This is a genomic window from [Bacteroides] pectinophilus (assembly GCA_025146925.1).
In the GTDB taxonomy this organism is placed as follows: Bacteria; Bacillota; Clostridia; order Lachnospirales; family Lachnospiraceae; genus Bacteroides_F; species Bacteroides_F pectinophilus.
On record CP102260.1, the window covers coordinates 2,882,844 to 2,998,186 of the forward strand.

General features: G+C 44.1%; 91 protein-coding genes, 1 other RNA gene and 1 pseudogene (1 of these 93 only partly in view). 15 read left to right on the forward strand and 78 right to left on the reverse strand.

Going from position 1 to position 115,343, the window contains the following annotated elements; genetic code table 11:
- Nucleotides 1–107: 107 nt before the first annotated feature.
- The 9 genes from recR to NQ488_13735 all read right to left on the reverse strand — a co-directional run bounded on the left by recR (nucleotide 108) and on the right by NQ488_13735 (nucleotide 7,336).
- On the reverse strand, nucleotides 108–704 hold the full coding sequence (recR, locus tag NQ488_13695) for a recombination mediator RecR (protein UWN95575.1): 597 nt from the start codon (nucleotides 702–704) through the stop codon (nucleotides 108–110).
- 43 nt (nucleotides 705–747) lie between these two features.
- A complete protein-coding gene (locus NQ488_13700; protein UWN95576.1) occupies nucleotides 748–1,104 on the reverse strand; it encodes a YbaB/EbfC family nucleoid-associated protein in 357 nt (118 codons plus the stop codon).
- The gene (gene dnaX / locus NQ488_13705; GenBank protein ID UWN95577.1) at nucleotides 1,104–2,726 is read right to left on the reverse strand and encodes a DNA polymerase III subunit gamma/tau; all 1,623 of its coding nucleotides are present in this window, start codon (nucleotides 2,724–2,726) and stop codon (nucleotides 1,104–1,106) included. Before dnaX ends, NQ488_13700 begins: the two co-directional genes overlap by 1 nt.
- Nucleotides 2,727–2,785: 59 nt before the next feature.
- Nucleotides 2,786–3,865 carry a 6-phosphofructokinase gene (locus NQ488_13710; protein ID UWN95578.1) on the reverse strand — a complete coding sequence of 360 codons (1,080 nt, stop codon included), beginning with the start codon at nucleotides 3,863–3,865 and terminating at the stop codon, nucleotides 2,786–2,788.
- Between the two features lie 196 nt (nucleotides 3,866–4,061).
- An RNA gene (gene ffs / locus NQ488_13715) (signal recognition particle sRNA large type) lies at nucleotides 4,062–4,324 on the reverse strand.
- A 36-nt stretch (nucleotides 4,325–4,360) separates the two neighbouring features.
- Nucleotides 4,361–5,386: an HD domain-containing protein gene (locus NQ488_13720; protein UWN95579.1), complete on the reverse strand. Its 1,026-nt coding sequence runs from the start codon at nucleotides 5,384–5,386 to the stop codon at nucleotides 4,361–4,363.
- 15 nt (nucleotides 5,387–5,401) lie between these two features.
- Nucleotides 5,402–6,454 carry an N-acetylmuramoyl-L-alanine amidase gene (locus NQ488_13725; GenBank protein ID UWN95580.1) on the reverse strand — a complete coding sequence of 351 codons (1,053 nt, stop codon included), beginning with the start codon at nucleotides 6,452–6,454 and terminating at the stop codon, nucleotides 5,402–5,404.
- Nucleotides 6,455–6,461: 7 nt separating this feature from the next.
- Nucleotides 6,462–6,944 carry a S24/S26 family peptidase gene (locus NQ488_13730; protein UWN95581.1) on the reverse strand — a complete coding sequence of 161 codons (483 nt, stop codon included), beginning with the start codon at nucleotides 6,942–6,944 and terminating at the stop codon, nucleotides 6,462–6,464.
- Nucleotides 6,945–7,102: 158 nt separating this feature from the next.
- Nucleotides 7,103–7,336 (reverse strand): hypothetical protein, encoded by a 234-nt coding sequence (locus tag NQ488_13735; protein UWN95582.1) that lies wholly within the window; start codon nucleotides 7,334–7,336, stop codon nucleotides 7,103–7,105.
- Between the two features lie 122 nt (nucleotides 7,337–7,458).
- Between NQ488_13735 and NQ488_13740 the strand changes: the two genes are divergently transcribed.
- Together NQ488_13740 and NQ488_13745 are read left to right on the forward strand one after the other, a co-directional pair.
- Complete coding sequence (locus NQ488_13740; GenBank protein UWN95583.1) at nucleotides 7,459–8,688, forward strand: hypothetical protein; 1,230 nt, start codon at nucleotides 7,459–7,461, stop codon at nucleotides 8,686–8,688.
- Entirely contained in the window at nucleotides 8,681–10,417 is a 1,737-nt protein-coding gene (locus tag NQ488_13745; GenBank protein ID UWN95584.1) for an ABC transporter ATP-binding protein/permease, read from the forward strand. The genes NQ488_13740 and NQ488_13745 overlap by 8 nt, the downstream gene beginning before the upstream one ends.
- Before the next feature lie 150 nt (nucleotides 10,418–10,567).
- Here the strand turns inward: NQ488_13745 and NQ488_13750 are convergent, their stop codons facing one another.
- The 4 genes from NQ488_13750 to NQ488_13765 all read right to left on the reverse strand — a co-directional run bounded on the left by NQ488_13750 (nucleotide 10,568) and on the right by NQ488_13765 (nucleotide 14,924).
- The gene (locus NQ488_13750; GenBank protein UWN95585.1) at nucleotides 10,568–10,894 is read right to left on the reverse strand and encodes a hypothetical protein; all 327 of its coding nucleotides are present in this window, start codon (nucleotides 10,892–10,894) and stop codon (nucleotides 10,568–10,570) included.
- A gap of 137 nt (nucleotides 10,895–11,031) precedes the next feature.
- Complete coding sequence (locus NQ488_13755) at nucleotides 11,032–12,306, reverse strand: nucleotidyltransferase family protein (GenBank protein UWN95586.1); 1,275 nt, start codon at nucleotides 12,304–12,306, stop codon at nucleotides 11,032–11,034.
- Nucleotides 12,299–13,834 (reverse strand): lipopolysaccharide biosynthesis protein, encoded by a 1,536-nt coding sequence (locus NQ488_13760; protein ID UWN95587.1) that lies wholly within the window; start codon nucleotides 13,832–13,834, stop codon nucleotides 12,299–12,301. Before NQ488_13760 ends, NQ488_13755 begins: the two co-directional genes overlap by 8 nt.
- 13 nt (nucleotides 13,835–13,847) lie before the next feature.
- Nucleotides 13,848–14,924 (reverse strand): Stealth CR1 domain-containing protein, encoded by a 1,077-nt coding sequence (locus NQ488_13765; protein UWN95588.1) that lies wholly within the window; start codon nucleotides 14,922–14,924, stop codon nucleotides 13,848–13,850.
- 139 nt (nucleotides 14,925–15,063) lie between these two features.
- Here NQ488_13765 and NQ488_13770 point away from each other — a divergent pair, with 139 nt between their 5' ends.
- Nucleotides 15,064–16,533, forward strand: a complete 1,470-nt coding sequence (locus NQ488_13770) for a DUF4832 domain-containing protein (protein ID UWN95589.1) — start codon at nucleotides 15,064–15,066, stop codon at nucleotides 16,531–16,533.
- 49 nt (nucleotides 16,534–16,582) lie between these two features.
- Here NQ488_13770 and NQ488_13775 read toward each other — a convergent pair whose 3' ends face one another.
- From NQ488_13775 to NQ488_13835, 13 genes are all read right to left on the reverse strand, one after another.
- Complete coding sequence (locus NQ488_13775) at nucleotides 16,583–17,575, reverse strand: Fic family protein (GenBank protein ID UWN95590.1); 993 nt, start codon at nucleotides 17,573–17,575, stop codon at nucleotides 16,583–16,585.
- 73 nt (nucleotides 17,576–17,648) lie between these two features.
- Entirely contained in the window at nucleotides 17,649–18,110 is a 462-nt protein-coding gene (locus NQ488_13780) for a hypothetical protein (GenBank protein ID UWN95591.1), read from the reverse strand.
- 4 nt (nucleotides 18,111–18,114) lie between these two features.
- Nucleotides 18,115–19,503, reverse strand: coding sequence for a DUF4832 domain-containing protein (locus tag NQ488_13785; GenBank protein UWN95592.1), 1,389 nt, complete (start codon nucleotides 19,501–19,503; stop codon nucleotides 18,115–18,117).
- On the reverse strand, nucleotides 19,481–20,275 hold the full coding sequence (locus NQ488_13790) for a glycosyltransferase family 2 protein (GenBank protein ID UWN95593.1): 795 nt from the start codon (nucleotides 20,273–20,275) through the stop codon (nucleotides 19,481–19,483). The genes NQ488_13785 and NQ488_13790 overlap by 23 nt, the downstream gene beginning before the upstream one ends.
- Nucleotides 20,262–21,488: a glycosyltransferase gene (locus tag NQ488_13795; GenBank protein ID UWN95594.1), complete on the reverse strand. Its 1,227-nt coding sequence runs from the start codon at nucleotides 21,486–21,488 to the stop codon at nucleotides 20,262–20,264. Before NQ488_13795 ends, NQ488_13790 begins: the two co-directional genes overlap by 14 nt.
- Nucleotides 21,485–21,865 (reverse strand): DUF2304 family protein, encoded by a 381-nt coding sequence (locus NQ488_13800; GenBank protein UWN95595.1) that lies wholly within the window; start codon nucleotides 21,863–21,865, stop codon nucleotides 21,485–21,487. Before NQ488_13800 ends, NQ488_13795 begins: the two co-directional genes overlap by 4 nt.
- Nucleotides 21,862–23,313: an exopolysaccharide Pel transporter PelG gene (pelG, locus tag NQ488_13805; GenBank protein UWN95596.1), complete on the reverse strand. Its 1,452-nt coding sequence runs from the start codon at nucleotides 23,311–23,313 to the stop codon at nucleotides 21,862–21,864. The genes NQ488_13800 and pelG overlap by 4 nt, the downstream gene beginning before the upstream one ends.
- Nucleotides 23,314–23,332: 19 nt before the next feature.
- Nucleotides 23,333–24,733 (reverse strand): GT4 family glycosyltransferase PelF, encoded by a 1,401-nt coding sequence (gene pelF / locus NQ488_13810; GenBank protein ID UWN95597.1) that lies wholly within the window; start codon nucleotides 24,731–24,733, stop codon nucleotides 23,333–23,335.
- Between the two features lie 37 nt (nucleotides 24,734–24,770).
- Complete coding sequence (locus NQ488_13815; protein ID UWN95598.1) at nucleotides 24,771–26,636, reverse strand: DUF2194 domain-containing protein; 1,866 nt, start codon at nucleotides 26,634–26,636, stop codon at nucleotides 24,771–24,773.
- Nucleotides 26,637–26,646: 10 nt separating this feature from the next.
- Nucleotides 26,647–29,082: a hypothetical protein gene (locus NQ488_13820; GenBank protein UWN95599.1), complete on the reverse strand. Its 2,436-nt coding sequence runs from the start codon at nucleotides 29,080–29,082 to the stop codon at nucleotides 26,647–26,649.
- A gap of 46 nt (nucleotides 29,083–29,128) precedes the next feature.
- Complete coding sequence (locus tag NQ488_13825) at nucleotides 29,129–30,058, reverse strand: hypothetical protein (protein UWN95600.1); 930 nt, start codon at nucleotides 30,056–30,058, stop codon at nucleotides 29,129–29,131.
- Nucleotides 30,055–32,217, reverse strand: coding sequence for an NAD(P)-dependent oxidoreductase (locus NQ488_13830; GenBank protein ID UWN95601.1), 2,163 nt, complete (start codon nucleotides 32,215–32,217; stop codon nucleotides 30,055–30,057). Before NQ488_13830 ends, NQ488_13825 begins: the two co-directional genes overlap by 4 nt.
- On the reverse strand, nucleotides 32,217–32,582 hold the full coding sequence (locus tag NQ488_13835; protein ID UWN95602.1) for a PqqD family protein: 366 nt from the start codon (nucleotides 32,580–32,582) through the stop codon (nucleotides 32,217–32,219). The genes NQ488_13830 and NQ488_13835 overlap by 1 nt, the downstream gene beginning before the upstream one ends.
- A 124-nt stretch (nucleotides 32,583–32,706) precedes the next feature.
- Here NQ488_13835 and tadA point away from each other — a divergent pair, with 124 nt between their 5' ends.
- Nucleotides 32,707–33,189: a tRNA adenosine(34) deaminase TadA gene (tadA, locus tag NQ488_13840; protein ID UWN95603.1), complete on the forward strand. Its 483-nt coding sequence runs from the start codon at nucleotides 32,707–32,709 to the stop codon at nucleotides 33,187–33,189.
- Between the two features lie 187 nt (nucleotides 33,190–33,376).
- Here tadA and NQ488_13845 read toward each other — a convergent pair whose 3' ends face one another.
- From NQ488_13845 to leuD, 5 genes are all read right to left on the reverse strand, one after another.
- Entirely contained in the window at nucleotides 33,377–33,826 is a 450-nt protein-coding gene (locus tag NQ488_13845; protein ID UWN95604.1) for a flavodoxin family protein, read from the reverse strand.
- A 17-nt stretch (nucleotides 33,827–33,843) separates the two neighbouring features.
- Nucleotides 33,844–35,079, reverse strand: a complete 1,236-nt coding sequence (locus tag NQ488_13850; GenBank protein ID UWN95605.1) for a 3-isopropylmalate dehydratase large subunit — start codon at nucleotides 35,077–35,079, stop codon at nucleotides 33,844–33,846.
- Nucleotides 35,080–35,142: 63 nt separating this feature from the next.
- Nucleotides 35,143–35,634, reverse strand: a complete 492-nt coding sequence (locus tag NQ488_13855; GenBank protein UWN95606.1) for a 3-isopropylmalate dehydratase — start codon at nucleotides 35,632–35,634, stop codon at nucleotides 35,143–35,145.
- 15 nt (nucleotides 35,635–35,649) lie between these two features.
- Nucleotides 35,650–36,900 carry a 3-isopropylmalate dehydratase large subunit gene (locus NQ488_13860; protein UWN95607.1) on the reverse strand — a complete coding sequence of 417 codons (1,251 nt, stop codon included), beginning with the start codon at nucleotides 36,898–36,900 and terminating at the stop codon, nucleotides 35,650–35,652.
- Between the two features lie 12 nt (nucleotides 36,901–36,912).
- Complete coding sequence (gene leuD / locus NQ488_13865; protein UWN95608.1) at nucleotides 36,913–37,389, reverse strand: 3-isopropylmalate dehydratase small subunit; 477 nt, start codon at nucleotides 37,387–37,389, stop codon at nucleotides 36,913–36,915.
- A 217-nt stretch (nucleotides 37,390–37,606) separates the two neighbouring features.
- On the opposite strand from leuD, the gene NQ488_13870 reads away from it, so the two are divergent.
- Nucleotides 37,607–38,167, forward strand: a complete 561-nt coding sequence (locus NQ488_13870) for a GNAT family N-acetyltransferase (GenBank protein ID UWN95609.1) — start codon at nucleotides 37,607–37,609, stop codon at nucleotides 38,165–38,167.
- Here the strand turns inward: NQ488_13870 and NQ488_13875 are convergent.
- The 7 genes from NQ488_13875 to NQ488_13905 all read right to left on the reverse strand — a co-directional run bounded on the left by NQ488_13875 (nucleotide 38,146) and on the right by NQ488_13905 (nucleotide 45,345).
- Nucleotides 38,146–39,132: a DUF6128 domain-containing protein gene (locus NQ488_13875; GenBank protein UWN95610.1), complete on the reverse strand. Its 987-nt coding sequence runs from the start codon at nucleotides 39,130–39,132 to the stop codon at nucleotides 38,146–38,148. The two genes, NQ488_13870 and NQ488_13875, sit on opposite strands and share 22 nt — an antisense overlap.
- A gap of 166 nt (nucleotides 39,133–39,298) precedes the next feature.
- The gene (rsmA, locus tag NQ488_13880) at nucleotides 39,299–40,189 is read right to left on the reverse strand and encodes a 16S rRNA (adenine(1518)-N(6)/adenine(1519)-N(6))-dimethyltransferase RsmA (protein UWN95611.1); all 891 of its coding nucleotides are present in this window, start codon (nucleotides 40,187–40,189) and stop codon (nucleotides 39,299–39,301) included.
- A 4-nt stretch (nucleotides 40,190–40,193) separates the two neighbouring features.
- Complete coding sequence (locus NQ488_13885) at nucleotides 40,194–40,985, reverse strand: TatD family hydrolase (GenBank protein UWN95612.1); 792 nt, start codon at nucleotides 40,983–40,985, stop codon at nucleotides 40,194–40,196.
- Between the two features lie 9 nt (nucleotides 40,986–40,994).
- On the reverse strand, nucleotides 40,995–42,947 hold the full coding sequence (gene metG, locus NQ488_13890; GenBank protein UWN95613.1) for a methionine--tRNA ligase: 1,953 nt from the start codon (nucleotides 42,945–42,947) through the stop codon (nucleotides 40,995–40,997).
- Between the two features lie 182 nt (nucleotides 42,948–43,129).
- Nucleotides 43,130–43,285, reverse strand: a complete 156-nt coding sequence (locus tag NQ488_13895; protein ID UWN95614.1) for a hypothetical protein — start codon at nucleotides 43,283–43,285, stop codon at nucleotides 43,130–43,132.
- Between the two features lie 106 nt (nucleotides 43,286–43,391).
- Nucleotides 43,392–44,006, reverse strand: a complete 615-nt coding sequence (locus NQ488_13900; protein ID UWN95615.1) for a hypothetical protein — start codon at nucleotides 44,004–44,006, stop codon at nucleotides 43,392–43,394.
- 25 nt (nucleotides 44,007–44,031) lie between these two features.
- Complete coding sequence (locus tag NQ488_13905) at nucleotides 44,032–45,345, reverse strand: amidohydrolase family protein (protein UWN95616.1); 1,314 nt, start codon at nucleotides 45,343–45,345, stop codon at nucleotides 44,032–44,034.
- Between the two features lie 143 nt (nucleotides 45,346–45,488).
- Between NQ488_13905 and NQ488_13910 the strand changes: the two genes are divergently transcribed.
- Entirely contained in the window at nucleotides 45,489–47,336 is a 1,848-nt protein-coding gene (locus tag NQ488_13910) for a DUF885 domain-containing protein (GenBank protein UWN95617.1), read from the forward strand.
- Between the two features lie 57 nt (nucleotides 47,337–47,393).
- Here the strand turns inward: NQ488_13910 and NQ488_13915 are convergent, their stop codons facing one another.
- The 5 genes from NQ488_13915 to NQ488_13935 all read right to left on the reverse strand — a co-directional run bounded on the left by NQ488_13915 (nucleotide 47,394) and on the right by NQ488_13935 (nucleotide 56,108).
- A complete protein-coding gene (locus NQ488_13915) occupies nucleotides 47,394–48,206 on the reverse strand; it encodes a M23 family metallopeptidase (protein ID UWN95618.1) in 813 nt (270 codons plus the stop codon).
- A gap of 72 nt (nucleotides 48,207–48,278) precedes the next feature.
- A complete protein-coding gene (locus NQ488_13920; GenBank protein UWN95619.1) occupies nucleotides 48,279–49,271 on the reverse strand; it encodes a SpoIID/LytB domain-containing protein in 993 nt (330 codons plus the stop codon).
- A 55-nt stretch (nucleotides 49,272–49,326) separates the two neighbouring features.
- Entirely contained in the window at nucleotides 49,327–51,783 is a 2,457-nt protein-coding gene (locus tag NQ488_13925) for a glycogen/starch/alpha-glucan phosphorylase (protein ID UWN95620.1), read from the reverse strand.
- A gap of 27 nt (nucleotides 51,784–51,810) precedes the next feature.
- Entirely contained in the window at nucleotides 51,811–54,972 is a 3,162-nt protein-coding gene (gene ileS, locus NQ488_13930) for an isoleucine--tRNA ligase (GenBank protein UWN95621.1), read from the reverse strand.
- Between the two features lie 347 nt (nucleotides 54,973–55,319).
- Nucleotides 55,320–56,108, reverse strand: coding sequence for a serine/threonine protein kinase (locus NQ488_13935; protein UWN95622.1), 789 nt, complete (start codon nucleotides 56,106–56,108; stop codon nucleotides 55,320–55,322).
- A 156-nt stretch (nucleotides 56,109–56,264) separates the two neighbouring features.
- On the opposite strand from NQ488_13935, the gene NQ488_13940 reads away from it, so the two are divergent.
- Entirely contained in the window at nucleotides 56,265–56,612 is a 348-nt protein-coding gene (locus tag NQ488_13940; GenBank protein ID UWN95623.1) for a helix-turn-helix domain-containing protein, read from the forward strand.
- Nucleotides 56,613–56,707: 95 nt separating this feature from the next.
- Here NQ488_13940 and NQ488_13945 read toward each other — a convergent pair whose 3' ends face one another.
- Nucleotides 56,708–57,721, reverse strand: coding sequence for a sugar kinase (locus NQ488_13945; protein UWN95624.1), 1,014 nt, complete (start codon nucleotides 57,719–57,721; stop codon nucleotides 56,708–56,710).
- Nucleotides 57,722–57,912: 191 nt separating this feature from the next.
- Between NQ488_13945 and nudC the strand changes: the two genes are divergently transcribed.
- A complete protein-coding gene (nudC, locus tag NQ488_13950) occupies nucleotides 57,913–58,761 on the forward strand; it encodes an NAD(+) diphosphatase (GenBank protein UWN95625.1) in 849 nt (282 codons plus the stop codon).
- On the opposite strand, the gene NQ488_13955 is transcribed toward nudC, so the two are convergent.
- From NQ488_13955 to NQ488_13985, 7 genes are all read right to left on the reverse strand, one after another.
- Nucleotides 58,748–60,823, reverse strand: a complete 2,076-nt coding sequence (locus tag NQ488_13955) for a glycosyltransferase family 39 protein (protein UWN95626.1) — start codon at nucleotides 60,821–60,823, stop codon at nucleotides 58,748–58,750. The genes nudC and NQ488_13955 overlap by 14 nt on opposite strands.
- Before the next feature lie 13 nt (nucleotides 60,824–60,836).
- Nucleotides 60,837–62,702: a polysaccharide biosynthesis protein gene (locus tag NQ488_13960; protein UWN95627.1), complete on the reverse strand. Its 1,866-nt coding sequence runs from the start codon at nucleotides 62,700–62,702 to the stop codon at nucleotides 60,837–60,839.
- 101 nt (nucleotides 62,703–62,803) lie between these two features.
- Entirely contained in the window at nucleotides 62,804–63,853 is a 1,050-nt protein-coding gene (locus tag NQ488_13965) for a glycosyltransferase family 2 protein (protein UWN95628.1), read from the reverse strand.
- A gap of 107 nt (nucleotides 63,854–63,960) precedes the next feature.
- Nucleotides 63,961–64,647 carry a sugar transferase gene (locus NQ488_13970; protein UWN95629.1) on the reverse strand — a complete coding sequence of 229 codons (687 nt, stop codon included), beginning with the start codon at nucleotides 64,645–64,647 and terminating at the stop codon, nucleotides 63,961–63,963.
- A 22-nt stretch (nucleotides 64,648–64,669) separates the two neighbouring features.
- Nucleotides 64,670–65,944, reverse strand: coding sequence for a DegT/DnrJ/EryC1/StrS aminotransferase family protein (locus NQ488_13975; protein UWN95630.1), 1,275 nt, complete (start codon nucleotides 65,942–65,944; stop codon nucleotides 64,670–64,672).
- A 29-nt stretch (nucleotides 65,945–65,973) separates the two neighbouring features.
- Entirely contained in the window at nucleotides 65,974–67,434 is a 1,461-nt protein-coding gene (locus NQ488_13980) for a PEGA domain-containing protein (protein ID UWN95631.1), read from the reverse strand.
- Nucleotides 67,435–67,481: 47 nt separating this feature from the next.
- Entirely contained in the window at nucleotides 67,482–68,468 is a 987-nt protein-coding gene (locus NQ488_13985) for a hypothetical protein (protein UWN95632.1), read from the reverse strand.
- 579 nt (nucleotides 68,469–69,047) lie between these two features.
- On the opposite strand from NQ488_13985, the gene trpE reads away from it, so the two are divergent.
- From trpE to trpA, 6 genes and pseudogenes are all read left to right on the forward strand, one after another.
- Entirely contained in the window at nucleotides 69,048–70,538 is a 1,491-nt protein-coding gene (trpE, locus tag NQ488_13990; GenBank protein UWN95633.1) for an anthranilate synthase component I, read from the forward strand.
- Between the two features lies 1 nt (nucleotide 70,539).
- The gene (locus NQ488_13995; GenBank protein ID UWN95634.1) at nucleotides 70,540–72,195 is read left to right on the forward strand and encodes a bifunctional anthranilate synthase component II/anthranilate phosphoribosyltransferase; all 1,656 of its coding nucleotides are present in this window, start codon (nucleotides 70,540–70,542) and stop codon (nucleotides 72,193–72,195) included.
- 10 nt (nucleotides 72,196–72,205) lie between these two features.
- The gene (gene trpC, locus NQ488_14000) at nucleotides 72,206–73,003 is read left to right on the forward strand and encodes an indole-3-glycerol phosphate synthase TrpC (protein UWN95635.1); all 798 of its coding nucleotides are present in this window, start codon (nucleotides 72,206–72,208) and stop codon (nucleotides 73,001–73,003) included.
- A gap of 67 nt (nucleotides 73,004–73,070) precedes the next feature.
- Nucleotides 73,071–73,601: pseudogene (locus NQ488_14005) on the forward strand (tryptophan synthase subunit beta).
- A gap of 117 nt (nucleotides 73,602–73,718) precedes the next feature.
- The gene (gene trpB / locus NQ488_14010) at nucleotides 73,719–74,909 is read left to right on the forward strand and encodes a tryptophan synthase subunit beta (GenBank protein UWN97175.1); all 1,191 of its coding nucleotides are present in this window, start codon (nucleotides 73,719–73,721) and stop codon (nucleotides 74,907–74,909) included.
- Nucleotides 74,910–74,987: 78 nt separating this feature from the next.
- The gene (gene trpA, locus NQ488_14015; protein UWN95636.1) at nucleotides 74,988–75,803 is read left to right on the forward strand and encodes a tryptophan synthase subunit alpha; all 816 of its coding nucleotides are present in this window, start codon (nucleotides 74,988–74,990) and stop codon (nucleotides 75,801–75,803) included.
- 112 nt (nucleotides 75,804–75,915) lie between these two features.
- On the opposite strand, the gene NQ488_14020 is transcribed toward trpA, so the two are convergent.
- The 19 genes from NQ488_14020 to NQ488_14110 all read right to left on the reverse strand — a co-directional run bounded on the left by NQ488_14020 (nucleotide 75,916) and on the right by NQ488_14110 (nucleotide 98,592).
- On the reverse strand, nucleotides 75,916–77,061 hold the full coding sequence (locus NQ488_14020) for a Gfo/Idh/MocA family oxidoreductase (GenBank protein ID UWN95637.1): 1,146 nt from the start codon (nucleotides 77,059–77,061) through the stop codon (nucleotides 75,916–75,918).
- Nucleotides 77,062–77,073: 12 nt separating this feature from the next.
- Entirely contained in the window at nucleotides 77,074–78,159 is a 1,086-nt protein-coding gene (locus tag NQ488_14025; GenBank protein UWN95638.1) for a Gfo/Idh/MocA family oxidoreductase, read from the reverse strand.
- Between the two features lie 82 nt (nucleotides 78,160–78,241).
- On the reverse strand, nucleotides 78,242–79,198 hold the full coding sequence (locus NQ488_14030; protein UWN95639.1) for a DMT family transporter: 957 nt from the start codon (nucleotides 79,196–79,198) through the stop codon (nucleotides 78,242–78,244).
- A 238-nt stretch (nucleotides 79,199–79,436) separates the two neighbouring features.
- A complete protein-coding gene (locus tag NQ488_14035; protein UWN95640.1) occupies nucleotides 79,437–79,904 on the reverse strand; it encodes a hypothetical protein in 468 nt (155 codons plus the stop codon).
- Between the two features lie 184 nt (nucleotides 79,905–80,088).
- Nucleotides 80,089–81,363, reverse strand: a complete 1,275-nt coding sequence (locus NQ488_14040; GenBank protein ID UWN95641.1) for a CCA tRNA nucleotidyltransferase — start codon at nucleotides 81,361–81,363, stop codon at nucleotides 80,089–80,091.
- A complete protein-coding gene (gene proS, locus NQ488_14045; protein ID UWN95642.1) occupies nucleotides 81,363–82,796 on the reverse strand; it encodes a proline--tRNA ligase in 1,434 nt (477 codons plus the stop codon). Before proS ends, NQ488_14040 begins: the two co-directional genes overlap by 1 nt.
- A gap of 11 nt (nucleotides 82,797–82,807) precedes the next feature.
- Nucleotides 82,808–83,908: an AI-2E family transporter gene (locus NQ488_14050; protein UWN95643.1), complete on the reverse strand. Its 1,101-nt coding sequence runs from the start codon at nucleotides 83,906–83,908 to the stop codon at nucleotides 82,808–82,810.
- 77 nt (nucleotides 83,909–83,985) lie between these two features.
- Nucleotides 83,986–84,639 carry an RNA pseudouridine synthase gene (locus tag NQ488_14055; protein ID UWN95644.1) on the reverse strand — a complete coding sequence of 218 codons (654 nt, stop codon included), beginning with the start codon at nucleotides 84,637–84,639 and terminating at the stop codon, nucleotides 83,986–83,988.
- A 2-nt stretch (nucleotides 84,640–84,641) separates the two neighbouring features.
- Nucleotides 84,642–85,334, reverse strand: a complete 693-nt coding sequence (locus NQ488_14060) for a response regulator transcription factor (protein UWN95645.1) — start codon at nucleotides 85,332–85,334, stop codon at nucleotides 84,642–84,644.
- Nucleotides 85,327–86,844 (reverse strand): HAMP domain-containing histidine kinase, encoded by a 1,518-nt coding sequence (locus tag NQ488_14065; GenBank protein UWN95646.1) that lies wholly within the window; start codon nucleotides 86,842–86,844, stop codon nucleotides 85,327–85,329. Before NQ488_14065 ends, NQ488_14060 begins: the two co-directional genes overlap by 8 nt.
- A gap of 151 nt (nucleotides 86,845–86,995) precedes the next feature.
- Nucleotides 86,996–88,288 carry a UDP-N-acetylglucosamine 1-carboxyvinyltransferase gene (locus NQ488_14070; protein UWN95647.1) on the reverse strand — a complete coding sequence of 431 codons (1,293 nt, stop codon included), beginning with the start codon at nucleotides 88,286–88,288 and terminating at the stop codon, nucleotides 86,996–86,998.
- A gap of 146 nt (nucleotides 88,289–88,434) precedes the next feature.
- Complete coding sequence (locus NQ488_14075; protein UWN95648.1) at nucleotides 88,435–89,967, reverse strand: peptidoglycan DD-metalloendopeptidase family protein; 1,533 nt, start codon at nucleotides 89,965–89,967, stop codon at nucleotides 88,435–88,437.
- Between the two features lie 137 nt (nucleotides 89,968–90,104).
- Entirely contained in the window at nucleotides 90,105–92,063 is a 1,959-nt protein-coding gene (locus tag NQ488_14080; protein UWN95649.1) for a diguanylate cyclase, read from the reverse strand.
- A 57-nt stretch (nucleotides 92,064–92,120) separates the two neighbouring features.
- A complete protein-coding gene (locus NQ488_14085) occupies nucleotides 92,121–92,708 on the reverse strand; it encodes a flavin reductase family protein (GenBank protein ID UWN95650.1) in 588 nt (195 codons plus the stop codon).
- Entirely contained in the window at nucleotides 92,689–93,384 is a 696-nt protein-coding gene (locus tag NQ488_14090) for an NUDIX hydrolase (GenBank protein ID UWN95651.1), read from the reverse strand. The genes NQ488_14085 and NQ488_14090 overlap by 20 nt, the downstream gene beginning before the upstream one ends.
- Before the next feature lie 199 nt (nucleotides 93,385–93,583).
- A complete protein-coding gene (locus tag NQ488_14095) occupies nucleotides 93,584–94,495 on the reverse strand; it encodes a hypothetical protein (GenBank protein ID UWN95652.1) in 912 nt (303 codons plus the stop codon).
- An 80-nt stretch (nucleotides 94,496–94,575) separates the two neighbouring features.
- Complete coding sequence (locus NQ488_14100; protein UWN95653.1) at nucleotides 94,576–95,532, reverse strand: exonuclease domain-containing protein; 957 nt, start codon at nucleotides 95,530–95,532, stop codon at nucleotides 94,576–94,578.
- A 2-nt stretch (nucleotides 95,533–95,534) separates the two neighbouring features.
- The gene (locus tag NQ488_14105) at nucleotides 95,535–97,403 is read right to left on the reverse strand and encodes an AAA family ATPase (GenBank protein ID UWN95654.1); all 1,869 of its coding nucleotides are present in this window, start codon (nucleotides 97,401–97,403) and stop codon (nucleotides 95,535–95,537) included.
- Nucleotides 97,404–97,425: 22 nt separating this feature from the next.
- On the reverse strand, nucleotides 97,426–98,592 hold the full coding sequence (locus NQ488_14110; protein ID UWN95655.1) for an SAM-dependent methyltransferase: 1,167 nt from the start codon (nucleotides 98,590–98,592) through the stop codon (nucleotides 97,426–97,428).
- Nucleotides 98,593–98,734: 142 nt separating this feature from the next.
- Here NQ488_14110 and NQ488_14115 point away from each other — a divergent pair, with 142 nt between their 5' ends.
- Entirely contained in the window at nucleotides 98,735–100,090 is a 1,356-nt protein-coding gene (locus NQ488_14115; protein UWN95656.1) for a sodium-dependent transporter, read from the forward strand.
- Nucleotides 100,091–100,181: 91 nt separating this feature from the next.
- Here NQ488_14115 and NQ488_14120 read toward each other — a convergent pair whose 3' ends face one another.
- The 8 genes from NQ488_14120 to NQ488_14155 all read right to left on the reverse strand — a co-directional run.
- On the reverse strand, nucleotides 100,182–101,342 hold the full coding sequence (locus NQ488_14120) for a hypothetical protein (GenBank protein ID UWN95657.1): 1,161 nt from the start codon (nucleotides 101,340–101,342) through the stop codon (nucleotides 100,182–100,184).
- A gap of 305 nt (nucleotides 101,343–101,647) precedes the next feature.
- Nucleotides 101,648–103,000 carry an MATE family efflux transporter gene (locus NQ488_14125; GenBank protein UWN95658.1) on the reverse strand — a complete coding sequence of 451 codons (1,353 nt, stop codon included), beginning with the start codon at nucleotides 102,998–103,000 and terminating at the stop codon, nucleotides 101,648–101,650.
- Nucleotides 103,001–103,052: 52 nt separating this feature from the next.
- The gene (locus NQ488_14130) at nucleotides 103,053–103,955 is read right to left on the reverse strand and encodes a hypothetical protein (GenBank protein UWN95659.1); all 903 of its coding nucleotides are present in this window, start codon (nucleotides 103,953–103,955) and stop codon (nucleotides 103,053–103,055) included.
- A gap of 28 nt (nucleotides 103,956–103,983) precedes the next feature.
- Nucleotides 103,984–104,940: a 2-dehydropantoate 2-reductase gene (locus tag NQ488_14135; protein ID UWN95660.1), complete on the reverse strand. Its 957-nt coding sequence runs from the start codon at nucleotides 104,938–104,940 to the stop codon at nucleotides 103,984–103,986.
- A 599-nt stretch (nucleotides 104,941–105,539) separates the two neighbouring features.
- Nucleotides 105,540–105,806 carry a hypothetical protein gene (locus NQ488_14140; GenBank protein UWN95661.1) on the reverse strand — a complete coding sequence of 89 codons (267 nt, stop codon included), beginning with the start codon at nucleotides 105,804–105,806 and terminating at the stop codon, nucleotides 105,540–105,542.
- The gene (locus NQ488_14145; protein UWN95662.1) at nucleotides 105,799–106,974 is read right to left on the reverse strand and encodes an ATP-binding protein; all 1,176 of its coding nucleotides are present in this window, start codon (nucleotides 106,972–106,974) and stop codon (nucleotides 105,799–105,801) included. The genes NQ488_14140 and NQ488_14145 overlap by 8 nt, the downstream gene beginning before the upstream one ends.
- A 190-nt stretch (nucleotides 106,975–107,164) precedes the next feature.
- Entirely contained in the window at nucleotides 107,165–114,910 is a 7,746-nt protein-coding gene (locus tag NQ488_14150) for a hypothetical protein (protein ID UWN95663.1), read from the reverse strand.
- Nucleotides 114,911–114,972: 62 nt separating this feature from the next.
- A protein-coding gene (locus tag NQ488_14155) for a LuxR C-terminal-related transcriptional regulator (GenBank protein ID UWN95664.1) crosses the window boundary here: on the reverse strand, nucleotides 114,973–115,343 show its final stretch. 1,993 nt of this gene lie beyond the right edge of the window; the window shows 371 of its 2,364 coding nt (coding positions 1,994–2,364); its start codon lies beyond the right edge, outside the window — the gene reads right to left on this strand; its stop codon occupies nucleotides 114,973–114,975.

A 115,343-nucleotide genomic window follows, 5' to 3' on the forward strand; every position in this document is an offset into this window, starting at 1 on the left:
AAATATCAGATTTGGCTCTGCGACAGATGCTGTTTGTGGCGCCTGCGGCACAAACAGCTGTGTGAAAAACAGATATTAATCTGTTTTTCACACTATCCTCCATTCTTTTAAAGGTCTACTCTTCCCTCAAGTGCTCTTAAGAGTGTCACTTCGTCAATATACTCAAGGTCACCGCCAACCGGAACGCCGCTTGCTATCCTGCTTACTTTAATCCCCGTAGGCTTGACAAGCTTACTTATGTACATCGCCGTTGTCTCGCCTTCAAGACTTGAATTGGTAGCTATTATCACCTCATCAACATCACCTGCAAGCCTTGTTATGAGTTCCTTGAGCTTAATATCGTTAGGTCCTATGCCGAGCGCCGGTGAGATTGCGCCGTGCAGGACATGGTACACGCCATCATACTTTCCGGTCTTCTCATAAGCTGCCATATCCCTTGTCGATTCAACTACCATAATGACCTTATGGTTACGCTTTGTACTGCTGCACACCGGGCAGAGCTCCGAATCCGTAAGCGCATAGCACTCCGAGCAGTAACGGACATTGCTGCGCGCATTCACCATAGTCTGTGCAAGCTGCTCCACGCGCTCCTTAGGCATATTGATAATGTGAAACGCCAGGCGTTGTGCTGATTTAGCACCAACACCCGGCAGAGCGGAAAGTTCTTCTATTAACTTTGTTATCTGACTTCCGTATAAATCCATCGTTACACCGAATCCTTACCACTTTACTTTCATATGTCAGCGACTAGAATGGGAAGCCGCCGCCCATACCGCCAAGACCACCTGTTATCTTAGACATCTGTGACTGTGACTCCTCCTCCATCTTGCGGAGCGCCTCGTTAGTTGCTGCAACTATAAGATCCTGAAGCATCTCTATATCATCAGGGTCAACTACTTCTTCTGAAAGCTTAACACTTAAGACTTCCTTCTTACCGCTTACTGTAACTTCTACAGCTCCGCCGCCGGCTGATGCAGTGAACTCTTTGCTCTCAAGCTCCTTTGTAGTCTCCTCCATCTGTCTTTGCATTCTCTGTGCCTGCTTCATGAGGTTATTCATATTGCCCGGCATCATTCCGCCCGGATATCCGCCTCTCTTTGCCATTATATTAAATCCTCCTTGTCATCATCAATCTCAATATCCATTTTAACTAAATCTCTTATATCTGTAAACATATTCCTGAAATCCTGATCCTCTTTAAGCCTGGATGCCCTGATCTCAACCTCTTTGCCTGTTCGTGCGGCTATCGCAGCACGAATCTGTGCAAGCTGGTCAGGTCTGCTTATATATGAATATGTTGACGGACTGGATGTCATAATCTCTATCCCTGTGTTATTATCGTCAACCTTTACATTAGATGCACGCAGCATCTGTGCAAGGCAGCCATCATCTATATCCGTTACAATATTATTCCACTGTGCGGCTACCTGCCTGAGATCTTCGGGAAGTGCCTTTGGAAGAGGCTTATCATTGTCAGGTGTACTGCCGCCTCCCGTACTCTGTCCCGCTGCGGCAGCGGTATTCGCCGCTGCATTAGGAGCATTCCCCGGGTTAACCGTAAAATTACCATTGTCGAGTCTTTGCTCAAGCTGTGTAATCCTGCTTATTATATCGCTGATATCACGGCTCTGCTCCATCGCCGGGTGTGTGAGCTTAATCAGCGCTATCTCTATCATAATCCTCTTCTGAGTCGAATACTTCACATCATTGGACAGCTCTGAGAATATCCTTATATAACGCATAAGCGTATCATCATCAATAAGTCCGCTCTCTTCCTTAAGAAGTGCCAGATTGTCACTCGACATATCTATTACATCCTGTGCATCCTCTGATGTCTTAACAAGCAGAAGATTACGCAGGTACCACACAAAATCTACAACAAACTGTCCCAGATCTCTTCCCTGCATGATAAGATCCTCAAGCAATCTTATACAGCCCGTGGTATCAGCCGCAAGAACCATTCTTAAGAGCCTTGAAAAGACTTCCGTATCAACTGCGCCAAGCACCTCAAGTACATTATCATACTTAAGATCCTGTCCCAGATAGAATGCCAGACACTGATCCAGCAGGCTGAGTGCATCTCTGAGTGAGCCATCAGCCGCCTTGGCTATATATCTGAGTGCCTTATCTTCGACATTGATATTCTCAGCCTTCATAAGCTCTTCAAGCCTTGCCGTTATCGTCTCTATTGATATTCTCTTAAAATCATATCTCTGGCACCTTGAAAGGATTGTAATAGGAATCTTATGTGTCTCAGTAGTCGCCAGAATAAATATTACATATGAAGGTGGTTCCTCAAGCGTCTTAAGAAGCGCATTAAATGCACCTATAGACAGCATATGCACCTCATCGATGATATACACCTTATATCTGCCTTCAGTAGGTGAATACTGAACCTCTTCACGTATCTTACGTATATCCTCGACACCGTTATTGGAAGCGGCATCTATCTCTATCACATTCATGGAGCTTCCTGCGGCTATAGACTTACACATTGCACACTCTCCGCATGGTCTTCCGTCAACAGGATGTTCGCAGTTGACTGCCTTTGCAAATATCTTCGCAACTGTAGTCTTACCGGTTCCCCTCGTTCCGCAGAACAGATATGCATGTCCGATTCTGTCAGCCTTTATCTGGTTGCGAAGCGTAGTAACTATTGCGTCCTGACCTTTGACATCATCAAAATCCGCCGGTCTCCATTTTCTATATAAAGCTGTATATGACATTACAAACTAATCCCCATTCCTGCCCGTCTATCCGGGCATCCCATATCTGTGTACAGGCATCAGTCAAATGTACCGAAGCTTATTCCAAGCAGCTTTGCCTCCCTTACCATCGATGACTGAGGGTCAACAAACTTTAATTTACCTGCTACGTCCTTAAGAGGTACATTGACAATATCACCATTATTAATTCCTACCATATATCCGTACCTGCGGTTAATGATAAGGTCTGCTGCAGCCGCACCGAACCTTGATGAAAGCACTCTGTCATAAGGACATGGGCTTCCGCCTCTCTGCATGTGGCCCGGAATCGTCACACGTACTTCCTGTCCTGTACGCTCCTGTATCTTATGTCCAATCTCATATGATACTGACGGAAATGCCGGTGCCTTACGCTTCTCCTTAAGTTCCTTCTTGGATAAGGCTGCATCCTCCTTAGAGATTGCACCCTCCGCAACTGCTATGATTGAAAAACGCTTTCCTGAGTTATTACGCTTCTCAACCGCCTCAACGACCGCATCTATATCATACGGAATCTCAGGTATAAGTATGATATCGGCACCGCTTGCGACTCCGGCATAGAGTGTAAGCCAGCCTACCTTATGTCCCATTATCTCCACGATAAATACTCTTCCGTGTGAATATGCAGTCGTATGGATATTATCTATAACTCCTGCTGCCACTTCCACTGCACTCTGGAACCCAAAAGTCTCCTCCGTACCCCACAGGTCATTATCTATAGTCTTAGGAAGCGAAACAATATTAAGTCCTTCCTCGCTCAGAAGATTGGCTGTCTTCTGTGAGCCGTTGCCGCCAAGAATAACAAGACATTCAAGTCCAAGCTTCTTATATGTCTTCTTCATAAGTTCAACCTTATTGTTGCCGTCACTGTCAGGTTCATTCATAAGCTTGAACGGCTGCCTTGATGTACCAAGAATAGTTCCGCCCTCTGTCAGAATTCCTGAGAAGTCTTCAGGTCTCATAACTCTGTAGTCGCCGTACATAAGCCCCTTATAGCCATCCTCGAATCCAATAATCTGAAAATCTTTACCCGAACCATACAAAGACTTAGCCACACCTCTCATTGTTGCATTAAGGCACTGGCAGTCACCGCCGCTTGTAAGCATACCAATCTTTCTCATGTCATTCTCCATTTCTGCCCGTTTGCAGGAGCACCAATAGCAATGGTAAATATTTTACATACATATCTGATTTTACACCATTACTTCAATTCTGTCATTGAAAAATTTAAGCCGAAGCCACTGAACTTGTCAATGTCTCCGGCACGATTTACGAAAGTTTCTGATTAAATATTATATACATTTTACAAATTAAAATCCACGCACTTTGCTTTGTACAACAAAAAACAGACGTTACCGGACCAGTTAGCTCGGCTCAGGTTTGCTTCCGGCACACAGAAGGTTTCACTTAATGCTGCTACGTTCCCGTCCTGACATGGTTCATGAATTCCTGTTGCGAAAGGCCCAAGCGTCAACACCACTTCTTCCGGGCAGCTCCATCCGTTGCTGTCCGAGGCAAAGTATAACTCCTGCTATAGCGGATTGCAGGTACAGGGAACCGCTGACTCCCCAGCCGCGTGGATAATAAATTATAACAATAAAATTTCAATATGTCAATTATGCAATTCCTACCACATGAATGGCGGCTGCCGCACCAACCTGTGTTGACAGGTCAATCGTTCTTCCTGCCAGTTCTATTACCGGCCTGCTTATACTCTGCTTGTTAATTCCTTTCAGCTTGGCAGTATAGCCGTTAGACAGAGTGACTTTGCTTCCTACATATGTGCCAAGAATATTCATCAGGAACTCTTCAAGCATTGCCATATCGAACTTTCCTTCAAGCTCCTTCACCATAATCGAAGCAATCTTAAACGGGCATATCTTGTCCCTGTATGCTCTCTCTGCCGTCATAGCTTCATAAGAATCTGCTATTGCAATCATTCTTCCGTATTCACTGATTCTGTTAAAATCATATCCCATAGGATATCCCGAGCCATCGCATCTCTCATGGTGGTCGAGAATAGCTCTCTTTACTGATTCGGGAATCTCAGTATTCTTAATCATCATATAACCGTTTATTGAATGCTTCTTAACCTGCGCAAATTCCGCCTCTGTAAGAGGTCTTGCCGCATCGAGTATCCCAAGCGGAAGCTGCAGCTTGCCGATATCATGTATAAATCCTGCGAGCGTTACTTCCTTAACTGCTTCCGGAGGCATCTTTCTCCACATTGCAAATTCAAAACATATAAGTGCCACATTGGATGAATGTGCAAATACAGTATCCGAATAGTCATGAAGCTGCTTTATAAGCTCTGCATAATCAAATACCTGCGGTGCTTCACGGATAATCTTTATTACTGCATCAACAACCGGCTTTATTCCTTCTTCTGTCCGGAATACAACCATATTACGTGCCGCAATCATGTCTTCCGCTATATAAGAAAGTGCATCATCGACATCATCTTTCTCAGACTCATCCGCCTTTACCTTAATCACACGTATTCTGTTAGCCTTAAGCAGATCTATAAGTTTTTTATCAACCACCTGCTTTTCGGATGCAATCACAGCACCAAACGGTGTGCTTACATCCTCAGCAATAATCATTCCCTCTGCAAGTTCATCCAGTTCTATCTTCTTTATCATACGCTTCTCCATTCATTACCAGCCGAAGTAATTATTAATTCCCTGCACAAGTCCGTCCCCAAGTACTGCCAGAGCAGCGTCATCATGCCTGGAAGATGCATTACCAAGTTCTATATCCACTGAAGGTATTGTGCTGTACGAGGTCTGTGTAAGATCTATCTGCATACTGCCGCCTCCGTTAATCTTTGCACCCTTTGCCCTGAGCGCGCTGATAAGGCTGCTTCCGAGCACATCATGTTCTTCCCATATCCGGGCAACCGGGTCCATTGTCTTAATCGCATCCGGCACCGCAATATAAAAGCAGCCCTTATCATAATCAAGTCCGTCACCGTCCCAGTGAAGTGATATATGACAATCTGCAACATTGTTACATATAACTGTTCTTGCGACATTGTCAAGCTGCACATCTTCACCATCCCGCAGCATAAGCACATCATATCCCTCTGCAAGAAGCTTCTGCTTAAGTATATGCGCCATATTGAGTGTAACCGTGCTCTCGGCAGTCCCGTCTGCAAATGTCATTCCGCCTGATACAGCCACAGCCTCAATAGCCCCTGCTGCCGTTGTGCCTCCCGTAGTCTTGGGAGAACCATCCGGATGGCACCATGTCTTAACCGATGAGCCGCCATTCGTTCCGTGTCCGGCATTAACACCTACTATTATATCCTTACGGTTGGCAGCCGCCTTATACATGACTGCATATCCTGAATTAATGGCAGAATTGCCCGAATACTGCCATGTTCTGTCCAGATATATCTTCTGCCCGTCCTCATATACCCTTCGTCCGTTAATCACAGCGGGCTCTGTCTTATTCTGAGCCGTCTGCGCCATAGATTCCTGTACTGAAGCTTCCAGAAGCACATCAGTTGTACCTGTCCCGGCAGTATTATGTTCATCAGAAGAATCCTCTGCACCGCCAATATACACCCGACTCTCCTGTGTCTGCAAATCCACATTACTGCCGGCATCAGATGATGCGCCGCACGCACTTACGCCAAAGAGCATCATTCCGGCACATACAGCCGCTGCACATCTGGCTTTTATGCGCTTATCCGTAAAAAGTCCCATTATATCATTATCCTTTCTTACCGTTCCACCTTCTCACTAATCTTATATTAAATCCGAGTACTTTCTTTAAAAAAGCCGCCGTAACACTCACCGGTCTTCTTATCGGTCTCATCCACAGCCATATCATACATACAGCACGATATATAATTGAATCGGTACTTATGCTTCTTCCGTTACGTTCAAGTACCGTCATAACGCCTATAATCTGTTCTGCCTTAATCGGTCCCTCGACAGCGGTCTGATTATCTCCGACAAAATAGAAACCATCCGCATCATGCCTGAATATACGGTGTATTACAAGTATACCGCTGCTGCGTCTGTAAAGAGCCACATCTCCTCTCTTAAGCCCATCTGCTTCTGTGCTCTCAATTATTACCGAATCCCTTCCCGGCACAATGAGCGGATACATGCTGTATCCCTGTGGCTTTATGCGGACTGCCTTACCCATACCAAGCAATCCTTCTATACTCTGAATATTACTGTCACCCAAATTCTGTCTCCTGTCTTATTCGCACACATATCACACATACATAACGTAAAAGCGGACACGATATAACATATTATACCCTGTCCGCTTTATAATGTGAAGTTAATTATTAAAATACCGGTTCTTATAACACCGTCTTCATCCCAATCAGTTTATCTCAGTTAATTCTTCTCCGGCATTCCGTCAGGACATCCCTTATAGTCTCCTCTGAAATATGAACCGCTGCTCTGTCTTCCGTCTGTTGCTGAACATGCCTGACATGTATCTACTCCCGGGTTAGCCTGCTTTCTTCCGTATCTGCAGACTGTCTCATTATTATCATCTCCACTGGCTGCATATACGCCTTCAGCCTTCTCATCAAGTTTCTCTACTACAGGTCTGCTATATTCTTTCATAATTATTCCTCCGCTCTGCACACTCTGTTGCGAAAATTTATTTAATAATTATAGATATATTATTATCAATTTGTCAATAGTATGTTATCTTATTATAAATACATTAAAAGGAGTCTGGATTCATGCTTAATTTATCCGGTTACAAGCCTTCTGACAGGTACATGCTGCGAAGTCTGCACGGCACATATTACCTTATTCCGACCGGTCAGGATATAGCCATGCACCGCAATGCAATAAAGCTTAACGATACCGGCCTTATTATATGGGATGCCATTACTAACGGCATTCCGATGGATAAAATTCCCTCCGTAATAAGGCAGAGGCTTACTGCGGACGGCATTGATATGTCATCAGTTTCTGATGAAGAGCTGTCAGATGATGCATACACATTTATCCGCTCGCTTATATGCCAGAGTGCACTCGTAACAGCAGAATGTACTGACAGCCGGCTGCATTCCGGCAGCACGGACAGTCTGTCTTTTGACGCCTGTTATAAGATTGGCGGTCTTACAACAGGCTTTATCGGCTGCACAGACTGCCTTGACATATCTCTTGAGGATTTCAGGACTGATATACCAAATGGTGCTGTTGATCAGCTGTGGCGGCTTTGCCCACTTATTGATATGCCGGAATTTGACGGACGTATGATTATCCATACCGTACAGCTTGAGCTGTTTGAGTCCGGCGGATGGTATGTCATGACATTTCCGTCTAACAGGCATCTTCTTATGTGCCGCATTACTACCGACGGAACTGCAGCAGAGTTTTTTTATGACCACCGCGACATGCCTGAAGCCCGCACAGAACTTTTCTACGGACTGCGCAATGCATTCCTTGTAGCCGCACAGCAGCATGGTATGTTCGCGCTTCATTCCGCTTCCATAAAGTACAACGGCTATGCACTGCTCTTCTGTGGACAGTCAGGCACAGGCAAGTCAACACACACCGCGTTCTGGCATGAGCTTTTTGGGACACCTTATCTTAACGGTGACATTAATCTTACCGGAATTGAAGACGGCGTGGCTTATGTATATGGCATCCCGTGGTGCGGAACATCGGGCATATATACGACAGACCGTGTTCCTGTCGGTACAATAACACTTCTCAGACAGGCTTCTGACAACCATGTAAGCATACCTTCGCCTGACAGTGCACAGCTTCTTGTGGCGCAGCGCATGATATCCCCAACATGGTGCATACCGCTTGCAGACATGAATCTTGATTATGCCGGCAGACTTCAGGACTGCTGCCATATACTTAAGCTCTCATGTACGGCCTCACCTGATGCCGCACGCGTAATGAAAGCATACATTGATAATGTAAGGATAGGAGGCATCACAGCAGATGCTTAAGCACTTTAAAGAACGCATACATTTTTACAGTGGGCGCATACGTGACGGACGCCTGCATGAATTCATCGCACAGACGCTGTGGCTGTACTCTTATGTAACCAGATACAAATGGCAGATTGCAGCCTATACGCTTATCGGTCTTACCGGAACTGCCACTTCACTTATAAGCAGTATTATTTCCAAGGACATGGTTGACATAATCACCGGGCATCAGACCGGCGCTCTTGTTAAGACGTTCTGCCTTTTTATAGGATTTTCAATAGGCAATATTATTGTTGCGCAGCTTTCAAGCTACATCTCCAATATGATTTCCCTGAGGGTAGATACTGATATCAAAGCAGATATCTTTGATAAGATGCTTGTCACAGATTGGGAGGAACTTTCCAATTACCATACCGGCGACCTTATGACGAGATGGAGTTCTGATGCATCAACGATATCGAACGGTGTCCTTAACTGGGTTCCCAATCTGGTTATATACACTGTTAAGTTTGTGAGTTCCTTTGCAGTTGTAATATATTATGATCCTGCATTTGCACTCGTTGCCATGCTCGGAATCCCTGTAAGCATAGTAATGTCACGTTCAATGCTTAAGCGCATACAGGACAATAACCGCAATGCAGCACAGATTAATGCGCGCATGGCAGGATTTAACCAGGAAACATTTTCCAACATGCAGACAATAAAGGCTTTTGATCTCCTCAAGGTATATTCAATGCGTCTGAGACAGTACCAGCGCGAATACCGCGATATGAAGACAGCATACCTAAGGCTTGGAATGCTTACGGGAATCATAATGTCACTTGTAGGGATTGTTGTATCCTACAGCTGTTATGCCCTCGGAATATACCGCGTATGGAGCGGAGCCATATCATACGGTACAATGACCCTGTTCCTGTCACTTGCCAATTCTCTTACAGGCACCCTTAATAACCTTATATCGCTTGTCCCGACAGCAATATCAATTACAACATCCGCCGGACGCCTTATGGATATACTCAGCATGCCTAAGGAAGACTATTCCGGAAGAGAAGAAGCCGCACATTTCTATGAAAGCCACAGAAGAGATGGACTTTCTGTTGTACTTAAGGATATAAGTTACACATATCACAACGGACGCTGCGTATTTGATAATGCCTGCTTTGAGGCACACCCTCACCGGATAGCTGCAATCGTCGGTCCTTCAGGTGAAGGCAAGACATCGCTGCTGCGTATAATTCTCGCACTTCTCAAGCCGCAGTCAGGCAGCATGTGTTTACAGGCCGGCAGTGACAGTCTTGCGATAACGCCTTCCGTGCGTCAGCTTTTTTCATATGTGCCTCAGGGCAACACTATGTTCTCCGGGACAATAGCCGAGAATATGCGTGCAGTTAAGCCTGACGCAACAGATGACGAGATTGAAGAAGCACTCAGGATGGCGTGCGCATGGGATTTTGTAAATGCCTGCGAAGATGGAATCTACAGCCGAATCGGCGAACGCGGGTTAGGTTTTTCAGAAGGCCAGTCACAGCGTCTTTCCATTGCCCGCGCACTTATCAGACATTCTCCTATACTGCTTCTTGACGAAGCTACATCCGCGCTTGATGAAGATACAGAAAATAACATTCTCACCAACATAATGCAGGATTCATATCCGCGCACATGCATAGTCACGACCCACCGTCCTAACGTACTCCGTATATGCAGTTGTGTATACAGGATTTCCGACAGGAAGTGCATACGGCAGTAAATACTTAAAATTCAATCTGCTCCACCCGGCAAAAAACAGGCATATGTCTCATCCGTACACTGTATGTACGATGCGTGACATATGCCTGTTCTATCATCTGCTCTATTATATACTTAATGCATAACTAATACCTGTTCCGGTTGCCTGCAATTACCATGCACGGTCTGTAGGGCTCTTGCCTTCCTGCTCCCAGCCCGGCTTACGGAATCCGTTATCGTTGTCGTATGATCCCCACTGAAGCTCTTCAAGCCCGCAATATCCCTGTCTGTAACAGTTACATCCGAGACATCCGAATGTGTCCTTAACTGAGCCGTCTGATGATGTGTAATTCATATTCTGGTACTGGCCGTTCATATACTTGCTCTCACAGCTTACCGGTCCGTTCTGATTCCCGCCCTGTGTGCTTCCGCTTGCAGCATATACGCCTTCTCCGGTCTCTTCGGTTACAGCCACTGCCGGTCTGATATACTCCTTCATAAAACCATCTCCCTTATTGCAATACTACTCTCAATCTCTGATTTTCACACTATTCTAATGAAAAAGATTGTCATTTGTTTTCCTTATAATATATTACAAATGAGCTGAAGTCAAGATTTATGCAATATTTTCACATTTCATCTTTTGCCGTCTTCTGTACTGAATATGTGCATATTTTTAACAATACGGCTTCTTGCATGTGCTTTTTTCATTACCTTCAATGTCGATACACGCCTCAGATTCCTGTTATTATGCACAAATACCACCAATGTCTTAGCCCACAGGTACGGCCACATAATAATCTTGTTCGCATGCTTTGGATTATTAAGCTGCATCTGATGGTGAAACTCACGCATATAATCAGCCGGTGAATTGCCTCTCATAACAACCATTCTGTCATTCGCTGATTTGCCGAATTCCTCTGCTGTGAGTATCTCATCCATGAACAGACGGACATCCTGCCTGTCATAATCCTGATATGCAATAAATGCTGCATTTTCCTTTCTCAGCCCCAGATATTCAACACAGACTGCCGTTACCATAGATGCGAATCCAAGTATTCCGCTCTCTGATGCCATTTTGACAAAATCTTTCCTGATATCCTCATCATCACATGTATTCCAGAATACCACCCAGTCGCAGAGAAGCTTAATTCCAAATCCCGCCCTTAAAAAATGCTGCAGCATATGAACGAGCAGATAATATGCCTCCTGCGTCCTTGTACATACAGGAATCCGGTATCCCATAATCTCTGTCATCTCACAGCCGGCAAGCATATCACTCGCAAGCTTTTTCATATATACATTCATGTCCTGATTATCAAATGGTTCCGCAAGCAGCCTGTGAAGCTCAATTGTGATTCCCTCATCCGATACGAACTCCGCATGGTGCTGTGAATGCTGATGCTTTTTTTCGATATAGCCGTAGCCCTTAATCAGTCTTCTTGCACATTCAAAATTCTCACCGTCACCTGCAAGTATGTCTATATCTCCCGACTTGCGGAGGAATGGCGAAGGATAATACCTTGCTGCAGACACACCCTTTAACACAACAGATTTAACATTATTATCCGCAAGGAGTTTAGTTATACACGCAGTAACATACAAAAGCCTGTTATTCTGTATAAATGCAGTTGAAGCGCTCTTCTTTGCTGCCTTAACCGCACCCGCAGCCTTAACATCACTGTATTCCTCAAGGCTGTCATATATGAGTGAAAGCACTGCATGATCTGCCGCAAGTGATATTGCCTCCTTAAGTATATCCGCATCATATCTGTTTATGTCAAAGCCTGCCATAAACCTGCAGCCACAGCCCTCATCACTATCCTGCCCTGCTATTGAATTCTTCACGATATCCAGAAGACATTCCTCTTCCGGTGATAATGCCATAAGGACATTTTTATAATCAGCCATGAATCCTCTTCTCCACAAGTTGCTTTATCTTGCCTGCCACGAACCTGAACTCAGGTGTTCTGTAATGTATCACACATATAATAATATTCGGTACAATAACACATATTATCCCGCGTACTATAATCTCATATATGCATCCGCCGTTTATATGTGAGCATATCATATGCGTGACAAACCACACTGCCGCCGCTTCAATTACATATGCCGCATATCTGATAAAATACTCACTGACAGGCGCTTTAAAATGATGCTTATAAAGCACATACGGTTCCACCCATACGGTTGTCATCAGCATGCTTATCGTTGTTCCCATAAATACGCCTATCGTTCCGAGCCGCTTTGCCAGTATTATTGATATAACAAGGTTCAGCACCGCCGTTATTACCGCGTTATGCCTGTCAAACCAGAACAGCCCAATTGAATCACGGAATACAAGCGCCGCCTTGCGCATACCGGTAAGAAAAAAATTGATACAGAGCACAAGAACTATCTCTTCAGCAAATACATACTGCTTTCCGAAGCTCAGCTCAACAAACGGATTAAGCAGCTCAAACAGGCAGATTGCCGCAAATGTATACAGCCAGTGTGTCACAAAGAATACCGATTTAAACACCTCTCTGACTTTCTTTGCATCAGACGTAACACTCAGATTGCCAACACTTGCCGTAATCCCCTGAAAACATCCTGTAAGCACCTGCTGCACGGACGCAATGACCAGATAGTAATTAGAATAACAGCCGACGCTCATAATTCCGACAACAGAAGAAAGAATCAGGTTATCCGTATTATTGACCGCAACATTGCCAAGCCTGTGCATGAGCATTGCCCGTATATTACGGAAATTGGCACCCATCTCCTCCTTCGGCAGCGGCTTTGCGTCATGCTCCCGAAGAAACGGATACAGCGAATCTGCCTTTTTCGATATAAGGATGTTGGATATAAGCGTTGTCGCAATATTCACAAAAAGATAGATATAAAAATTATGTGTTGTCACTAAGAATATTATCTGCACAACGTCCTGAACAGCCCATGACGTAGTCTTGTACACCGTTCCTATATACATAAGCTGGTGCGCGTCCATCATAGTCTTTTTGTAGACAAGCATATATGACAGTGATGTATTTACAAGATACAATATGTAAATAAATGTAATATGCCCAACTTCCTGCTGATTCTTCACAAGGACATCCATAAACGGAATCACGAGAAGTCCAAGTCCGAACACAACAACCGCAACCGTGTTGTAGAACCTCCTGAACAGCCGCATAACAGACTTCTGTTTCTCAATGTCATTATCCGCTATCGGACGGTACAGTGCGTATGATATCGCTGTCTCAAGCCCCATCTCCGAGAGCGACAGTATATTAAGAATATCCATGAACAGTCCGTTAATGCCGACGTAGCTTGCGCTGAGAGTATGTGTAAATACTATTCTCAGCACATAGCCCATCACTATTGCAAATGCCCTTGAAAACATTGCAACTGTCGTATTATGTGCGGAATATTCTGTCCTGCTTTTTGTTTCCATGGTTTACCCTGTCTTACCTTTCAAACGAGGATTTATCCGGCAGTATGCTCTCAAATGCCGAATTAATCTTATTCTTTATTCCCTCAAAATCTGTTACGCGGTCGGAATCATTTATGCAGATTACACGCGCCTTCTGCTTTCTTATTATGTCCGCCGCCCTGTCTGCTCCGCCCGGAAGTTCACAATAGCTCAGGCCCTCCGCAATATTCGCCGGTGTAAAATTACCGCTCAGCTTCTGCCAGTCACGGATAAGATACTGATTCACATCATCCCCGCGGAAGTGGTGGCTGCATGTCTGCGTGAGAATATCATTTTCAAGCTCCCACACCTTTCCGAATGTACTTTTGCAAAATGCCGCAGGTCCATGTGTATCATAAAATCCCGTGAATAGCGGAAATGCCAGCTCCAGCAGATTATATCCGAAATAAAGCAGCGGATACCCCGGTTTGAAGTAGCTTCCCGGCTGCTTCTTAACATTCTCTCTTTTGTCAAAATACTTACTTAGCACAAGTGCATTATTGAGCAGTATATGTGACATGACCGGATTGGCAGGATTAGCCACAACAGGCTGGAATGCCAGCATATCGCGCGGTCTGCCGTTTCTAAAGAAGTCTTCTTTGGCTGCCGGCTTTAACAGAAAAACATCATCATTAAAATATACAAATTTTTCCGAAAGCCCCTCTATCCTGTGAAAATTAAGCTCGATTGTATTCGAGTTAAATGTAGGCAGGAACTGCTCTGGTATGTAATCCTTATGATTTACGATATGCAGCTTCGGAGCATCCGTATTCATCCACGGCGGAATATGTCCCCACGTCACAAAATGTATCTTATTAACCCACGGTGCAAACTTCTCGACCCCGCGGAACCAGTATTGCAGATTGTCCCAGCTGTAATACCTCGCACCGCTGTTGTCTTCTATGGAATCACCGTTTTTAAGGCTATCACTCCCGCATCTGCCCTCTGATGACACACTTTTACCAATGTCTGATGACACTGCATTTCTTTCTTTGAGCCATTCAGGGTCGGAACCATCCACCCAGGGTATCACAAAATCTATTCTCTCATTGTCTGATGAATTATCTGCCATAATCTATTCCCTCGTATTATATATTCTCCCAGTGCTGTTTCTCTGCTTTTTAAATGAAATTATAGCATCTTCGCAGCGTAAATGCTATAATACTTTGACCTTCATATTTATAATATATATCAGAAAGAGTTTTAATTTCATGAAAAATCATTCCAGAATTCATATAATCCGGATGCGTTCACTTGTCATTGCGGCTGTAACTGCTGCACTTGCCATTGCCGCTGCATTATGCATTTATACCGGTCTGAATATTATACGCGTTGGATATGACAGCGCCAAGTTCTCTGAATCTGCAAAAGAGCTTAATAATCCATACAGGGGATGGTACTGTCTGTACGGCTACCGCCTGACTTCAGGCGCTTCCGGTGCTGTTCCCGATCTCACATCAAAGCTTGAGCTTGAAACAGACCGCGACCCACAGTCTAACCGCCTTGTCCTTATCGAGATTAATCTTGCCGCATTCAGGGATTCCCGGATAGACAGGCAGGGACTTGCGCAGATAGACACTATCCTGTCTGCATGGGAGCGTACCGGCAAAAGTATAATTCTTCGTTTTCTCTATGACTGGGACGGACTTGCAGTACAGAGTGAACCTGACAGCATAGACATCATTATGCAGCACATGCGTGATACCGCAGATATAGTCAACAGACATGCCGGTTCCATATATACGATGCAGGGGCTTTTTACCGGAAACTGCGGTGAGATGACAGGCTCCCGTTACATGAGCAGTGATGATATACAGGCGCTTGCCCGCTGCCTTGCCTCTTCAACTCTGTCCTCAATAAAGCTTGCGGTACGCACTCCTGCACAATGGCGCACAATTCCTCAGGACTGCTCTTACCGCTTCGGTCTGTTCAATGACGGGATGACCGGTTCGGTCTATGACCTCGGAACCTACAGTGACCGCACCGTTACTTCAGATTATACCTCAAGATGGGCGCGTGCCGATGAACTTGCCTTCCAGAATAATCTGTGCCGCTATGCTCCTAACGGAGGTGAGGCAGTTATCGACAACATTTACAATGATTATCCCGGTGTGATTACTGACCTTAGCACAATGGGGATATCGTACCTTAACTCAATGCACGATGCTGCCGTACTCAACAAATGGAAGTCCGTCACCTACAACACCGGTGACATTAGCGAAGCCGGCATTGATAAAAATACCGTCTACAACGGCATGTCTGTGTATGATTATATCTCCATGCATCTTGGCTACCGCTACCTTGTTACCGGCAGCAGGCTTGAAGCTGTAAGCTTCCCCGGAACTTTACGCAAAATGCGTACTCTGACCGTAAGTATATGCAACATGGGCTTTGCCGGCTGCTACAACGATTTTGACCTGAATATCACTCTATATGACAATAATAATACTGCTGCTGCCGTGTTAACCCCTGACGATTTTGATATGAAGAGCCTCACCGGAGGAAGCTTCTCCGATGTTACTTTTACATTTGATTCGTCACAGCTTGCAGAAGGAACTTATACTGCGGTGCTTACATGTACTGACCGCATGACTGGGGAAAGAATAGATTTTTCCAACGAAAATGACAGAGATGACGGCGGGGTCACGGTCGGTTATATAAAAAGGAGTCCCACGTGGTAATGTCTTTTAGTTAAGACATTGCCGGGCGTGGGCTCCTTTTAAACTTAGCTTACGTTCTTACATACCTCTGATTTCTGCTATTTGGCTTATCAGGTATCGTCATACGAATCAAATTCATCTCAATTGCCGGATGAAGATAATTTCTTCTGAATCCTTCCTTTGCCTTTAGTCCGAGCTTCTCCATAAGAGCATTGCCGGTGTAAGGAATCTCATATTCCATAACCTCAAGCAATTTTTGTACCGTTTCAGGAAGATATTCATTTTCCCCGTTAATCTGAATAGAAATATCATCAAGAATCTTATCAATCTGAGATAACATAAATTCAACAAAAATTGTTGATTCTCCTGCAACATGGCACTGAGCAATAGCATCATAATATTCGTCCTGAAATTTTTCAATCCGGCTCTCAATCGGAATATATTCAAATACCTGTTTCCATTTTGATAAAATGGCAGTGTGCCATAATCTTGCCATTCTGCCGTTACCGTCAGCAAACGGGTGAATAAATACAAACTCATAATGAAATACACTGCTTAAAATCAACGGATGAATATCCTTTCGTGCTTCCTTCATCCATGCAAATAAATCATTCATAAGCTGCGGTACAAATCGTGCCGGAGGTGCCATAAAGATGCATTGTTCACCATTAAAAACCCCTTCTTCTCCAGAACGAAATTCACCGGATTCTTCCACAAGATACTTTGTCATTATTCCATGAAACTTTTTTAAATGCCGAATATCATAGGGATTAATCTCCACAAGATGCTCATATGCTGTATATGCATTTTTCACCTCCTGAATTTCTTTTTGTTCACCTAATACAGCCTTGCCGTTAATTACATCACGAACCTGTCCCAAAGTCAGCGAGTTCGCTTCAATCTTCAAAGAAGAATGAATCGACTTAATTCTGTTATTCTTCCTCAAATGTGGTTTCGATTCCAGATTACCTATTACAGATATCCGTCCTATTTTTTCAGAAATTGATGATACATATGACAGCATTTTGTTTGTTATTGTAAAAGGCGGCCTATATTCACCCATAAAACACCTCCCTTATCTTGCGTATTATCTTACGCATTATCTTCCTCTATTATACGTGTTTTGCCGCCAAAATTCAATTTTTCTTATTTCTTTCCAGCTTTCTTTCCAGCTCCTCATACAGCCCTTCATAATTACTGATTCTGTAACATCTCCATGTATCACCGTATATGACCTGACACTTATCATTCCGGAAATACCATGATGCCTGTGTTCCGTCCTGATAGTATACCCTCACTGTCTGTTCCGGCTCATTATTTCCGATTTTGTCAGACACGTCAAACGGCTTAACCTGTCTGCCCTTTACATCCTTAAGCTTCGTATTGATAATAAAGCTTTCATTAAACGGCAGGTGAGCATCGGTATCAGACGGATAGATTATATAATCCGGCATTTTGCCGCTTACGCCCATATCATGTGCCACATTGACCACAAACGCCGCATTGGAAAGCCACCATACCAAAGTTATTACAACAATCAATACCGCCATCCCCAGTGACAGTACTGCCATCACAACTGACCCTGTGTTTTCTTTCATTTAATTATCCCCCTATGTTCTCATTTTTCCTTACCACAGCTCCCACCAGCAGCGCAGCGCCCGCACCTTCATTGGCAAATCCCAGCACCTTTGCATCCTTTACTCTCTCCAGCCTGAGCCATAATGTAGCCACTGCTTCACTGTTGAAGCTGTCATTGTCCATCTGATGCATTTCCCGCTCATGCACTTCAGGCATATAAGAGCATTCCTGCGGCAGCCTGATTACGGCAGTACACTCATCCCCCGGCTTAATCCGCGACATGTCGCTCATAACCTCTGCGCGGCTTATGCAGCCTCCGTCCTTACCTCGGAACTCTGCCAGTAATCTTACCCTGTCATATACGCAGGCAAAACCCCGGTTGGCTATTCTGACATTTATATATATACTGCCAACGCCTGTCTGTGTCTTACCGCCTGTCTCCTCTTCTGCATCCCGGCCTACCGCTGTATCAGTCACAACGAATCTGTACCCCAGATGCGTGCCTATATAGTCATATCCATTATTACTTCTCCATTTATCAAGGACTGCCATGTCATACTGTCTGTTAAGATATGTAATATGCATATTGGCAAGCTCTTTTACCGCGTTATCATAATCATTAAGCGGATTGTCATGTATTACCTCTCCTCCACAGACCGCATAAGTGCAGACTTCATCCTGATAATCAGCCCATACCGTGCGCCCTCCGGCATAAGTACACATATCATCCTCCGATGAAAGTATCGCATCATTGTATAGTGCCGGACGCAGAATGTCTGTGTCCGTATCCGCGTTACCTGTACCCATATACCGGGTAAGATATTTCATAATAAATCTGTGCTGCATCGGTGTTCTCACTGCTATCCTCACCTTGTTCCCGCATGCAGACACAAGGGTCTCATACAGCTCACAGACTGCATTTTCCGAAAGAAACTTTGAGTCATGCATCTCGCCCCAGCTTCCGACAAATATTCCCTGATGCACAATTATGTTATCTGCGTGTGCGGCGATTACAGAGCCTAACTGACGCATGTGCCCGGCTACATTTTTAATAAGGGACGGCTCATGCTCCATCCCTTTTCCTTCAGTGTCATATGTAATTCTTAATATCACTTCACGGCTGTGCTTCTCAAACCACGTAAGAATACGGTCTGCACGGTCAAGCTCCGCATCCGTGAACGGTGAGCCTGTCCCAACTCCCGGCTGTCTTCTGCCTATATCAATGCGCACAAGTGCAATAACATCCCCGTCGGCAAGTGACCATACAAGATTATCAAAATCCGGTTCTTCGCTTATCACAAACGGATAAAGACCGTACCAGCCCTTAGACGGATTGCCGTCATAATCCGTGCTCTCTTTGCCGAACAGCTTTTCAAATGTAATTAATGAATTACTTCTTCCAGATAAGCACATCCTCTTCTCCCGCCCGCTTTTCTTCTCCAAGCACTTTGTCACGCAAAAGCACCGCAAGTATGCTGTACGTCATTCTGAACATATACATGACCGGCTTAAGTCCCGAATGCATGCTCTTGCCGAACTGTCTCTGATGCATGACTGCCGGAATCTCAACTATTCTGTATCCGCACAACAGCATGTGAAGTATAATGTTGGCATCAGGATATTTGTCATCAAACCGGTTATACCTCGAATAACTCAAAAACGTCCTGTAATTCAGTCCCTGAAGCCCCGTTGTCGGATCCTTAATCTTTCTTCCTGTTCCGCACCATATCATAAAGCTGAACAGGCTGTATGCAAACTTCTTAACCGCAGAGACCTTGAACGGTGAGCTTCCCGGAAGGTATCTTGAGCCAAGAACTATATCCGGATAATGTCCGTCACTGTCAGGTGTCTTAAGTGCGTCATATATTGTTTTTATGTTGCATACGTCATGCTGTCCGTCCGCATCCATCTGTATCACATATCTGTATCCCCTGCGCACGGCATATTTGTATCCAAGCTGGAGTGCACTTCCGTACCCAAGGTTAAATACATGTGTAACAAGCGCAAACTTACGCTCACGGACAATGTAATTAGTATTATCAGATGACGAGTCATTGATGACAAGAGTATCCGCATAATCCGTCACATGCATATTTTCCAGTGCATCAAGCACAGTAGATATATTCTTTTCCTCGTTATATGCCGGTATAATTACCAGCAGATCTTTTTCATCACAGCAGCTCATATATATGCTCCATATCTTTGATATTATTTATCTTCTTTTGGGATGCAGCCAACGCCATCATTTCTGCCTTCTCAGGGTTCTCTGTAAGTTCCTGTATGGCATCAGCTATTTTGCCGGGTGTATATTCAAATAATATACCGTCAACACCATTTTCTATCTGTTCACGGTTACCACTGCAGTCAGATGCCGCTATTACGCAGCCAAGCACCTGTGCCTCCTGAATTGCTATGCTCTTTCCTTCAAATCTTGTCGCATGGACATAGATATCCGTCTGTGCATAATACGGATACGGATTGTTACATGCACCGAGAAGCACAAAATCCTTCTCAAGCCCCGACTTGCGTATCTGCCTGCTTATATCATCACGAAGCGGCCCGTCACCAAGGACATACCATCTTGCCTTAATGCCGCGGTCTTTAAGTATCTTCATGGCTTCAACGGCAATATCATAGCCTTTCTGGTATGTTATCCTGCCAACTGTGAGAAGCCTGATTCCGTCATAATCATCCGTAAATCCGCCCTCAGCCTTTGCACGCTTTTTAATATTCTCTGTATTGAGGAAATTGTGGAACACTCTCGTCTTATCCACATACTCAGGATATACCTTAAGGAAATTCTCCCTAACCTCATCAGATACCGTAAATATCCTGTCAAGCCTGGCATAGCAGCCCCCATCAAGCTTCCTTGTATAGCCTGATTCTGCATAGTCTATATGCACAAAGCCTGCCTTGTGTTTCGCATTAACATAATCAGCCGTATAATATGTGGAGCCTCCCTCAAGATATGCAACCGCAAGGTCAAATTCCTTATCAAACCTGTCAGCGGTATCCGCAAGCACACGCCACATAAGCTTATCCGTCTGAAATCTTCTATCTCTTATCATTGCAAATGCATTCGACACAATATAACCAAAATCCCTGAACAGCCCGCCTCTTAAAAGCAGCGCCCCAAGAACCGTCTTTATCATGTCAGACCTGCCCGCCTTTGCAAGCACTGATATATCACAGTAACGCTTATTGAGCACTATCACATGTGCAGGGACCTCATGAATCATCTCCCCCTGAGCCATAAGCACATACAAATACAGCTCATACCGGCTGCTGTCAAACATATTCATAAGTGCAAGCAGCGCTTTCTCTGCCCCCGCCTGTCCCATTGTATTAATTACAAACAATATGCTTTTCTTGTTATTAACATACTTATCATCCATCATATCTTTGTTATATCCTTACCGGTAATCTGCTTAAGCTCCGCAAGAATCCTCTCATTTTCCTGATTAAGAAGCGACACCTGCATCGCAAGCTCCTGATTGCGCCTTGTCAGAAGTGACACTGCGACTGACAGCTTATACATAACCGCAGCCAGCATAAAAAATGCCACAAACAGTACTATATAATCTGAAGAGCATATAACACTGCTCCATCCGTACAGCCCCGGTATCGTTGAACATATAATTATAAGAATCCCGGCTGCCGCCCAGCTTAATCCAATCCCTTCAGTAACCTTTCTCCTTGCATATGATGCAAAACTCAGTATGATAAGTCCGATTCCGACACATACCATTATCATCCTCAATATAAATGGTGTCATCGTCCCTGCTCCTTTCTCAGATATGCAATACCTGACGGTCTTCCCGCCCTTTTTCTCTTAAGAATACTTCCACGGCAGAATATATGGTAATCTATATTCTTTTCAATCCACCTTAACCTGAAATACGCATAAGTCCAGCCTGCAATTGCTCCCGCAAGAAGTCCTGAACCGTACCACATTCTTGCAAACTGCGCCGCAATCACACTGCCTGCCGCCGTAAAGATAAAAAATATAAGTGCGGTTCTTAACGCCCCCGTTACGTCCTCAAAATAATACAGGAAAATAAACGAGCAGTACATTATAAATACAATAAAATACGCGGCTGCAAGCACCGGATATATAGTCATTACAAGCCCGTTAAATCCAAATCTGTCAAGTACGACGCTGAATACAAGATACATGACAACCGAGATTATGAACTGTACCCTGACAACACTCATAATCTCATTGACAAGCGTACCAAACATCCTGTTTTTCGTCTTTTCAATATCTATATAACGTCCGCCTATTACCGCCTCTGAATATTCTTTATACGATTTGTGAAAATGCATCTCTACATTTGCCATAAAGATAACACTTGTCGAAATATTTGTAAACATCGCGATAAATGATGCCAGATCATAAGACTGCGCATACACAAATGTATCAAGCACATGTGTCCCAAGCTCTGAACCCCAGAACACGAAATTATGCACATAAAGCCCCAGTGCATATAATGTATTGGCTGCTGTCAGCTTCCTGAATCTTCCGATATATTGGATAAGCCTGCCATAATTGCGGCTGCACATTCCAAAATACTGTCTTAAAGCCGCCAGTGCCAGACCTCCGGTTATACAAAGTCCTGCATCAATCGAAATCAGCATTGATATCTCAGCCGCTGCGCCTGCGGCATAGCGAAGAATCAGCGAAAGTACAACCGCAAATGCCATGCCGATGAGATAGAAAAGCATTATCTTCTCATAAGTCTTACATATCGAAAGATAATTCATTGTGTAAAATACAAACACAAGTACCATATATCCTATATATCCAAGCATTATGACCGCCGGTGCAACCTTACCCACGGCAAGTGCGTGTATTACAAATGCAAGGCCCGGAACGGCAGCAATTACCATATTAAGCGCAAGGCCGGTATAATAACACGGCATTATATCACCGAATTTCTCCTCAAATATAATATCTGACATAAGCTTTGATATTACCGCACCCAAAGGAGAAGCCGCAAGCATAGCAAATATAAATATATAGAGCGTTGTGCACAAAAACACTTCTTTTGTTACATACGGAAGATTGTAGAAGCCAAGCAACTTCTCCATAAGAAGAATTGCCGCCATGACTACAACCATCGGAGTTATTGTTACCGCCGTACTGTAGCCCATTCCCGCCAAAGCTGTAACAATGCTTCTTTTTTCAAATAATTTGTTAAGTCTGACACCTATTCCTGCCATTGCTCTCCATCCTGTCCCATTACTCAAATTGCGAATACAGCTCACGATAAGTCTTACGCATATCCTCCAGCCGGTATCCCGACATCACGCGGGCATACCCGTTATCACCCATAGCCCGCCGAAGCTTCTCATCGAGTGCAAGCTTAGTTATCGCTCCTGCTATCTCTTCCATGTTCATTATGTGTGTCACGATTCCCGCATCACCGTAATCATCCTTCTCACCGTGTATCAGTCCGTAGCAGTTACCCACATCCGTTGCTATCACAGGTTTGTGTGCCGCAAAGCTTTCGAGTATCGTAAGCGGCTGGCCTTCACTTATGCTCGTAAGTATTGTAAAGTCCATCCTGCCGATATATTCATCTACATTTACACGCCCTGTAAATACAACATCCTCAAGCTGCATATTTTCAACAAGCGCGTAGCACTCCTTTGCATACTGCTCATCCTCATCGCACGGTCCCATAATCCAGAGCTTCAGCATAGGAACCTTCGCTTTGGCATATGCAAATGCCATAATCAGTGTCTTAACATCCTTAATCGGAGTCACACGAAGCACCGCACCGATATTAATATATCTGTCATCCGGAGCCCTGCCTGCAATATCTGCGAATCTGCCTGTATCTATTCCGTTAGGAGTTATGACAGCTTTGTCTTCCGGGCATCCAAGCTCTATCTGAAGCTCCTTTGCATGTACATACAGGGATGTAACTATATCCGCACGCTGATAAGCCGCATATGACATTTTTCTGAACTGTTCAATCCACAGATTCTTGAACTCCGCAGCAAGCCATTCCGCTTTGATAAGCTCCTCTTCACGCTCTCTTGTATATATTCCGTGCTCGGATACTATAAGCCCGCATTTATAGCGGTGCTTAGCCATACAGCCGAGGATTCCCGCATAGCCCGTAGCTACACAGTGGTACAGGTCTGCCTTCGGAATATCCGATGCCAGCGTAAAGAAAAGCGGCAGATACATCGAGCGCATCGTCCATAAGAAATCCGAAAATATCATATTGCCGTATCTGGCATTATAGCAGTCTCTCACGGCGCTGAAAAAATCAGGTCCCATAAGCAGCTCATCTATGGACAGCCTGTGCCCTGCAAACATATCAAACAGCGTATCCCAGTCCGTATTCTCATTCATGACAAGCCCGTACAGCGCATTATACTGTTTTCTTGTAAGCCGTCTTTTCTTAGGCTTCATCCGCCCCCACTCAGCATCCTCAAGATACACCTCTCGCACCTCAACAACATTGTCCGGAAGTGTGTATTTGAACCTGCCGCTCTGTTCTCTGTTGGAAATAATCGCAAGTATTACGAATTCATATTCAGGAAATGCCTTAATCATGCTGTTTATCCATCCTGATACGCCACCTACCACATACGGATAACAGCCCTCGGCAACCATACATATTCTCATGCTTTCCCTCTCTTCCAATCTGCTGCCTTTCATGCTTTTAATCAGTATACCTCAACGCGTCCGCATCCTTAAGCTTAACTGTGAATTCCCTCTGCTGTGCTGATATAAGATACGCACCGTCCTCTATCTTTTTAAATGAACCGCCATCAACGGCTTCTATCTCTTCTCCGTGCGTCCTCAGAACATAATATGTCACATCCTGGGCTTCATTCTGCAATCTGCTCTGCGTCTCATCCTGTACTCCCGCAAGAGTTACCCTTATCTCATTGCCGTCACGCACACTGCTGCATCTTACCGTCATAAATTGTCTTACGCGGCTGTCAGTCTCAGATACCGTATTCTTGTCAAATGCGCCATAGCTTCCAAGATATCCGTCAAGATTGATTGCAAAGTTCTCATACACATCACTCCACTCAGGCGAATTGTCATCCGGAGCAAGAACATCTGTCATATCAAGCGTCACCGACGAATACCCCAGCGCCGTCTCTATACATCGATTCTTAAAATCATTCATATATGAATAACCCAGCCCGTCATTCGTGGTACGTAGCTCTGTAACATTACTGCTAAGATATGTAAAAAGCCGGTCTGTCGCATCATAATCCGTAACAACCGTGCGGACATCCTTAAGCAGTGACGTTTTAAGCAGGCTCATGGTCTTATCCCTGCCTGACGCATTTATATACATGGATACCAGCCGGTAATCCGGTACATTTCTTCTAAATGTATCATAATCGGCAACTATCTTCTGTCGCATCGTTGAATCCTGAAGGTTATACGCCGCCCATCCCGCTTCATCTCCATTCTCCCTGAACAGCCTGAAATAGTACTCAAGTTCATCAGCATCCGGACCGGCACTGTCCTTATAATTATACTGCGGAGTGACCATATAAGTCACCTTTGCCCCAAGCCTGTTGGTAAGCCCTGACAGGTTCGGCCAGATAATATCGCGCATAGCCTCTGTCATTGTTCTGCTGTAGCGTTTTTTCATCTGCTCACTGTTCTCATCCGCAAATGACGGATAATTGACCGCTATTACACTCTGTGAATTCACGACAGGATATATTATACTTCCTTCTGCCTCGTAAAGCATTGCGGAATATATTCCAAGTGCCGTATTACTCTGCGCATAGTCGGCATTTATCGCAAATATGCAGGATTTGTCAGTTCTGTAGCGCCATATTATACACGGTTCGTCTTCATTGGCAATCTCACCATACATATCATCATGTACGCCTGCCATGTATACCTTGCTTCCCGCTTTAAGCGCATACCACGCAGCATTAGTCTGCATGTCCTGATATTTTTCTTCTTTTTCATTGTCAGCGATATACCACTTCCCGCCGCCGAGCAGGAATCCGTCAAACAGCCTTATCCCCCTGATTGCGGCGTTGTCATGTACAACCTCCCTTATGCCGAGGAGTGAAGACAGGCGCTGGTTGGACTTTATCGTATCCGCAGAAGGAAGGCTGCAAAAAATCACGGTACAGCCTGTATTAACAATACGTTCAATATCCTCTGTGTATCTCGCATAATTAATCCCTGCGGAATCTATAAATATAACCTCCGGCATATGCTGTGACGCGGGAGTGTATGAAGAAGGGTCATCAACGTAGATTATATTTTTACTGTAATATGAACACCACTGCTTAATAACACGCCCTGTATCAGATGATGCACTTCCGCTTCCTATGACAACAGCATAGTCATTCCCATCAGCCACAGCCTGAGCTCCGTCATTCGTCTGTATTGCCGTATTCTGCGTAAGTACGGTGTCTGAATCCGCATAAGGATTAGTTCCGTAATCGTTATAAAAATTTTTCATAAATTCTGAAAACTGGAACATAAAAAGTACCAGAAACATTATAAGCGTAATTGCCAGAAAATTTCTTCTTGAAACCATTGCTCATCACCTAATCAATTGCAAGATTATACAGACTGTATGGGTTCTGTTTCAGCCTGTAGCAGACAAATTCATCATCCTCATAATATACTGTCATCTCATCCGGATACAGCTTCATGAATTTCTGCGCCCAGTAGTACATTTTGGACATAATCACCCATCTGTTCTCGCCATAATAAACTGTTATTCCGCTGCCGGCAGGCGTGCTTCTTGCCGCTCCCTCTTCCGAAACCATCTGTCCGCTGCCTGCATACGGGTGCAGATAATCGAGAGGTCTTTTCTCAACGTAAAAATATACATACTCCGTATTAATCGTAATTCTTCTGTTATCGTGCTTACTTTCACGAAGATGCACAAATGTTATCGGCTCATAATGATATCCGTGTCCGTACAGCATACGAAGCTCGTCATTGGCAGACACTATCGTCCACGTATTATCTTTGTTGTCATGTATAATATTGGTAAGACACGTTATCGCTCCGTTAGTTTCAAGTCTTGATGTTGTAAACGGCTGTCTCACAAGATTATATCCGAAGCCAAGCGCAATAACCGCAACGCCGGCTGCAAGCGATAACAGATTCGCAATCCATCTTTTCCTGAATACTCCGCCAAGCAGAACGCACGGAATATCCACAATAACACTCATTAATATTGTAAGCAGGTAAGCGTAGTAAACTCTCGCCCTGTTATAATCCATAAGCTCAGGAAGCCCAAGCCTCTTAAGCGATACGAGCACCAGCATGAGAACCGACATTACAGCAACTGACACAAGCACCGCGCCATACTGCGTAACATTATACCCTGCCACATATCTCCATCTGTGGAATATCAGCATCAGAATACCTGTCAGTGCTGCCAGCGCCGCACACGCAAGCACCGCCGGTAAGAAATAAGCAATCCTGAATCTGAGCACATTGGCTGTAAGCCCGGAATCTATATTTTTGTATGCTCCTGTAAGCAGGGCGGTAATTCCGGCTGAATTGCTGCTATTGCCACCCACGTTGCCGCCTGAATTGCTGTTCTGCGAAGGCTTGCTGCCTGCTGTCGGAGACGAACCCGAATTGCCGCCTGCAGCAGGCGCGACCTCGCTGCTGCCTGCAGCAGCATTCCCTGTGTTGCCGTCCGCTGCTGCCTTAGTCTCCTTCTCCTCCTGCGCCTCCTTATCAGCTTCCTTATTAACATCAGATGATGTAGTTGAACTCTGTGACGCTTTGCCAAGAATCACATTAATTCCCCAGCCTATAGAGCCCTGAAGCGGCTTGCCCTGTGCAACCGCAATCCCCATCGGAAGTGCTCCTATTATCACGGCAGCAAGTACCGTAACAACAATCCTTCCAAGATACCGCGGTCTGAAGAACCTGAATGCAAATCCAAGCATTATTCCGGCACAGAATATTCCGGCTATTACCGTATCATAAAAATGCACTGCAATCGTCATGGCAAAATTGAGTGCAAAGCCCACAAGATACCATGAAGAATCGACATGCCATTTTTTCTTGAGAAGCCCTTCATCAATCTCTGTCTTACGCACTTCAAAAAACTTTATTGCAAAGTAAACTGCCGGAAGTATGAACAGCATACCGTATTCCTGCGGAAGTGCTCCGAGATATCTCCTCGTACATTCAAGATTGTATATGTCATACCCCGCATATACCAGACATCCGGCGTATGCCGCATATCTTGAACGGCAGATGCCCTTTATGAAAAGCAGCAGCATTATATAAATATAAAATGTCTGCGTGAATCCGAACACTCTCAGAAGCACGTATGTATCAATGCCAAATACCTTGTGCATGTAGAATATAATGCAGTGATACCCGAACGGATACACGCCCGCCGCAAATATATTATTCTCGTCCATTGCATTTATCCAGTAATTGTGTACCGGAAGGTCTGAGAACGCATAACCGTACAGATTGGCATAATTCTGACCGTACACCCACACAAGACATGTTGCCAGTGTTGCAAATAGCAGTGTCTCTATAAGATTATTCTTTACGAATGAAAATATTTTCCTGATAAAGCGCCCAAACTGCGTGTATAAAGACCCAAACAGCATTTTAACAAATGTTTTGAACCCGATAATTCCTTCAAGCCCCTTATGAAGCACCGTAAGTCCGGCAATTATACGTTCAAGCACTCTGTTCAGTTCCTCATTCTCAGATACCTTTCCTTTTCTGAGAACCTTTATGATATATGCAAGTGCAGCAATTCCTACAGCAGCCGTAATCAGCGTTATGCGGTTTGCAATATGCATAAGCTCAAGAGCAAACACTATGTGCATTATATAGAAATTACCAATTGTAAAATATACCATGAGCCGTTCCAGCGCTCTCCTGTCACGTACTTTTCCGTGAAAAAACAACGCCGGTATGCCCACCGTAATAACAGAATACAGTGCAAATATTCCGGTCATCTGTAATATTGTAAGCATTGTCATTGACATCTTAAAATCCGAGCTCCATTTCTGCCATTTATATTTGTACCGTTTATCAGTTAAAAACCCTTATCAGCTCAAGAGTCTCTTTGTCTATAGTAATCTGCGACCTGCGCAGAGCCTCCATTGTCTCAAAGAACTTCTCTCTGTCTCTTGCTTCATAATAAAGCTTAAGCATGCATTTGTAAGGAATCAGGCTGTCCGGATATTCCGAATTACCGACCACGCACCAGCGCTCAGCCCTGTCATATTCCTTCATCTCAGTAAGCCTCATGCTTATCATTCCGTAATATTCAGGCGTGAACTGCGATTTGTCAGCCGCATATAGAACCGCACCTATCTCATCAAGCATATCCGTATATGTCTTCTGCTCCATACCGGCAAGCACCTTCTGCTCAAGCACCGTATTCATGTAGTCTATAGCCATGCAGCAGTATTTTGCACAGTTTTCGTCCCTTTTACCGATTTCAATATAAATCCTGCGGACAGTGTCCCTGAACCTGCCAAGCTCATCACGAAGCGCCGTTGCCGCATAATGCGACGTCTCTGAATCCGCACTGTTAAGTGCAAGCGATATCGCTGCAAGCGATTGGCTTACATCACCTCGCAGAACATTCAGCATCAGCGTTCTTAAGCTTCTGTAGTCACTGACGGCAACTGCCTCCTCAAATGACGTTATGTTAAGCTCTCTTTCCTCATCCGCTCTTGCAAATGTCTCTGCCCTGTCCTTGCTGAACACAACCCCCGACAGATCCGCATCTTTTCTGAAAAATATCCTTCCGGCAGCAAGTGCGGTAATGTAACATGCAAAGCCTGCAGCCGGGCACAAAAGAAACATCGCCGACAAGAGCAGATATCTTTTTCTTCCTCCCGGTATGTGCTGCCTTATCTTTGTATTAGGCACAATAACCAGCCCCCACACCAGAAACGCAAGCGTACATATGCAGTTTACCGCCAGTATTATTATCAGCGTATACGAACTCATGCACCCATCTCCTCAGGTATCTCATATTGGTAGCCCGCCTCAGCAATTCTGTGTTCAACATACCGCATGCCGTCAGCGTCCGTGCTCGCAAGCATTATATACAGGCATCCGTCTCCGGCATCCCCCATATAATCGGTATTACGGATAATACGTTCAAGGCTCTCTCCGGCTTTGGCAATCCCGCCGTCCCCCGCATCAACCTTTATAAATGAACATTCTGCAAGCCCTCTTCTGCGTGCATTAACAAATGCCCCTGCAAGCGATGTAAATGCATCCTTCTCAAGAATATGTGTGCCGCTTATATATCTCTGCCCCGCAAGAATACTCATATATCTGTCCGCACGCACTACCGAATTCTGCGTCAGCGAGCCTATTATCTTAAGCCTGTTTGCCATGCTCAGATTCATGCGTTCAAACGGAATATCCCACAGCATGACAATAAGCTTCATGACTCCCTCTGACCTGATTGCAAGAGCCATCATAGGAAGCCCCTCCTCAAGCCTTCTGTTCACAAATACCCTGTCTGCGGCAAAATCCTCATACATGTTCTTATATGACCTGAACTCTATAGAATTGCCAAGCTGTCTGGCCGTCTTTGATGTAAATGATATCAGGCGCGCGAAGTTCTCATTGGACACCGTGTATATGGCTACATCACGGCTTTCCATAAGCCTTGACACAACCTCAGCGGCATAGAACAGAACCTCCTCAGGCTCGTATTTGTCAAGTGAGGACGTAATCTCATATATCTTACCCATGCTGTCACTCTGGTTGACTATCTGACGCTCCATCTCATTCTTAAGCTTTACGTTGGTTCTGTTTATCTCCTCAATGTCCCTGAGCCTGTGCTTAAGGTATTCTATCTCATCGTCCTTATCCCTCTTAAGCACAACGAGCCGGTCTCTCAGATATCCTACCGCAAGTCCGAGTATTACAAGCTGCGCTATCCATACATAAGTATTGTAATCAACAATTACCTCAAGGCCGCTCTTAGTATACATCTGCCTGAAGCAGTATCCGGCAACCGCAAGTATCGCAGAAAATGTTGCCTGCTGCTGTCCGTATATGATTGCAAACAGAAGCACATACAGAAGATAGCTGTCGAGCTTTCCGAAGAACTGGCTTCCCACCGCCCTGTTATTAATCATGAAAAATGGTATAAAGCATATCATATTTTCAATAAACGGAACAAATGTCTTAAGAATGGACTTAAGAGATGCTGCTATCTGCTGCGACCTGCTCAGCTGCTCCGCCTTTTTTGTGATGTATCTTCCCGGATTCTTATTAACCGCCTTAATTACCGCCTCTGCGCACTCCTTTGTGCCTGAGAATATTGCAAATGTAAACTCCTCGGCATAGTCATGCACCTCAAGCTCCTCAACCCATATGACATCCTCTGAATCGTCATATACTACAGGAACCCTTCTGCCAAAGGCTGCATTTATCATATCAATCATATCACTGTACGATATGTGGCTGTTGGTAGTTACGGTATACACCGGATATCTGCACTTTTCTGCTGTAAATATATTATAGAGGAACCATACAGCATCCGGCAGTGCAAGCAGTGATACATCCATGCCCGGGCAGTGAATCTGTCCGTCCTCAAGCATCTCAACACACGCTCTTGAACATACATCCCGTACCTCCTGCGCATTCTTCGGCACAAAGCAGATATTCTCAGCTCTTGCAACTATTATATCCATTCCGGTTGCAATCCTGTAATTGGCACATGTTGTCTCACCCTGACGCACCGATCTTGCCTTGATAACTGCAGCATTCTCCTGCGATGCCTGAGTCATATCTGCCCTGTATACCTCCTCAGAGGACAGATATACAAACCTTCCCCGTCTGAGCCTTGAATATGCTGCAAGCATGTTGCCAAGTGCTGCCGTGTAAGCCACCTGTGCATCCTCAAGTCCGTTCCAGTCAAACGAATCATCATATGCCCCCGCAAATATCGTAAGATCCGGCATTATGCTCTCAAACACATCCTTCATGCACGTGTTGTCATACTCAAATATATATTTTTCATATACATGTCTGTAATGCGTACGCTTACTGCTCATCAGGGCAAATACCCTGTGTCCTTCCTTATTAAGCTTATCGGCTATCGCGCCTGTAATCCTGTTCGCATCACCAATCAATAATACTTTCATTATTCCACCCGATTAAATGTTGAGTTATATTCATTATTCCGGGGCAAAAACCCCGGCTGTGCTGCAAGCTGCCTGACAAATGCATTGACATCTGTCAGCGCCTCTTCCACTGATATACCATACTCCGAAGCAAGCTGCATTGCAATCTCTTCTGCCGTTTTATTCCCGATAAATCCCCTGAATATCTCCGCGCCGCTGTCATTGACCGGAACCGGAGGCGTATATCTGTCAGGTGTCTGTGCGCATTTGATTATCCACCATGTTCCTGCCGCATGCTCCAATGCATATTCCGAATTAAATGCCATAATTACCAGCCCCTCTGTATCAAGCTTTATTGTGCATATTGTATCATATTCAAACCGCATTTGTATATTACTTGCCAATTGACAATGCATGATGTTTTTTATAGTATGATATGAGTATCAGATGCAGATTTTGCACTCCTATTCATGCATCTGGATTACTATATTGGTGAGGATTTTAGTTTATATGGAAAAACGTGAATTAAATGACGATGAAAAATATATGAAGGAAGCCATAAAGCAGGCGCGCAAAGCCTACAAAATCGGGGAATCTCCCATCGGCTGTGTGATTGTGTATCAGAATAAGATTATTGCCCGCGGCTACAACCGCCGCAATATCGACAAGACTACTCTCGGACATGCCGAGATTACGGCAATCAGAAAGGCAAGTAAAGTTATCGGTGACTGGCGCCTTGAGGACTGCACAATATATGTCACTCTTGAGCCATGCCAGATGTGTGCCGGAGCCATCGTTCAGGCAAGAATTCCCCGCGTTGTGATTGGCGCCATGAACCCCAAAGCCGGATGTGCAGGCTCAGTCCTGAATCTGCTTGAGATACCGCAGTTCAACCACCAGTGTGATGTAGAACGCGGCGTACTTGCAGACGAATGTTCCGGGCTTATGTCATCATTTTTCAGGGAACTCAGGGAGCAGAAGAAAAACAAATAAAACAACACAATAACCTGTGTAAAGGCCTTTTCAGGGTATATTCCCATTTATAGCCTCTACACAGGTCCTTTTTAAGAATTTAGGAAGTTTATATAATAAACATATTACTATGCCTATCAACAATCTGACATATATCCGGCAAGCGTTTCTCTTACAGCTCCCGCTCCCGGCAATTCCAGTTCTTTAACTATACCTGCATTTTCTTAATAATACCATCATAAAAATCAAGCACTGACTTAATATCCTTATCATCCGGATGCCCCTTTGCAATGCCGCCTATAAGCCTGAACGGGCCAAATGTGTCATAGCCCTTGCACGAAAACCTGTCTGTAATGCTGCAGCGCTTATTTTTGAGTATTGCCTCTATAGAGCCGAAGGCTGCGCTTCCGCCGTGCGTGCATATTAAAAATACAGTCTTTTCCTGCGGCAGATTAACGGATGCAAAGTTAAGCACCGCCTGATGGAATTTGCCGTAATATATTCCTGATGCAAAGCCTATTGCATCATATTCCGAAAGATTTTTCTCTTTTATCTTTGTGGCATCGATAAGTTCCGTTCCGTAAGCATCTGCTATTGCATCAACAAGCTTTTTTGTATTCCCATGATGTACGGATGCATAAACAATTGCTATTTTCATATAGATAACCTCTTATACTAGCATATCTCTCCGGCGAGTGCCGCTCTTGCTGCGCTTGCAGGTGAACCAAGATATATGCCTACCTTAGAAGAACCCATTCTTCCGAGGAAGTTACGGTTGTTTGTGGCAAGAATCTTCTCGCCGTCAGCCATGATTCCGCATGCACGTCCACAGCAGAGACCGCAGCCCGGCTGTGTTATAATTGCTCCGGCAAGTGCAAGATCCTTGAGATACCCTGCCTTGGATGCCTCTTCATATATGCTTCTGCTTGCAGGAGTTACGATAAGTCTCATATAATCTGCAATCTTCTTACCACGAAGAATGTCCGCTGCAACCTTGATATCCTCAAGTCTTCCGTTAGTACATGAGCCTATGAATACCTGATCAATCTTAGTTCCCTTAAGCTCGCTTACAGGATGGATGTTGTCTACCTGTGAAGGACACGCCAGTACGGGAACGAGTGTTGATGCATCATACTCCATTACACGGCAGTACTCAGCGTCAGCATCAGCCTTGAGCCATGCAACATCATCGTAATTGACACCTGAGAATTCAGCCGTCTTTTCATCAGGTGCAAACAGCGCTGCCTTTGCTCCTGCCTCAATCGCCATATTGGCTATTGTCATCCTTGATGCAACCGTCATATTGTCTACAGTGCTTCCCGAGAATTCAAGAGCCTTGTATGTAGCACCGTCACTTCTCAGGTCACCAAGAAGTCTGAGGATAATATCCTTGGCATATACACCCTCAGGAAGTTCTCCGTTAATCACAACCTTAATAGTCTCAGGAACCTTAATCCACATCTCGCCTGTTCCGAGGACAGCCGCCATCTCAGTGTAACCGATTCCCGATGAAAAACATCCTACGCTTCCGTAAGTTGTTGTATGTGAATCAGTGCCGAATACTATATTACCCGGCTTTGCATAACCCATCTCCGGCATAAGCTGATGGCAGATACCATCTGCCCTGTGAAAATTCTTAAGTCCCTGCTCCTTAACAAATGCATCACCAATCTTAAAATGTCTTACATCCTCGACAGCACTTGTCGGTACAAGATGATCATAGATAAGCACAACCTTATCGGCATCCCACACCTTTTTAAATCCCATCTCATGGAACTTGTCCACAACAAACGGAATAAATATATCGTGAATCATTACCCTGTCAACATTAACGGTAACAATCGCTCCCGGCTTCACATCTGCCTTGCCGGTATTCTTCATAACTATCTTCTCAATTAATGTATGTCCCATACTAATCTCCATTCCGCAAACACAAATCTTGCGTGTGAAAAATCAGATATCAATCTGTATTTTTCACACTAATCCATTCCGCTTCTGCATAGCCTTAACAAGTCCGCCCGCATTAAGAATCTCCATGAGATTATCAGGAAGAGGTTCTATCGGATAATCCTTGCCGTTAAATGTAATCTTATCATTCATGATAACTGTCAGCTCATCGCCCTCCCTGACAGCATCAGGAATATCCTTATTCTCGATAAGCAGAAGTCCGTTATTTATTGAATTACGGAAGAATATTCTCGCAAATGATTTTGCAATTACGCATCTTATATTAAGATGCTTGATTATCTCCGGTGCCTGTTCTCTTGATGAACCGCAGCCGAAGTTCTTGCCTGCAACGATTATGTCACCGTCACCTATCTGTCCTGCAAGCTCAGGTCTCAAAGGTGAAAATGCATATTTTTTCATATCATCAACTGTCTTAAGCGCAAGGTACTCTGTAGGGATTATGATATCCGTATCGATATCGTCACCGAGCACCCACACTTTACCTGTAAATTTATCCATAACTGTCTCCTTTTCCTACAGCTCGTCAGGGCCGCATATCTTACCTGCTATTGCTGAAGCCGTAACAGTAGCCGCTGAACCGAGATATACCTTAGATGTCTTATGTCCCGCACGTCCCTTGAAGTTACGTGTACCTGTTGATATAAGAACTTCATTCTCACCGATTACGCCCTGGCAGCTTCCCCAGCATACACTGCAGTTGGCATTCATGACCATTGCGCCTGACTCCATGAATATATCAATAAGCCCCTCATCGAGTGCCTGAATATAAACATTATTGGATGCAGGAGCTATAAGGAATCTTACGTCAGGATTAACCTTTCTTCCCTTAAGAATCTCAGCGGCAACACGGAGGTCATCTATTCTTCCGTTATTACATGAGCCAAGAAATGCCTCGTCAATCTTAACATCACCGACCTGTGAAAGCGGAATAACATCATCAACAAAATCAGGTCTCGCAACTACAGGCTCAATCTTATCAAGGTCATACTCATATACCTTAAGGAACTTTGCATCCTCGTCACTGACATACATGTTGTCCGCCCTGCGTCCGTGCTCCTTAATAAATTCCTTAACCTTTTCATCTGGCTCTACAATACCTGTCTTGGCACCTGCCTCAACAGCAAGGTTGCACAGTACAAATCTGTCATTAACACTCAGGTTATGTGCTCCCTCTCCTGCGAACTCCATGACCTTGTAATTGGCTCCGTTAGCCCCTATATCACCGATTATAGTAAGAATAAGGTCTCTTGGATATACACCTTCCCTTAACTTACCCTTAAGGTTAAAGCGGAGTGTCTCAGGCACCATGACCCATGACTTGCCTGTAACCATTGCATACAGGAAATCGGTACATCCGACACCCGTACCAAATGCTCCGAGTGCTCCGTATGAACATGTATGTGAGTCTGCACCGAATATAAGCTGTCCCGGCTCAACAAAATTTTCAAACATAATCTGGTGGCATACGCCATTGCCCTCAAAGAACTTAATTCCGTTCTCTCTGGCAAACTCGCGCATCTTCTTATGAACTGCTGCCGTCTTAGGATTCTCTGCCGGAATATTATGATCCACGATAAATACAATCTTATCCTTGTCGGCAATTCTTGGATTCTTCAGCTTATTGTTGTACATATCTATTGTAAGATGTGTTGTTCCGTCATTACTCATAAGGTAATCAAGCTCAACAGTATGTATCTGTCCCGGCTTAACCTCTTCAACACCGGCTGCTCTTGCGATAATCTTTTCAGCTATAGTCATTCCCATTGTGCAATCCCCCTAGTTCTCTTCCTTGTTAAGTGAGGCAATAAGTCCGCCCGCATTAAGAATATTCTGCATATATTCAGGCAGCTTTGTACATGTAAATTCCTTACCGCATGCCTTAACAGTTCCTGCTGTAAGGTCAATATCCGCCTCGTCACCTGCGGCAACATTATCATGAAGGTCTTCGCATACAAGCACAGGAAGTCCTATATTGATTGAATTTCTATAGAATATTCTAGCAAATGACTTTGCATAAACTGCCTTTATTCCAAGTGCCTTAAGAACACTTGGCGCCTGCTCTCTTGATGAACCGCAGCCAAAGTTGTCTCCGGCAACAATTATATCCCCATCCTTAACACCGGAAGCAAAATCTGCATCAAGTGACTCAAATGCATGTGACTTCATCTCATCAATATTCGGCAGAAGCAGATACTGCGATGCAATAATCTGGTCTGTATCAACGTCATTGTCAAATTTAAAAATACGACTCATAAATCCTCACCTTTTTCCCTTCATATGCCATTAATTCTTAATACGCCATGATATCATATATCATAAATGCGCTATATGCATGTTACCGGCACTCAGTAAATTATACACGTATACAGCGTACTTCTCAAGATATAATTACTCTTATTGATTTTCTCATTTTTTTATCATATCATATGTAATAAGATATGTCTAAAATCGACTGCGAACAGAGGTCAGGATGAGTTCATTAAAGTTTGAATACAGAGACAACGGAATAATTCTTAAGACATTAACCCCCGCCAGTGCGGAGCGTGTGCTGATGTTTTATAAAAAGAACAGTAATTCATTTGATGCATATGAAACCGCCAAGCCGGAGGGCTTCTACACCTTAGGCTTTCAGAAGAGGCTTATTGCCGCTGAGAATGAGAGCTTTCTTAAAGGAACTCAGATGAGATACTTCCTGTTTGACGAACGTTTTCCACAGGACATCATCGGAAGCGTATCATTTTTCAACATAAGACGCGGGGATTTTGAACAATGCTGCATAGGTTATAAGATTGACGAAGAATACCGCCATATGGGCTATGGCCGCCGTATGCTTGAGCTTGCACTAAAGATAATAACCGTTGATTACGGAATCCACCGCGTTGAAGCGTATATACTGCCCGCCAACACCCCCTCAGTCCGGCTTGCCGGGCAGTGCGGCTTTGAGCCTGAGGGAATTGCGAAGGGGTATGTGCGTATGCATGGAGAATGGACCGACCATATGAGGTATGTTTATATCTCCCGGTACCAATAGCCAAAATACGGATTGCGGCAGTCACTTCTATGACTTCTTCTGAAGTTGTTAAATCCAAACATCCCCGCCATAAACCGCTCTTTATTGCTGTATACACCGGGAACACCGATAAGCATTGCATTCTCATCAGACTGTACCCTTCCGGCAAGGATATGTCTGAATGTATAGAAGCCATGCATAAGAAAGCTGTTCTGTTCAACATCTATTCCGTCACCTGTCTTAGCTCCCGTACATTCATATTGAAGCAGTGTCCTTAGCTTATCCGGAGTAATCTCAATACAGTCATAATATGTATCATCATCAAATGCATCCACATAATCACAATCTTCCTGCATGCGGCTGAATACCTGCATACGGGTAAGTGGCATTTCATCTGCTTTTTCTTCTTCCGGGATAATTATATCCCCGTTCTCAGGCTTTGTTTCTATTTCCTCAATCTGAAGAAACTCTGGCTTACTGCCCTCTTCAGCAGCTGTCTCCTTTTCTCCCGCTTCCGTATGTTCTTCTACAGCTTCCTGTTGCGCATGTTCTTTCTGCGGTACTGTATTTTTCTTTGCCCCGAACCTTATCATGTCATACGGATAGGCGGTATCGGTATCATCCCATGAAGCAACCGCCGCCAATTCACCTGCATCTGTCACAACCGCTACTGCCACAGCCTCATTCCAGTCAAATCCGCTTCCACCCATATTAGTATCAATAAATTCACATTTTGCCCTGCCAAATCCGTTATTAACAGCAATATCATCCAGCTTAATTCCGGACATATAATCTCCGTCCGGCACAAGCGCACATATACTGCATCTGCATTCGCCAACAGAATACATTCCCCTGATGCTGAACTCAAGACTGACACGGCTGCTCATCATCCACCCTGTCTCGTGCTCCACCTTGACAAATCCACAAGAGTGGCTCATATCAGCACTGCCATCACTATATTCATGTAAATAAAACAAATTACCCATAACAATCCACCAGCCAACAGATAAACTTGATATTACAGTATATGCAGGCTGGTAAAATGTTATGTGTGAAATGACTAACAGCAGCACATTAAAAAGCCACCCGGAAGCACTATATATGAATTCACATATAATGCAATCCGGGCGGCTTTTAATTATTTAATTACACTTAATGCATCTCAATCAGTCTGTCAGCAAGCTCGCCAAACTGCGCAAGTGTAAGCGCTTCGCCTCTGATTCCCGCAGGAAGTCCCATAGCCTCAAGAGCCGTTGTTACGTCCTCTCTTGTGCATGCGTGTCCGCTTCCGTTAAGCTCACTGCTGTTGGCAAGTGAATTGGCAAGCGTCTTGCGGCGCTGATTGAATGCGGCACGGATAACCCTGAACATAAACTGCTCATCCTTAACCTTAACAGGCGCATCCTCATGACGCACAAGCTTTATCACGGCAGAATCGACATTAGGACGCGGCATAAAGCAGCTTGCAGGAACCTTAAGGACAATCTGGGCATCCGCATAGAACTGGACTGCAAGTGACAATGCACCGTAATCCTTAGTTCCCGGGCCCACCTGCATGCGCTGTGCAACCTCTTTCTGAACCATTATAGTAATGCTCTCAAGCGGAACATGACTCTCAAAAAGGCCCATGATGATAGGAGTTGTAATGTAGTAAGGAAGATTGGCAACAACCTTTATCGGACGTCCGTCATTCTTTTCCTCAGCAAGCTTTCTTACATCAACTTTAAGAATATCCTCATTAATAACACTTACGTTATCATATGGTGCAAGTGTCTCGGCAAGTATCGGAATAAGATTCTTATCAATCTCAACCGCCGCAACCTCTCTTGCATTCTCGCAGAGAATCTGTGTCATTGTTCCGATTCCCGGCCCTATCTCAAGCACAAAATCATCCTTTGTAATGCCCGCCTCGCGCACAATCTTCTCAACCACATTACCGTCAATCAGGAAATTCTGTCCGAATCTCTTCTGGAAACCGAACCCGTATTTCTTAATAATCTCAAGTGTATTGGTCGGATTGTATAAATGTTTGATGTTCTCCATATACTCACCTTTCGATATTCAAAAGTCTTTTTGCATTGGCAGTTGTTGTCTCAATAACCTCTTCGCGTGTAACATTTTTCAGGGCGGCAATCTCATCCGCAACAAGCGGGAGATTCAACGATGAATTACGCTTGCCGCGGTTAGGCACAGGTGCGAGATAAGGGCTGTCCGTCTCAAGCACTATCCTGTCAAGGGGTACATATTCAACAGTCTCCTTAAGCTTTCTTCCGTTCTTAAATGTTACGACACCGCCTACACCTATATAGAAGCCATTATCAAGATAGAACTTTGCACACTCCTTAGAATATGAATAGCAGTGTATAATGCCTCCGACATCAGATGCATGCGTCTGTCTTAAAATATCCTCCGTATCTTTGGCTGCTTCCCTTGAATGAATCATTATCGGCAGCTTAACCTGACGTGCAAGCTCAATCTGTCTCTCGAACCAGTATTTCTGCGCATCTTTGCCTGTCTTTGGATATGTTGCATCAGCAGGATAATAATAATCAAGACCTATCTCACCTATGGCAACAATCTTACTGCTCTGTGCTGCCTGCTGCTCAATGTAATCCATATCTGCCTCGGTAAGTCCGTCTGCATCATCCGGATGAACGCCAAGCGCACCATACACAAAGGCATATCTTTCCGTCAACTCAAGAGTTGCATGGCAGCCTCTCATAGAAGCTGCCACATTTACAACATTGCCAATTCCGTTATCAGCAAGTGAGGCAAGCAGCTCTTCCCTGTCTGCGTCAAATGCTTCATCATCATAATGGGCGTGTGTATCAAAAATCATATTAATCCTCTATCTAATCTCCGAACCATTGATTATATCGCGGTCAACAGTCATAACTGAGAGATTGCCCTTGTCATCACCCGCACAAAGAATCATTCCCTGTGACTCAACACCACAAAGCTTGCATGGCTTTAAGTTAGTGATAACAGCAACCTTCCTGCCTACCAGCTCTTCCGGCTTGTAGTAAGCTGCAATGCCTGACACAATCTGGCGCATCTGTCCGCCAACCATTACCTGTGACACAAGAAGCTTCTTAGACTTCTTAACAGGCTCACATGCCATAATCTCGCCGACCTGAATCTGAATCTTGTCAAAATCCTCTATTGAAATCTCTTCCTTTGGCTCAACTACAGGATACTCAGGCTCTGCATTCTTAGCCGCCTGTGCCTTGCGTATCTCCTCAGCCTTTGCAAGCACCTCTTCAAGGTCAAGTCTTGCAAAAAGAATCTCCGGCTTGTCTGTAACTTTGATTCCATTCTTGCGGAGTCCGAACTTATCAAGATCATCATACTCTCTTATATCAGCATTAAGCTGTGCAAGAATCCTGCCTGCTGTCTGCGGCATATACGAAGTAAGAAGGTTGGCACCGATTGTAATACTCTCAACAAGGTTATAGAGAACATGTGCAAGCTCATCCTGCTTTGACTCATCCTTGGCAAGCGCCCATGGCATTGTCTCATCAATATATTTGTTACATCTCTTAAACAGTGTAAATATCTCTGTAATTGCATCAGCTACACGGAGCTTATCCATATCCTTATCAATAAGCGCCTTAGTGCCTGTTACAACTCTCTTAAGATCCTCGTCAAAATCAGTTGTTGCTGATGTATCGTTAACATCTCCGCCAAAATACTTATTGCTCATGGCAATTGTACGGTTTACAAGGTTACCGAGCGTATTGGCAAGGTCTGAATTCATTCTCTCAACCATAAGCTCCCATGTGATTACACCGTCATTTTCAAATGGCATCTCATGAAGGACAAAATAACGTACGGCATCCACACCGAACATATCTACAAGGTCATCGGCATATATAACATTGCCCTTTGACTTACTCATCTTGCCATCACCCTGAAGAAGCCATGGATGACCGAATATCTGCTTAGGCAGCGGAAGTCCGAGTGCCATAAGCATAATCGGCCAGTAGATTGTATGGAATCTTAAGATATCCTTACCGATAAGGTGAAGGTCGGCAGGCCAGTATTTGTTAAAGTTCTCGTCTGAGTTGCCGTCTACGTCATAGCCAAGACCTGTGATGTAGTTGGTAAGGGCATCAAGCCATACATATACAACATGCTTATCATCAAAATCAACTGGGATACCCCACTTAAAAGATGTTCTTGATACACAGAGATCCTGAAGTCCTGCCTTGATAAAGTTATTCATCATCTCATTCTTACGTGACTCAGGCTGGATGAATTCAGGGTGGGACTCAATATGCTCAATAAGCTTATTGGTATATTTGCCAAGCTTAAGGAAGTAAGCCTCCTCCCTGGCAGGCTGGCATGGTCTGCCGCAGTCAGGGCATTTGCCGTCAACAAGCTGTGAAGCTGTGAAGAATGATTCACAAGGTGTACAGTACATACCCTCATAGAAGCCCTTGTAAATGTCTCCCTGATCATACAGCTTCTTGAAAATCTTCTGAACCTGCTTCTCATGATACTTATCTGTTGTTCTGATAAACTTGTTATATGATGTATCCATAAGGTCCCAGATTCTCTTAATCTCACCTGATACATTGTCTACAAATTCCTGTGGGCTGATTCCTGCTTCTTCTGCCTTCAGCTCAATCTTCTGTCCGTGCTCATCTGTTCCTGTCTGGAAGAACACATCATAGCCCTGCTGTCTCTTATATCTTGCGATACTGTCTGCAAGCACTATCTCATATGTGTTGCCGATGTGCGGCTTGCCTGATGTATAGGCAATCGCTGTAGTGATGTAATATTTCTTCTTGTCTTCCATTGTCTGCTTCCTCTCTTCTGCTCTTTTAGATGCTGAAATTTTAAATACTAAAAAGCGCCCTCCGTCATCCTCAGGCAACTCTTGTTACTGATTATTGACAGGAAGGCGCATAATCAACGCTGTACCACTTCCATTCGCCGCACAGGAACACTCTGAATTGCTTTGTAAATGCTTACAGCCGATTATCTCATTCCCGTTAAAGCCTCATGTCCGATATAACAGTCGGTCCTGTCGCAGCCTTGCAGCTTATCTGTTCGGTGCGCCACTCCGGAGCCATCTTCGTCACCATCCGAATCATCCGCTTGCAGCAGACGCGGAATTCTCTGTAGATTCTTCACTGTGATTACTCTTTCCTTCATAGTGTTTGGTTATTAAATTATTAATATAATTCCGGGGCAGATGCACCCAGCTATGATAGATATTACTATATTAATATTACAAATGTCAAGTAGCAGCATCCCCTAAGCCTGCGTCTTGTCCTGCATCCGAATCAGTACCCGAGTCCGGGCCTGTATCTTCCTCAATCTTTGGAAGCTCTCCCTGCGCCTGTGTATTATCTGCCACACCCTCCGGGTCATACTCTCCACCCTCTTTATCCCAAAGCGAATCGTATTCCTTGCGCTTTTCCTTAAGTGCCGCCATGATCATCTGTGCCTGCTTTGCCTTGCCATACATCTTATCATCATATTCCATGACCTTTTTCTCATCAGAATATGGCACCTTATCGCCCGCGCACATTCTTGCAACCGTTGTCATTATCTTGGCTATTGTTGCCCCAAGTCCCGTCTCCGGATCTGCGAGTGCCTTGGCATTCTCTGCATCAGAAGCCGCACACCACTGCTCTCTAAGTCCATTAAGTGCATTCTCATATTTGTCAAAATCCTCTGATGCCTTGTCATATGAAAGCTGGAGCTGCGCCGCCTTCTGCGTCCATTCGTCATTTCCTGTGCGTTCTGCTTTATCCCTGGCATTCTTAAGCTGCTTATAGATATCCTTCTTTTTATCCTGTAACTGGTTTCTGTATGCCTGATATTTCGGTATTGCCTCTCCTAACTTCATAGTTTCTCCTTTCTGCTGACGTTCATCAAATCATCTTATCAAGTTCCCTGTCTACATTTGCATTTCTCTTAAATTCAGGTTTGTCAATAATGTTACCGCCTGCCATTACACAATCTACATTTCTCAAAGCACACAGATTATCAAGCGGATTATCCTGTGTCACAATAAGCTCCGCCTTCATTCCCGGTGCTACAGTTCCCGTAATATCACCAATTCCGGCAAGTCCTGCATTGACCTGTGTTGCAGTATGCAGTGCAAATGCATTCGACACGCCTGCATATCTGCTGAAGTAATACAGTTCTCTCCAGAAATTATACTGCGTAATATACGGACAGCCGACATCATTACCCAGTGCAACAGGTATTCCGTTGGCAATCGCCGCTTTGGAACATTCCACGATTCCCTCAAATACAATATTGCCATTGAACTGTTCTACCTCTGATGCATGCGATATGCTCCTGTCAAACAGTGCATACGGAAGAGCCGGTGATATTGTTGTTGTAAGAAATGCATTTTTCTCTTTGAAAAGGCTTATTATCTCCTCATCCGGCTTGGCACCATGCTCTATTGAATCTACCCCGTTAGCAAGCGCAGCTCTGACACCTTCCGTTGACTCAACATGTGCCGCAACCTTATATCCAAGCTTATGTGCTCTCCCGCACACAGCATTTATCATATCCGGCTGCATCTTAAGCTCTCCCGGAACGCCCTTTGCCTTGGCATCAAGGACACCGCCCGTAATCATCAGCTTTATAATATCAACCTTCTGCTTCGCTGCCCTGTCAACCTGTGCAAGTGCTTCATCAACCGTTGTAGCCGCTATCGCCACCGACCCCGCCATATGACCTCCCGGCACGGATATTCCTTCATTAGCTGCAATAATTCTCGGCCCGATACATCTGCCGTTTTCTATATCTGTCCTGCATCTGGTATCAAAATCCGCCAGCCCGCCTACAGTTCTTATCGTTGTAACACCGGACAGAAGTTCAAGCTTTGCAAAGCCCTTGACCATATTGTAGGCAATCCTTCTTGTAAGCGCCGTGCTCATTATCTTTCCTACAAGTGCCGCGTTGTCACGCTGCTTTTTCTGTGGCTTTCCATTACCGGCAAGATGCACATGCATATTGATAAGCCCCGGCATAACATATCTTCCGTTAAGGTCATATACCTCATATGACTGCTTCGTATCTGAGCTTTCCCACTCATCTCTGTCTGTTATTGCTTTAATCGTATCGCCATCGATAAGAATAACCTTATCCGCAGCAGGCTCCATATTCTCTGACCCGTCCAGTATATATCCGTTGATCAGTGCCAGTCTGTTAATTTTGTTTATCTTCATTGTATCTCTCCCTCTTTTATCCGGACTTTCCTATTAATTATTTCTATTGTTATAATGATACCACATCACTGATTGCATATCCAGTTAATGTATATTAATATACTATATATACATATTTCACATCTAATAAGGGGGATTACCAATTGAACAATAAAAGAGATAAAGCATATATGAAGCGGCGTTTCTCTGCCGTTTTTCTTGCGGTTATTATGTGCTTTGGCATTGCAGGATGCAGCTTTGGTCCGTGGCACGGTACCGGCAGTGACAGTTCTAATCAGGAAGGAAGCGCTGAACAGACCGTCAGGACATATGCAGAGAAAGACCTTGAGGCATTTAATGAATTCACACTTGATGTCTTTTGTGATGCGGTATCACAGGATACACTGACTCTTCACTGCATGGTCAAAAATCCTGAGAATTACGGCATAGAACATACTGCTGCCACGCTTGGCACAATTGATATCAATTCACTTGATAATACATCTGATATTACAGACTGCCTGAATCGTCTTAATACCTTCCGCTACGAAGAATTGTCACAGAAGCAGCAGCTCACATATGACATCATGAAGAATTATCTCACAACTGAGCTTGAATACAGCGATCTGTATATGTACTCGGCCTCTCTCACTCCATATAGTGGAATTACGGTTATGCTTCCCACACTGCTTGCCGAATATGAATTTTATTCCAAAGCCGATGTTGACGATTACATTGCCCTTCTCAATGACACCGGGAGATATTTCTCTGATATTATGGAATTTGAACGGCTCCGCTCTGAAAAAGGGCTCTTTATGGAGGATTATATAGCCGATGAACTCATAGGACAGTGCCGGACATTTATAGATAAAAACAGCAGTGAGGATTCATTTCTGATAACATCATTTGCAAGCCGTCTTAATGATGTCAGCCAACTTACGGATACTGAAAGAAATGCGTATATCGAAGCAAACCGCAAAGCTGTCATATCATCGGTTCTGCCCGCTTATCAGGATATTATTGACGGTATTGCGTCCCTCAAAGGAACCAATCGTTATCAGGGAGGTCTGTGCAATTATCCCGACGGACGCAAGTACTATGAGTATCTTGTAAAGAGCGACCTTGGATGGTCTAAGTCAATGAATGATCTTGATGAGCTTCTTGATCAGTATATTACGTCCGCTTACCTGTCGCTTCAGGCAATACTTGCAAAGGATCCGTCTGTCGCAGACCGGCTTGACCATTTTTCTTTTACACTCACTGACCCGGAAGAGATTGTAAATGATCTTCACAGCAAGCTTACGGACGAATTTCCGGCGGCACCGGAGGTTGAATACTCCATCAGGGACATCGACAAATCCCTTGAGGAGAATGCCAACCCTGCAATGTACATAATCCCGCAGATTGATAACTACACAGGCAATGTTATTCTTATCAACCGCTATCAGGCTGATTATGCCACTATTTATCCTATGCTTGCACATGAGGGATATCCGGGACACATGTACCAGACAACGTATTTTGCAGCAACAAACCCAGACCCTGTACGAAGGATTCTCCAGACAGGCGGCTATTCCGAAGGCTGGGCTTCATATGTTGAGATGCTTTCTTACATGTACGATGACAAATCATCATCTGACAGTATATACCAGCTTCTTAAGGATAACGAGACAATAACTCTTGCACTGTATTCAAAGATGGATATGGGAGTCAATTATTACGGCTGGACCAAAGACCGCTTAAGAATATACCTTCAGGACTGGGGTGTTGCTGACGGTATGGATATTGACTGGCTCTATGGATATCTTTGCGCTGAGCCTGCCTCCTACCCTAAGTATTCGCTTGGATGCTTTGCTTTTATGGACCTGCGTGTCAATGCGCAGGCTTCTCTCGGCGAACGCTTTGATGCGGTTGAGTTCCACAGATTTCTTATGGATCTGGGGCCTGCCCCTTTTGATATTGTGTATGAACGCTTCGACAGATGGCTGGCTTCACATACGGACAAAAGCTAGATAAAAAGAACGCATTCACAGACACCTCTAAGGCTCTGGAATGCGTTTTTCTCTGTTTTATTCAAAATATGCAACCGGATCTACAGGCTTGTCATCAACCGTCAGTTTGAAGTAAAGATTAGCGCCTTCCTCAGTGTAATATCTGGTCGGCTCAGCCACCTTTCCTATAACATCCCCGGCAACTACTGTCATACCCTTCTTAAGCTTAACGTCATCAAGCAGTCCGTATGTTGTAACGTAATTGTTGCCAATTGCTATAGATACTGTTGTTCCTGTCTCATCACTTACATTGATTGCATTAACAACTCCGGATGCCGCAGCAATTACCTCCGTACCTGCAGATGCTGCGATATTCACGGCAGGATTAACCTTATAAAGCCCCAATGTCTTGTAATATATTGTGCTGTCCATGCTGTATTTCATAATGACTTCGCCATTGACCGGACGCTTAAGCGTGTCATTCTCACCAAACGAATACTTAGCTGCTATATTGTCCGCTGAATTGGCTGCAACTCCATTATTTCCCTGATGCGCGGTATCCGGACCGGACGTATCCGTGTCACTTGCTTTTGTCGGAATATCAGATTTTTCCTGCATATCTGACTTCACATCACCGGCAGCCTTTGTTAGTGTATCGGCCTGGTCTGTTATCGTTATGCTTCTGGTATAATCTGTCACGCTGTCCTTCAGTGTATTTTCCTCCGCTTTTGCCTGCTCTATTTTCGTCTCATTCAGGTCTACAATATTAGATGAACCTTTCTTTGCACGCCCCGCTACTGATATTACTCCCACAGCGAGCGCACATACAAGTGCTCCCGTTATAATGAATGACATCATCTTTTCCGGACTTCTCTTCTTTATTTTCTTCATATTAACCCTCCATTCCTGCCGCAAATCACTGCTGATGTTAATATGTTTTCCATAAATCCGGATTTTATACATTTACAGATTCTCTATTGATATCCCATTAAAAAAATATTTTAAAATTTCATCGTATCCACTGCCCTGACGTGCCATCACCGCCGCCTGGTTAATGCTGAGTCCGTATCCGCTGCCGCTTCCACGGACGGTAATTCTTATATCACCCGAAGCATTGCCTGCTCCCAATGTATTCCGGCTTACATCCTCAATAAAAAAACACGGAGATGCAAGGCCAAGTGCATCCGCAAATTCTTCTCCGCTTATTACAATATTACCAACCTTTATTCTGTTTACGTAATCTGACCGGTCACGTTCTACAATCTGGACGGTCTCAAGCGGTGCATCTTTGCTGAGTCCTGAAGATGCCGCCTCTGTAACTGGCGCAAATTTCTTTGAACACAGCTTTACAAAATCCTGATTGCTTATATATTTTATACTTATATACTGCTCTGTACTGCTGTCATCCGGGCACTCTGCCTGCTTAAGCCATGGCATCGCCCCATCAGACATACTCCTCGTCTTGCCTGCTGTAATGTATGTATAAGGACAGTCTATCAGCTCATTGTTGCAGCGCATAACAAGCTGTGATACAGCTGCAGTGCAGTCCTCTATGAGTGATTCGTTGGCTTCATAATCTCCCTGCCACAGCTTCATGCGTTCCTTTTTGGAAATATATGTCATTGCAAGCTCATCATCATCAACACTGAAACTGTCTTTCATTGCCCTGTATATCTGCGTTCTTATCATAACTGCCTGCGTCTTGATAAGCTCAGGCTCACTGCCGTATTCAAGTCTTGACGCAAGTACACCGGCTATATAATCATCGACACCAATATCCGTGGCGCTTTTTCCGGCATCAATTCTGACACGGCCATTCCGGCCTATATCAGCTTCCTGCGACGGCTGCCTTACTCCGGTAAGCATTAACGTAAAAAAGCCCGGAATAACGAAGCACACTATTGTAACCAAAAGTGCTTTCTTCATTATTCCAAGCTCTATTCTTCTTCCATGCATTGCTCCACCTCCTGTTAAAAGGTATGAGCACTTATGGACATGTATGACTGTTTAATTAATCTTCATCAGAAACTTCAACCTTAACCTTGTCGAGCTTCCAGATATCCCTTACATACTCCTCAATAGTACGGTCTGATGAGAACTTGCCGGCACATGCCACATTAAGCATAGCTGACTTAGCCCAGCCCTTCTCATCCTTATACTTATCAAGCATCTTCCTGTGTGCATCCGCATATGCACGGAAATCCTTAAGTATAAAGTATGTGTCAGCTCTTCTTCCGCCATCATTGTGAAGAAGAGAATTGTAGATATCTCTGAACATCTCAGGATTCTCTCTGCAGTATTCACCATTAATGAGCTGCATAAGAACTGTTCTGACATCCTGGTCATTGTTGAATATCTCCATCGGATCATATCCGCCTTCATTCTCGTAACGGATAACTTCATCTGATGTAAGTCCGAAGATAACAGCATTATCTTCTCCGACTTCCTGGACTATCTCAACATTGGCACCATCCATCGTTCCGAGAGTAAGCGCACCATTAAGCATGAACTTCATGTTACCTGTACCGGAAGCTTCCTTGGATGCAGTTGATATCTGCTCGCTCACATCTGCTGCCGCAAATATAATCTCAGCGTTAGATACACGGTAATTCTCTATGAATACAACCTTAAGCCTGCCCTTGATTGCAGGGTCATTATTAATGACATCCGCAACATTATTGATAAGCTTTGCTATCTTATATCCGGCAGCCGCCTTGGCTCCGAATATAAATGTCTGTGCAGGTATATCAAGATCAGGATTAGCTTTAAGCTGGTTATACAGATACATTACATGAAGTATATTAAGAAGCTGTCTCTTATACTCATGAAGTCTCTTAACCTGTACATCGAATACTGAACGGGGATCAACTTCAACTCCATTGTTCTCCTTAATGTACTTGGCAAGTCTTAACTTATTCTGATACTTAATCTGCATAAACTCACGCTGGCACTTCTCATCATCAACATATACCTTGAGCCTGCTAAGATGTGACAGGTCTGTTATCCAGTCATCACCAATCTTGCCTGTTATCCAGTCTGCAAGAAGCGGATTACCGTGAAGAAGGAATCTTCTCTGTGTAATACCGTTAGTCTTGTTGTTGAACTTCTCAGGGAACATCTCGTAGAAGTCCTTGAGTTCCTGCTTCTCAAGAATCTCTGTGTGAAGCTTGGCAACACCGTTAACAGAGAATCCTGCCACAATTGCAAGGTTGGCCATCTTAACCTGGCCATCATATATAACAGCCATCTTGCGGATCTTATCCTGATTGCCCGGATACTTAACCTTCAGTTCCTCAACAAATCTGCGGTTGATCTCTTCGACAATCTGATATACTCTCGGAAGAAGTCTTGAGAACAGCTCGATAGGCCACTTCTCAAGCGCCTCAGCCATAATTGTATGGTTAGTATATGCACAGCAGTGTGTAGTTACTTCCCATGCCTCTTCCCAGTTAAGTCCTTCCTCATCCATGAGAATTCTCATGAGTTCGGCAACCGTAACTGTAGGATGTGTATCGTTAAGCTGGAATACATACTTCTCGTGGAACTTTCTTATATCGCTGTTAGTCTTCTTATACTTGGCAATTGCTCTCTGTATACTTGCTGATACAAAGAAATACTGCTGCTTTAATCTGAGTTCCTTACCTGCATAATGGTTATCGTTAGGATAAAGAACCTCAACAATATTCTTGGCAAGATTCTCCTGCTCAATAGCCTTGTGATAATCGCCTTTATTGAATGATTCAAGGTTAAATGTATTAACAGGTTCTGCATCCCATATGATAAGTGTATTAACAACATTGTTGCCATATCCTACAACCGGCATATCATAAGGAACAGCTATTACTGAGCGGTAATCTTCCTGAACGAACTTATCTCTTCCGTCCTCATCCTTATAGCATCTTACATATCCGCCAAACTTGACTTCATAAGAATACTCAGGTCTCTTAATCTCAAACGGGTTACCGTCCTTAAGCCAGTTATCAGGCACTTCTATCTGATAACCGTCCTTAATCTGCTGCTTGAACATACCATATCTGTATCTTATTCCACAGCCGTATGCAGGATATCCAAGTGTGGCAAGTGAATCAAGAAAACATGCTGCCAGTCTTCCAAGACCACCATTACCAAGAGCCGCATCCGGTTCCTGATCCTCTATTACGTTAAGGTCAAGCCCCATCTCATCAAGAGCCTCTTTGATATCTTTGTAAACTGTAAGATTGATCATATTATTGCCAAGGGCACGGCCCATAAGGAACTCCATTGACATATACACTACAGTTCTGACATCTTCCTTCTCGTATGTCTTCTGGGTTGCAAGCCATCTGTCCATTATGATGTCCTTGACAGAATAGCTCACTGCCTGGAATATCTGCTGCTTATCAGCTTCATCAACCGTCTTTCTGTATAAAACCTTCAGATTATCGGCAACACTCTTCTTAAATTCATCCTTGTCAAACTTTACTCCCATATTGTCTCCTTTTTCACAAGTAAATATTTACGAAAGCTTTTCAACTCCCATTGTAACACTTTCGCCGTTAATATTCCACTCTTTTGTGAATCCTTTAACAGAGTCATAACCCACCTCATCAGCAAGTACTTCTGACTTGATGAGTTCTTCATTCTTTCTTACGATTTCCTCAAGCTTATCGTTGCCCTCAAGATATACTGCAATCTTATCCATTACCTCGAATCCGGCTTCCTTACGCATCTGCTGAACCTTGCTTATTATCTCACGTACAAATCCTTCTTCAACAAGCTCAGGTGTAAGTGTTGTCTCAAGTACTACGGTTATCTGTGCGTAGCTGTCTGCAACATATCCTTCAGTCTGGGCCATATCAATAAGCAGGTCATCCTTCTCAAGGTCTATCTCCTGTCCTGCAACATTAAGCTTAAGATATCCGAGATTATTAAGCTGCTCCATTGCTGCGTTACCATCAAGCTCAGCAAGTGCCTTTCTTATATCATTAAGAATCTTGCCATACTTTGGTCCGAGTGTCTTGAGCTGTGGCTTAAATGTATATGAAGTATATGCACGGACATCATCCTTGAATTCCACATTCTTAACATTAAGCTCATCCTTAATGATATCAACGTAGAACCCGCCAAGTGTCCAAGGTGCCTTGATAAACATGTTGCCGATTGGCTGACGGTTCTTGATATTGGCTGCATTACGGCATGCACGTCCGATAACAACAACATTCATAACGTCTTCCATATCATCCTCAAGTTCCTTGTTAATCCATGCCTCATTGGCAACCGGGAAGTCACACAGATGAATGCTCTCCGGAGCTGTCTTGTCTATGCTTCTTACAAGGTTCTGGTAGATATCCTCTGTCATGAACGGAATCATAGGAGCTGCACACTTTGCGAGCGTTACAAGGCATGTGTAAAGTGTCATGTAAGCATTTATCTTATCCTGCTCCATTCCCTTAGCCCAGAATCTCTCACGGCTTCTTCTTACATACCAGTTAGAAAGCTCATCAACAAAATCTTCAAGTGCTCTTGCCGTCTCTGTAATCTTATAATCGTTAAGGTTATTATCTACAGTCTTGATAAGAGTATTAAGCTTTGACAGAATCCACTTATCCATTACAGGAAGCTTATCGTACTCAAGCTTATACTGTGTTGCGTCAAAATTATCTATATTGGCATACAGCACGAAGAATGCATATGTGTTCCAGATAGTTCCCATAAACTTACGCTGGCCTTCTGTTACTGCCTTGTCATGGAATCTGTTAGGAAGCCATGGTGCGCTGTTCTCATAGAAATACCATCTGATTGCATCTGCGCCATGCTTCTGGAGTGCATCAAACGGATCCACAGCGTTACCCTTTGACTTACTCATCTTCTGTCCGTCTGCATCCTGTACATGTCCGAGAACGATAACATTCTCATAAGGTGCCTTATTAAACAGAAGTGTTGAGATTGCAAGAAGTGAATAGAACCATCCTCTTGTCTGGTCAACCGCCTCTGATATGAACTTGGCAGGGAACTGCTGCTCAAACAGGTCTTTATTCTCAAATGGATAATGATGCTGTGCAAATGGCATTGAACCCGAGTCAAACCAGCAGTCAATAACCTCAGGGACTCTGTGCATCTGCCTGCCACACTTAGGGCACTTGATTGTCACTGCATCAATATATGGTCTGTGAAGCTCTATATCATCAGGACAGTTATCTGACATCTCCTTAAGCTCTGCTATGCTTCCGATGCTGTGCTGGCATCCGCATTCACACTCCCATACATTAAGAGGAGTTCCCCAATAACGGTTACGGCTGATGCCCCAGTCCTGAACGTTCTCAAGCCATGCGCCAAAACGTCCCTTACCGATGCTCTCAGGTATCCAGTTAATTGTGTTATTATTTCTGATAAGGTCATCCTTAACAGCTGTCATCTTAATGAACCATGATTCTCTTGCGTAGTAGATAAGCGGAGTATCACATCTCCAGCAGAATGGGTAATCATGCTCAAACTTAGGTGCGTCAAAGAGCTTGCCTTCCTTATCAAGGTCTGCAAGTACCATTGGGTCTGCCTTCTTAACAAATACACCTGCATATGGAGTCTCTGCTGTAAGCTCGCCCTTACCATCTACAAACTGTACAAACGGAAGGTCATACTTCTTGCCTACCTTAGAGTCATCCTCACCGAATGCAGGAGCGATATGAACGATACCTGTACCATCTGTCATGGTTACATATGAGTCACATGTAACATAATGTCCCTTCTTATTCTGCTTTGCTGCTGCCTCTCCTGCACATGCGTACAGCGGTTCATATTCCTTATACTCAAGATCCTTGCCCTTGTATGTCTCGAGCACTTCGTATGCCTTAACGCCTTCCTCTTCATTGGCAAGTCCGCCAAGCACCTTATCAAGAAGCGCCTCAGCCATATAATATGTGTAACCGTCTGCTGCCTTAACCTTGCAATATGTCTCATCCGGATTCACACAAAGTGCCACGTTAGACGGAAGTGTCCATGGCGTTGTTGTCCATGCAAGAAAATATGCATCTTCTCCCACGACCTTAAAACGCACAATTGCTGAGCGTTCCTTAACACTCTTATATCCCTGTGCAACCTCGTGGCTTGAAAGAGGTGTACCACAACGAGGGCAGTAAGGAACAATCTTATATCCCTTATAGAGGAGTCCCTTATTCCAGATTTCCTTAAGTGCCCACCACTCAGACTCAATAAAGTTATTATCGTATGTTACATAAGGATTATCCATATCAGCCCAGAATCCGACCGTATTGGAGAAATCTTCCCACATTCCTTTATATTTCCATACGCTTTCCTTACAGTGCTTGATAAATGGCTCAAGTCCGTACTCTTCAATCTGCTCCTTGCCGTCAAGACCGAGCATCTTCTCTACTTCAAGCTCAACAGGCAGTCCGTGTGTATCCCATCCTGCCTTTCTTGGAACCATATATCCCTTCATTGTTCTGTATCTTGGAATCATATCCTTGATAACACGTGTAAGTACGTGTCCGATATGAGGCTTACCGTTAGCTGTAGGAGGTCCGTCATAGAATGTATATGTCTCTCCTTTTTTGCGGTTATCAATACTCTTCTGGAAAATGTTGTTGTCTCTCCAGAACTTCTCTGTCTTCTTTTCTCTCTCGACAAAATTCAGGTCAGGTGTAACTTTCTCGTAAACCATTGTCTTACTTTCCTTTCTTTTCTTATAATAACAAAAAGCCTCCGCCGTAATGGGCGAAGGCCAATAATGCATTCCTTGAAAATTCCTATTACGACATACCAGCATATGCGTCCCTGTTAACGGTAGGAGCCCCGTCGGAATCTACTCCTGCCATGCACTCATGTATATCCTGCACAGCTGTTTCGGACCGATGCTTGGAAGTGATGTTCTGATAGATTCTACTCGTACCGGTTCCCAGCATCCCGGCTCTCTGTAACTTTTGAATAAATCATACTGTCTTCGTCATTGCATTTATGCTCATTGTATAAAAATGTCCGTTGAATGTCAAGAGGTTCTTTGCGTCTGATTCACGTCTGACTCTCCCTCTGACGCTCCCTCAGTGCATACAGATCCGCAATAAGCTCCGTACACGACTGATACCTGTGATTCCTGTCGTGACGTACACATTTTTCTATAATACGTTTTATATCCTCAGGAATAAGCACAGCCTCTTTTTCATTACCGCTTATATCCATACTGTACGGAAGACCGGCGGGCCTTACCCCTGTAATCATGTGGTACATAACCGCCCCGATACCATATATGTCGGTTCTTACGTCAGTCTGCCCCTTACCGCCGAACTGTTCCGGTGCCGCATATCCTGCCGTGCCTATATATATCCTGTCCTTTGACGCCCTGCTGTTGTATTTCTTCGCGGCACCAAAATCTACAAGATTTATTGTATTGTCATCTCCGAGAATTATATTGGAAGGTTTCACATCCCTGTATATAATCTCAGGTATTCTCGAATGCAGATATCCAATAACCTGTACAAGCTGAATCATCCACCACACAACATCTTCTGCTCTCTGCGGTCCTTTGCTTTGGGCGATGTCAAGCAGGGTTCTTCCCGGCTTATAATCCATTATCATGTATGTATAACCATTTTCCTCTACGACATCCCATATTGACGGTATTCTCGGATGATTAAGTTCCCTAAGCAGACGGGCCTCCCGGCTTATATCATCTCCCGACTGCTTGACTGCACATATCCTGCCGCCTTTTATGTCATGTGCCTTGTATATTACGCTAGTTCCTCCTCTTCCGATAACATTATCAATCCTGTACCTTTTATCAATAAGACTATCCTTCTTCATGAGTCTCACCCTCTCATATCAAAAAAATGTTTAAAGTTTTAAATTTATAGTGTAAATTTTATTTTTGTTTGGTATAATCAAGATATGTTATAAACAGATTAAATTATATTTGTCTGTTATACACAATACAATATGTTTTTCATAAGGAGGCACATTTTGGCTAACAGGATCCGCGAATTACGTCAGGAAAAGAAAATCACACAGCTTCAACTGAGTTCTCAGCTTGAGGTAACACAGGAAACAATCAGTGCATATGAGAACAATGTGCATATGCCAAGCCTTGCAGCATTAATGAAGATGTCTAAGATTTTCAATGCAAGCATGGATTATATCATGGGACAGTCCAATGTAAGGAACATCCCTAAGGAAGAAGAACCATCAGCTGCTGACATCGTTCAGCGCAACTCTTTAATGACATGTTACCAGAAGTTAGGTGCTATGAACAGAGCACGTCTCTTATCATACGCTCAGGGACTTGTCGATGCGGAAAGAAGAATACAGTAATTACAACCACTAAACCCCACAGTATTGCAGCCTGTCTGCATCAATACCGTGGGGTTCTTTTTTACTTACATATATACATGCATCCCTGCATCATATTATCGCTTGATATCATGTTCATCTCTCATGATTGCTTCAATCTGGTCACGTGTTGTGATGTTGGTATCACCATGAATTGAATGCTTCATTACGGAAGATGCCACTGCAAAATCAACAGTATCCTGACAGTTCATGCCCTCCATCATTGCGTATATAAGACCTGATGAGAATGCATCTCCACCGCCGACACGGTCAATAATATCAAAGTTGATAAGCTTACTCTCATAAGTCTGTCCGTCTGTATAGTAGAATGCCTTAAGTGAATTATTGCTTCCCGAATGTGCATATCTTACAGTTCTTGCAATGGCCTTAAGATTGTATGTCTTGGCAAGTGCTCTGAACACTCTGTCCTGATCTTCAAATGAAGGCTGCATCGACAGACCATCCTTAACATCCGTAACACCATCTTCATTATAGCAGTGAATAGGCTCTATTCCTATAAGCACGTCAACATATGGCATATATGTGCTGAGTACGTCTCTTGCTGTCTCAAAGCTCCAGAGATTAGCTCTGAAGTTAGGGTCAAAGCTTACAGTAAGCCCAAGCTTATGTGCTGACTTAAGTGCTGCATCAACAAGCCTTCTGCAGTTATATGAAAGTGCAGGAGTGATACCGCTTATGTGAAGCCAGTCATATTCTCTCATTATCTCATCAAAATCTATTGATGAATAATCATATTCTGCAAATGCTGAATGTTCTCTGTCATATATTACCTGCGAACGTCTTGCTGCAACGCCTTCCTCCAGATAATATATTCCCATTCTGCCTTCTGATTTGATTATCTGTCTTGTATGTACATCATTGGCTTTAAGATAGCTTATTGTAGACTTACCAAGATCTGTATTAGGAAGTACCGTAAACAATGTTGAATCCACTCCAAGACATGCAAGTGAAACTGCAACATTAGCCTCAGCGCCTCCGTAATTAACGATAAAATCGTGTGTAGACACTATCTTATCATAGTTTGGTGGAGAAAGTCTCATCATAATCTCGCCAATAGTAATAAACTTCATGTTAATCTCCATTCCGGGAATCTGCTCCCAATAATAGTCCTGTTTTTTATGTTAGCATATATTTTTCTAAAAAACAATGTTGTTGTCTTCTGTTTTCACTATTTTTTGCAATTATATGTTATCTTATGTATAATGTTGGAGAAAATTAATCAGGATGCTCTGAGTACCCACAAGAATGAATGGAGATTATTATGATACAGGATATTGAGCCACACATTTATAAAAACGAATACCGCCCGGTGCCTCCAGGCAAAGATGCACTAATCCTTGCATACAAGGGACGTAAGATTCTTCTTAAAGATGATCCGGAGGGTGTGCCAAGGATATTATATCCTACGTTCAGCGAGCTTGAGGCGTATGTTCCGGACATATACAGCACTTATACCTACCTTTTCACAATAGACAGCTGCCATTATTATCTGGTTCCCGAATTCGACGAGACACTGCTTCCTGACTATTCATACGAAGAGATATCGAGGCTGCGGACAGCACTCCCAATGTATCGTGCATTTGCAGGCGTGACAGGAATGCAGCTTAACAACTGGTACAGCAGCAGGCGTTTCTGCGGCCACTGCGGGCAGCATCTTGTCCACAGTGACAAAGAACGTATGATGTACTGTCCCGAATGCGGATGTATTGAGTACCCTAAGATATGTCCTGCCGTAATTGTCGGCGTAATCAACAAAGACCGGCTCCTTGTCTCCAAGTATGCCGGCCGCAGCTACAAAAATTATGCCCTGATTGCAGGTTTTAATGAAATAGGCGAACCAATCGAGGATACCGTAAGGCGCGAAGTCATGGAAGAAGTCGGACTTAAGGTAAAGAATATCCGATTCTACAAAAGCCAGCCATGGTCTTTTTCTGACACTCTGCTTATGGGCTTCTTCTGCGAGCTTGACGGCAGCGAAGACATCACGCTTGACGAGACGGAACTTTCAATGGCAGCATGGCTTACAAGGGATGAACTTCCCGGTGAGGCCGATATAAGCTTAACCAGAGAGATGATGCAGCAGTTCAAGAGTGGTGCTATCCACGTATAAATCTGTATTTTTTGAGACGAACAAGATTATAATAGTCTATCCGTCCGTGCCTGTCATATGCTGACTGGCGCGGACCTGCATTATAGAAAATGTTCAGCCTGTGCATTGCTTTTTCCTCATCATTATGCATATAAGGAATGAATACTACTATCGCTCTGCTCTGAAGTTTCATATTATCCGCAAGAATGTCCCCGACAATATAGCTCATCTTTACAGTATTTTCATTGGAGTAGAACACTCTCTTCTTTAGCCGTTTATCCCAGTTATAGTAATACAGAGGGTCATTGCCTGCAATCTGGCTGCCACCGTAATCATTGAACAGAATTATATCCTGCGTGCCGTCATAATCCGAATCCGCAAGCAGCTTATCCATAACCCTGTCAATCCACAGATATTGCGTGTTATATATAAGATAGTCTCCATAATATCTGTCACCATCTTCTATCCCCACATACACCATCTTTCCACTTCCCGTATCAACCCCGCCGAATGCCGCGACTGTCAGGGGATCGACCGTATAGAAACACTGTGCAATAAGCATAACCGCAATTCCGGCAGACGGAATATACATTGCAGCATTTGAAATCATCATATCCAGACATGCCAGTCCAAGCACATACAGCATTATATCTCCGACAACATTGTATCTTGCCATTGCCGCCGTTATGTACAGACATGAGAATGCAGTAAATGCCGCAAGGATTCCAAACACACCACACAGCTTAAGCATGTCACCTTTGTTCCCGGTCTCAGCATCTTTATTGGCATGGCTGTCCTTATAGGCGTTACTGTTTTTGCGTATAATCATAACTGCCGCATAGATTATTCCTGCAGTAATCAGCGCCGCCAGTATCCAGTTAAAGTTAAGTATAAACTGCTGCTTTAACTTAGTTATAATATGTGCCTCATTAATTCCAAGGCAGTTAAAGCCATTGTTATCCCATCTGATTCCCGTACCCGATTCCGTAGTCTGCGACCAGTTGGTAAGTCCTCCTATCGCCTTAGTGTAGAACCGGTAGCTTATAACTGCTGCCAGCATGAAGTACAGCTTCATATCCTTAAAAATACTTACAATCCCTCTACAGCCGGGATTCCTTAACAGGTGGTCGGTAAATATTCCCATGGTAAGCCCTGCAACTATTACAAGCCCTGTCTCCTTAGTATATATGCAAAGAAGGCATGCAAAACCGGTTATAACCGGGAGTTCATATACATATCCATATAGTGCAATTACCGCAAATACGGCAAGTGCATAATCCGGATTAAAATATCCAAAAGTTCCGTAAAACAGTGGTGCAAATGATATTATAAATGCATAAACCGCCGCTCTTGCCGGTGTTGAATTGCAAAAAACATGCATTATTATTCTGTACAGACACCAGACAGCAATAACCGTAAGCACCATATTTACAATAAGGACACCCTTAATCTGCTGTGGAAATGCAAGTTCCCCTATCATGTAAACCATGCTGAATGCAAGTGTCGGATGACCGCACAGTGTAAAATTATTTAAGAAATCACTGAAAGACGAATATGAGAAATACTTTATTCCTTTTATAAATCTTGCATAATATTCCCCTGCATCCCATCTCTGGAGTGTATCCATGAATATCAGGCGTGAGAGTATAACTATTATAAGCACCGCTCCTATCCAGATATTGCGGCGGATAAAGCCACATATATCTTTTATTGTCAGCGTTGAAACAGAGTCTGCCGCCCTCAGGAGACAATTTATTATAAAAAGCAGTGGAATATAAATGAGCCAGAACAGCCCCTGAAAAACCGCATCATCATTTCTTATGTGTGATGCATTGTTATACATTGAAGAAAATGCAAAAGCAGCCGGCAGAATACAGACAAAAGCTATCTCTGCAAGTCTCTTAAGTGATATGAAATTGGAAAGCTCACTGACAATAACCAGACAGGCCGCTCCCGCTATTATGTAGTAGACAATATCAACAGGCATAAAATCATAAGCCACGGCATTCGATGTGAACACCGCGGCAGATACAAACACACATATTCCTGTTAAATACTGACGAATTCTAAGCCCTATGCCCATATAATTTCCCCAATTACTGCTGTTGTCTTGGCTGGTATGTCGGTACTACTTCCTTAATTATAGAACGGATATCCTCCGTCTCATCATATGCACTCTTCTCAAGACGTGCAAGATTATGTGCGAAATTCTCTTTGTCAAAATCAATCGGCTTGCCAATGTGGATAAGCTTGTTAGCCGTCTCCTGAAGTCCTTCTTCATCCATAAGAAGTTCCTCATAAAGCTTCTCACCCGGACGAAGTCCCGTATAAACGATGTTCATGTCAACTCCAAGTGTATATCCCGAAAGTCTTATGAGATTCTTGGCAAGATCATCAATCTTGACCGGCTCTCCCATATCGAGGACAAATATCTCTCCGCCCCTGGCATAAGCTCCGGCCTGAAGTACAAGTGATACTGCTTCGGGAATCGTCATAAAATATCTTATGATATTAGGATCAGTTACCGTTACCGGACCGCCTGCCTCAATCTGCTTCTTGAAGAGCGGAATAACACTTCCGTTACTTCCAAGTACATTGCCGAATCTTACTGCAACATAATCCGTATCAGACTTCTCATTAAATGACTGCACAATCATCTCACATATTCTCTTCGTTGCGCCCATTACATTAGTAGGATTAACTGCCTTATCCGTAGAGATAAGAACGAACTTTTCTGCCCCATACTTGTCTGCCATTCTTGCAACATTGTATGTTCCGATAACATTATTCTTAACGGCTTCGTTAGGACTTACTTCCATAAGCGGAACATGCTTATGCGCTGCCGCATGATATATAATATCCGGATGGTACTTCTTGAATATATCCTCAAGTCTTCCAACATTACGGACTGAGCCTATAAGAGTCTCAACATTGGCATCGGCATGATTGATACACAGCTCCTGCTGTATGTCATATGCATTATTCTCATATATATCAAATATAATAAGCTTGCGCGGCTTATGTGAGACAAGCTGTCTGCAAAGCTCACTTCCGATAGAACCGCCGCCGCCTGTAACAAGCACAACCTTGTCCTTAACATAGCCCATTATTGACTCAATGTCTACCTCGACAGGATTACGTCCGAGAAGGTCAAGAACATCAACACGCCTGATATCCTTAATATTAATCTCTCCGTCTACCATCTGATATACACCCGGCAGAATCTTAAGTTCGCAGTCTGTCTCCTTACAGATACTCAGGATATCCCTGCGGTTCTCCGGAGAGGCTGACGGAATTGCAAATATAATCTCGTCGACGTCATACTGCTTTGCCATCTCCTTGATATCATCACGCGTTCCGACAACCTTTATTCCGTGTATATACTTACCGACCTTATTGGGATTATCGTCAATCACGCATACAACGCGGCTGTTGGCAAGATAATGGCTTATTGAAATCTCTCGTATAAGCACGTTGGTAGCGTTACCCGCACCTATAATCATAATTCTTATGTCATCATCCGTTGTACGGTATCTGTTAAGACCGGTACGGATGAACCTGTACATAAAACGGCTGGCACTTACCGACACAACCAGGAAAACCCATGTCATAAAATATGTGCTTCTCGGGAGGCCAAGCTCCAGCATCATTGTCACACACACATGTATGACTTCCGTAATCGTACATGCTTCAACAATCTTATAAAGCTCAGTGATACTTGCATATTCCCATAAACTGTGATAGATTCTGCAGAACCAGAACACCACAAGGGCAATGAGCGTAAATGGTATCATGAACTGCTCATATTTGTAAATGTATTCTTCCGGTATACTTGATATCGTAACATTAAATCGCATCAGAAGCGCGAGTAATACCGACATATTGATAAGGACTATATCCATCGCTATCAGGCATACACGCCTTACGAATAACTGTATCATATCCTTCTTAGTCTGATTCATCACATTCCATCCTTATTATCCGGCGGTCTGTCTCACGCAATCCTGTTCACAATGCCGCCATATCGTATCCGCGTTATTATACCATATATGCATATTATATGCTATTGTTTTTTGTACTGTCTCACAAATGCCGGAAGCTGTACAAACCCTGCCAGTGTCCCTAATCCATAGCTTACATGAAGCAGAAAAAACAGTACCGGCAGCAGTATATCCGGCAGGCTTCTCTGCTCAGGCTTTGCCGTCACAACCGCAAGCACCGCCATCGCAACCGCAAGCAGCCAGTAGGCTCCCCACATAATAGCTGTAATAACTGTTACTCCCATTGCAGCTGCAGATAAAGGTTCAATGCACTGTGTAAGTGTACGTGCAATTCCCAGAACAATTATAGCCATAACAAATGCAAACGGGACATAATGATAAAGAGACAGACATTCCGGGCACACGCCTGTTGTAAGAGCTATCCAGTACCCATTGGAGTATTTCTGCTTAAGCATCTTGGGAAGACTGCTCCTTATGTGCTGATATGAGATTATATCAGGATCAAAGCACAGCCTGAATCCCGCTTTACGCATGCGGTAATGAATCTCATTATCCTCTGTTCTTCCAAGCTTCTCGTTAAATCCGCCTATCTTATCAAACACCCTGCGCCTGTATGCAGCGTGAAACATTGACTTTACATAAGCCGGTCCCGGGTTACGCCTGTAAGGTGCTATGCTGCTGCCAAACATCGAGCTTTCCGCCATAAGCAGGGTTCTGTTCCATGGCGTGTCATCATCTATGACATTAGGTCTCTCACCGCCGACAATATCTTCGCCGCGTTCGAGCGCATTTACATTCTTAGTCACAAAATCCTTCGGAATCCTTGCATGCGCATCTACCTTAAGTATCGCTTCGCCACTGTATATGCGCAGTGCTTCATTCCATCCGCACGGCAGTGTCCTCTTGGGATTGTCTATAACCTTAACAGCTGCAAAATCCTTATTGCAGGCAGCAAATTCCTGCATAATCTTTTTGGTTGAATCGGTCGAGGCGCTGTCAACGAGCACAACCTCTATAGACGAATGTTCATAGTCCTGTCCGCTTATATCCGCCAGAATAAGCGGCAGTGTCTTTTCCTCGTTATATGCAATAACACACACTGTCAAAAACATAATATTAATCCCCATTCTGCAGGCACAATGTGCCTTATCACACTAATCTGCATTCCGCAGGCATAAAGTACCGGAGGAATCACAAGCCAACTGTCAGATTTACATACTTACATAAATACAGCTGCGACTGTCTCAAACATTGTAGCAAGCTCACTGATACAGCTGAAACCTTTTATACTCTCGAGGTTATACGCCATCTTTCCAGGAAGAACTTCCTGTGTGTATACCTTATCAACGTCATCTGCCCCATCTAGGAGCTCGTCCTCATCCTTATATCTGATACTTGCTCTCGAAGTAATTCCGGCAGGAAGAAGCAGTGTGGCATTCATCTCGTCCGTATATGCTTCCACATACTTACGCACCTCAGGTCTTGTCCCCACAAATGTCATATCTCCGGTCAGCACGTTAATAAGCTGCGGCAGTTCATCAAGCCTTATCTTGCGCAGCAGCTGCCCCATTCTTGTTATACGGCTGTCATTGCCAACCGTTACAAGTGAGCCCTTACGGTCTGCTCCATCAACCATCGTGCGGAACTTAAATATCCTGAATGTTCTTCCATACTGCGTAACCCTCTCCTGGCGGAAGAATACAGGACCATGCGAGTCTGCCTTTATCAGAAGTGCTATTATCAGCATAAAAGGACTCATAATGATAAGTAACACAAACGAAGCGGCAATATCAAAAAGCCGCTTCACAATAAGGCTTATCTTTTTATGTGACAATATATCATAATATTCCCGGACACTCTCCGTCTGCATAAATGCCGGAAGCATGTCCCACTTTTTCAAAAGCATATACGTCCTCTCTTAATCTGTATTATCCACGTACAACACTGTTGAATGCAGCTATAACATATTCAACCTCTTCGTCCGTAAGACATGTATGAAGAGGAAGTGTTATCTCGTTGGCATACCGCTCATACGCATTAGGGTAATCTTCAATCTTAAATCCAAGATTCTTATATGCTGTATGCATAGGAAGCGGCTTATAATGAACATTAGTTGCGACACCGAGCTGTGCCATTTTTTTAATGGCTTCATTGCGGTACTCCGGAGTCTGTCCGACAAGGTTAACAAGGTAAAGATGACCGCTTGATACATATTCATCCCCCGTACCATCGTCAACACTGTCAAGAAGTATTGATGATGCACTTCCAAGCTGCTCATCCTGATCCGAGTAGTGCTTGAGAACCTTTACATTACAGTCTGCAAGTCCCTTTGTATATTCGTTTATGATATGCTTTCTTCTGGCAAGCATTCCAGGGTAGCGCTTCATCTGAGCGAGGCCGATTGCAGCCATTATATCAGTCATATTGCATTTGTAGTATGGAGCAACTATATCATATTCCCATGCCCCCAGCTGTGTCTTGGCAAGTGCATCCTTGGACTGTCCGTGAAGTGACAGAAGCATGAACTGCTTATAGATATCTGCATCATCAATGCCGTCTATATGCCTCCATGTAATTGCACCTCCTTCACCTGTAGTAAAGTTCTTTACTGCATGGAATGAATATGCTGTAAAATCTGCACACTCACCGCTCATAAATCCTTTGCGTGAAGCCCCAAAGCCATGAGCTGAATCTGTTATAATAAGTATCCTTCCGACTGCGCTTTGCAAATCACCTGATGGTCTGAATAACGACTTCTTAGCCTCTGCAATAGTTCTCAGCCTGTCATAATCAACCATAACTCCGGCTATGTCGACCGGAATAATTGCCTTGGTATTTTCCGTAACCGCTGCTTCCACAGCATCATAATCAATGTGAAATGAATCCTTTGCAATATCTACGAGAACAAGCTTTGCACCCACATGACATACTACACTTGCCGAAGCTGTGTATGTATATGCAGGAACGATAACCTCGTCACCTTCACCTATGCCACATACACGAAGTGCGCACTCAAGTGCCGCTGTTTCTGAATTAAGGCATGCACACCCTGCCGAATGCACATATGCGGCAATCTCCTTTTCAAGCTGTTTGGTCTTAGGACCTGTCGTAATCCATCCTGAACGCATTACTTCCGCGACTGCCTGAATCTCCTCCTCTGTTATATCAGGAGGTGAAAATCTTATATCCATTGTCTTTTCCATGAGTGTTATCCTTTCTGCTTCATATAGCCTTAATCCACTGCGACCGAACTTACCGGCTGGCTGTCCGGAAGCGCCGGAAATTCATAGCTTACATCGCCGGTTGAATTCGCAATCTCAACCGAATAACTCTTAGTCTGCTTACCAACCATCGTAAATGTCATTACCATTGTCCCGGCTTTTTTATCAACTGTTACCGGAGCAATTCCGACGTAATAATTATTCACATATACCGCTGCCCCCTGCGGTCCTTTTATTGAGACATAGTAGCCTTCCGTAAGGTTTTTGACCGTACCGTTAACTATGGCGTTACCTGATGTTGAAGCCGCTGTACTTCTGTTATTGTTTCCCGCAGAAGTCTGTGATGGCTTAGTTGTGGACTTCCCCGGCTGGCTTGACTTTGATATTGTCATATCTATAATTTTTTTCTCATAGCTTTGAGTCACGTAAAATACTTCTTCATATGCCATGTAATTATTAGAGCGCAGGACAACTGTATGCCTGCCATACTCAAGTGATACAGGCTGCTCATACGACACCTGTGTTCCGTCTATATACATGACTGCGCCCGCCGGAGTTACCGAGAACTCAACAAGACCATTCTGTGCTGCCCGGGTTCTGTATTCGCTGAAATCAAGTGTAACATCGGTATCCTTTTCAATCCTGACAGTTTTGCCTGCTGACATGCTTCTGTTGGTGTTCTGTATCTGAACCTTATATTCACCCTCGGGCACAGTAAGCAGCATATCTTTTTCAACAACACATACCATCTGTGTTCCTATATCAACATAGCCTCCAAGGAAATCATCAACTCCTGTAAGCTTAAGGTATCCATGCCCCTTATCAACACTGACAGAATAGACCGTACTGTCAATTCCGCATACTGTAACGGCATCCTGCTTCATTATCTCTGAAAGCTGTATTCTCTCACTTCCGGACATGACCACGGCTGACCTTGCATACTTATACGTTCTGGAACTTATTACTGCCGTTCTCTCTCTCTCATCAGCAGAGAAACCTGTAATCTGTGATATTTTCCATGCCTTATCCGATTCATGTATGCTCTTTGCCCATCCGTCGCGGTTGCATGTAACATCATATATTGTTCCCAGACTAAGTCTTGCCGTAGTTATAACTGAATCATACCTGCTCTTTATATCAGTTCCTCCCGAATATGATACCTCATATTCATTACCGCTCTGAACGTCCATATAATGCATCTTCTGCGATGTACCATCAATATACGTAAGCACACCCGTAATACTTATCTCATCCGGATTAGCTGCCGCCTCGCCGGACTCAGACGCCTTACTTGCGATCGGAAGTATATCTCCGCCTTTTATTATATTGGAAGAACTTTTCCCTGACGAACACGCAATAAGCGAAAAAGACATGACAACCGCGAGTATAATTGCTCCCGCCATCCTGCATGCCTCTTTGCTTCTATTAATAAACTTTCCCATATATTCTTTAATTATGTATACTGGTTTCATGTTTTTACAGACTTTCTCCTTTGGTACATTTTATCATAACGCGTATTTTAATGCAATGTCTCTATAAATGCCCTGCGTGCATCATTCTGCGCAAGTACTCCTTCCAGCTTCTCTATGCTCTTGCGCGGAATCCAGCTCTTATTGGAATTATTATAAAAATTAATCACCTTCCAGAACTTTTCCGGATACAGAAAATTAATTCTCAAGAGTTTCATGTCATCATCACTTACCGGTCTGACCTCCGAATATGCTTCTATTACCGAATGGCCTGCGCGCGCATCCCACCCATTCTTTTCAAGCAGTTTACGCATAAACTGATACAGATCATTAATCTGACAGTCAACACAGCAATGCTCAAAGCCAGTAACCGCACACCCTCTGTCAGTAAATAACACATTATGATAATTATAGCTGCCGTGGCACATTTCATACGATGTACGTGCTTTTTCAATCCTGCTGCCATAGTCCATCTCCTCCAGCTCCTGTGCCGCTATGAGCGCCTCCTCATGAAATGTCATGAGTGACCTGCGCATAAGCATCTCAAACTCATTTTTATTCTTCTTGCCCTTAAGATAGTTGCCCACCATCCGCATTTCTTTCGTATGCTTATCAAATTTCATACGCATGTCAGTGGCATTATTATATTTGAGCTCATGTTCACATTTATCCATATTCATCATATGACCATGCAGCACCGCAAGCGTACCGGCAGCCATTGCAACATGTGTCTCATTCCGGATATCACACTCCTGTGCATCAAACCAGTCTTTCAGTATATATTTTCTCCCCTGTGCATCCTGAGAGAACAGTGTCCCTTCAGCCGTCATTACATAGGTGTCAATATATTCAAAGCCGGTTCTTTTAATACCCGCTGTTATCATGTTTTCGCGTTCATAATAGCTGTCACTTCTGGTACACTCATACAAAAGCTTATATCCATCATCCGTAAGTACCGCAATTCCGCCTCTGGTTCTTACACTTTTTCTTACCTCAAGCCCGTATTGACCAATCACACTTAATGCTTTTTCATTCATATACAGCACATCTCTCCCTTTGCGTATCTTCTCTATAGATATGAATTTTTATATAAAAATATTCTTGACAAATGTATTATTTATGTTAGACTAAATACAGATTTTAATTGAATATTTATAAATCCTTTGAGCAAAAGCAAGTAACATTTATCAAGGCGTCACAGAGAGTCCGGCATTGGTGGAAGCAGGACACGTACAGTAGGTGCGAATGGGTTTGTGAGGAGCAGGGTGAACATTATGAAGTAGCCCCCGCCGCGGTTCCTGCGTAAGTGGAGAGAGTATTAATGCGATTAGCTGCGTACTTGTTTTACATGGATTTAGTGTATGCGGCATTGTCATTTTATATTTTGACGATGTCTTTTTTATTACATAACATTCCGTATACCATTACAACATTACGTCAGGCCGGCACACGATACTTACTGAGGCTGTTGCATAACAGCGAATAAGGGTGGCACCACGTAAGTCACATAACGAACTTTCGTCCCTTGAGACTGCATAATTATTAGCAGTTTCAAGGGATTTTTTTGTACCCCGGATTATTAAGAATTATTACAGAATCTGAAAGGAGAATTGCACATGTTATTTCCAACGCTTGAGAATGCCGCTGAATTATTAAAGAAATACAAGACCGTTCCGGTATTCTATGAACTTCTCACAGACAGCCTTACTCCGGTAAGAATGTTTGCAACCCTTAAGGAGAACTATGATAACTGCTTTATTCTTGAGTCGGTTGATAACTCAAACCAATGGGGCCGCTATTCTTTCATCGGACTTAATCCAAAGGCTGAGATAAGAATACATGACCGTAAAGCCTCCATAATCAGCAGGGACGGTTCGGTAACTGCTGATGATGCCTCCAATCCGTCAGCATTTTTCTCAAAGATAATGGAACAGTACCGCTCGCCGAAATTTGACAATATGCCCAAGCTTACAGGCGGCCTCATCGGTTATTTTGCGTATGACATGGTACGCTACTGCGAGGATTCACTTGTAAATGTACCTGCTGATGACCTTGGAATGGATGATGCCAATATGTTTATCTATGATGAAATCGTTGCCTATGACCACCTTTCATCAAAAGCCGTCATCATTCTTAACCTTACGGCCGAGGATGCAAAGGACAACGGCACTCTTGCTGCAAGATACGATTCGCTTGGGCAGCGTGCTGCAAATCTCGGAAGACTCCTCTGCCGCTATATCCCTGAGGATTCAGCAAAGCGCCGGACCGGCAGCGAATGTACCATAAAGTCCAACTACAGCAAAGAGGAGTTCTGTGGCATGGTTGAGCAATGCCGCCGGCATGTTCTCGGCGGAGATATAAGCCAGGTAGTAATATCACAGAGATTTGAAGTTGATAATCCGCCGGATGCATTTGACGTATACAGAATGCTCCGCTCTACTAACCCTTCGCCTTATCTGTATTATTTTGACCACAAAGATTACTGCATTGCGGGTGCATCTCCTGAGATGCTTGTAAGCGTAACTGACGGAAAGGTTCTCAACCGTCCTATAGCCGGAACTTACCCAAGAGGTGCTGATGATGAACAGGATGCTGAATTTGAAAAAGCACTTCTAAATGACCCAAAAGAACGTGCAGAGCATACAATGCTTGTAGATCTCGGGCGCAACGATGTCGGCCGTGTATGCAGCGCAGGAAGCGTAAAAGTAACGGATTTCATGAGAGTTGAACGGTATTCAAAACTTATGCACCTTGTGTCGGATGTTGAAGGAACTCTACGCGATGGCAAAAATCCTGTAGATGCACTTATGTCAGTCCTCCCTGCCGGTACCCTCTCAGGTGCTCCTAAGGTAAAGGCTATGGACATAATAGACAGCCTTGAAAATGTGAAACGCGGTCTGTACGGAGGCACCGTCGGATACCTTGCCTTCAACGGTGACATTGATACCTGCATAGCTATCCGCACGGTACTCTTCCGCAATGGCAAAGCCTACGTTCAGGCAGGTGCCGGAATAGTGTATGACAGCATACCTGAAAAAGAGTACGAAGAGACCGTGAGGAAAGCGTCGGCAGTGATAAATGCAATAAAGATGGCAGGAGCGGAATGAGATGCCGGGAAAGGAACATATCATGATACTTATTATAGACAATTACGACAGTTTCACTTATAACGTGGCACAGGTTGTTGAAGGCCTGTACCCTCATGTAGAAGTTATCAGAAACGACAGGATTACAATAGAGGAGATTGAAAAGAAGACTCCTGAGGCAATCATCATATCACCGGGTCCTTCTTATCCTTCACAGGCAGGAATCAGCGAAGATGTGATAAGACACTTTGCAGGAAAGCTTCCGATTCTCGGAATATGTCTCGGACATCAGGCTATCGGTGAGGTGTTTGGTGGTAAGATTGTACGCGGTGAGGAGCCTATGCACGGCAAATCATCACAGGTTAAGCTTGACGGCACATGCCCGCTGTTCATGGGACTTCCCGAAAGTATATCTGTTGCAAGATATCATTCCCTCGTCATCAGCAGAGAGAATTTTCCTGAATCACTCACAATTACCGCAGAAGATGAGAATGGTACAATAATGGCAGTACAGCACAGGGAATATCCTATATATGGTGTGCAGTTCCATCCCGAATCGATTCTCTGCGAGATGGGTACCAACATTCTTGCCAACTTCTTAAGCGAATGTGTCGGAATAAAGGTAGAAGCTGAGGTTCCTTCTATTCCTGAGGAGAAACGAACGGCACTGAAAAAATATATTGCTCTTGCTGCAGACGGCAAAAATCTGACAGAGGATGAGGCCTACGCAGCCATGAATATCATTATGGGAGATGCAGCCACAAAAGCACAGACATCTGCATTTCTTATGGCTATGCGGATGAAGGGCGAAACTATTGAAGAGATTACAGGCTTCGCAAAAGGCATGCGCAATAAAGCAAGCATTATCAAAGGCTTCCGCTCTGCCGTTGATATCGTAGGAACCGGCGGCGATATGGCAGGAACATTTAACATATCAACAACCTCATCATTTGTAATAGCTGCGGCAGGAATTCCTGTTGCAAAGCACGGCAACCGCGCCGCTTCAAGCAAATCCGGTGCCGCTGACTGTCTTGACGCACTCGGTGTAAATATTAAGCTTTCACCTGATGATGCAGCCAGATGCCTCGACCGGACCGGCATCGCATTTCTGTTCGCCCAGGTATTTCATGGTGCTATGAGATATGTTGCTCCTGTAAGAAAAGAAATAGGTGCAAGAACGTTTTTCAATATACTCGGACCGCTTACCAATCCGGCACTTGCTGATTACATTGTACTCGGCATATATGACGAAAACCTGATGGAGCTTATGGCTAATGTCCTTATACAGCTCGGAATTAAGGGAGCAATGGTTGTAAACGGCTGTGACGGACTTGATGAGATTACCATGACCGGCAAGACACATGTTGTTGAAGTCCGTGACGGTGCAGCCAGAAGATATGACATTGACCCGCATGATTACGGCTTTGAATACTGCGAGTCTTCAGTTCTTGAGGGCGGTACTCCTGCCGAAAATGCACATATAACGCTCGGAATTCTTGATGGTACAGACCGAGGTGCGCGACGCAATACTGTAATTCTCAATGCAGGCTGCGCAATCTACTGTTCAGGCCATGCAAAGGATATTAAAGAAGGCGTTGCAATTGCCACCGAGATGATTGACAGCGGCAAAGCGCTCGCAAAACTTAATGAAATGAAAGAATTTACTAATAATATATAAGGAGCCGCCTATGTTTTTGGAAGATATTATAAGCAGGCGCAGAGAGCAGCTTGCACGCGAAAAATCTGTCACATCACCGGAACGCATGAGGGAACTTGCACTCACATCTCCACAGCCTTCAGCGCAGACTTCCCATGTATTCAGAAATGCCTTGCTTAAAGACGGACTTTCTGTAATCGCAGAAGTAAAGAAAGCTTCTCCGTCCAAAGGACTGATACAGCCTGACTTTAATCCGGCTGCAATCGCAAAAGCATACGAAGCTGCCGGGGCATCTGCAATATCGTGCCTCACTGAAGAGCATTATTTTCAGGGTTCATCGGAATATCTTGCGGATATCCGTAAAAATGTTTCAATTCCTCTGCTCCGCAAGGATTTTATTATTGACGATTATCAGATATATGAAGCGCGTGTCCTCGGTGCGGATGCAATTCTCCTTATAGCTGCCGTACTTAATGACAATGAGCTTGAGGCTTATTACAGACTTGCCGGCGAGCTTAGGCTTGACGTACTTGCCGAAGCACATGATGAGAAAGAGGTTAAGCGCCTTGTAAATATCGGATTTGATATTATCGGAATAAACAACCGCAACCTTAAGACATTTGAGGTATCCCTTGAAAATACAAAGCGCCTCTCTTCTTTCATTCCTGAGACTACGGTTATGGTATGCGAGAGCGGCATCAAAAATAACGCCGATATGCACTATGCCAAAGCGTCCGGAGCTGATGCGGTTCTAGTCGGTGAAACACTTATGCGCAGCGGACTTGCAGGCATTCCCGAATGCATGCACTCTCTCAGACAAAGCGTATAGGAGGCCGATATTTATGATAAAGCTTTGTGGGATGCAGCGCGCACAGGATATAGAAGCCGCTAACAAAATGCTCCCTGATTATATCGGAATGATTCTTTCAGACGGCTACCGGCGCACAATAACACCGGACACTGCAATAACGCTGCTTGGCATGCTTGACAGACGTATTAAAAGCGTAGGCGTATTCGTGGATGACGATGTCGATTACATTGTTAAATACGTTACGGATATTCAGGATAAATGCTGCCGCCATCCTGACGTAATACAGCTTCACGGTCATGAGGACGCACAATATATCAGTGCTTTACGGGAAGCATTCAGACTAAACGGATTAAATGACATTTCAATATGGAAGGCAGCAAGGGTTCGTAATTCAGATGACATTATCACAGCATTTGCACTTCAGGCTGACTGTCTGGTTCTTGACAGCTATGTTGCCGGAGCTGCGGGAGGCACCGGCGTAAAGGCCGACTGGGAGCTTATCCGCCGGACGGTTGGCAGATGTATTGAAAGCTCTGCCAAAACAGCATTTTTCCTCGCAGGAGGGATTAATTGTGATAATCTTGCAGAAGCACTGAGTGTATCGCCAAATGTCGATCTGTCAGGCGGAATTGAAACTGACGGCTTCAAGGATGCAGATAAAATAGCAGCTGTTATGAGGATTTACAAAACAAACTTGAGATGCGCAAAAGGTGGCGCAGGAATGGAGATTAATATGAATAAAAAAGGAAGATTCGGAGATTTTGGCGGGCAATACGTTCCTGAGACTGTTATGAATGCAGTATCGGAGCTTGAGGAAGCTTATCGCAGATATAAGGATGACCCTGAATTCAACAGGGAACTGCAGGCACTCTACCACGATTATGCCAACCGCCCGTCACTCCTGTATTATGCTGATAAGATGACAAAAGACCTCGGAGGCGCTAAGATATATATTAAGCGTGAGGATCTTAACCATACAGGCGCACACAAGATTAACAACGTACTCGGTCAGATTCTCCTTGCCAAACGAATGGGCAAAAAAAGAATCATCGCTGAGACAGGTGCCGGCCAGCACGGTGTTGCAACCGCTACGGTATGTGCTCTCTTCGGGCTTGAGTGCTGTGTATACATGGGAATTGAAGATACACAGAGGCAGTCACTTAATGTATACAGAATGGAGCTTCTCGGTGCCAAGGTTGTCCCTGTTCACAGTGGAACCGGAACTCTCAAGGATGCAATAAATGAGGCAATGCGCGACTGGTGTACCAATATCGAAACAACCTTTTACTGCATCGGCTCCGTAATGGGGCCTCATCCGTACCCTGAGATGGTCCGTGACTTCCAGAAGGTAATCAGTGCTGAGATTAAGACACAGCTTCAGGAGAAAGAGGGACGTCTTCCTGACTGCGTTGTGGCATGTGTCGGAGGCGGCTCTAATGCAATGGGCGCTTTCTATAATTTTATTCCTGATACTTCTGTCCGTCTTGTCGGTGCAGAAGCTGCCGGACGCGGTGCCGATACTCCTATGAATGCCGCTACCCTCACTAACGGAAGCACGGGAATATTCCATGGCATGAAGTCTATTTTCCTTCAGGATAAATACGGCCAGATTGCCCCGGTATATTCAATATCTGCCGGTCTTGACTATCCGGGAATCGGCCCTGAGCATGCAAATCTGTGGAAGACAGGGCGCGCTGACTACGTTGCGATTACTGATGAGGAGGCTGTATGTGCATTTGAATATCTGTCACGAATGGAAGGAATTATACCGGCAATCGAATCTGCACATGCCGTTGCTGCCGCAATTAAGATTGCTCCGACAATGAGCCCTGACCAGATTATGGTTATAAATCTTTCCGGACGCGGTGACAAGGATGTATACTCTGTTGCCAGATACCGCGGACACGATATAGAGAATTCTTAACCCACTGCAATGCCAGAACGGCGTGCGGGAATAGTGAGATGCCCCATTATGCGGGGCAGGAATGGAGGACTAATATAAATGAATACAAGCAATAAAGATATTAACCGAATTGACAGATGCTTTGCCGAGCTTAAGGCTGCCAATAAAAAGGCGCTCATAACATTTGTGACCGCCGGTGATCCCGATCTTGAAACAACCGAAAAGACCGTGCTTGAGATGTTTGACCGCGGTGCTGACATAATAGAACTCGGTGTTCCGTTCTCAGACCCTATTGCGGAGGGTGTAACTATCCAGAAGGCATCCCTGCGCTCACTCAATAACGGTACTACGCTTGATAAGATTTTTGATACGGTCAAAAATATCAGAACAACGACCGACAAACCTCTTCTTCTCATGATGTATCTTAATACTATATTTGTGTACGGAACAGAGAAATTCTTCTCTTTATGCCGCGAATATGGAGTTGACGGCGTTATCGTCCCTGATATGCCATACGAGGAACGCGATGAGATTCTTCCATACGCTGATAAATATGGCATCCACAATATAAATCTTGTGTCTCCTGCTTCACATGACCGTATCAAGAAGATTGCCGCCGATTCATCAGGCTTTCTCTATTGCGTATCATCTAACGGCGTTACCGGTACACGAAGCGGCTTCAGCACTGATTTTGACGAATTCTTCGGACTAATACGCGACAACGCATCCTGCCCGTATTGTGTCGGCTTCGGCATATCCGGCGCACAGCAGGCACGTGACATGGCATCCTACTGTGATGGCGTAATTGTTGGAAGCGCCATTGTAAATATCATTGCTGAAAACGGAAAAGACTGCGTTAATAAGGTCGGTGACTTTGTTCAGGAGCTGAAGGAGGAAATCTCAGACTCCATATAAATTGTATACTCTATAAAAGCCAAATACTCTGCGTAATGCAATATGTAATTCTCCGGGCAGCAATTTCCCACATTCATTATTATGCCTGCCCGGCTGTTACCTATTGCATTTTTCAAAAATACACACTCTTCTCATTCGCAATAAGTTCACTCATTAATTCTCTGTAATCATCAGCTTTCAATGGTAACTGTACTGATATGTTGTTGTAAGCCGAATAATATGCTGATGCACAGAGCATAAGAGCATTAATACCTTCAGCTCCCTTCGCCGCAAGCAGTGAATCATCATGTCTGACCGATGCCTGCGCAAATTTTTCAAGGAGTGCCGGATATGGTTCGGGCTGCTTCTCAAACTCAATCGTTTCTTCTGTGAATTCCATGTCTTCCCGCGAATTAGCAGCAGCATCTCTTATATACCCGGTTACGTCCTGATGCTTTGTAAGTGTAAGTGTATTATCAATAAGCAGTGCGCGCCCCTTTGTCCCTATGACCTCAAGCCGCTCTTCGCAGCATGCTTCACCTGTTGACAGGATAAATGTTCCGGTCATCCCGTCATCGTACCGCATGATTATTGTTGCCTCATCATCCACTGCAAAATCATTATATTTTCCAAACGGAATTGAGGCATAGAGCTCCCGCGGCATACCGAACAGATACTGCCACATGTCAAGTATATGCTGGCCCTGATTAATCAGTGCGCCACCGCCTTCTCCGCAAAAACTGCTTCTCCACGGACTTGATGAATGATAATGTGCCGTGCGCAGATATCTTGAATTAATGAGGCATACTCTTTTTATAATCCCAATAGCTCCGGAGTCAATAAGTTCCTTGAGCTTTCTGTATTTTGCATATAGTCTTTGATGAAACACTATGCCATATATGCAGTCATTATTAGTTGCCGCATTCTCCATATCTTCTGCTTCGCCTATATCTGCTGCCGCCGGTTTATCGCACAACACATCTTTTTTAAGCCTGAATGCCTCCAGTGCTATATCTCTGTGTGTCTTGTGCGGCGTAGCAATAATAACCGCATCATACAAATCCGGTGAATTAAATAAATCCTGCGTATTTCTGAAAATTGCTGTCTTTTCCCCATCAACATTAATAAGACTTCTGCCCCACTCCATTAATTCATCTTTTCTGATTACAACCGCAGAAAGCTTCATATGCGGAACTTCTCCTGAAGTTATCATTGCAGCATATTTTTTTCCCATGTTGCCAACACCTATAAGTGCAATTCTCAAATCTCTACATTCCATGTTTTAACCTCCTCATAAATCAGCCTTACCCACAGGCTTGTCAGCTTTTGCCATGGCATTAAGCCTTATCATGGCATATGCATCTGCCAGAGCATCTTCTATGCTGTAAGGTGATGGTCCCATCCCTCTGCTGTACAGTGCCGTCTTTTCCATAAGTGCGGCAATTGCAGTCTCATCCTCTGAAAGTCCGCACAATCCATGTGCAGGCTGATACAGAACTTTCCCTTGAAAGGAGATGCTCTCAACTTCCCTGATAACAGCAAAATTAGGGTTAATGTCTCCTCTGTTGACAATCCTTGTTTTTATATCAATATCTGCTTCTGCACCATTATTATTCTCATCAAGATAATACACCTTATCGTCTATTATCTCCCCTCTTGTTCCCTGAATTTTATACGTATTTTTCCTGATTGGTGAACGGTATTGCTCAGAATCAAAATCATACCATGCCACTTTACCATTTTCAAATTCAAATGAAGCCACACATCTTTTCTTGTCTGCAATCCTTCCATCAGTGTATCTTTCATATCTTGTAAGAGTCTCAGTCGTAGGAAATGTATAGTTCTTTGCCGTAAGACTATATTTCATTCCCGGATTTATCCCAAGATATGCACGCATAAGGCTTGCCCCATGATACTCATGAGCAAGTGAAATATTCATGCAGCTGACATCGCCTATTATTCCACTTTTAATAAGTCTGATAACTGCTTTATTATGCGGATACTCACGGTACTGTTCGGCAACCACCTGTTTTTGCACTGCCTTGTTATATTCATACATCCTGAAAAGTGATTCTGTATCAAGTCCTGCCGGTGTCTCTGACAAAACTGTCATCCCTCTGTCCATCCATTCTATAGCCGTATCACATATTGATGCCTTACTTACCGCAATAACCGCAAAGTCCGGTCTCATATTTATACAATCATCTATCGATGTAACTGTATTTATTCCGTATTCCTGCGCAATCTTATCTGCCTTTTCCTGTCTCCTGCAATACATCGCATCAAGGCAAAACAGTTCCGGCATGGCTTTTGCTACACGCACATAATACATCGCTCTCCATCCGGAACCTACAATTATAAAATGATATCTGTCCATATGCATCCTCCGGTAATAAATCTTTCAATTCTCCAATCATGCGTACATTCTGCTGCTCCATATATTAAGCCTGTTTTTCACACTAATTGTCTTTCTCCGTCTTTACATTTACAATGCATATACCTATGCACACAAGTATGAGTGCAACAAGCGCGTTCCAGCCAAGCTCTGCTCCGCCCTCGCCAAGCCACCATGCTGAGAGGATAACTCCGAATACCGGATTGGTAAAGCCAAATATCGCAACCTTTGAAACCGGGTTGTACTTAAGAAGTATTCCCCAGAGTGCGTATGCGACTGCCGATATGCACGCCAGATACAAAAGCATAAGGATGGCGCTAACCGAAACCTGTGTAATTCTTCCGCCCATTACAAGTCCGAGAATAACCATCACTATTCCACCGAATATGAACTGGTAACCGCTGAGCATTACCGGGTTGTCCTTCTTAGAATAGTTCTTCATGAGACATGATGAAAATGCATATGAAAGAGCACATAAGAACAGGCTTCCGTCACCCATAAGACTTAAGTCCATGTCTATCTTCTGTCCATTCATGCTGACAATGATAACGCCTGCGAATCCGATTACGCAGCCTGCCACCTTTTTAAGATTAAGCTTTTCCTGTCTGAATATCAGCGCTGCTACAAGGATTACAAAAAATGTATTGGAACCGTTTATTATCGATGCCTTAACACCACTGTTGTGAGCAAGTCCTATATAGAAGAATATGTACTGAAGTATCGTCTGAAATATCGAAAGCTTAACGATGCTTGGAAGCGAGCTTTTAGTAGGCAGCAATGCACCGCGGTTAAGAATGCTTCCGATAATTATTGTAAGTATTCCGGCAAGAACGAATCTTGTTCCCGCAAATAAAATCTGTGTCCATGTCTCACCTGACGGTATGTTAAAAAGCGCATATCCAAGCTTTATGCACGGTGACGCGCTTCCCCACAGGAATGTACACACAAGTGCAAGTGCGCACACCACCCATGTCTTCTGTAAAATCTGTGTCTTATTAACTGCATTGGTTGTATTTTTCATTATTTCTCCATTCTGCCGGGATAACTCCTTCGGCTTATCATATTATGATGCCAGGGGCAAAAGGTCTAAACCCACATGAGCTCGCTCATAGGTGGGTGAAAGACCTTGGGACCCGCCCCGATATGAGCATAAAAGTGGGATGATAATCCCACGATATGCGAATATTGGGTAGGATTGTGTGAGTGCGAAGCACGGAACAATCCGTAGGCGTCAAAGTCGGGGGCTTTTAACCCCGACATCATATTATCCCAAATATTTTGCACGCAATAGTTGCGGCAATTACTATCGCAAGCACTATGTACTGATACACACGCTCGCCCTTACCTGATGTTATCTCGGCTTCCACCCCGTAATGATGCAGACACCAGCACAAAAGCTCTATGTTCTCCATCATATAATTAACTGTAAATGTACCACAGATTTTCTTTCCGTATCTGTCATAGAGTGCCATTGAACCTTCTTCGCTGATACGCATTCTGCCTATATCGCGGATATCCATTCTTCTGCGTCCTATAGTAATCTCATCCTTATCAACCTTAATTTTCCTGCCTACCGAAAAAGGCTGAAGACTGCCATCTCCAATCATGGAATCAAACAGCGCCGCATCCCCCTTGCCCTCAAGCATTGTAATGCACTGCTTTATCACTGCATATTTTTTGTTTTTATCCTCATCTGATACAGCGTTATAGTACCTTAAAATATTCATCTGTGTATTTCCCCTCTATAAATCTATTTAAAAGCTTGATTCCATGTCTGATATCAGGATATGTGTCACTTTGCTTTTTTCAGCTCATAAGGCTTCTTAAAATCCAATTAAAAAAGACTTAAACCCGCACAGCCGTTACCGCGGCAAGCTTTCCGCCTAAGTCTTATTTTATTCCAATGTCCGCCTATTCAAGAGTTCCAAGCATTGCAATGAGCGTCTCCTTATCATTAAGCTTGGGATTCTCCATAACAATATGAAGCATGCTGTTAAGCGTCTCTCCTATTCTTGGGCCGCTCATTCCAAGCTCCATAAGGTCACTTCCGCTAATGTCAAGATCTTTTATTGAGATACAGTCGCCACGCTTTATTATCTCTTCATAAAGTCTGTTTATGACCTCAACGTGCTTTCTGGCTGCTGTCATCATGATACCTGTTGTCTCTTCCTTAGCTGCTATAACGCTTGTCTGATGCCGCATAAGCAGTGGCAGGAAATCTCTTCCGTACATGTGAATCGCTTCCCTTACCGCCGGTTCTGTCTCGTCTATTGATGTCTTAGACAGACGCACTATCTTGGTAACAGTATTAATCGTATTATTATCAAGCTTAAGTGCCTTAAGCTCAGCATTGGCATTATCCGCATCTGCAGCATTATAAAGAGCTGCATAACGAAGATACGGACTATTACCGGCATGCATCAGAAGCGTGAGTGTTGAGTTGCATCTTCTGTCTGTAAGTATTGAATCCATAACCGGAAGTACATACTGTGTAAGCCGTGTATCACACAGACGCTTCACATAATCCGGATGGTCTGACATAAGAATCTTGCCAAGTTCATCGTGAATTCTCTCCATGCTCACCTTGCTTATCGTGTCAGCCATTGCCCCGATTGCAGAATATGTATCCTCATCTATTATAAATCCAAGCTGTGCCGAGAATCTTATGGCACGCATCATTCTTAACGCATCCTCAGTAAATCTCTCACGGGCATCACCTACGCAGCGCACTATTCCGGCCTGCAGGTCACCTATTCCATTGAACTCATCAACAAGCCCGTCAGAATTGTTGTAAGCCATTGCATTAATCGTAAAATCGCGTCTCTTGAGATCATCCCTCAGATTCGCAGAAAACTCAACAGAATCAGGATGTCTTCCGTCGGCATAATTACCGTCAATCCTGTATGTAGTCACTTCATATCCGGTATCACCCATCATAACAGTGACAGTTCCATGCTTGATTCCCGTATCAACAGTGCGTCTGAAAAGCTGTTTTACCTGCATAGGAAGCGCCGAGGTTGTAATATCCCAATCCCCCGGCGTTCTTCCTATAAGGCTGTCCCTTACGCATCCTCCCACGACATACGCCTGTCTTCCGTCTGCCTCAAGTGTAGACAGAATCTCCTGCGCATCCGTGGGAATATTAATTGTTACATTATGTAAATCCAAATCATTCAAATCAGTCATTAATAAGCTTTGCCCCAATATACCATTGCCTTGGCAGGTCTGCCGCAGCATACGCACACATCAGAAAGATGCTCCTGCTCAAATGGCATACATCTTGACGTTGCTGTGGTCTCTTCCTTAATCTTATCTTCACATTCCTGATTGCCACACCACATAGCCTTAATAAATCCCGGCTTATTGGCAACAGCATCCTTAAATTCATCATAATTAAGTGCAACAGTTGTATGGCTGTCACGATGCTTTCTTGCTCTCTCAAGCATCTCCTTCTGGATTATCTCGAGAAGTTCACCAACCCTGACATCAATCTCATCAAGAGAAACTGTAATCTTCTCACCGTTATCTCTTCTGACAAGTACAGCCTGATTAGCTTCTATATCACGAGGTCCCATCTCTATTCTAAGCGGAATACCTCTCATCTCCTGCTCCGAGAACTTCCAGCCCGGACTCTTGTCACTGTCATCAACCTTAACGCGGAAGTTAGAAAGTACTTCCTTAATCTCAAATGCCTTATCAAGCACACCCGGCTTCTTCTGCATTACAGGAACGATACATACCTGTACAGGTGCAATTCTTGGTGGAAGCACAAGGCCGCTGTTATCACCGTGAACCATAATAAGTGCGCCGATAAGTCTTGTTGTCATTCCCCATGAAGTCTGATGAACATACTTAAGCTTGTTATCCTTGTCTGTGTACTGGATACCGAATGCCTTGGCAAATCCATCACCGAAGTTATGGCTTGTACCTGACTGGAGCGCCTTGCCGTCATGCATAAGTGCCTCAATAGTATATGTAGCCTCTGCTCCGGCAAACTTCTCCTTATCAGTCTTACGTCCCTTTATTACAGGAATTGCAAGAACCTCCTCTACGAAATCTGCATACAGGTTAAGCATCTGCTGTGTTCTTGCCTCAGCTTCCTCTGCTGTCGCATGTGCTGTATGTCCTTCCTGCCACAGGAACTCTCTTGAACGCAGGAACGGTCTTGTCTCCTTCTCCCATCTTACAACTGAACACCACTGGTTGCAAAGCTGTGGAAGATCTCTGTATGACTGTATCTCATTCTTATAGTAATCACAGAAAAGTGTCTCAGATGTAGGTCTTACACACATCTTCTCCTGAAGCGGCTGAAGTCCTCCTTCTGTCACCCATGCTACCTCAGGTGCAAAGCCCTCTACATGATCCTTCTCACGCTGAAGAAGGCTCTCAGGAATAAACATAGGCATGTACACGTTCTTCACACCTGTTGCCTTAAAACGGCGGTCAAGTTCATGCTGGATGTTCTCCCATATTGCATATCCGTCCGGTTTAAAAATCATGCAGCCCTTAACGCTTGAATAACACATAAGGTCTGCCTTCTTAACAACGTCTGTATACCATTGTGCAAAATCCTCTTCCATGGAGGTAATTGCTTCAACTAACTTCTTATCCTCTGCCATTACGCACTCTCCTAAAGTTTTTTATTAATTATTTTATCACGTTCAATATGGCATTTCAATAGCTGTATTCCGCCTTTTATGAGGCAATATGACACCGGACCGAGTACAAATCCCCAAAAACCATAGACAAGCAGACCTATATATATCGCTGCCATCATTGTTACCGGTGATATATCAAGCCCCTTACCCATGAGCTTTGCCTCAAGAATCTCTCTCTCAAAATACGTTATCACATATACTGTCATAAGGACTGCCGCATGCCATACATTGCCTCCAAGCACTGCCATTATGCTCCACGGAATAAGCACCGTTCCAGTCCCAAAAAACGGAAGTGCATCCAGAAGACCTATTGCGATACCTATTACCACAGCATACGGATTGCCTATAATCAGAAGCCCTGTCGTACACACCACCGCAGTACAGCATATTATAATAAGCTGCGTCTTAAAATACACATTTCCAAGCCTTGCAAGTGCGCTCCATAACACGTCTGCCTCTTCCCTGAATCTTGTATTTTTCTTCCACTTCCTGTAACTGTTCATGTCACGGCTCATATACACTGTGGATATTATAAGCATGAAAAATGCACCTGCCAACAAAAGCATTTTCTTCATAGCTGCAGATGCATATGCAAATGACGTTCCCATGGCAGAAGCCATCCGTCCACCATCAAATGATTCCTTCAGCGAATCAACTCCATTGCATACCATTCCATACATACGTCCAATCTCAAGTCCAAGCCACCCGTCCATGCGCTCACATGCCTGTAACACATGTGCATCACACATCCGGCAGTAATAATCATAATTACTTATAAGCCCCCTGATTTCTGATATTGCAAAATATCCAAGTGCTCCGATAACTATGGCTGCAGCCGCCGTCAGAGCTGTGACAATTACAATTGCCGCTGCCGTCTTATTCCCCCGGAACAGCCTGCCATGAGCAGTATCCGCAAGTGCCGTCACTTTATTCTCCAGAAGAACTGACAAAAAGAACGCCAGTACAAACGGTGCTGCGAGCGGCAGAATATATCTGATGCTTAAGAATACAGCAATGCTTATACCGGCACTTCCTCCAATAAGTATTAACTTGTCTCTGATATCTTTGTTCACCGGCTCCACCATATGCAGACGCTTTAACATCCACACCTATCTGCATTATGGTATTATTGTTCCACCAATTCTCCCGGCTATTCAGCAATTTTCAAAAATGACGGTTCCGTCTCGTAATGCCTGCCTGCAACATCCACTGCACATGCACACAGCGCAATCTGTCCATTTGCAAGAACAAGCCTCCCGGCTATATTACTGTTGCTGCCGTACTTTGCATCACCCACAAGTGCATGACCTCTTGATGCAAACTGCACACGAATCTGGTGGTGCCTTCCGGTTACAAGCTGAATTCTCACAACCGACATTCCATCAAGACTTCCTATCACCCTGTAATTAAGTTCTGCACGCTTTGCACCCGGCTCGCCCTCAGAAGCCACATGTGATGTATTGTTCCCGGCATCCTTTACAAGATAATCCGTCAAAGTGCCCTCAACTGCATCTATGCAGCCCCAAACAACAGCTATGTATGTCTTATTAAATGTATCCTGCTGCATAAGCCTGTTAAGTCTTGCAGCATCCCTTGATGACTTTGCAAACACCATAAGTCCCTCAACAGGCCTGTCGAGCCGGTTAATCACTCCTATATATGTGTCCTCGCCCTTCTTACGCCTGTATGTCATAAGCATGCTTACCATATCGGCATCAAATGAGCGGCTGCCCTGTGCAAGCACTCCCGCAGGCTTACGGCATATAATCATGCCATCATCTTCATATATAATATCCGGTTTCATAATCAGATCTTGAATCTGTAGCCAACACCCCAGATAGTCTCAATATACTGAGGATTAGATGTGTCAGCTTCGATTTTCTCCCTTATCTTTTTAATGTGGACTGTGACAGTAGCAATATCTCCAATTGATTCCATATCCCAGATCTCCTTAAACAGCTCATCCTTGGTATATACATGATTAGGATTCTGTGCAAGGAATGTCAGAAGGTCGAATTCCTTCGTCGTAAATGCCTTCTCTTCACCATTTACAAATACTCTTCTTGCAGTCTTGTCAATCTTAATTCCTCTGATCTCGATTATATCATTGTTGCTGCGCGCACCGCTTGTAAGGCTCTGATATCTTGCAAGATGCGCCTTAACTCTTGCCACAAGCTCACTTGGACTGAATGGCTTGGTCATATAGTCATCGGCTCCCAGTCCAAGTCCCCTTATCTTATCAATATCCTCTTTGCGCGCCGATACAATTATAATCGGTGTATTCTTCTGCTCTCTTACCTGCCTGCATATCTCAAAACCGTCAACTCCGGGAAGCATGAGATCAAGAATTATCATATTAAAATTCTGTGAAAGTGCAAGATTAAGCCCGCTTTCGCCATCTTTGGCAACAGTCACCTCAAACCCGCTCAATTCAAGATAATCCTTCTCAAGTTCTGCAATACTCTCTTCATCTTCAACAATCAACACTTTCTCACTCATTCTGTGATTCTCCTTCGCTTTCATTATTATCTTTAATCACCTTTTTAAGACGGATATTCATAACTGTTCCGATTCCTTCCTTACTCTCGGCCCATATCATTCCTCCGTGCTCTTCTATTACCTTCTTAACTATCGCAAGCCCGATTCCGCTTCCGCCCTGCTTGGAATTGCGCGACGAATCCGCCCTGAAAAACCGTTCAAATACATGCTTAAGATCTTCCGGGCTGATTCCCTTACCATTATCCTCAATACGTATCAGCGCATAATCTCCGTCATTGAACAGCTCTATCCTTATCATACCCTTGCGGTCAGACATATATTTGACAGAATTGCTTATTATATTATTGATAACACGCTTCATCTGCTCAATATCTATCATTACATACTGCTCTTCATTAGAGAAATTATGGTATTCCATGCTGATGCCCTTAGTCTCAAGCTCCAGTCCTATCTCCTCACAGCAGTCTTCCATATAATGATTAATATCTATCTTAGTAAATGTATACGGAACCCTGTTCATATCAATTCTTGAATACATCGTAAGCTCGTCAATAAGCTTGTCCATATCAGAAGCTCTGTTATATATGGTCTTAAGGTACTTCTCCCTCTTCTCCGGTGTGTCTGCCACACCATCAAGCAGCCCCTCGACATATCCCTTGATTGCTGTAAGAGGTGTCTTAAGGTCATGGGAAATATTCCTTATGAGCTCCTTTTCCTCTGATTCTGCCTTAATCTTCTCCTCGGCATTATTCTTAAGGATAATTCTCATCTCCTCAAAGTCCTTGGTAAGTGACGCAATCTCATCACCACTGTACTCTACCGGCAGTTCAAAGTCCAGATTGCCCGCCTGAATATTCTGCGCCGCAAGCTTAAGACGCATGATAGGCTTAACTATAGAGCTGTGCATCCACAAAGTGAGCAGCAGGCTCGTCATAATAAGAATAATTATTACCGCCAGCAGAAGCTCCATAAGCATAAGCTTCATCTGTGGAACAATCTTAACAGTTGCAGTAAGAATAAATGCACTGTAACAATTGCCCGCTTTATCAGTAAAATCATACTGCTTGACAAGACACTGGTACTCATCACCATAATACACATTGTACCCGGAATTATTGTCACCCTCTCCGTAATCAGGGAGCATGTCGTCCGTAAGACTCTGGGATTCTCCAACATCAGAGAATACTATCTCATTATTCTTACGAAGAATAAAATTAGAAAATCTGGCTTCAACATTGGCAGATAACTCCTGCAGATACTTCTGGTCATTGAATCTCTCCGGATTCTCCGTTGCCTCTCTGCGTATCTCATCATATATTGAATTGGTAATTCTGCTTAACATAGATGCCGGAGCAAGATTACTGCCCCATTCCACGCCCTCAACCTCATAGTTTGTCTGCATGCCCTTATTCTGGATTACCATAATTCCGGTAATTACTATACTGCACAATACTATCGGAAGCAGGAACATCACAACAAATGATACCTTAAGTTTGGTATTAAGCTTCATATAACATCCTCATCACAGGTAATTATTAATTATATACCCATAAAATCACACTTATTATCATAAGAAATTTTATCACGATTCACCATAAAATGATATTAAATAATCATAAAAAACGCATGCGGCATTCATGCCGCATGCGTCACAAAAATTATCAGCCTACTCTGAGCTTAAACTTCTGTATCTCTCTGTCCGAATCAACTTTCTCAATAAGTGCCCCCAGTGAACGGAGCTTAATCTCAAAGTCCTCATATCCACGCTGGATATACTGTATATCATCTATTATAGATATGCCATCTGCCGCAAGTGCCGCAATTACAAGCGCTGCACCGGCTCTTAAATCAGGTGACGCAACCTGTGCACCTGTAAGCCCCGGAACACCCTCTATATATGCAGTATTGCCCTCAACTTTAATCCTGGCTCCCATTCTGGTCAGCTCATCAACATACTTGAATCTGTTCTCAAAAATGCTCTCAGTAACCATGCTTGAACCATTAGCAAGTGCCAGAACAACTGCCATCTGCGGCTGCATATCCGTTGGAAATCCCGGATAAGGAAGTGTCTTTACATTCGTGCTTCTAAGGTTAGGATGACCGACAACCCTTACCGCATCATCATACTCTGTAACTTCACAGCCTATCTCGATAAGCTTCGCAGAAATAGACTCCAGATGCTTAGGAATGACATTACGTATTGTAACATCACCCTTGGTTGCCGCAGCAGCAAACATAAATGTTCCGGCCTCAATCTGATCCGGAATAATTGAGTACGTCGTGCCGCTAAGATGCTTAACACCTTTAATCCTGATTACATCAGTTCCCGCACCCTTAATATTAGCTCCCATAGAATTAAGGAAATTGGCTACATCTACAATATGCGGTTCCTTAGCTGAATTCTCAATAATAGTGTTGCCTTCTGCCATACATGCCGCAAGCATTATATTAATTGTTGCACCTACCGATACCACATCAAGATATATATGGCTTCCCTTAAGTTCCTTCGCCTCAGCGATAACCATTCCGCCCTTAATCTCAACATTGGCACCAAGTGCACGAAATCCCTTAATATGCTGATCAATAGGTCTGCTTCCGATATTACATCCGCCCGGAAGTGCTACCTCAGCTCTTCTGTACTTGCCAAGAAGTGCTCCGAGAAGATAATATGATGCTCTTATCTTCTTAATGCTGTCATTATCAACGATAACATCATTAATACTCTGACCGTTAATCTGCACTGAATTATTGTAAACGTACTTAACCTTAGCTCCTATGCCTTCAAATGTCTGGAGCAGCGCACGTGTATCTCTAACATTAGGAACATTCTCAATTGTAACAGTCTCGTCAGCCATTATTGCAGCTGCAAGGATTCCAAGTGCCGCATTCTTGGCACCACCGATGGATACATCTCCGCAAAGAGGCATGCCACCTTTAATAATATACTGTTCCATGATTCCTCCAAAAATCTTCAAAAAAATAACCTATAAAATTATATCACATCATATTATTTTGTAAATAGCGTTTTTAAATCCAAAAAAGCCTAAAAAACGGGACGATAATTAAGTATACCGTCCCGTCTCAGATATTCTGTCAATTATTAATACTTGTTAACGTAATTAAGCGGATTGACTGCCGTTCCATTAATCCTTATCTCAAAATGAAGATGCGGTCCGGTACTGTCACCTGTATTGCCGCTGTAAGCAATTACATCATACTGATCTACCGTCTGTCCTACAGATACTTTAATTGAACTTAAGTGTCCATATCTCGACATAACACCATTAGCATGCTGTATATCTACGCAGTAACCATATCCTGAATACCATCCTGCTCTTACTACACGTCCGGATGCTGTCGCCATTACAGGTGTTCCCTGGCTGCAGCTCCAGTCTATTCCTGAATGCATCCTGCCCCATCTGTACTCAAAACCTGATGAGAATGAACCGCCATATATAGGCTTAATGTATGTCGGAGGTGTCTGTGTACCAACCTCAATAATCTTTGGCTGTGACTCCTCAATAATAGTCTGTGTAATAATATCTCTTGAGCTTTCCTTACCGTCAACATACTCGATATCAGCAGTAACACGTCTGTATCCTTCAGTACCTTCCTGAATTACATTGCTTGTACCACGATACATTGAATCATTATCAACATACTGCACATCAGCATTGTATGATTCCTCATATGTCTTACGTTCCTTAGTAACTACTGAAAGCTCAGGTGTAGGCACTGTGATTATAAGCTGGTCACCCGGCATAATCTTTGTATCCTCTGTGACGCCTTCGTTAAGATCATAAAGCTCTGAAAGCTTAATATCGTTCTTAGATGCAATTCCTGAAAGCGTGTCTCCCGGAACAATCTCATATACTGTCTTCTCAGCCTTCTCCTTGGTAACTGCCTCAACAGCATCATCAAGGCTGACTATCTGTGACTCATCTGCTGTAGTCTTAGATACGGATACGTTCTGCTGGAATGAAATCTCTGTGAGACCTTCTGCTGTGCTTCCTTCCTTAACCGATGAATCTGATGAAAGTGCTCCGTTCATTGCGGCAGCAACTATATCACTTGAATTACTTCCGATTCCTGACTTAACCATATCAACTGAATACTGGTTAGAATCATTGCTGTCAGCAACAAGGTTAACCTGGAATTCATTGTTGGAATCAAATCCCGACTTAACCTTATCCATAAGCTTAAGCACATCATCCCTGCTTCCGACTGTAACAGTAAAGTCATTTATTCTTACTGTGTAAGCTTCCTTGACATCTACATCAACAATGCTTGGTGCAAGGTTATCATATATTGCATTCTCAATATCCTGCTCTGACATTCTTGTTGCAAAGAGCCTGGACTCTTCATATACCTTAAAATCAGGATCCATGTAAACTACTTCTGAGTGCTCACCGCTAAGACGCTTTCTCGCTGCTGCCATAGCTTCATTAGCTTCATCTACAGAATTGACCGCACCAATCTCATTGCCATCAAGCACTACTGTATAGTAACCTACACTGCTGTCCTTCTTCATTTCTGCTATAGGAATATAAAACAGACAGAAAAGGCATGTAAGTGACATTGCCTTAACAAGTGTAAGTCTTATCTTTCTATTGTATCTGGTCAGCTTAGACATGTTTCCTCCTGTCATAATTTTAACATTTTGTAATAGATTTGTAACAATTGTTATCTTAGCACTATAGCAGCTTAATGTAAAGGTTTTTTCAAGTTTTAGCAAATTGTACTTAAAAAAGTACAATTTTTGTGTGGCTTTCAGGCTTTTTCGGCATCCATCTCATCCTTTATTCTGCCCTGTATATCATTAAGGCATTCAAGAAGCAGCGGATTAAATGTTCCGCACTCGCCATTCATTATCATCTCTATTGCCTTTTCGTGTGGAAATGCTTTCTTATACACACGCTCACTGGCAAGCGCATCATATACATCCGCAACAGAAACCACCTGTGCCGATATAGGAATCTCATCCCCTTTAAGACCATCCGGATATCCCCTGCCGTCATACCGCTCATGATGCCATCTGCATATCTCAGTAGCAACCCTGACAAGCTCCTCATCCTGATACATGGTAAGGCTGTGAAGCATTGACGCCCCAATCATGGTGTGCATCTTCATAATCTCAAATTCATCTGCCGTAAGTCTTCCCGGCTTATTAAGAATCTTTTCATCTACTCCTATCTTGCCTATATCGTGCAGTGCCGAAGCTGTTGTTATAAGATATCTGTCATGCCATGAGATGTCATATTTGTCAGTTTTCTGGATAAGCCTTTCAAGAAGCATTCCTGTAATCTTATTAATGTGCAGTACATGGCTTCCGCTTTCGCCGTTACGGAATTCGACTATGTGACTGAGGATTCCAATCATCATCTGATTATCCTTCTCCTTCTCATAAATCTGTTCTGTAACAAGCTGTACGAGCCTTCTCTGCTTGGAATAGAGCTTTATTATATTGAATACCCTGTTATATACAACTTTTGCATCAAACGGACTGCTTATGTAATCCGACACACCAAGAGAATAAGCACGGCTTACATTGTCATCCGAATTATCCGTGGATATCATAATTACGGGTATATCCTCAATCCAGTGATTCCTGTTCATATATACAAGCACTTCAAAGCCGTCTTTTTTCGGCATTATCATATCAATCAGAACCAGTGCTATATCATTCTCATACCGGCGGAGCATATTTATACACTCTTCACCTTCTGATGCCTGAAGAATTCTGTATCTGTCCCCAAGTATGTCAGCAAGCAGCTCTCTGTTAACCGGTGCGTCATCAACTATAAGTATCTGCGGTCTGTCATCATTACCCCGGCAATTCTTAACAGGTTCCGCTCTGTCTTCTATTATGTCATTCTCGGTTATGACCATATTCTTTTTCATCTTAGCCTGATACATAAGCTTATCAGCCCTGTCAAATGCGTTCTCTACCGGCTCATTGGCTGCAACAACTCCGCCAATGCTTGCGGACATCTGTATTCTTGAATATCCGGGAACACTTGCAGCGTGTATTGTAGTCTGTATCTGCCGGAGTCTGGCTGATAAATCCGCACTGCTCACCCCGTCAATAATTACAATAAATTCATCGCCGCCAAAACGGATAAGCCTGTCAGTCTTACGTATACACTTTCTTATTGCATCGGCGGCAGAGATGAGCGCCATGTCTCCGGCACTGTGACCATATGTATCATTGTAAAGCTTAAAATCATCAAGGTCTATCAGTGCAACTCCCGCACAGGTTGTCTCTTTTCTGGCTTCATCCTCATAATATCTTCTGTTGTATGCACCTGTAAGCGCGTCCCTGTACAGCTTATCAGTATATCCCGAGAGCTTGCTTACAAGCCTCTCGCATCCATCCGAATCTATAAGCGTGTCGTCATCAAGCTTCTCTATGAGCTCCATTACATATGGTGTGCCTTCTATCTCGAGATATTCCGCTGTTACCTGATATACGTCTGAGCCGATAAGTTCAAGCTTTGTCTTACGCGTCTTGTCACAAAGGCATTTGGCAGAAATACAGTTCTTACACGGCACTTTTTTCTGCCAGTAATCGTAGCAGCTGCATTTCTCCTTCTCTTCCCCCGGTCCCTCACCGCTGTGCACCTTTGCAATTGAATCTACATCAAGGAGGCGTACAACAGTAAATACATCCCTGAGCATATTCATTTTGTCCTGCACCTGCTGCATTGTCATGCCACTGCTATTCTTCATGCATCTGCCTCCCGCTAAGTTATAGCTTTATATCAATTCTTACATTCTTTCCGTTTCTCATTTGCTCTTCTTATTTGACTTTTTCTTTTTCTGCACAGAATATCCGAATCTGCCAATCTTTTTCCCCAATTCATAATACTCTCCATGTGAATAAGCCACCAGGCCGGCATCATTAAGGTGGAAAACATTCTTTGAATCCATATAACTGTCATCAACCGTAACTCCAACAACCTCTGCAATAAAAAGGTCATGGCTTCCAAGCGGCTTAACGTCAACGACCCTGCATTCGATATTAACCGGACTCTCAGCAATTCCCGGTGCACTTACGTTCTGTGATTCCTGTGGCGTAAGATGCATCTCCTTAAACTTGTCAACATCACGTCCCGACTTAACTCCACAATAATCTGTTGCAAATGTAAGCTTCTTCGTCACAAGATTCACAACAAATTCCTTTGTCTCGCTGATTATTGCATGTGAATAACGTTCTTTACGCACCGCTATTGAAAGCATTGCAGGTGATGAACAGACAGTTCCCGCCCATGCTACTGTGATAATATTAGGCTTCTCACCCTTTCTTGCACAGCTTACCATAACGGCAGGGACCGGATACAGCATATTTCCGGGCTTAAAGCTTATCTTTGACATAATCAACCGCCTCCATAATTATTGCTCCATGATCTGCTGCCAGACCATTGCTTTGTATCAGCCTGTAATCCGGTGCCTTAAGTATACTGTCTGTGTACATCGTCCTGACTACCGTCGCACCAACTGATATATCTTTGCACTTAAGTTCAAGCTGTAATTCTTCCGTGCTTATTCCGTTATTCTCCTTAACGCCCCTGCTCTGCCATGCAATATCAAACCACTCTGCATCTTTGGCATCATCCCCGGCATGTGCCTCTATCATTCCGTCAGGCACAAGTGCCACATAAGCTGTTGTAATTACTCTTGTCCGCGGATCCCTGTCGTACACTCCGTAACTTTTGAGCTGTTCAATATCTATATTCTTAATTCCGGTCTCCTCTTCAAGTTCCCTTCTTGCGGCATCATCTATGCTCTCGCGGAACTCAATAAATCCGCCCGGTGTAGCCCACATGCCTATACACGGATGATTGCGCCTCTTTATCAGCAAAATCCTCTTAAGGCTTCTCTTACCATGCTCCTGCGCATATGTAAACACAAGAATATCCACAGTATTACATGGATTATCATACTTGCGGGGGTCATATTCCTCAAGGAATTCCTGAAGCGTCTGCCCCGCCTCGTTAAGTTCACCGCTTCCGATAAACTGCCTGTTCTGTTCTTCGCTAAGAAATGTCATATCTGCCTCTTTTCAAATTACTGCATTATAAGATGTCGGAATCAAAAGCTCCGGCTCTGATGCCTGCGGCTTGTTCCGTGCCCCGCACTCCCGCGATTCCGGCATCATTACAATTAAATATAGCATTTATTTACTATTTATTCCACCAAAAAAACCGGCAGATAATCCGTCTGCCGGTTAATTCAATCCAAAATGAATATTAGAACATAAGTCTTACAATCCATGTTACAAAGCTTACAACAACGTATGATGCACCCATAACAAGCGGAATGTTCTTCTCATTCCTGCAGAGTGAACGGATAGCCATGAATAAGAAAACATATCCTGTAACCGATGCAAACAATGAGATGCATGATGCAAGGTGATCAAGGAAACCGATTGAAGTAAGTCCTACAAGCCAGTTAAGAGCCTTGGCAGGTATTCCGAATATTGTAAGGATGCCATAAGCTGCAAGTCCCTGCGTGAACGTAATGTCTGCCTTGTCAAATGCCTTAACAAGGACCTTAATCATTAATGCAAATACAGCCGCTGCAACAGCAATAAGAAGAATCTCAAGGAACATATTCTTAAAGATTGCTCCTGTTGAATACAATCTTCCGTACTTTGAACCCGAATTGCTTATAAGCATCTGGAAAAGTCTTACGATCATATTAACTACAGCCTGTGCACCGATAAGGAATGCAACAAGAACTATATTAGCATTAGCCATGTATGAATTAATTGTATCAACGGGTGAACTGATCAGGCCCTTGAATATTGCAAAGTAATTAGCTGCCGCATTAGCGCCTGCCTGCTTAACTGCCTCCATCTGTGCCGAAGAAGGTGCCTGCGGTGCTGACATCTGTGGCGCTGCTCCCGTTGGTGCCTGTGGTGCTGACATCTGTGGTGCTGCTCCTGTTGGTGCCTGTGGTGCAGTCATCTGTGGTGCTGCTCCTGCCGGTGCCTGTGGTGCAGTCATCTGTGGTGCTGCTCCTGTTGGTGCCTGTGGTGCGGTCATCTGTGGTGCTGCTCCTGTTGGTGCCTGTGGTGCGGTCATCTGTGGTGTCTGCTGCTGGCATGAGCAGATCTCGCCATCCTTTAACGGCTTTCCACACTTAGTACAAAAACCCATCTTACTATCCCTCCTGAAGTAAAAATATAAATTTTATAAAAATACTATAAAATTTTATCATAGTTTAATTTTATTAGCAACTAATTTTCAGTGTGGTGTCTGCGCTCCTTGCGCTTATCCCGTATTGCCTGCTGCTTAAGCCGTATCTTCTGTGCGCCTGCTTCATCCGTAACCTTGATAATACGCACAACATAATACCTGCCGTTATCCGCCTGCTTGACTCTCATTCTTGTCTTGACATATCCGTGCTGTCCACACTGATACAGTGCATAATACACCTTAGTATTGCCGGAAAACCACGGTATCAGCTCTTTGCATACATTGCCGCATTTGTGGCATCTGCATACTTCAAGTTCCTTATTGGCAAGCGCTCCTTCCCTTGTTCTGAAGCCGCGTGAGATGTATTTTTCGTATGTGTCATACATCGCGTGAATCTCCTGTGAACGGCGGTACGGAATTCTGTAACAGTCGATTGAATAGTATCCCTTTACACCTTCAATATCCATCATCTGCATTACATGCGCCGTATATCTTGCATCATTAATTGCCCTGTGGAATTCTTCCGTCTCGCTTAAGTGCATGGCCTCGATAACACTCTGTAGTGACCGCCTTATCTTGCCATCCTCATAAAGAATGCTGTAGAACTTTTGTATATCGTAGAATATGAACGGCATCGGAAATTTATTCTCAACACCAAAGAAATTCATATTACGCTGCAGTTCAGTAAGGTCACCGCTGCCCCATATGCAGAACATATAATCTTCGTCACACCACTCAAGGAATTCCTCCATAACCTCCGGGAATGCTCCTCCGGCAAGCAGCTCCTCACTGCTTACGTCAAGAAGTTCCTTAACAATATGATGAAGCTTTGTATATAGCTGCGGCCTGATAAGCCTGTCAAATTCACCCACAACATTAAATGAACTGTCCAGCTTGACTGCCCCAATCTCGATAATCTCAAACGGGAGCTTTTTATTCTCAAATTCTTTGCCTTTTGGACACTGGTTCCATTCCAGATCCATAACAATATAGTTCATAATTACCCTTTCACATCTGCACTGTGGCTGTTAAAATATACAAAGTCATCTATGGCATCAAGTATGTCTGCAAATGTTTCTCTCGGAGCCTCTTCGATATACTTTGTAAGTATATCCGGTTCTTTGTCCCCTTTATATCTTCCATAGAATATATCATACAGATTATGTCCCCTGACGTAAATCCTTATTTTTTCGAGATTATCCTTAATATCCTCAGGACCGTCTATCTTTATCTTAAAGCGTTCCTGCATATTTCTCATGCTTTTGAGCTTATACAGATATTCTGTGTACTTTGCATAGAGAATATCATAGAACTGCTGCTCATTCTTAATGACACCGATCTTCGCCATTACCTTCGGGTCAAGGAAATAATTCTCAAATGAGTAATATTTGAGTATAAGCACATTGCGGTCCGTCACCCTCGGTATAGTTCCCGTATCCTCATGCTCCCTCGCCCGGTAATAGCCGCATAACTGATCCTTTAACATCTGCGGATTCTTACCGTCGCTGTCTCTTATCATCAGAAATGCATCCTTAAGGTAGAGTGAATTAATGTACTTGAGGTTGGCATGCGTCTTGATATTGGTACAGCTGTTAGTCGCAATAATCGCCACGCGGTTAAGATGCCCGTTCTCATCAACAATCTCCGAATAATACTTCTTAAGGAGCAGCGGCAGCCTGTTACGGTCCTGCTTGCCCTCAACGATGAATACAAAGCTGACGTTAAGCAGGTCATTGGCAGTATATCCGAGATTATCAAGAATCTTATCAATATCTGTTGACGGATTAAGTATCGTAGAGCCTGTCCTGTCAGTTATAACCTGATGTATCTGCTTTGTTGTAAAGTTAAACAGCATAACCGGCGCATGTGTACAGAACATTATCTGATTCTTCCTCGACAGCCTGTACATTATTTCGCCTGCCGCTTTCTGAAGCTGCGGATGAAGAAACAGCTCCGGCTCTTCTATTATAATTATGTATGGTGCAATATTATCCGTCTCTACATATGTTTCAAGCAGTGAAAGAATATATATGCTCTTAAGTCCCTCGCCATATGACTGGATATCCGCCTCTAAGCCTCTCGCATCATTATTGATAATTGTATTAATCTTAAGCTGTCTTGCGGCATCAAAATCAATCTCATATCTTACCTTCTCCGCAATCGCACCATTCTTGACAAAATTACGGTTAAGCTTATCAGCAAGGGCATTCAGATTGATATTGAACAGCTTATGCTGCATAAGTCTTGAAGTCTCCGCAAGAGTAAGCTCGTCCGGTTTTTTCTGATTAATATAGCCTATGCAGCTGAAGCACTGGTTGCATTTTTTTGCCGAATCAAATATGCATCTTGACGTATCCAGTTCTGCAATCGCATTATTGCCATACAGAAGATTGATATCCTCAAGCATATCCGTCTTGTTGCGCCCATGGTCCACATAATATATCTTAGGCATAACCATCTTTATAAATGGATTATTCTTCTTAACACCGTCCCGGTATCTTACAGCGCCATCTCTTCTGTACACATACTGGAATTCAAGAATGCCGCCGCAATATGACGGAAGCTTCTCGCAAAAGTCTTTCTGCCACAGATCATAATGCTTATAATTGCTCACAATGCCATTATCATGAAGATATTCAAGGTCATCCTCATTAATCTCAAGCCTGACATCTATAACAATATTGCCTACATCTTCATGAAAATCTTCAGCACTTACAGAATAATCACCGGCAACCGCGCGTACCGCGTCAAGCACATTGCTCTTACCGGAATTATTGCGTCCTACAAGTATAAGTGCGTCGTCGATATCTGTAAGTTCAAGATCTTTTATGGATTTGAAATTCTTAATATGAAGATATCCTATTCTCATGCCTGTGTCCCCATTTCTTCAATCAGTCCTTAATCATACATCCCTCAAGCATAAGCTTATACAGGGTAGGTGACAGATGGAATTCCTCCATAAGTCTTGTCACCTCGTCAAGGGACTGCTTACGCTTTGTCCCTGTCTTTTCGGCTCTTATAAGCAGATTCTTAGGCGTATGCGCAAAGTCAACAAATTCCATGACCTGTGTCCTGTATCCACAGTACTCAAGAAGCTCCGCCCTTATTGCATCTGTCATAAGTGCTGCCGTTCTCTCTTTTATGAGACCATATCTTGTAAGTACCGAATAATTATCACTCTCTATCTGACCGTTAAGTTCATGCTGGCAGCAAGGAACCGAGAAAATCATCTTTGCATTCCAGTATACAGCATTATACAACGCATAATCCGTTGCCGTATCACACGCATGAAGCGTAATTACCATGTCCACAGGCTTATCGCTGTGATAACCGTTTATGTCACCAACTTCAAAATGCAGCCCGTCATAACCATACTTTGCCGCGGCCTCGTTACAGTGTTTAATCACGTCCTCCTTAAGGTCAAGTCCGGTCATCGTTACATTCATGTGCTTTACTTCTGTGAAGTAGTAATAAAGAATAAATGTAAGATATGACTTACCGCAGCCAAAATCAATTATATTAAGGTTCCTGTATCCTTTATCCTTAATGACATCATCTATAATCTGTGCAAATCTGTTAATCTGCTTGAACTTGTCATACATGGTACGGACAACCTTTCCCTCAGATGTCAGAATACCCATATCTATCATCGGCTCGATTATATCGCCCTCATTAAAAATGTATTCCTTCTTCCTGTTATGTCCCGCTGCAATCTTCTGTGGGTTGAACTGTGTTGTGCGCTTACACACCATTGATGCCGTACCCTTTTTAGATACCATGACAGAACATTCCTCCCCGTCTGTCCATGCATTGAGCTGTCCGTATCCGGTTCCGAGCCATCCCGCACACATATCTATAAGCTTCTGCTCATCCCACGCAGATACATTCTCATGGAATGCCTGCTTTTGTGTAAGTCTCTCTATCTGATATCCCTTTTCCTTGCGTACCACCGTAATTTTGCGGTATCTGACATCTTTCGACACTGCCTTGCTCACTACAATTTTGAGTGGATTCTTTGCAAATATTTTTTCTATATAATCTCTAACTTCCTCTGCCATTATTACTTCTCTGCCTTTCAAATGTGTACAAATATACTTTCATAATTATAAATCAAAATATACCAAATATATATATTATCATTTTTTCTGCATATATGATATAATATATTGGTTATTTTTAAATTTATGGAGGGTTTTAGTAATGGAACAGAAAAGAGGTAGTTTTACAGGCGGATTAGGATTCGTCCTCGCTGCAGCCGGAAGTGCTGTCGGTCTTGGTAATCTGTGGCGTTTCCCATATCTTGCCGCACAGTATGGCGGAGGCATATTCATCCTTGTCTACATCATACTTGCACTTACATTTGGTTTTGCACTTATGACAACAGAGATTGCTATTGGACGCAAGACAAAGTCAAGCCCTATAACCGCTTATAGCAAGCTTGACAAGCGTTTTGGATTCCTTGGAATAATAGCATCAATTGTACCTGTAATTATTCTTCCATATTACTGTGTAATCGGTGGATGGGTAACAAAGTACGTTACAACATTTGCGCAGGGACTCGGCAAGCCGGCAGCTTCTGACGGATATTTTCAGGCATTTACGGGAGATACATTCTCACCACTGTTTTTCTTCATGGTATTTCTTATCTTCACCACCCTTATTGTTATGGCAGGCGTAGAGAAGGGTATTGAGAATGTCAGCAAGTTCCTTATGCCTTTACTTGTACTTCTCACAGCAGGAATTGCAATATATACTCTTACGCTTCCGGGTTCAATGGAAGGGCTTAAGTATTACCTTGTGCCTGATTTTGGCAAGTTTTCTTTCAAGACAATCTGTGCAGCGATGGGGCAGATGTTCTACTCAATGAGTCTTGCAATGGGTATCATGATAACTTACGGTTCATATACAAAGGACGAGATAAGTCTCTCTAAGTCTGTTAACCAGATTGAGATATTCGATACTATAATATCTCTTCTTGCTGGACTTCTTATCATACCTGCCGTGTATATATTCAGCGGTGAGGCAGGACTTAAGTCAAGCGGAGCGGGCCTTATGTTCATTACACTTCCTAAGGTATTCGACCAGATGCCTAAGGGTGAGCTTATAGGATTTTTGTTCTTTGCACTTGTTTTATTTGCGGCACTTACAAGCTCTGTTTCAATCATGGAAGCTATTGTATCCGCAATAATGGACAAGTTCCGTCTGTCACGCAACAAGTCATGTGCAATCTGCATCATTATTGCAATTATCCTCGGCGTGCCTTCTTCACTTGGCAACGGCGCATGGTCCAACATTACAATTCTCGGAATGGATTTCCTTACATTCTTCGACTACATCAGTAACAGCCTGCTGATGCCATTCGTGGCACTCTGTACGGCAATCCTTGCAGGATGGATTCTCGGTCCTAAGGTCATCACTGATGAGGTAACACGTAACGGTGAGAAGTTCGGACGTAAGAAGCTCTATGGAGTCATGATTAAGTATGTAGCTCCGGTACTTCTTATAATCATTCTTATAACTTATACACTTTCACAGTTTGGTCTGTTTACGATGTAATATCATCGAAGGGATGCTCACAAGGCAAGGCTTAGAACAGTATTTATTAAAAACAGGGAGAGAATCTCTCCCTGTTTTTTATCCTGCTTCATTATTCCCAATATCCAAGCTCAACGCCCTTCAGATAAAGTCCCTTGCCCTTGGCATAATACCCATATGAGTTAAAATGCGTCCAGTCGCTTCTAAGCTGACTAGAGATAATTCCACGTTCATAATCTTCCCAATCCTGCTCCGTCATGGTGAAGCCGCAGTCCTCAAGCCCGTTTTCAAGCATATACACACGCATATTAATAAAATGGTCTCCGAATGCATCATGAAGTGCCGTCTCCCACATCGTCTCACCGGTACCGATATATGAACCGTCATCATTTACGACATCCTGATTAATATCTCCAAGCGACGTTCCGGGATCATCCGTATCTCCGACAATAATGTATTTGGAACAGTTATGCTTCTGTATTATCGAAAGATACTGCATTATGAGTATATCATAATCACTCTGCCAGCCGCCATTGCTTCCCATCTCAAGTATCATTATATCCTGACTGTGGTCTGCTGCCGCCTTAGGCGTAACTTCACTGTCTCTTGGTATAAATGCATACTGGCGCCCCTTTGTACCCGGTTCCTTGTACAGCTTAAGCTTTACCTCGTCCGAATTCCATATCGGCTTTATCGTACACAGATAACCATTAATATAGAAGGCATCCGGCATATCATTATCCTCACCGCCATATCCGTAATAATCGGACATATTAATCCTGTTGCCGCTGCCGTCAACAAGTGCGACTCTCGTAGCCTTTTTATTGTTAATATACACATCCCTGTCAGTATACAGCACAAGCCCCCCTGCACGTATTGATATCTCATCCGATGCAGCACCTCCGACACCAAAATTATATGTCCTTATGCCGGTCATCTCCTGAAGTGTATACGGAGCTGTATAATAACTGATATCTTTAACACCATCCGGTGTCTCTATAAATGCAATATCCGCGCCATCGCCTTCAATCATGCTGTCTCCCCAGCATGATATCTCTCTTTGGCCGTCATTATCAAAATATGGTTCCTCCTCTTCATCCGGAACCGCTTCCTCTCCAAGCATCTGTTCCCAATCTGCCTGGCTCTGTGCTGACTGCTTCTCACTGTCAACAGCATCCCTGATGACATTTCTGTTAAATGTCAGTGCCGACAACGCAAGTACCACCATTGCTGCAAGCACACATAACATTACTCTGTCTGAATTTCTTTTCATACTTATGCCTCATATATTCAAGTATATCACGCTTACGGCCGAATTATCCGTACTATCAGATTTCAGGTCAATTTTCATAGCTGCAGCGTGTATGATTCGTCAAAACAGGAACCGTAGTTACCTTTTAGGAACCACGCTTCCTGTTTTCTATCGTTTTTTTATCCTGAGTATGTCATTGTGTTGTCCGGATTGCTGTATGACTCCTGACCTCAGGTTGTAAATTCATTATTGCAACAAACATACTATACCATTAATCAGGGCGGAGGGCTACATAAATATTTTGTCAAAATCTGCTCCGGGACTCATTACATATATTTGATGCTGTATTCTGCTTTTTCAGCCGGCCACGATTTTCTGAGTGCCACATAGGAAATCAGAAAATTTGCCAGCCATCCGGCCGGAACCGCAAGCCAGACAAACGCAATGCCAAAACGCGGTGCACAAATCAGGGCAACTGACAGGCGGATTGCAAGGTTAACCATATTGGCAATGAGAAACGGACGCATAACTCCAAGCCCGCGAAGGACCCCATCCGTTGCCATCTTGATACCCATGAAAATGAAAAAGTAACCTAACCATCTCATATAATCCCCAGACACCTGATATGCCAGGGCAGTTCCATCTTTGCCCAGAAATAACGATGAAATCTGAGTATGCAGTGTTTCAATAACTATGAATGCAAGTACTGCAAAGCATATATCTAACACAAGCGCCGCATGATATCCTTTTTTGATACGTTCAATTTTCTTTGCGCCAAGATTTTGAGAGACATAAGGTGATACCGCATTGCCAATGGACACAAATATAAGGGAAAATACATTTTCCACTCTCATCGTCGCAGAATAACCTGCGAGTGCCTGCGTGCCGAACGGATTTACAACTGCCTGTACTATCATCATGCCGATTGACACTGTGGACTGCTGAAGAACAGACGGTACGGCAATCTGAAGCATGGAATGCAGCTCATGTCTGTCAAACCAGTCAAAGCGACTTTTATACCGGCGCATCCTGCCAAAGAAAATAAAAAGTGAAAACACTGCGGAGATTCCCTGTGCTATCAATGTTGCAAGAGCTGCACCAAACACGCCAAGACCGAGACCGGCGACCATCCAGAGATCCATAAATATATTTAATACAGAAGAAAATATCAGAAGCACTAACGGAATCTTTGATTCACCGATTGAAGTAAACATCGTTGAAAGAATATTGTACATAAACAGAAACGGGAATCCGGCAAAATAGACTTTAAGATACAGTACTGCTTCATCCAGTATATCAGCCGGTGTCTGTAACAAGCTCATCATTGAATGCGATAACACAAATCCAAAGATTCCAAGAAGTATGCTTAAAATTAAGAAGCTTATCAACGAAGTTGATACAATTGTCTTCATTTTACTATAATCTCTGGCACCAAAATAGCGGCTCACAAGCACTCCGGCACCTACGCCGGCACCCAGTGCCACACAGATAAATACATTCGTGAGAGCAGCGCATGCTCCGACAGCCGCAAGTGCAGATGAGCCGACAAACTGACCGACAATAATTGAGTCGGCCATATTATATACCTGTTGGAAAAAGCTGCCCAGAATCATAGGCATAGCAAAAACTGTCAGCGCTTTAAGTGGCGCATCTGTAATTAAATATTCATCCTTTGACATTCTCCTATTTCTCCTTGAATTCGTCATTTTTATCCGGAAGCGCAAGCACCGGTCAGAACAAATCCAGCATATTATCAAGATATACTGCTTCTCTTACGTGAATCTGGTATTCGGGCTTAGTCATATAATACAGCAGAAACTCAAGAACTATCGCACTTCCAAGCCCACGGCCTTCAATCTTAAAATTAGAAAATCCCATTGGCAGATAGACATTTTTTATGTCATCCGCACTTATAAAGCCCGGATTAGTCATTGCCTTCGAAAATCGGTATCCACTGTCTGCGCCAGGTGCGGTGCAGTAATGTTCAGGACAGTCTTCGCCGAGATTCTTGCGGCTTACAGCTTCGTAGCAGCTCTTTCTGTCATTACAGCCATACCGACAGCATTCATTGCACAGGAATTCAACTTTATCCTTTTGCTGCTGTGACATTGCAGACAACTTATCGAACTCCTTATTCAGCCGGAAATCCGGTACAACATACCTGAAATCGTCCCTGTCCGTTTCGTTAATAAACTGTCCGAAATCCGTAATCACCTTGGTTGTTGATGATACATAATAAAGATTGGGGTAATTATTTTTGAGATACTCAAGAAGCAGCTCTGAATGTATAATTATGCCATTACTGCTTGTATCAAACAGCCTGCACAGCTCATTGCACCTCTTATCTGCCAGATGCTCCGGCTTAAGAAGTGAGTTGCTGAACGTAAGACGCGCCGATATCCCGTATTCCTGCATAAGTGCAAGCACATCTTCCGGACTTCCATCACCAAAGCCTGCACGCCCTCCGCCCCAGATACAGTCTGCCGGAGCACCATATATAGAGCCTATATCACACCATTCGTAAAAATATTCCCTATGTTCCCGAAACAATGGCAGAAAAATACTGTACAATTCATAGAATTCAAACAGTCCCGGCAGGTGGTAATATGCAATTGTCTTTTCTGATTTTTTCATGCCAGGCACGCTTTCTATTTTCTATTTTCTATTTTGAACATGACATTCTTTTATCCTGATTACTGTAGTCAAACCTGCCGTCATTCTTTTCTTCAATTGCTTTTATCATGTGATATGCAAATTCATTATATGGCACAGGTATCCCAAGTTCCTGCCCCATCCGCATAAGTGCTCCTGAGAACATATCAATCTCCGTATGACGTCCGGCATCAAGATCCTGTAATGTAGAGTATCTCGCAGTTGGCGGTACGGCACTTCCATAGCTTGACGACTTGCCGGCCTTATCTATGTCTATTCCCTTTGCTTTTGCAACATCCTCAAGTTCTTTTCTAAGCCCTTCACTGATTGCCTGCATATGGACACTGTCCTCATAGCATCCAACACCGGCACCAAGGATTGCCTGCGGAAGATTATTACATACATTAAGACGGAATTTGCTCCATATCTCTTCTCTGATATTCTCTGTCACACGATAATTAATTCCCGTATTTTCAAAAAGCTTCTCTATCGCCTCAACACGCTCACTATTATATGGTGCCTCGAATTCTCCGAATATAATTCCTATTGTTGTCTCCGGGTCAAAATAATAACCGCTGCCTTCCTTATGCGAAGCCACCTTAATCAGTGCGCCGATTACATGCTCTGCACCAATCTTCGCTGCAATTATCTCTTCACTGTCTACACCATTCATAAGGCTCATAACAGTTGTATTGTCTGCTGTAACTGCCGCTATGCTGTCAAGCGCATCCGGCAGTGCCCCATATTTTAATGAAACTATCAGCAGATCTGCCCCCTGTGCTTCCTGCGGTGTCCATACTTCAGGGTTATAAGTAACATCATTTATAATACAGCCCTTCTTCAGACGTTCGGCTCTCTCACCCTCTGCCACAACTCCCAGACTGATACCGTCACGCTTTGAAAGTCCCCATATAACATATGAGCCGACTGCTCCGGCACCAAGTACCGCTACCTTTTTTATATTCATCTGTATATCCTCCTGCACTGACACCATAATATATAATTCTTCAAGTGATTATTGCCACCCACCACAAAAAAAGCAGCTATGATTCCCCGACCATTGCCGCTTCTATAAATAAATGTTCCCACATGTTACCTGATGTCAACCAAAGCCAGTATTTATCAGGAAAGTAGGCACTTCATTGCAAACGCTTGTCAATATAAATTAACAGATATAATCCCATTTTTGATATTCACTGTTAGCAGTTTGTTAGAAATGCTAACGTATGGGATTAACTACTGTGTGCATCAAAATCCATAAACATGACCATCATTTCCCTGTTACTGACGGTAATGACTGATCAATATTTCTATTAGATTACTTACATTATATCGTGTGGTAGGTCGGTTGTCGATAAGTTTTTGACCAAATTATTTTGGCAACCTATTCTATGCCAAATATCCATTATTACCAGTCAATCACATCAAAAAACTCTTCTATATTGCTGCTTTTTTTGTTAATAAAATCAACATCAAAAAAAGTATCTTTGATCATAATATCGAAATTTTTCTTTTTTATCTCATATCGATTATACAGCAGCTTTTCTTTTCCTCTTAATGATTCCATCATTGTCTGATATGACAATTCTCCTGAATTAAGGAAGGTATAAACATCTGCTTGTCCATAATAATGAATTTTGCTAGATAGTTACTCTGTGACTCCGTTTTAATCTTCTGAAGGAAGTTTGAATAGCCTCCACCATGCATATTGATGGGTTTTAAAACCAGTTCTACACCCTGATTCTTTCTCATCTTGTCTATATAATTATATTCTGTATCTCCCTCACAGAATACTGCAAACCTCTTCTGAAGGACTCTTGTTTTTCTACTCAAATGCCGTACCTCCCAATATCCCCTTCATATAAAACTCATATATCTTAGTGTTTTCATACCTCACTTCCGGAAAATCTGCTAGAGAATACAATTCTGATGTCAGTTCATATTTACTTTTTGTAATGAAATAAATCTGCTCTTTCATGTATGTCTTCAAATTTAGGTGTAATACATTATGTGTAGAAAATACAAACTGCCCTCTGTGCTCCATACCGTTAATATACGCAATAACACGGTCTGACAAGATTGGATTAAGAACCCGGTCCATCTCATCTGCAAATACCACTTTATTTTCATATACCACGCGAAATATCTGTACAGCCCATGCAAAAAATTCTCTGACACCGGTTGAATCCTGTGATAATTCTCTCTTAAACTGCTTTCCCTGTGCATTCTTACGAATTACCAGAGTTTTAGAATAAGGCTTCTCATCATCCACTTCAATTCCGCAAATGCTGTAATCTACCATCTTAAAAATTTCTACATATCTTAGATCTTTCATAATTTCAAGATCCCGTTCCTGCCTGACAATGCTGTCTATATTGTCAGAGGGTATATTACCCGGATATAGGACATTTAACATCCATTCGACAGTTGCTGATGCATCCTTATTTCCGAGAAGAGCCAGTTTAACTACAAATAATCCGTTACTATTATTGCTATTCTTAAGAGCAGCTGTCACTTCCCTGGCTGTTCCTCTTCGTAATGTATATATATCCTCCTGATCCCGTAAAATATCAAACACTACATGCTCAGCTGATTTCCGCTGGCTGCTTCTGATAAGTTTTTCGCTATAGATTCCTTTTGCATCAACAATAGTTTCATACTCATAAATATAATGATTCCCCGCTAAGAATACTACATTAAATTTCTGTTTGGGATTATTACACTCCATCAAAGTATCTGCGTTAATATATGAATTAACAGACTGCACTTTCATGTTTGTATCAAACAATGATTTCAGATATTTTAATCCATTTATAAAGTTGGACTTACCACCTGCGTTCTCACCTACGATAACTGCCGTTTTCAGCAGGTCATATCCTGTTTCTGTTGTAGTATAGTTATCCGGAAAGCGCTTCTTTACTTTCCCGCCTGGTGCTTCTAATGAAAACTCACACTCTTCCTTGAACGAACAAAAATTGTCAAACATATATCTTATGAGCATACTTCCACCGCCTTTCAATAATCATTATATACTAAAAAGAGCCGATGTAAACCAGTTTTTCGTTTTACATCGGCTCTTTTTATAGATATCATGTTAAAAAGCAAGCACCAAATATTAAATACATACTTTTAGCTGTTTTTTGTTGATTTTGCTCTTTCCATTAAATCGTGCAACTCCTATGAAATCATCATTATTTTTCTTCTGAACCACTCTTTTTCCTTACATAGAATACGGCTCCAATAACAATCAGCATAATACAGATACCTATAATAATGATTATCGTATTATTCCATGCATATTTTGAAGTGCTGTCATCTGTCTTAGACGCAGGAATGTTTTCATCTGCTTTGTTGTCTGCCTGACCGTTATCACTCATAATCCTGGTATCAACAACAATCGTGTAATCTGATGCATGGGTAAATACAAGTTCCACATTTCCATCCGGATCAATCTGTCCGGCACTGATAAATTCCAGTTCACCGGTCTGTTCATTGTAGTAGAACAGGTTCGCATACAGTCCTGCATTCTTTGATTCCATGTTGACGGTCAGTGTGGCTGTAAATCCAAACTCTCCGTCATAGGCAAGTGTCAGGTTCATGGAATACCGTTCCCCGGTCACATTGTTGATGACATCCACAGGAATGGATTTTCCTGCGTCGGCTCCGACTGTCACATCAAAATCAATATCTCCAGCTGCATCAGTAATATCCTGTCCATTGATTTTCCAAGAAAGACCATTTCCCATATCCAGAACAAGTGTTGTATCTTTGCCCTTGATACTGTCAATTACATCCTTCGGTACTACCGTCGTTCCGTTCATGGCAACTGTTACCGTATCGCCTGCCTTAGCTTCTTCAAGCTGTGGCTTGATAACATCCCAGCCTTCCTTGCCGCTGTCGTCCTTGATGTATGGCTTAATTGAATCTCCTTTTTCATTACCATTATCCGTATCAGGCTGTGGCTTCTGATTCTGATTACCATTGTCTGTGCCAGACTGCGGTTTCTGGTTTTGGCTGCCATTATCCTTGTTGCTGTCATCGGACTTAATCTTAGCGATCGGCTGTGTGTAACTGTGTCCGCACTTGGAGCAGGTGTAGGTCATGATGCCTTCCTCGGTTGTCGTTGCAGCCTTCGTCACTTTTGATACATAGCTGTGTCCTGTTGCCGGAATATTCTCCGTGTAGCTGTCTCCACAAGAACAGGTATACGTCCTTACCCCTGCCTCTGTACAGGTTGCTTCCTTCGTAATGCTTCCCGTATAGTTGTGAGTGTGCTTTTCCTCCGGCAGCTTCGCAATGCTCTCTGTGTAGCTGCTGTTGCATCTGGTGCAGGTGTAGGTTCTGATGCCTTCCTCGGTTGTCGTTGGCTGCTTTGTCACGGTTGCTTTATAATCATGTCCCAATGCTGCCAGCTCTTTTCCGGTACTCAGAAGTTTATAACAGTCCGTACAATAGGTATCTCCTGCGTATCCGGTCTGCGTACAGGTTGCTTCCTTTCGGTTCTTCACGGTTGTATGCACATGGTTCGTGGCATCCACTTCACCAAAGGTTTTACTACAAACACTGCATACTGCTTTTGATACGCAGGTAGCCGGTGTTCCGACCTTGTGCGGTTTTTTCTCGATTGTTGTACCAGCGGCAAGCTTTTCACCACAATCCTTACAGTAAGTATCTCCGGTATAGCCCTCCTCTTTGCAGGTTGCTTCCCACTGATTCCGTATTTCAGTATGTGTGTGATCACATTTGCTTCTTGTAATCGTAATGCTTACACTTTCTGTCTCGTAGTTGCCCTTGTCAGCTCCTGTATAAACCGCGGTCGCTGTCACTGCCACACCATCTGCAAGTGCCGTGTCCTTATCAGCCTCCTGCCAGCTCCATCCATCCGGAAGCGTAATATCGCCAACCTTCTTTGTGCTGTGTGCCGGAGCCATTGCAGCTTGCGGCATGTTCGGTGCCTGAGCTGCCTTATTTACAGTAAGTGCAAGCTTCGTATCAACTGCATTATAATTATCCTTATCGGATGGTGTAAATGTTACATCATACTCTGTCTTTTTGCTGTCTGCTGCTGTTGGCTTGCTACTGCTGTTCTTCCATGCAAATGCTCCTGTGATTTCAGTTCCATCTGCTGTCTGATAAGCTGCTTTTCCTCCGGTCAGGGTACTGTCTGAAAGTTTCTGTCCGTAGGTAAGTGCGCCTGCTGTCGGCTTCTCTGCAATTACCGGTGTTGCTTTAGTTACTTTAACAGTTATTGTTTTAGTTACTGTATTGTAGTTGTCAGCGTCATCAGGTGTAAATACTGCCTGATAGCCTTTGTTGTTTACAGTCGGAATGATATTCGTTCCTGTAAAGCTCCATGTTCCGGCAAGTGATTTGCCATCTGCTCCGGTCACACTGCCGCCTGTCATATCAGAATCAGCAAGTGCAACAGCAGGATTGTATTCACGCTCTGCTACAGTTGGAACTGTTACTACTGCCGGTGTTGCCTTGGCTACTGTAATAGCCGCTGTTCCGGTAAGTTCCTTGTAATTTTTGCTGTCAGCAGGCTTGAATACCCAGCCCGCCTGTGTGGTTCCGGCTGCCGGTATCTCGTCCGGATTGCTCCATGAAAAAATACCTTCTATCACATCATCTGTACCGGCTTCCACAAAAACGGTATTTCCGAGTGTCAGCTTTGAAATCTTTTCACCATAGATCAGCACGTTGCTTCTGTTTCCACCCTTAATCTCTACTGCCTTTTTCGCTACGGTCACAGTCAAGCTTTGTTCTGCCACATCCGCGTACTCTGCATTTCCCTGAACCTTATACCAAACGGTGTATTCCCCGGCATTTTTCGCTGTGGGGAGCTGCTCACTCCACTCAGAATCGTCAAGCCGGTAGAGCATCGTGCCGCCAGTGGTCTTGCCTGCTGTAACCAGCGCCTGTTCTGTACCATTGTAGGTCAGGGCGTTTGCCGTAGGTGCCGTAACAGTGGGGACAAGCTTGTTGGTCGCATTGACATTGACTGTCAGCGTGATGTCCTCATAGTTTGTGCTCTTGATCACTACGGTCACTGTGCCCACAGAGCCGATGGTTTCCACGTCATTTTTCTGAATGGGCAAAATCAGCTTGCCGTTTTCGATCCTTGCCGTGCCAACGGCGTAATAGCCGCTGGACAAGTTGATAGTTGGTGCGCCGTAGGTCACCGCGCCGTACTCCCTGGGAGCCTCCAGCGCAGGCAGCAGCGCGGACAGATCAACCGTATACGTCGCCGCGTGGTTGTTCGCGACTTGAAGCGCCTTGGCCGCGGGGGCAGCGATGCTCGCACTGCCGATAAAAACAAGCTGACGGCCGCCGCTGCTGCCGTATTCGATCTGCATCACCCTGCTGCCATCGGCAAAGACAAAGTTGCCGCCGGATGTCAGCGTCATTGTGCCGGTGAAGGTTCTGTCTCCGGCTTCTGCGGAGTCGAATTTCATATTGCTCAACTGGTAGTCGCTCTTGTCCAAATTAAGATTATCCAAAGTCGACAATATAGGATTCCGCGGGTTCTTCGAATCAAGCATAAAACCGGCTAACGCGTCGATTCCGTTTGTGCTGTCAGTCACTGCATCTGTACCATCGTATATCTTTTCAATCTTGGCAGGACAAAGGTTTTTAACCGACAGCTCATACGGCTCAAGCGTCCATGTCACCGACTTTTCACCCGTATAATTGCCTATGCCCTCGATGGTCAGCGTGTGCGTTCCGGCATTCTTTGCCTTATTGCTCGAATCTTTAATGGTGTAATCTTTATCCAATTCCAGCGGCTGTCCGTTGTAGGTCACCTCAAATTTGTATTCTACATCGCTAAACGCGCTGAAAGAAAACGGAGTAACCACCAGGCGGTTGTCTGACGAATTTCCGGTGTTGCCCGTGTCCGGCTTCTGCGTAATGACCGTTCGGTCGTCCTTCAGATTGGCAGGCACGACATTTATCGTATAGTCCTTGACTGCCACCTGCCATTGCATTGCTCCGTTGGGTCTATCCAGCCCTGTGATTACGCAGAATACATCCAGCCTATCACCGACCTTCACGTCAGCCACTCTATTCTCCGTCATATGTTCTGCGCCGCTGTTCGTTCTGCGATACCACTTCACCTCGTATACGCCCACATTTTCACCGGGCGAGGCAACCATGAAGGGGATGCTGCCGTTAATGGGAACATTTGCCGCGTTCGAAGTCGATCTAAAGTCGTGAGGGGCTTGCTTGATATCGAATTTTTCCCAGTTTTGCGCCGCCGCATCAACCCGTTTATCAAGGCTTGTGCCTGTAGCGTAATATTGGTGATCCAGCACATCCGCGAGAATCTTGCCGCTTGGCAGATCATACGCGCCAAGGCTGCCGCCCGTGGCGGAAACATGCATGCCCTCAGCCCAATCCTCTATATTCAGTTGGCCAAGGCTGCCGCCCTGGATGGAAAGATTTGTGTTTGCGGAGCAATTCTGTACATCCAGCTCGTCAACGCTGCCGCCCTTCAGCGCAACGACAGCGCCGCCGGTCATCTTCAGATTGCCGACAAAACCGTTCTCCAGCGTAAAGCTCCCGCGCTGACTCCCATCAAGGAGGATATTCGTAATCTGACCGCGCTCCGTGCCGTCGGTAACCGTCAAATGCATATTGTTAGTGGGCTTGAATGCGCCGTCATCTTTAACCGACATCATATGTCCGTTCAGATCAAGCGTATTGCCGTTCGGGCGATAACCAACGCTCCACGTAGCATCTGCCGCTTCAGCTTCATAATCTGTATACAGCTTTAATATACCGTTAGCCTTCTCATCTTCGGCATCGCCCAGCCAAGCTTTGAAGGCATCCTTCCATTGGTCTGCGGTATAGAGATTGCCATCCACCGAGGCTGCGAATTTGCCGCTCTTGCCGCAGTATTCGCATGTCGCTACGCCAGTTGTTGCATCCGGTTTCATGTCCGGATGCAGGCATTTTACGACCTTGACGTTGGAGATAGACGCGCCTTGGAGTGTTTTTGTGTACTCCACATACGACCCATCTTCATTCTGGTATGCATAGCCATCTGCAAGCAGTTCGCCAAGTTTGACCGGCTGGTGATTCGCTGCCCAAATCTCATTAAAGCTGCCGCCGCTCAATTTAGTCTTTTTCAGTTCGTCAAGTTGATTATTCCCGAACGTCAGTTTTCCGATCGTACCTGCATTCGGCCCTACGATCACTGCGGCTTCCCGCGTTTCTGCTTCATAGTTCGAGCTATCCGATATATTGATCGCGCTGATCGTACCGCCTTCCCACTCGCTCAAATCCAGCGTAGCCTTCGGGGAAACACCGCTGTAGCCGCCCACCCCATCTAGACTTTCGTGACCGCCTTCTCCGATGATTTTCAATGTGCAGGATGTAGGCTTGTTATTGTCCCCAATATCAATCCAGCCACCGGTGATCGTATGCCCGTTCAGATCCAGCGTAACAATTTTACCATCTCCGGTAATCTCCGCTCTGGATTGAGGAGTTATGCCCCATTCAATATTCGCCAGCAGCGTGACAGTTGTGCCATTCTCTGCCGCATTCATCGCTGACTTAAAGTCTGTGCCGTAGGTGGTCTTGCCGCCGTTTTCGATCTTCACGAGCATCTGCGCCTTGCAGGTAAAGCATGTGCCATCGTTATCCACGCCCTTATGCGAGCACTCGCTCTGGCAAATTTTACACTTGCCAGTACTGCTATCATATTCATGATTTTCGGACTTGCCGCACGCGCAGCTGTGGAGATGTGGATACTGGCTATCCAACTTCCATTCATGCTCATGCTTCACGATGGTAACGTTGTCCGAACATGTGTAAGCTCTGGTATTTGCATACTCTTTTTCTTTGCCTTCTACAAGGCTTTCTGTTTTAACGCAGACATGATTCTCTGCCAGCAGGGCAGACACCTTTGCGTAGACGCTCGACCCCTTGACCGATAACTGTTTCCCGTTCACCGTCTGACTGTCGTAGTCTACTTTGAACGCGCCTTGGGTCAGCCCCTTTGTCAGTTCTGCGCTCCCTGTAATCGTCAGGCCGCCATTCAAATCCAAATCGCCGTTAAATTCCAATTCGCCGCCCTCGGCATAAACCGCAGGCTCGCACGGTCTTGTATTTCTAGGGACGCCGCCCAAGCCGCCCGTGGCCGTCAGCTTGCCGTTAAAAATCAGCTTGCCGTCCGTAACCTTGACCGCAGGAGCAATCGCAGGATTAGTCAAAGTACTACTGCCTTCGTTTTCTGCGGCTGTTGCGGTCACATCTTTCTCAAATGTCACCGTGCCGCCCTTGACAAGAATCGCAGGTGCGGCGGACAAATTCTGCGCACTGCCGGTTACATTCAAAGTATCCTCAAAAATCAGTTCGCCACCCGTAACCTCGATTGCGGGTGCGACCAATTCTTGGCTTGTGGCTGTCTGGCTGATGGTTGCCGCGCCTGTGATTTTCAGCGTGCCCGCCTCAACCGTGATAATCGGATTGCCCTGATGTTCCAGAGAATGCCCCGCCATATCTAATGTGATCGTTTTGTCCGGATAATTGAACACAAACCCATCGTCGATAGCCGTATTGCCGCTCGCCTCGGAATACAGCGTTACAAGCGCCTTAGCGCCTGTTATTTCAGAAGCTTCATCCATAGCTTCCTGCAAAGAATCATGGATACTAAGCCACGTGCCTTGGGCTATCGGCTTAAAGTGGCACTTCGTGCATTCGCCTGTTGTACTATCCCATTCGTGGGTTTCCGGCGAACCGCTGGTATAATCGCAGTACTGGCATCCTGAAACGTGATGCTCCTTACTATGTGTTGGCACAGTCTCAACCGTATGCGGAATCACATCGCCAAACGTATTCCCGCAGGGGCATTTCTGACGGTGCCCCCCGTCTCCGACCGACACAGATCCTTCAGAGCCATTGTTCCCGCAATTCGCCTTTAGCGTTGTATTGCCCGTATTAAAGCCGCATTGCTTACAACTCTTTATATGTTGTGTATCGCCGGATGGCGTATAAACGGCATTGTGATGCTCGCAGTAGTCCAGCACGAGTTCCACGCCCGATATGGAGGATGCCCCCCACTCCGAGGGCGATTTCGCCTCACCGTCAAGGACGCCTTCGTGTATCGGCTTTGTGCTGTACAACTCGACATTGTCAACAAGTTTCTTGGAACTCCCACCGTTGATCGTCACCTTGCCGCTGCTGATACCCAGCCTTGGCGCAGATCCACTTTCAGAACGGATCGCCGCGCCATCGCCATTGGAATTATTGATGATCAACTCACCGACATTGGCACCATTGTTCGATTGCCCGTAAATGTAAAATGCGTTGCCACCGCTGTGGATCAAAGCACCGTTAACCGTCAGCGTCGCGCCTTGGCAAAGCACCAGACCGCCATCTTTCGAACCGTCTACCGTCAAGTCACCGCTGATGGTTATGTTGCCTTGAACGATGTAGTACTTGCCGCTCAAAGTCGTATCATTTTCCGTGAGTACAGGACCTGTTCGATCAAAACTGGTATCCTTTATAATGTCACCATTTGCATCAGCACCGTCCGGATTGATTGTTACATCCGCCAGCGGCGCAATCTGCCCATTGAACCAGCCGAACAGCGCCTCAAAGCATTCCGCGCCCGTGATCTGCGTCTGCTGCTCCGCCGTCAGCGCGTCATAGGCATCATATGCCTCCTGAATCGCCATGTATGCCGCCAAAACCTCGTCGTCATCCATCGCGGGCAGTTCGTCCGCATCGGGCAGCGCGTCGATCTGTGCCTGCACGGCGGCCACGGCTTCCGCGCCGGCCTTCGCCTTGGCTTCCGCTTCCGCGTCAGCGCCCGCCGTTTCCACGGTGGACGTGCCGTCCACAGGCCCCAGCTCGTCCGCCAGCGCGGGCGCGGGCAGGAGCGTCAGGCACAGGGCCAGCGCCATGAACATACTCAATACTCGTTTTTTCATATCTTTCCTCCTTAAAATCAGTTTGCGTTTATGTCGAATCCGGCGTCCGCCGGACGTTGTTTTTATAACTCTTCCGGTACCAGATGCAGCTTTTTCGCTGCTGTCTTGGCCTCCGCCCGGCGCTTCACATCCAGCTTTTCAAGAATGTGGCTGACATGGGTCTTCACGGTCGGCAGCTTCACATCCATGATCTGTGCGATCTCGGCGTTGGACTTGTCCGCACAGAGCAGATGGAGAATTTGCAGCTCCGTGGGCGTCAGCTCCTCACCGGGGGCAAGGCGGGGTTCGAGGAAATGCGGGTAGAACGCCGCCTGCGTCCGCACCGCCGCCATCAGCCGCTTGCGCCATGCTTTGTCGCCGTCCCAGTCCAGCGCTTCCAGCAGCGGCAGCACCGCCGTGCCGTATACGCTGACGGTGCGGATGAAGCGGTACT

Coding starts and splice junctions, on each gene's coding strand:
- recR (UWN95575.1), bottom strand. CDS start 704: ATGGATTTATACGGAAGTCAGATAACAAAGTTAATAGAAGAACTTTCC.
- NQ488_13700 (UWN95576.1), bottom strand. CDS start 1,104: ATGGCAAAGAGAGGCGGATATCCGGGCGGAATGATGCCGGGCAATATG.
- dnaX (UWN95577.1), bottom strand. CDS start 2,726: ATGTCATATACAGCTTTATATAGAAAATGGAGACCGGCGGATTTTGAT.
- NQ488_13710 (UWN95578.1), bottom strand. CDS start 3,865: ATGAGAAAGATTGGTATGCTTACAAGCGGCGGTGACTGCCAGTGCCTT.
- NQ488_13720 (UWN95579.1), bottom strand. CDS start 5,386: ATGATAAAGAAGATAGAACTGGATGAACTTGCAGAGGGAATGATTATT.
- NQ488_13725 (UWN95580.1), bottom strand. CDS start 6,454: ATGGGACTTTTTACGGATAAGCGCATAAAAGCCAGATGTGCAGCGGCT.
- NQ488_13735 (UWN95582.1), bottom strand. CDS start 7,336: ATGAAAGAATATAGCAGACCTGTAGTAGAGAAACTTGATGAGAAGGCT.
- NQ488_13740 (UWN95583.1), top strand. CDS start 7,459: ATGCTTAATTTATCCGGTTACAAGCCTTCTGACAGGTACATGCTGCGA.
- NQ488_13745 (UWN95584.1), top strand. CDS start 8,681: ATGCTTAAGCACTTTAAAGAACGCATACATTTTTACAGTGGGCGCATA.
- NQ488_13750 (UWN95585.1), bottom strand. CDS start 10,894: ATGAAGGAGTATATCAGACCGGCAGTGGCTGTAACCGAAGAGACCGGA.
- NQ488_13755 (UWN95586.1), bottom strand. CDS start 12,306: ATGGCTGATTATAAAAATGTCCTTATGGCATTATCACCGGAAGAGGAA.
- NQ488_13760 (UWN95587.1), bottom strand. CDS start 13,834: ATGGAAACAAAAAGCAGGACAGAATATTCCGCACATAATACGACAGTT.
- NQ488_13765 (UWN95588.1), bottom strand. CDS start 14,924: ATGGCAGATAATTCATCAGACAATGAGAGAATAGATTTTGTGATACCC.
- NQ488_13770 (UWN95589.1), top strand. CDS start 15,064: ATGAAAAATCATTCCAGAATTCATATAATCCGGATGCGTTCACTTGTC.
- NQ488_13775 (UWN95590.1), bottom strand. CDS start 17,575: ATGGGTGAATATAGGCCGCCTTTTACAATAACAAACAAAATGCTGTCA.
- NQ488_13780 (UWN95591.1), bottom strand. CDS start 18,110: ATGAAAGAAAACACAGGGTCAGTTGTGATGGCAGTACTGTCACTGGGG.
- NQ488_13785 (UWN95592.1), bottom strand. CDS start 19,503: ATGTGCTTATCTGGAAGAAGTAATTCATTAATTACATTTGAAAAGCTG.
- NQ488_13790 (UWN95593.1), bottom strand. CDS start 20,275: ATGAGCTGCTGTGATGAAAAAGATCTGCTGGTAATTATACCGGCATAT.
- NQ488_13795 (UWN95594.1), bottom strand. CDS start 21,488: ATGATGGATGATAAGTATGTTAATAACAAGAAAAGCATATTGTTTGTA.
- NQ488_13800 (UWN95595.1), bottom strand. CDS start 21,865: ATGACACCATTTATATTGAGGATGATAATGGTATGTGTCGGAATCGGA.
- pelG (UWN95596.1), bottom strand. CDS start 23,313: ATGGCAGGAATAGGTGTCAGACTTAACAAATTATTTGAAAAAAGAAGC.
- pelF (UWN95597.1), bottom strand. CDS start 24,733: ATGAGAATATGTATGGTTGCCGAGGGCTGTTATCCGTATGTGGTAGGT.
- NQ488_13815 (UWN95598.1), bottom strand. CDS start 26,636: ATGGTTTCAAGAAGAAATTTTCTGGCAATTACGCTTATAATGTTTCTG.
- NQ488_13820 (UWN95599.1), bottom strand. CDS start 29,082: ATGTCAATGACAATGCTTACAATATTACAGATGACCGGAATATTTGCA.
- NQ488_13825 (UWN95600.1), bottom strand. CDS start 30,058: ATGAGTTCGTATACGCTGATAATAATACTGGCGGTAAACTGCATATGT.
- NQ488_13830 (UWN95601.1), bottom strand. CDS start 32,217: ATGAAAGTATTATTGATTGGTGATGCGAACAGGATTACAGGCGCGATA.
- NQ488_13835 (UWN95602.1), bottom strand. CDS start 32,582: ATGCGGTTTGAATATGATACAATATGCACAATAAAGCTTGATACAGAG.
- tadA (UWN95603.1), top strand. CDS start 32,707: ATGGAAAAACGTGAATTAAATGACGATGAAAAATATATGAAGGAAGCC.
- NQ488_13845 (UWN95604.1), bottom strand. CDS start 33,826: ATGAAAATAGCAATTGTTTATGCATCCGTACATCATGGGAATACAAAA.
- NQ488_13850 (UWN95605.1), bottom strand. CDS start 35,079: ATGGGACATACATTAATTGAGAAGATAGTTATGAAGAATACCGGCAAG.
- NQ488_13855 (UWN95606.1), bottom strand. CDS start 35,634: ATGGATAAATTTACAGGTAAAGTGTGGGTGCTCGGTGACGATATCGAT.
- NQ488_13860 (UWN95607.1), bottom strand. CDS start 36,900: ATGGGAATGACTATAGCTGAAAAGATTATCGCAAGAGCAGCCGGTGTT.
- leuD (UWN95608.1), bottom strand. CDS start 37,389: ATGAGTCGTATTTTTAAATTTGACAATGACGTTGATACAGACCAGATT.
- NQ488_13870 (UWN95609.1), top strand. CDS start 37,607: ATGAGTTCATTAAAGTTTGAATACAGAGACAACGGAATAATTCTTAAG.
- NQ488_13875 (UWN95610.1), bottom strand. CDS start 39,132: ATGGGTAATTTGTTTTATTTACATGAATATAGTGATGGCAGTGCTGAT.
- rsmA (UWN95611.1), bottom strand. CDS start 40,189: ATGGAGAACATCAAACATTTATACAATCCGACCAATACACTTGAGATT.
- NQ488_13885 (UWN95612.1), bottom strand. CDS start 40,985: ATGATTTTTGATACACACGCCCATTATGATGATGAAGCATTTGACGCA.
- metG (UWN95613.1), bottom strand. CDS start 42,947: ATGGAAGACAAGAAGAAATATTACATCACTACAGCGATTGCCTATACA.
- NQ488_13900 (UWN95615.1), bottom strand. CDS start 44,006: ATGAAGTTAGGAGAGGCAATACCGAAATATCAGGCATACAGAAACCAG.
- NQ488_13905 (UWN95616.1), bottom strand. CDS start 45,345: ATGAAGATAAACAAAATTAACAGACTGGCACTGATCAACGGATATATA.
- NQ488_13915 (UWN95618.1), bottom strand. CDS start 48,206: ATGAAGAAAATAAAGAAGAGAAGTCCGGAAAAGATGATGTCATTCATT.
- NQ488_13920 (UWN95619.1), bottom strand. CDS start 49,271: ATGCATGGAAGAAGAATAGAGCTTGGAATAATGAAGAAAGCACTTTTG.
- NQ488_13925 (UWN95620.1), bottom strand. CDS start 51,783: ATGGGAGTAAAGTTTGACAAGGATGAATTTAAGAAGAGTGTTGCCGAT.
- ileS (UWN95621.1), bottom strand. CDS start 54,972: ATGGTTTACGAGAAAGTTACACCTGACCTGAATTTTGTCGAGAGAGAA.
- NQ488_13935 (UWN95622.1), bottom strand. CDS start 56,108: ATGAAGAAGGATAGTCTTATTGATAAAAGGTACAGGATTGATAATGTT.
- NQ488_13945 (UWN95624.1), bottom strand. CDS start 57,721: ATGAAGTTTATTACTATTGGCGAGATTATGATGAGACTTTCTCCACCA.
- nudC (UWN95625.1), top strand. CDS start 57,913: ATGATACAGGATATTGAGCCACACATTTATAAAAACGAATACCGCCCG.
- NQ488_13955 (UWN95626.1), bottom strand. CDS start 60,823: ATGGGCATAGGGCTTAGAATTCGTCAGTATTTAACAGGAATATGTGTG.
- NQ488_13960 (UWN95627.1), bottom strand. CDS start 62,702: ATGAATCAGACTAAGAAGGATATGATACAGTTATTCGTAAGGCGTGTA.
- NQ488_13965 (UWN95628.1), bottom strand. CDS start 63,853: ATGTTTTTGACAGTGTGTGTTATTGCATATAACGAGGAAAAGACACTG.
- NQ488_13970 (UWN95629.1), bottom strand. CDS start 64,647: ATGCTTTTGAAAAAGTGGGACATGCTTCCGGCATTTATGCAGACGGAG.
- NQ488_13975 (UWN95630.1), bottom strand. CDS start 65,944: ATGGAAAAGACAATGGATATAAGATTTTCACCTCCTGATATAACAGAG.
- NQ488_13980 (UWN95631.1), bottom strand. CDS start 67,434: ATGAAACCAGTATACATAATTAAAGAATATATGGGAAAGTTTATTAAT.
- NQ488_13985 (UWN95632.1), bottom strand. CDS start 68,468: ATGAATGAAAAAGCATTAAGTGTGATTGGTCAATACGGGCTTGAGGTA.
- trpE (UWN95633.1), top strand. CDS start 69,048: ATGTTATTTCCAACGCTTGAGAATGCCGCTGAATTATTAAAGAAATAC.
- NQ488_13995 (UWN95634.1), top strand. CDS start 70,540: ATGCCGGGAAAGGAACATATCATGATACTTATTATAGACAATTACGAC.
- trpC (UWN95635.1), top strand. CDS start 72,206: ATGTTTTTGGAAGATATTATAAGCAGGCGCAGAGAGCAGCTTGCACGC.
- trpB (UWN97175.1), top strand. CDS start 73,719: ATGAATAAAAAAGGAAGATTCGGAGATTTTGGCGGGCAATACGTTCCT.
- trpA (UWN95636.1), top strand. CDS start 74,988: ATGAATACAAGCAATAAAGATATTAACCGAATTGACAGATGCTTTGCC.
- NQ488_14020 (UWN95637.1), bottom strand. CDS start 77,061: ATGGAATGTAGAGATTTGAGAATTGCACTTATAGGTGTTGGCAACATG.
- NQ488_14025 (UWN95638.1), bottom strand. CDS start 78,159: ATGGACAGATATCATTTTATAATTGTAGGTTCCGGATGGAGAGCGATG.
- NQ488_14030 (UWN95639.1), bottom strand. CDS start 79,198: ATGAAAAATACAACCAATGCAGTTAATAAGACACAGATTTTACAGAAG.
- NQ488_14035 (UWN95640.1), bottom strand. CDS start 79,904: ATGAATATTTTAAGGTACTATAACGCTGTATCAGATGAGGATAAAAAC.
- NQ488_14040 (UWN95641.1), bottom strand. CDS start 81,363: ATGACTGATTTGAATGATTTGGATTTACATAATGTAACAATTAATATT.
- proS (UWN95642.1), bottom strand. CDS start 82,796: ATGGCAGAGGATAAGAAGTTAGTTGAAGCAATTACCTCCATGGAAGAG.
- NQ488_14055 (UWN95644.1), bottom strand. CDS start 84,639: ATGAAACCGGATATTATATATGAAGATGATGGCATGATTATATGCCGT.
- NQ488_14060 (UWN95645.1), bottom strand. CDS start 85,334: ATGAGTGAGAAAGTGTTGATTGTTGAAGATGAAGAGAGTATTGCAGAA.
- NQ488_14065 (UWN95646.1), bottom strand. CDS start 86,844: ATGAAGCTTAATACCAAACTTAAGGTATCATTTGTTGTGATGTTCCTG.
- NQ488_14070 (UWN95647.1), bottom strand. CDS start 88,288: ATGGAACAGTATATTATTAAAGGTGGCATGCCTCTTTGCGGAGATGTA.
- NQ488_14075 (UWN95648.1), bottom strand. CDS start 89,967: ATGTCTAAGCTGACCAGATACAATAGAAAGATAAGACTTACACTTGTT.
- NQ488_14080 (UWN95649.1), bottom strand. CDS start 92,063: ATGAAGAATAGCAGTGGCATGACAATGCAGCAGGTGCAGGACAAAATG.
- NQ488_14085 (UWN95650.1), bottom strand. CDS start 92,708: ATGTCAAAGATAAGCTTTAAGCCCGGAAATATGCTGTATCCGGTCCCT.
- NQ488_14090 (UWN95651.1), bottom strand. CDS start 93,384: ATGACATTTCTTAGCGAAGAACAGAACAGGCAGTTTATCGGAAGCGGT.
- NQ488_14095 (UWN95652.1), bottom strand. CDS start 94,495: ATGGGTTTTTGTACTAAGTGTGGAAAGCCGTTAAAGGATGGCGAGATC.
- NQ488_14100 (UWN95653.1), bottom strand. CDS start 95,532: ATGAACTATATTGTTATGGATCTGGAATGGAACCAGTGTCCAAAAGGC.
- NQ488_14105 (UWN95654.1), bottom strand. CDS start 97,403: ATGAGAATAGGATATCTTCATATTAAGAATTTCAAATCCATAAAAGAT.
- NQ488_14110 (UWN95655.1), bottom strand. CDS start 98,592: ATGGCAGAGGAAGTTAGAGATTATATAGAAAAAATATTTGCAAAGAAT.
- NQ488_14115 (UWN95656.1), top strand. CDS start 98,735: ATGGAACAGAAAAGAGGTAGTTTTACAGGCGGATTAGGATTCGTCCTC.
- NQ488_14120 (UWN95657.1), bottom strand. CDS start 101,342: ATGAAAAGAAATTCAGACAGAGTAATGTTATGTGTGCTTGCAGCAATG.
- NQ488_14125 (UWN95658.1), bottom strand. CDS start 103,000: ATGTCAAAGGATGAATATTTAATTACAGATGCGCCACTTAAAGCGCTG.
- NQ488_14130 (UWN95659.1), bottom strand. CDS start 103,955: ATGAAAAAATCAGAAAAGACAATTGCATATTACCACCTGCCGGGACTG.
- NQ488_14135 (UWN95660.1), bottom strand. CDS start 104,940: ATGAATATAAAAAAGGTAGCGGTACTTGGTGCCGGAGCAGTCGGCTCA.
- NQ488_14145 (UWN95662.1), bottom strand. CDS start 106,974: ATGCTCATAAGATATATGTTTGACAATTTTTGTTCGTTCAAGGAAGAG.
- NQ488_14150 (UWN95663.1), bottom strand. CDS start 114,910: ATGAAAAAACGAGTATTGAGTATGTTCATGGCGCTGGCCCTGTGCCTG.